This window comes from Nonomuraea polychroma, from assembly GCF_004011505.1.
Lineage (GTDB): Bacteria > Actinomycetota > Actinomycetes > Streptosporangiales > Streptosporangiaceae > Nonomuraea > Nonomuraea polychroma.
In genome coordinates this window covers 9,497,027-9,609,069 of sequence record NZ_SAUN01000001.1, presented here as the reverse complement: position 1 = coordinate 9,609,069, position 112,043 = coordinate 9,497,027, and the positions used below count along the sequence as shown (strand labels likewise).

The window sequence follows — 112,043 nt, the reverse complement described above, 5'->3', positions numbered from 1 at the left end:
GCGGCGTAGACCGCCAGCCGCCTCGCGAGCTCCTCCGCAGGGCCCTTGAACAGCGCGCTGATGGTCGGCTCGCCCTCCAGCACCGCACCGAACAGTCCCGCCTTTGAGCCGAAATAGCGGCCGACCAGCGCGATGTTGGCGTCCGCAGCGGCGGCGATCATGCGGATGGTCACCTGCTCGTAGCCGTGCTCGCCGAACAGCGTGCGGGCGGCCTGCAGGATGCGTTCACGGGTGGCCTCCCGGCCGCGGGGCCGGGTCACCTCGGCGTTCATGCCCCCGACTCTACTGAAGAGCGTCCCCTCCTTGCCGCGCGGCTAGTAAACAGGCGTATACTCAAGCCGGATAAATATGCATGAAGGGGATGTGGTGTCGTGGTAGCCCAGGCGCGGACCGTCTCCCCCACGAAGCGGGCGTACACCCACCGCGAGATCCTCGAGGTCATGTCCGGGCTGATGCTCGCGATGCTCACATCGATGATCTCGACCTCGGTTGTGGGCACGGCTCTGCCGACGATCGTGGGGGAGCTCGGCGGTCAGGACCAATACTCATGGGTCGCATCCGCCACCATGCTGACGATGACGGTGTCCACGCCGTTGTGGGGAAAGCTGTCCGACCTCTTCGGGCGCAAGCTGCTCTTCCAGTCGGCGCTGGCGTTGTTCGTCGCCTCCTCGATGGTGGCCGGCCTGTCGCAGGACATGGGGCAGCTGATCGCGGCGCGGGCCGTGCAAGGCCTGGGTGTGGGCGGTTTGTCGGCACTCTCCCAGGTGATCCTGGGGGACATCGTCTCGCCCCGGGAGCGGGGCCGGTACTCCGGCTACATGGGCGCCGTCTTCGGGATCTCCACGGTCGCGGGGCCGCTGCTCGGCGGGTTCATCGTGGACACCGAATGGCTCGGCTGGCGTTGGTGCTTCTACGTCGTGGTGCCGTTCGCGCTGGTGGCGTTCCTGGTGATCCAGAAGGTGCTGCGGCTGCCCAAGGTCAAGCGGAGCACCTCGATCGACATCTGGGGCGCGACGACGATCACGGCCAGCGCGAGCGGGCTCATGCTGCTGCTGACGCTCGGCGGCACGGAGTTCGAGTGGAACTCGGGCTGGACGTACTTCCTGGCCGCGATCAGCCTGCTCATGCTGGCACTGGCGGTGCTGGCCGAGCGGACGGCGGGCAACCCGATCCTGCCGCCGCGGCTGTTCCGCAACCGTACGTTCGTGCTGACCAGTGTGGCCTCGATGTTCGTCGGCATGGCGCTGTTCGGCGCGATGATCTACCTGCCGCAGTACCTGCAGATCGTCAAGGGCCTCAGCCCGGCCAAGTCGGGTCTGATGACGCTGCCCATGGTGGGAGCGCTCTTCGTGTCCGGCGTGGTCTCCGGCAAGATCGTAACCAAGACCGGCAAGTGGAAGATCTTCCCGGTGGCCGGCTTGTTCATCGTGGCCGTCGGGCTCTTCCTGCTCTCCCGGCTGCACGTGGACTCCAGCGAGTGGCTCATCGGCTTCGACGTGGGCGTTCTCGGCGTCGGCCTGGGCTTGTCCATGCAGATGCTCATCCTGGCCGCCCAGAACGGCGCCGACCTGCGCGACATGGCCTCCACCACGTCGGGCGTGTCGTTCTTCCGCTCCCTGGGCGGCGCCGTCGGCGTGGCCGCGTTCGGCGCGATCCTGACCACCCGGCTCAAGGACGAGATGGCCCAGATGCTCAGCGCGGCGGGCATTTCGGTGCCCGGCGGCCCGGACATCCAGCTCGGCAGCCCCGCCGCCATCCAGCAGCTACCAGGGCCGATCAAGCACATCGTGCTGGAGTCGTTCACTCTCGGCCTGGAGACCGTGTTCCTGGTGGGCGTGCCCATCGCGCTGCTCGGCTTCGTCGCCACGATCTTCCTCAAGGAGCTCCCGCTACGCGGCCCCGCGCCGGCGCCCGCGGCCCCCAAGCCACCCAGCAAGGACGACCTGGTCCTGGCCGGGCTGCTGCTGGAGCTCGTGGCCCAGCGCGTCGAGCGGGCCGGCGGTGAGCCGTCCGCGCTGCTCACCGCGGTCGCCAGGATGGCCCCGCCGGACGACGACCGCTCCGAGCTCGAGCGTGCCAGGGCGGTGGCGCGCACCGTGCTGCGGCCGACCTCGCGTGCCTTGATCGCGCAGGCCGCACCCCCGCAGAAAGACCTCGTCTCTGGAGGAATCCCCCAATGATTCGCAAGTTCGTGGGCGCCGTCGCGGCGTTCCTGGCGGTGCCGGCCGGGCTGTGGTTGATGATCGCGCCCTTCGCCCTCGGCACCCAGCCGGAGAACGCCGACTGGACCGGCCCGACCTTGTCGGAGTTCTTCACCGGGCTCGGTGTGGCGGTCGTGGGGCTCGTGGGCGTGATCTGCTTCGCCTTGGCCCTGCGTGAGGAGCTGGTGGCGCGGGGCCTGGTGGTGGTGCGCCCGCGGGTGACCGAGCCGGAGCCCGAGCCCGAGCCTGTGCCGAGCGGGCCCCAGGCGTCGTCCGCCGAGCTGGCGGTCCTGCTCGCCCCGCTCGTCGAGGCACTGCGTGAGGACTTGGACAACACGGGTGAGCACCGCAGGAACGGCAAGGCTCCCCTGGTCGGAATGGAGGACAACCGATGAAGGCCAAGCTGGGCGTCGCCGCCCTGGTGCTGCTGTTCCTCGGCGGCCTGTGGCTGATCGCCGCTCCGTTCGCGGTCGGCTACCAGCCGAGGGGCGCCGCGTACGTCGCCGCCACCGTCAACGACCTGTGGCTCGGCGGCGCGCTCGCCGCGCTCTCGTTCGTGTCCCTCGTGATCTACGCGGCCGACGCCCTGCGGGAGCTGGCGCGGCGCGGTGCGCACGCCGACGACTGACCGCTGCGTTCAGCATTCGCGAAGGGGCTCGCCGTACTGCGCTGATAGCTCCCTGACCTGGTGAGACGTCGCATATGGTGGATGGATGAAACGTGCTGCAGCCATGGCGTTCGTGGCGCTCGCGTCCGTTTCGTGCGGCGCAGCCGAGCCGACCGCGTCGGTCGCTCCTGAGCCCACGGCGTCCACTCCCGCATACGAAACACCCGGCTCGCCGACGGCCACGCCGACCAAGCCGGCCTCGCCGCCCGCGTTCACCGCCAAGGTGTCCGGCATCTCGCGCGACCGCCTGCCGTACTCGTGGCGGCCCGGGTGTCCCGTCCACTACCGGGACCTGCGGCTGGTGACCCTGTCCTACTGGGGGTTCGACAACAAGCCGCACACGGGCGAGCTGGTCGTGCGTAAGACGGTGACCGACGACATCGTGACGGTCTTCAAGAAGCTGTACGGGTGGCGCTGGCCGGTCTACCAGATGAAGCTGGTGGACGCGTACAAGGCCGACGACTTCGCTTCGATCGAGGCGAACAACACCTCCGCCTTCAACTGCCGCAGGGCGACCGGTTCCAGCAATTGGTCCAATCACGCCTACGGGGAAGCGATAGACATCAATCCTCAGCAAAACCCATATGTCACCGCAAGTGGCAGCACAGCACACAAAAATGCCGAAAAATACACCGAACGCCCAATGAGGGGTAAAGGTGTGATTAACCCCGGCGACAAGGTGGTCAAGGCCTTCGCCCAGGTGGGCTGGGAGTGGGGCGGCTACTGGTCAGGCGCCAAGGACTATCAGCACTTCTCCAAGGGCGGCGGCTGAGACAATCACACCATGGCGGCTAAGGACGGCGACGGTTGGACCGAGTGCTCCCAAGGCCACAGGCATTGGGGAGTGCATGGGGCTTCGGGGTTGCTCGTCGTGCACCATGACGACCGCGGTGTGCCGTACGTGCTCATGCAGAAACGTTCCTGGTGGAGCCACCACGGCGGCACGTGGGGGCTGCCCGGCGGGGCTCGGGACAGCCACGAGGACGCCGTCACCAGCGCATTGCGCGAGGCTCGCGAGGAGGCGGCGCTCGGCGGCGAAGGGCTGCGGGTGCAGGGTGTCTACCTCGACGATCACGGCGGGTGGACGTTCGAGACGGTGATCGCCGCCTCGGCCGAGCTGCTGGCCGCGGCCCCGGCCAACCGCGAGAGCACCGAACTCCGCTGGGTGGCGCTGGACGAGGTGCCGGGCCGGAAGCTGCATCCGGGCTTCGCGGCGACGTGGGGCGAGATCCAGGGCGCGCTCAGGCCGGACACGATCGTGCTGGACGTGGCCAACATCGTGGGCGCGCGGGCCGAGCACGGCTGGTGGCGCGACCGGGCGGGAGCGGCGACGCGGCTGCTGGAGGACGTGGCCGGGCTCAGGCTGGAGCATCCTGTGCTGGCGCAGTGGTATCCCAGGGTGGTCGCGGTCGTGGAGGGAGCGGCCAAGCACGTGCCCCCGGTTCCCGGGATCGAGGTGGTCATGGCCGCCGGCAGCGGAGACGACGCGATCGTGGAAGTGGTGCGCAAGGCACGGCCGTGGGAGCGGGTCGTCGTGGTCACGGCGGATCGGGGACTACGGGAGCGGGTCAGCGAGCTCGGAGCGGAGGTCGTGGGCCCCCGGTGGCTGCTGTCCCAGCTGGGCGACCGGTAACGCTCACAGGTCGACCGAGGCCACGCTGTCGAAGGCGGCCTTGAGGCCGGTCACCTCCAGCACCCGTTGCAGCACGCCGTGCACGCCGACCAGCCGTAAGCAGCCTGCCTGCGCGGCCACCCTGCGCTGGTGCTCGACGAGCACCCACAGGCCGCTCGAGTCGCAGAACTCCAGCCGCCCGGCATCCACGACGATCTCCACCCGGCCGTCCGCGAACAGCTTCAGCAGGCGTTCCTTGAGCAACGGCGCGGTCAGCTTGTCGAGATCTCCGATCAAGCGCACGAGCGTGCCCGAGCCGGCACGCGACACCTCGACGTCGAGATCCGCCACCTCCTGAACGTACACCCCCGCCACCGCAGCCGCTATCGTGGTTTGCGCACAGGAGGGTTCGCATAGTGGACGAGTGCAGCCGCCTTGAAAGCGGCCAGGTCAGCGATGGCCTCATGGGTTCGAATCCCATACCCTCCGCTCTCAAGCGTGGCCCACAAGAAACCTGCTCGTTGGACTGCCGCTCCATCGCCGTGCCTGGTGGAGGCCCGTAGCGGCAGTCCACTTGGCAGATCTTATTGGGCTGCGAACCCGTCGCCCACGGAGGCGGCAAGCTGGAGGTAGGCGTCTCTGGTCGACTCCTGCAGCCGGTCCAGGTCGATCTCCGCGCCCTCCTCCAGGTGCGGGTCGTACGGGACCCGGATCACGGCGCGGCACCTGGCGGCGAAGTGCGCCTCCAGCTTTTTGATGTCGACCGCCGACTTCGACCGGGGCCGGACGCTGCACAACACCACGGTCGCGTTCTTCACGAGGTCGGCGTAGTGGTGGGCCTCCAGCCAGTCGAGCGTGGCCGAGGCCGCTCTGGCGCCGTCCACCGACGGGGAGCTGACCAGCACGATCTGGTCGGCCAGTCCGAGCACTCCGCCCATGGCGGAGTGGAGCAGGCCGGTGCCGCAGTCGGTGATGCAGATCGAGTAGAAGTTCTCCAGCACCTGGGAGACGGCCTGATAGTCGCCCCCGCTGAACGCCTCGGAGACCGACGGGTCGCGATCGGAGGCCAGCACCTCCAGCCGCGAGGGCGCCTGCGAGGTGAACGCCCTGATGTCGACGTACCGCTTGACCTGGTCGCGCTCGTTGAGCAGGTCACGCACGGTGGCCGAGGTCTCCAGGACCAGCTTGTCGGAGAGCGTGCCGCGGTCGGGGTTGGCGTCCACGGCGATGACGCGGTCGCCGCGCATCTGGGCCAGCGTGGCGCCCAGGCCGACCGTGGTCGTGGTCTTGCCCACGCCGCCCTTCAGGCTCAGCACGGCCACCCGGTGGTGTCCTGTCGTCACCGGAGTACGGGCACGGGCGATGAGGTCGCGGCGGCGGCGCACCTCCGGCGGCTCGCCCGGCTTGATCCAGCCACCGGACGCCTTGTAGACCATGCGGCGCCAGCCCTTGGAGGGGGCGTTACGCCGTCCGCGTAGCAGGGACTCCGGGTCGAGGCTCTCGGCGGTCGGCCGGCCGGTGACCGGAGGCCTGGGCGGGGCGGTGAACACCGGGACCGGCGCCGGGCGGCGGCGCGGCTGAGGAGGCGGCGTGGGGATCTCGCGCTCCGCGGGCCGCCATTCCTGCTGCTCGGTCCATTGAGGGCGCTCCTGCTGCGGAGACGGCGGCTCGGGACGCCGCTCTATCGGCTCATGACGCCGCTCTATCGGCTCCGAGTGCCGCTCCACCGGCTCGGCTCGCTGCTGGACCGGCTCGGCGTGCTGGGGAGGCTCGTCCTTGGGGAGCGAAACCGTCCACTGCGGGCGCTCGTTCCTGGGGAGGGTGTCCCCCGGTTCGTCGTCCACCTCCGGAGAGCGGGGCTGCTCAGCCTCGAGCGGCTCGAGCTGGGACGGCTGCCTTTCGTCCGGACGCGACCAGTCGGCAGTCGGCCACGAGGTGTCCACGGTCTCCTCGTCCTGCTCGGACGTGACGGGCTCGACGGGCTCAACCGGCGGCGTGAACGACAACCTGAACGTGTCGGTGTCATCCGGGCGCGGCAGCGGCTTGAGCGGGGCGTGGAAAGGATCGTCCGCACTCGGGCCGGGCGCGCTCTGGCCCGGCGCGCTCGGGCCGGGCGCGCTCTTGGGCTCCTCCCCGATGGTCGCCTTGCCGAGCCACTCCCCTGCCTCGCTCTCAGCCTCGGGGAGCTCATCGGCCGCCGCGGGGCCGTACACCGAGTCGACGGCGGCCCTGAACAGCGGCGGTGTCGGCGTCTCGTGCTGCGTCGGGACGAGCAGCCACGGGTCCTTGGGGTACGGGGAGGCGACGGGCTCGTCGGCAGAAGCAGTCGAGGCGCTGACCGCGACCGGAGCTTCTTCCGTCTCCTTGATCGCGTCCAGCCAGGCGAGCTGTTCCTCGAGCGATTCTTCTCGATCGTGTCTTGCCACCGTGTTCCCCCTCGGGTGGGTCTAAAGGGGCAGCAAATACCTTGCAGGGTAACGCCACGGGTTACCGCGCAGCCCGGCAACCCACAACTTCTTTGCCCGACTACCGTGGTTCGCATGCGAGCCATTGAGATCACCGAGCCCGGTGGGCCGGAGGTGCTGGCGTGGCACGAGGTGCCGGAGCCACGCGTCGAGCGCGGAGACGTGCTCATCGACGTGGCGGCCTCAGCGGTGAACCGCGCCGACGTCCTGCAACGCAACGGATTCTACGATCCTCCGCCCGGCACGCCCCCGTATCCGGGGCTCGAGGTCTCCGGAGTGGTGGCCGAGGTGGGCGCGGACGTCGAGCAGTTCAAGGTCGGGGACGAGGTGTGCGCGCTGCTCGCCGGCGGCGGTTACGCCGAGCGCGTAGCCGTGCCCTGGCAGCAGGTGCTGCCGGTGCCGGACGGCGTGCCGCTGAAGGTCGCCGCGGGGCTGCCGGAGGCGGCGTGCACCGTCTGGTCCAACGTGTTCATGGTCGGGCGGCTGCGCCGCGGCGAGACGCTGCTGGTGCACGGCGGTGCCAGCGGGGTGGGGACGTTCGCCGTGCAGCTGGCCAAGGCGCTCGGCTCGCACGTGGTCGCGACCGTCGGCACGGCGGAGAAGGCCGAGCAGGTCAGGCGGCTGGGCGCCGACGAGGTCGTCAACTACCGCGAGGAGGACTTCGCCGAAAAGGTCAAGGCCGACGTGATCCTCGACATCATGGGCGCCAGGTATCTCGCGGGCAACGTCCGGGCGCTGCTCACCGGCGGCCGGCTGGTGATCATCGGGATGCAGGGCGGGCGCAAGGCCGAGCTCGACATCGGCGCCCTGCTCGCCAAGCGCGCCGCCGTCCACGGCACCACGCTGCGCGCGCGGCCGGTGGAGGAGAAGGGCGTCATCGTAAGGAGCGTCGTGGACAACGTCTGGCCGCTGGTCGCGGCCGGCGCGGTGCGTCCGGTGGTATACGCCGAAGTTCCCATGTCCGAGGCAGCCGAAGCACACCGTATGTTGGATTCCGGACAGCACGTCGGCAAGATCCTGCTAGTACGGTGAGTCATATGAATGCTGAGGACAACAACACCCCCCACATAGTGGTGGTGGGCCCCGACTTCCAAGGTCAGGGCGATAGCGGCGAAGAGGACCGCTCGGTCACGCAGCTGGTCGAGCAGCCCGCCAAGGTGATGCGTATCGGCAGCATGATCAGGCAGCTCCTGGAGGAGGTCCGCGCGGCTCCCCTCGACGAGGCCAGCCGCAAGCGGCTGAAGGAGATCCACGCGTCCTCCATCAAGGAGCTCGAGGACGGCCTGGCGCCGGAGCTGGTCGACGAGCTGGAGCGGCTGTCGCTCCCGTTCACCGACGACAACGGCACGCCGCCGAGCGAGGCCGAGTTGCGCATCGCGCACGCCCAGTTGGTCGGCTGGCTCGAAGGGTTGTTCCACGGCATCCAGACCACGCTGTTCGCGCAGCAGATGGCCGCCCGTGCCCAGTTGGAGCAGATGCGCAGGGCGCTCCCCGGCGTGCCGCACACGGACGAGCAGGGGCATCGGCCGCCCGGCGGCTCGGGCCCCTACCTGTAGAGCCTCGGGGGCCCGGCCCTTCAGATTCGGGGGCCCGGCCCTTCAGAACAGCGTCTCCAGGACTTGCGCGACCCCGTCGTCGTCGTTGGCGGCGGTCACATGATCGACCGCCGCGAGCACGTCGGGGTGCGCGTTCGCGACCGCGTACGACGTGCCTGCCCAGCTCAGCATGGGCAGGTCGTTCGGCATGTCACCGAACGCGATGACCTGCGACGACTTGATCTCGTGCTGCGCGGCGAACGCCGCCAGGGCCGTCGCCTTCGTCACGCCCTGCGCGCTCATCTCGATCAGGCCCCTGACGCTGGAGTGCGTGGCGGTCACCAGGTGGCCGACCAACTCCTGAACGACCGCCTGCAGCTCGTCCGGGCCCATGTGCGGGTGCATGGCCAGCAACTTGGCGCAAGGCTGGGACGTCACCGAATCGACACACACCGCTCCTGCGCTCTTGCGGTCTAGACCGCCGAGGAGGAAATCGGACTCATGCGCAAAACCGGCTTCATACTCGACCGAAAATACGAGATCGGACACGTTCGCTCTTAGCTGAGCGACGACTTCCTCGAGTACGTCGACCGTGATGAGGTGAGATTCCACTATCCGTTCGGTATGCAGGTCGTAGATCAGTGCCCCATTCGCACAGATTGCGAGCCCGCGGTGACGTACCGCATTCGCCACCCCGGCCATCCACCGGGGCGGCCGACCCGTCACGAAAACCAGCACAGCGCCCGCTTCCTCGACCTTCGCGAAGGCCGCGACCGTGCGAGGAGAGACGGTTCCGTCCGGACGCAACGCGGTGCCGTCGAGGTCGGTGGCCACTAGCCGGGGCGTGCGAAGGCTCTGCATAACAGGTTCCAGTTTGCCCCGTGATGCCGCGTGACAGAAATCTTCCATGGGACGGGAACACCAACGCGCCAGAATGGTGTTAGATGTGATGGCGTTGTATTAGCTGATCCCGTAGTGAAAACCAGCATGACTTTGTCTGAGCCACCCCGGGTGCTTGCTGTACGACACACCGGGACCCACGAGGTGTGGGTCCCATAGATTCACATCCTGAGGGAGAGCTTTTATGGCTCAGGGAACCGTCAAGTGGTTCAACGCCGAGAAGGGCTTCGGCTTCATCGCCCCGGACGGCGGTGCGCCGGACGTGTTCGTGCACTTCTCCGAGATCGTCGGCAGTGGCTACCGCAGCCTTGAAGACGGGCAGCGGGTCGAGTTCGAGATCACGCAGGGCCAGAAGGGGCCGCAGGCCTCACAGGTTCGCGCCGTCTGACCTGTAGTCGGCAAGCAAGACCGGGGTTCGCTTCCAGCGGGCCTCGGTCTTTTGCTTGTGTCGGATTGGTCACGGGTGGGACCAGCCCCCAACCGGCGTCCCGTCGCCACCGTCCACACCTATATGAGGTACGCGTGGTTGTGTCATCCCGTGACCGTTGCCGGGGTGATCATGCTCTTGGTCAACGACCACCTGCTCAAGCAGGCCTGGCCCGGATTCGTGACGGGCAAGCTCAGCGACGTGGCCGGGCTCGTCGTGGCGCCCGCCCTGCTGGCCCTGCTTCTCTGGCGGCGGGCCGATCTGGCCGCCACCGTGCTGACGGGAGTGCTGTTCGCGCTCGTGAAAACGACGGAGACGGGCGCTGAGGCCGCCTCCCAGGCCTGGACCTTCCTGGCGGGCCCATCGCGCGTCCTGGCCGATCCCACGGACCTTCTCGCCCTTCCGGCGCTCGCGCTGGCCTGGTGGGTACGCCGGCGCAGCCTCACCGCGGGTTCCTCCCCGCGCTGGCGGATCATCGTGGCGATGCCGCTGGCCGTGCTGGCGGTCACGGCCAGCGGCGCCGCTCCCGGCCCGTCCGCGGCCGCCGCGGTCGAGGTGAAGAACGACCGGATCCTCGTGTACACCGACGATTTCACCATCTGGGAGTCCGAGGACCATGGGGCCACCTGGTCGTCGAGCAGCGTCCCCTTCGACGACATCCCCCCAGACGTCCGCAGCCGGCTCCAGGAGGTCCAGACGCCTCAGGCCGCCGCGTGTGTGCACTACCAGGCGACGCGCTGCTACCAGGTGGTGCCGGGCCAGATGGCCGTGGAGCAGTCCGACGACGGCGGCAAGACCTGGCGAACCTCGTGGTCCCTGGCCGACGGCGACGAGCGGGAGCGCCTCGTCAGGCGGTACGACGACGCGTCCGGGCTGCGCTCGATGGGGCTTGCCGTACAGGCCTGGCGCGGCGGGCACATCGTGGTCGTCGCGAACGGCCTGGACGGCATCGTGGTCCGCGACGAGTCGGGCACCTGGCAGCGCCTCGGCTGGCCGGGCCAGGACGCGGAGAGCCCGTCGGTAGACCTCTTTCCCGAGATCAACGTGGCGATCTTCCTGGCCGCGTGCTTGTTGTTCGGCGCCGCAGGGGCCGGGCTGCGCCGATACCACCGCCTCTATCTGGGCTTCGCGGCGGCCGCCTGCCTGAGTTACCTGGCGGTGGTGAACGTGCCGGACCTCCCCAGCGATCTGGATGCGGTGGTGCGGATCCTCGGCGTGATCACAATCCCGGTGGGCTTCGTGGTGTGCATCGCGCTGCTGATCGCAGGGCGGGCTCGGCCGGCGCCCGTGGCCGTCGGTCTGCTGGGCGCGCCGCTGGTCTACCTGAGCGTCTACACGCCCTTCCACGGGTGGGCGGCGGGCACGCCCGGGCCCTACTGGGCGGCCGTCGTGCTGGCCGTGCTGCTGACCGGGCTGGTGCTGATGACCGCCCTGGCCCTTATCAGGAAGGACGCCCGCCAGGCGAGCTCGCCGGCGGACGGTCCTCCCTGAGCGACGTGAGCCCTACTTGGCCGGCCTGGGCGACGTGCGCCCTACTCGGCCGGCCTGGGCGACGTGCGCCCTACTCGGCCGGCCTGGGCGACGTGCGCCCTACTCGGCCGGCCTGGGCGACGTGCGCCCTACTCGGCCGGCCTGGGCGACGTGCGCCCTACTCGGCCGGCCTGGGCGACGTGCGCCCTACTCGGCCGGCCTGGGCGACGTGCGCCCTACTCGGCCGGCCTGGGCGACGTGCGCCCTACTCGGCCGGCCTGGGCGACGTGCGCCCTACTTGGCCGGAGTGAGCACGTCGAGGCCCACGTAAGGACGCAGCGCCTCGGGAACCACCACGGAGCCGTCGGCCTGCTGGTGGTTCTCGAGGATCGCCACGATCCAGCGGGTCGTGGCGAGCGTGCCGTTGAGCGTGGCCAGGTGGCGCGGCTTGCCGTCCTTGTCGCGGTAACGAGCCCCGAGCCTGCGAGCCTGGAACTCGGTGCAGTTGGAGGTCGAGGTCAGCTCCCGGTAGCGGCCCTGGGTGGGGATCCAGGCCTCGCAGTCGAACTTGCGGGCGGCCGACATGCCGAGGTCACCCGCCGCCGTGTCGATGATCCGGTAGGGCACCTCGATCTTGGCCAGCATCTCCTTCTCCCAGGCGAGCAGGCGCTGGTGCTCCTCGTGGGCGTCCTCCGGCCGCACGTACGAGAACATCTCGACCTTGTCGAACTGGTGGACCCGGATGATGCCCCTGGTGTCCTTGCCGTACGAGCCCGCCTCGCGGCGGAAGCACGACGACCAGCCCGCGTAACGCAGCGGCAGCTCGCCCGCGTCGATGATCTCCTGGGCGTGGTAGCCGGCCAGCGAGACCTCCGAGGTGCCGACCAGGTAGAGGTCGTCCTCCGGCAGCCGGTAGATCTCCTTGTCGTGGGCCACGTGGAAACCCGTGCCCTGCATGGTCTCCGGCTTGACGAGCACCGGCGTGATCATCGGCGTGAACCCGGCCTCGATCGCCTGCTGCATGGCCATGTTGAGCAGGCCGAGCTGCAGGCGCGCACCCACGCCCTTGAGGAAGAAGAACCGCGAGCCGGAAACCTTGGCGCCCCGCTCCATGTCGATGGCGCCGAGCGCCTCGCCGAGCTCCAGGTGGTCCTTGGGCTCGAAGTCGAACTCCCGCGGCTTGCCGACCGTCTCCAGCACCACGTAGTCGTCCTCGCCACCGGGCGGCGCGCCCTCCTCGACGATGTTGGGCACCGCCTGGACGAGCTCGTCGAGCTCGGACCCGAGCTTCTCCGCCTCCGCCTCGGCCGCCTTGACCTGGCTCGCGAGATCCTTGGCGCGCTGGAGCAGCGCCGCCTTCTCCTCGCCCTGTGCCTTGGAGACCGACTTGCCCATGCTCTTCTGCTCTGCGCGCAGAGACTCGAACGAGGTCAGCGCGGCGCGGCGGCGCTCGTCGAGGTCGAGCAGCGTGTCGACGACGGAGTCGTCCTCACCGCGGGCACGCTGCGACGCCCGTAGCCGGTCGGGATCCTCACGAACAGTACGCAGGTCAATCACAAGGAAAAGGCTACCGGCGCCCGGCTGCGCCTCGCCCCCGGATTACCTCTGCCCGCCATGACGGTCCCACGACCTGCCGCTCCTCTGCCCGACGCGGTCGTGCCTGCCGCGCCATCCGCCGCCTCGCACTCTCCGATCGCTTAAGGGGAACCGGGCGAGCCCGCAGTGGCCGGACCTGGCCACGCAGGCGTCCACTCAGAGGCGAGGGGTCGCTGGGACGCTCAGACCTGCCCGGCGCGGATGCGTGCGAGCCACTCGCCTGCCTCGGCGAACTCGGCGTCGGCCGTGCCCCGCTTGATCTGCGGCGCGATGCCGTCGGCCCGCGGGTAGCTGCCCAGGAAGCGCACCTCGCCGCAAATGCGGTGCAGCCCCGAGATCGCCTCGCCGACCCGGGCATCGGCCACGTGTCCCTCGAAGTCGAAGTGGAAGAAGTAACGCCCGATGCCGTCGCCGGTGGGCCGCGACTCGATGCGCGTCAGGTTGACCCCGCGCACGGAGAACTCGGTCAGCATCTCCAGCAGCGCGCCGGGGTGGTCGTCGGCCAGGAAAACGACGAGCGTGGTGCGGTCGGAGCCGGTCGGCTCGGGCAACCGTCCCGGACGGCTCACCCTGACGAACCTCGTCACGGTGTCCGACCTGTCGCCGATGTCGGTGGCCAGCTCGACCAGCCCATAGTGCTCGCCGGCGATGCGGGCGGCGATGGCGGCGTCGTACGGGGAGCCCGGCAGCGACACCTCCTGCGCCGCGGCCGCCGTCGAAGGCGCGGCCACCACGACCGCGTCGGGCAGCTCGCGGGCGAGGAAGGCGCGGCACTGGGTGATGGCCGCAGGATGCGTGTAGACCCGCTTGATGTGCGGGATCTCGGTGTCGGGCCGGGCCAGCAGCGAGAACTGCACGGGCAGCAGCAGCTCGGCCGTGATCAGCAACGGCTCGCCCCAGGCGAACTCGTCGAGCGTCGTGGTGATCGCGCCCTCGATCGAGTTTTCCAGCGGGACCACGGCCCCGTCGGCCTCGCCCGCGCGGGCGGCGTTGAGCGCGGCACTGACCGTGGCGCAGGGCAGCCGCTCGGCGGTGGGGTCGAGGAGCCGCAGGGCCTCTTCGGTGAAAGTCCCTTCCGGTCCGAGATAGGCGAGTCTGGGCATGCATCTAGAGTATCCGCAGGTCGACAGGCGCGCGCGCCCTATCGCCCACGGCCGGCACCCTCCCGCGCCCTGGCTCGGGCACAGGTGAAGCCTTGCGGCGGGCGTCCGTCCCGGCTGTCAGAGGGGGCCTGACGCCCGGGACGGGATCAACGGGCCGAGCCCCAGCCGGGCCGCGCGCACCGCCTCTTCCTCCTCCGGCGACAGCGGCTGCTGCCCCTTCCCGCCCACCACCGGCCGCACGTATGTGCGCGTCTCGCTCCGGCCGTTGATCGAGGTCAGGACGATCCCGTCACCCAGCCCATTGATCATCGCTATGGAGAACGACAGCCGCCCCGTCATCTCGGAGAGCGCGTCGTACCGGCAGACGGCCACGTCTCTGATGGCCTTGAGATCGCCTCTGCCCTCGCTGGTCTGTCTGGCCAGCATCCGCTGGCAGTCCTCCACGGCGGCTCTGGCCTGCCGGAGCGCCAGATGACCGATCACGACGCCGCTGACCCCGGCGACCACGCCCACGATGACCCATGCGGTAACGAGCACGGCACAGAGGGTAATGCTTTGGTCAAGCGATCTCGCGCCGTTTCGGCAACCAGGACACCAACATCCACACCAGAGCCAACGCCCCAAGCCCGAACCCATTCTGGACGATCTTCCCCAGCACGAGGCTCACCACCGGTATTTCGGCGGCCTTCAGCGAAACCCCCCACCAGGGAATCGGCACCACGTAGTACAACCACACCCCCGCCGCCACCCGCAGCCTGACCGGATCCCGCCCGTCGCCGACGATCGCACCGAGCACCACGACCACCCAGGCCAGGTGGTGGATCCAGGCGACGGGCGAGAGCAGCACGGCCATCAGGCCGACGAGCGCGACCGCCGTGAGCTGGTCACCCGCCCGGTACGCGTCGCGGGCGCCGCGGAAGCCGTACCAGCCGACCACCGCCACGATCCCGAGCCACATCGCGGTCGTCACCAGCTCCGGCATGTAGAGGCGGATCAGCATGCCGCGGATCGACTGGTTGGTGGTGGCCGCGTTCGAGCCGAGGCGTTCGGGATCGAGCAGCGCCGAGAACCAGAAGTCGGACGCGTCCTGCGGGATCACCGCGAACGGCAACAACGTGAGCACGCCCGCCACGAACGACGCCATGAAGAACGTGCGCCACTGCTTGGTGATCAGCAGATAGATCAGGAAGACGCCGGGTGTCAGCTTCACCGCCGTGGCCAGCCCGATCAAGAACCCCCGAGGCCACCACGGCCGCCTCGCCACGCAGTCGGCCAGGCACAGCGCGACGAGCATGATGTCCACCTGCCCGAACCGCACCTGGTCCCTGATCGGCATCAGGTACGTTCCGGCGATCATCAGCGCCGCGAACGCCCACGGCACGTACTTCCGCACCACCGGTCCGTTCAGCGCCTCCCTGAACGACAACCACACCGTGACGGCCAGCGCCACGAAGATCCCGGCCGTCCACACCCATTGGGCCGTCTCCCAGGACATCTTCGCCAGCACCGCGGCCAGCATCGCGGCGATGGGCGGGTACGTGAACGGCAGCAGCTGCGGCGCGGGCGTGAAGTAGTCGTAGACCCGTCGCCCCTCGAGCAGCATCTGCCCGCCGGTGCGGTAAACGTCCAGGTCGACCAGCCGTTGATCGTCCGGGTTGGTGAGCCACGTGTACACCAGCGGCGCCACGGCCGCCATGACGACGAGCGCCGCGACCGCCCACGCCCACGCCCACCACTGCCGCCGGATCACCCGCACCTCGCCATCTGTCACGAGGTGGCACGTTACCCGGAGCCCGCGGTTCGCGCGTGGGTGAGCATAAGCTCTGGGATCAGCCTTACACCCGCTCAGTCTTGAGGAACGGTTCCGTCCATGCCGAACGACGCCATGCCAAACCCGACCAGCGGCTGGTATGGAGCACGCCACGAACGGCGCTCACAAGGAGGTCACGGCTCCCGCTTCCGCTGGTTCGTCGCGGTGCTCCTGCTCGGCATGATGATCGCGGGACCTCTTGGCCCGGCAAGCGCTGCGGCATGGGCGGCTGCGGTCAAGGGACGTGTGGCGCTCATCGGTGTGCCGGGGCTCGAATGGAGCGATCTCGACCAAGCGCGCACGCCGAACCTGTGGCGCCTGGTCGGCCAGGGCGCCTCGGCCTCACTCTCGACCCGGGCCGTGCCGCCGCCCGACCGTGGCATCACCTGCCCCATCGCCGGCTGGCTGACGGTCTCCGCCGGTCAGCGGGCCGGTACGACGGGCAAAGGCTGCCCTTCACCCGCCGCTCCCCAGCCGGCGGGCACGGGCGCGAGCATCCCCAACTGGCAGGCGTTGACCGCGTACCAGGCCGAAACCGGCTTCGACGCGCGGCTCGGAACCCTGGGGCAGCTGGTCGCGGACGGGGGCGGCAAGGTCGCTGCCATCGGGCCGGGGGCGGCGATCGCGGGGGCGGACAGGTCTGGAAATATCGCCAAATACGCCCCTAGCCTCGATGCCCTTGGCGACCCTGCCCCGTACAACCTGATCGTGCTCGAAGCCGCCGAGCTCGCGGACGCCTGGGCCGACCGGCCCCTCGACGAGTACGGAGTCCCCACCCCGCTGCCCGCCGCGACCCGCCAGGCCGCCGTGGCCGCCGCCGACCAGCAGGTCGGCGCCCTCGTCGGCAAGCTGCCGCCCGGCACGACGATCCTGGTGGCCGGTCTTTCGGACGTGACCCCGAACGCGCATCTGCACGTGGCGATCGCCGCAGGGCCGTCCCCGAGCGGGGAGCCGTACCCGCACGGCCACCTCACTGCCAGGTCCACCCGTCAGGACGCCCTGGTCACGATCACCGACCTCACCGCCACCGCCATCCAGCTCCTGGGCCTGACCGCCCCCCGCGAAGTGGTGGGCCGCCCCTGGCAACCGGGCGGTGCGGCACCCGCCACCCCGGCGGGCACGGTGACGGAACTGGCGGACGGAGACCTGGCCAGCCAGGTCCTCCGCGAGGTCCGGGGCCCGTTCTTCACCGTCCTGGTGACGGTCCAGCTCCTCTTCTACGCCTGGGCCGCCCTCGCCCTCCGCCGCCGCCACACCCCCACCCACCCAGGTCCCAGCGCTTCCGCCACCACCACCTCGGAAGCCACCACGTCAGACGCCTCCATGTCCGGCGCCTCCACGTCGGACGCCGTTGCATCGGAGGGCTCAATCTCGGAGCCCAACTCGGGCACCATCGCCTCCGGTGCCTCCGCTTCCGGGAGGACCACCTCCGCCGCCGCCGACCCGCTCGCGAGCACCTCCAGGCTGCTCCGCGCCGTCCAGGTCGTGGCAGTCGTCAGCGGGGCCATCGCCGTCTCCACGTTCCTGGCGCAGTTGGTGCCCTGGTGGGCACTGCCGGTGCCGATGCTGTCCGTCATCGTGACGATCCTGGCCATCGCCGGGTTGATCACCGCCGTCGCCTTCGGCGGCCCCTGGCGGGCTCACGTGCTCGGCCCGCTCACCGCCGTAGCGGGGATCACCTCGCTTGCCCTCCTCCTGGACGTCATGACGGGCTCGAGACTCCAGGTGAACGCCGTGACCGGCTACGAGCCCGTGACCGGCGGGCGGTTCTACGGCTTCAGCAACATCGCCTTCGCCGTCTACGCCACGGGCACCATCCTGGGGTTGGCCGGAGTGGCGCAATGGTTGCTGCGCAGGGGCGTGTCCAGGCTCGTCGTGGTAGGGGCGTGCACGTTGTACGGGGGTTTCGCGGTGTTCGCGGATGGGTGGCCGTCGTGGGGCGCGGACTTCGGCGGGGTGCCGGCGTTCGTGACCGGACTGGCCGTCTTCCTCATCCTGCTCTCGGGCCGCCGCGTGTCGGTGCTGCGCCTCTTGCTGGTCGGCCTGGCGGGGGGCGTGCTGGTCGGCACTCTGTCCGTGGTCGACTGGCTGCGACCCGAGACGGAGCGGACCCACCTGGGCACGTTCGTGCAGCAGGTGATCGATGGTCAGGCCTGGACCGTCGTCGGACGCAAGTTCAGCGCCATGATCGGCGTGACGGTGGGAAACTGGTCGCTGACCCTCCTCACGGTGGTCGCGCTCGCGTTCCTGTTCTTCGTCCTCGCCCGGCCCTCGCGTTGGGGTGCGCCGGCGCTCGGCCAGGCGTACGCGCTGGCCCCGACGCTCAGGGCAGGCCTGTTCGGCGCCTTGACGTGTGCCTTCGTCGGCTTCCTGATAAACGACTCGGGCATCGCCATCCCGGCTATGGCACTGACGGTGGCGGTCCCCCTGACGCTGGCCGCGTGCGTTCGCGCCCTGCAGCTCTCCACGCCCACACCGCCAGGGCCACGGTCAGGGCGAGCAGCACCCACCCGATCTGAGGCCGGACCACCGTCCTGAGCCACTCCAGATCGGCGGGCTGCGCCTCGACCCGGGCAGGCAGGTAGGCGAGGGACAGGGCCAACAGGTGGGCGACCATGAACCCGTCCACCGCCGACGCCGTCACGAGCGCCAACATCCCGAATGCCAGCCCGTCGTACCAGGGCAGGATGTACGGCGTGGCGAACAGGTACGCCACCACCAGCCCGGCAGCCACCACCGGCGCCTCCAACCCGCCGGCGCCGCTCAGCGTGTCGGTCCGGGGGGTGCCGTGCAGTCGGCTGGTCCAGTGCGTACGGGAAGCCCAGCGGAGCAGGCACCAGGCGACGAGCGCGAGCACCAGCAACGAGCCGACCTGGATCTCCCCCCGGTATGCGCTTCCCGTGCCCACGATCGACTGGAGCCAGCCCTGGACGAGCTTCCAGTAGGAGGCATGCGAGATCGACTTGCTGGTGCGTGTCACCGGCGTGATCGCTTCCGCCCCGACGATCACGTACCCGATCACCACCAGCGCCAGGGCGCAGGCCGCCATGAGGGCCAGCCGGGCGGGGCGCCGGCGTAGCTCCCAGGCAGGGCCGAGGGCCACCAGACCGGCGTTGAGCTTGATCGCCACCCCCAGTCCGAGGAGAGCGCCCGAACCCACGGGACGGCTCCTGGCCACGAGCGCCGCGACCATGCAGGCGATGGCCAGGGTGTCCACGTGCATGCCCGCCACCAGGTGATAAAGCAGGAGTGGATTGGCCGTCCACAACAGGGCCGCGCGCCGGCGCCGGTCCGGGTCGTCCCTGGTGAAACGGTCTATGAGGAGGCCGGTCGCGATGAAGGCAGCGGCGTTGAACAGCGCCAGAACGAAGATCGTCAACCGGAGCGAGTCCCCGCCGGCCCAGCTCGCGGCCGCCTGCAGAGCCGTCGCGACCGGGCCGTAAACGCTCGGCTCCTCACGCCACGGCTCCTCTACGGCGTCGGCGATGGGGTCGCCGGGCAGGCCGGCGGCGCCATGGGTGTACGGGCTGAGGCCCAGCGTCGCCATGCGGCCGTACGCGGCGTAGTTGAGGTGGTCGGCGGAGCCCGAGGGAGGCAGGAACGCCAGGATCCCGGCGGAAAGGCAGCCGATGAGCACCAGCAGGCGTGCGCTCGGCAGGCCCCGGCCTGCTCCGGCCCGCCCTGCCATCGGCTGGGTTTCTTGGCCGGATGCGGGTCGAGAGCGGCTCGTGGGAGAGCCGGATCCGACCGGCATCGGCACTTCGGCGTTGGCCGTGGGTGGGGTGCGGATGGCGGAGAGGGCGGCCAGGAGGCCGAGGCCGCCCAGGAGGAGCGCGACGGCGGCGAGGGCGACCGTCAGGTGCGGGGCGGGGTGGACGTCGAGAGAGTACGGCGGTTGCCAGGACGGGCCGCTCAGCGCCGGAACCATGGGTGACGGGCCGAGGAGGCCGATGGTGATCGTCAGCAGGATCGAGGCACCGATCGCCCCAGTGGCCGCCCAGGCCGGCCGGACTCGTGCCGTGTCGTGCCGCGTCTCCGAAGTCACCCGCAAATTCCAGCACACACTCCGACCGGCTTCGGCCGGACGGCCGCTCCCTGTGGACAACCGACTGGCAGTGAGGCAGCGCGCGAGATGCGGCAGGCCCCGCGCACAACGACGGCACGGCCTCTCCGCTGGGTCAGGAACCGCCAGGCTCGCCGAAGCCACGCGCCCGACCGGCCAGGCACGCCGAGCCGGCGGTCAAGGCAACGGCCCCGGGTCCGGAGGACCGGGGGCCGTGCTCCGGGCCGGCGGTCCAAGGCAACGGCATCAGATCCGGAGGGCCAGGCGTCGCACTCCGGGCGGCAACGTGCTCAAAGCACCGATGCAGCCGGAGGTGGTCAGCGGTTGGTGCGAAGTTTGTGGAGGTTTTGGGTGACCAGCGGGTCCCGGATCGCCAGGGCGCGGGCCACGTCACGGAGTTGGACCGCGCGGTGGAGCTGCGCACGCCAATCCGTCCCGGTAGCCCGATGTGCCATGTCCACCTCGACCTCCGTCACCCGATATCCCTTGCGCACCAGGTCAATCGTCAGCGCGGTCTCCACGCCGAACCCGTGCGCCAGCGGCCGGGCCGCTTCGAAGGCGGCTCTGGTCAGGCAGCGCTGGCCGTTGAGCGGCTGGGCGAGCTCCAAGCCGACGGCCCGGCGGATGCCCTCCCTGGAAAGGCGTACGACCAGGCCATGGCCGCCGAGCTTCACCCTGGTCGCGAAGACGGCGATGGTCATGTCGGCCTGACCCGCGCGTACGGGCTCGATGAGCGGGGCCGCGGCAGCCGCGGTCTCCCCCAGGTCGGCGTCGAGGAACAGCAGGTGACGGGGGGTGGCATCCTCGTCCAGAAGGCGTACGGCCTCCGCTCCGGTCTCCATCGCCGCGGCCTTGCCCCTGTTGCGGCTGTGCCGCACCACCCGGGCTCCCGCCGCGCGCGCCACCCGGCCGGTCTGGTCGCGCGACCCGTCGTCCACGACCACGACGAGGTCCACGCCGGGCAGGGCCGCAGCGGCCTTGACGGTGGCCGCGATGCGGTCGGCTTCGTTGGCGGCCGGGATGATGACCGCGGTGTCACCGATCACTGGGCGTTACCTTCCATGAACAGGACAACATCGTCCCCCAAGGTAGTCGTCTCAGGAAGACGGCATCACCCGAACGGTACGTCCTCGCCGCCGTCGGCGGCGACGCCCGGCCATGTCGCCGGATGCGGCATCGCGCCGGCGACCGACGCCCCCGCGTCCGGCTCCCGTCATGAGCCCTCGGCGATGAGGAACTCCTCCGGCACCTTGTCATGCACGGTGAACACCGAGTCGAGCCCGGTGACCTGCAGAATCTTGCGTACGGCGGGACGCGGCGCGGCCACCTCCAGTGTCCCGCCCTGCTCCTTCATCCGCTTGAGCGCCGAAAGCAGCACGTTCATCCCCGTGGAGTCACAGAAATCCACGGCGGACATGTCGATGACAACTCTGCTGGGCCCCTCCTGCAGCAGCCGAGTGAACTCGGACTGCAGGTGAGGCGCCGTATAGAGGTCGATTTCCCCGGTGACCGCGACTACCGCGCACCCGGCATGTGATCTGGTCGAGACCTTGAGCTCCACATGGGCAGGCTAGCGGTGCGAAGCCTTCCGGTCACGTTGTCACGCCGAGAGGGCAACCACAGGTTTTTGTCCTCTGTTTGTGCTCCATGGAAACGGAGAGTACGCGAAGCTTGACAGTGTGACACCAAATCAGCCGACGTCACGTCGAAGAGGAGGGACGGGCCCCGCATCGATGAAGGCCGAGAATCCCGAAGATCATCAGCGTCAGGGGCTCCGAGAACACCTGGAGTCCATCCTCATCCGCACAGAGAAGGCCACATCATGGCATGACGAAGCAGGACGCCTCCGTGGCCTGGTCAACCACGAGGGCTACGTCCCCATTCGCACCCGGCTGGCGACCGAGGACCTCGAGTTCCTCGCCGGCGCCCGTAGCGATCTGCTCAGCTTCGCCGAGCTCGGGCTCAGGCTGCTGGATCTCCATCAGCCGAGGGACGCGGGCGGCATCACGAGCGACGCCGCGCACCCCATCCTCCGGTGCCGAAGCTGCATGTGGCGCTGGCCCTGCCCGACGTTCCGGGCGATGTGGGAGTCGTTCGGCGCCCAGCCCAACACCGAAGCCGCGCTCGCGGACGGCGCCGGGCCTCCGGAAACGATCAATGGTGTCAGCCGCTGACCAGGGGAAGCCGGATCTCGAACCGGCACCCCGGCCCGTCGTTGACCACCCCGATCACCCCGTTGTGCGCTTCCACGATGCCCTGCGCGATCGCCAGCCCGAGCCCCGCGCCGCCGTCGGCGGTAGGAGTCCGAGCCGCCTCCCCGCGGAAGGCCACCTCGAACACCCGAGGCAGATCGTCATCAGGGATCCCTCCGCAGCAGTCCGTCACGGACAGGCATGCCATCCCCTCGTCCACCCCGGCCCGCAACACCACGGTCCGATCCGACGGCGTGTGCCGGATGGCGTTGACCACGAGGTTGCCGAGGGCCCGTCCCAGCGCCCCGGCGTCGGCCTCCACCGGCACGGTCTCCGCCGCCTCGGCCGTGAGCATCACGCCCTTGGCCCTGGCGAGCGGCTCGGCACCGGCCAGAGTGTCGGCGACGAGGTCGGCGAGCCCGATCCGGGCCCTGGAGAGCCGCAGGGCCCCGGCGTGGATGCGCGACAACTCGAACAGGTCGTCCACCATGGCGGACAACCGCTCGACCTCCAGTTTGATCTGGCCGTGATAGCGCGCGACGGTCTCGGGGTCCGACACCACCCCGTCCTCCAGCGCCTCCGCCATGGCCCGCATGCCGGCCAGCGGCGTCCGCAGGTCGTGACTCACCCAGGCCACGAGCTCGCGCCGCGCCCCCTCCAGGGCCCGTTCCCGCGCGTACGCCTCCTCCAGCGTGTTCGCGATCGTCTGCAGCTCGGCGGGCAGTCCCTGCGGGGCCACGAAGGGCATGTCCCGTACGGCGTCCACCAGCCGCCTGCTCTCCCGCACCACCCGCTTGGCCAGCACGAACGCGACCCCTAGCCCCACCAGCCCGCCGACGGCCACCACGCTCAGCACGAAGTCCTTGACCGGCCCCTCGATGATCATCTTCATGATGATCGCCACGACGCCCGCCAGGGTGGCGGCCACGGCGACCACCACGACCACGGCCAGCATCACCCCGATGGACTTGGTACGCAGCCGGCCCATCACCCAGACGCCGGCGAGCGCCACCAGCAGCCCGAGCCCGGCGGCCACGGCCACGACCATCCACAGCTCCGTACCCATCAGCCGCCGTCTTCCAAGGGCTCGTACCGGTACCCGACCCCCCACACCGTGACGATCCTGCGCGGCGCGGTCGGATCCGGCTCGATCTTCTCCCGCAGCCGCCGTACGTGCACGGTCACCGTGGAGGAGTCGCCGAACGACCACCCCCACACCTGGTTGAGCAGCGCCGAGCGGCTGAAGGCCTGGCGGGGGTTGCGCATGAGGTACGCCAGCAGGTCGAACTCCCGGGCCGTCAGCATGATCTCGTCCTCGCGCAACCGCACCTCGTGGGCTCCCACGTCCACCATGAGGTCACCGTCACGCAACACCCCGGTCCCGCCGGTCACGGAGGCGCCTCTGGCCCGCCGCAACACGGACTGCACGCGCAGCGCCAGCTCGCGCGGGCTGAACGGCTTGGTCACGTAATCGTCGGCCCCGGTCTCGAGGCCCACCACGCGGTCGATCTCCTCACCGAGCGCGGTCAGCATGATCACCGGCACCGGCCAGCGCTCCCTCAGCTTCCTGCACACCTGCAGCCCGTCGATCTTGGGCAGCATGAGATCGAGCACCATGAGATCCGGCGGGTGCGCCAGCGCCCTGCGCAGCGCCTCCGCGCCGTCGCCCACACACTCGACCTCGTGCCCGTCGCGCTCCAAATAGCGGGCGACGACCTCGGAGACCGTCGGATCGTCATCGACCACCAGGATGCGCGTGTTCACGTCTTCACGGTACGGCCACGCCCCGCGGAAGTGGCATGGACGTCATCGGTTCGTAAGCCTCGCGGATCATGCCCGGAGGACGTACGGTGGCTCCATGGGTAAAGTCGTGATGCTCGTCATAGGGACCCTGCTAGGTCTCTTCGTGGTGTTCAACTTCCTGCTGCCGATGCTGGCGTTCCTGTTCAAGATCGCTCTGATCATCGGTGTGGTCGGCCTGGTCGCGTTCATCGCGGTCACCGTCGTCGGCAAGTCCTCCCGGTCGCATTGACCCGGTCACGTTGACACTGTTCCTGCTTGATCCGTGGCTGGTCGGGATCACCATGATGGCGATCCTGCTGCTGGCCGCGTGGGCGGCCGCGTTGCTGCCCGTCCTCAGCGGGGAGCCGCCGAGCTTTCCGCTGTCCTACGCGCGCCGTACGGCGTTCCAGCGCCAGCGCGACCCGGACGCGGCCGGACGCCCGCGTCCACGAGCCCCATAGGCATGCCCCGCTTCCACACGCAAGCGGGGCTCGCCGACACGTGAGCCCTGATCCGATCTCCCATTGAGGGAAGGGCTCATGATCGATTCTCTTGTCACGTTCGTCATCGGCATGGCCGGGGGCAATGCCGCGCTCGCGATCGTGTTGTTCACCGTGGCCGTGCGGCTCTTGCTGCTGCCGCTCAACGTGCGCCAGGCCCGTACGGTGAAGATCCGCGAGCGCCTCGCGCCCAAACTTCGCGACCTGCAGAAACGCTTCGCGCGTAATCCCGAGCGATTGATGCGGGAGACGCGGGCGCTTTACGCCAAGGAAGGCAGCTCGCCGTTCGCCGGGTTCCTGCCGATGCTGACGCAGTTGCCGTTCATGTGGCTGATGTACCGGGTGGCCACGCATCCGACCGCGCTGGCCGGTCACGATCTGTTCGGGGCGCCGCTGGGGCATCAAGTGGCCGGCGTGGTGGCTAATTACGGTCTGGTCAGCGGCCCGTTTTTGGTCTTTGTTCTGGTCATCGTGCTGATCACAGCGGTGGCATGGCTGTCGGCGAGGCAAATCAAGGTTCCGGAGGAGCAGCCCGAGCTGATGAGGAGGATCATGCGGCTGCTGCCGTACGGCTCTGTGCTGGCCGCGCTCGTGCTCCCGCTGGCGGCGGGTCTCTATCTGCTGGTGTCCACGGCGTGGGCGACAGGGGAGCGGGCCGTGCTGGCTAGCCGGCCTCTTTGAGCGCTGCGACCTGCCCGTTCATCGCTCCTTTGGGGGCGGGCAGGATGGCCCACACCGTCGTGGTGTCCCCGTCGTGACGCACGCCCCAGCTCTCCGCCACATATTCCACGATGCCGAGCCCCCGGCCCCCCAGCGAGGAAAGGGTCGGGCGGCCGGCGCGCGGCTCGGTCGCCGCACCCCCGTCGCTGACCGCCACCTCGATGTGATCGTCGCTGCGCAGCCAGGCGACCCTCACCATCCCCGACGGCAGCGGATGCGCGTGCCGCAGCGCGTTGCTCAGCAACTCGCTCACCACCAGCACCGCATCGTCGATCGCCGTGGAAAAGACCCCGCATTCCTGCAGGTCAGTGCTCAGACGCTGGCGGGCAACGGCAACGCTGGACGGCGCGTACGGCAGCAGCACCACGCTTGACACACCCACCTCCCCGTTCCCTGTGCCCCCCGCGGGAACACTCCCCGGTACGACCGAAATGCCCCGTTACTCGATCCCAGAAACCGCATCTCGATCACAGCTTGTACACATTGGACGATAGGTCAGCTCAACCGTGACCACCTCGTTACCGCACCGGTGTGTCGGATCGGATAGTGGAAGCGCATCGCAGGACAAGTCGCATCCTGGTGCCCCCTCCCGGCCTCGGATGAGCGCTCACGTCCCCTCCTTGTGCTCTGGCGAGGCTGCGGACGATGTAGAGCCCGAGCCCTACTCCACCAAACCTTCTCCGGTCGCCGCTGTCCACTTGGACGAACCTCTCAAAGATCCGCTCGCGGTCGGGCGGGGCGATGCCGACGCCTTCGTCGTCGACCACCACGACGACGTTGTCGTCCTCCAGCCAGGCCTCGACGCTGATCAACCCGCCCTTCGGGGAGTACTTGAACGCGTTCTCCAGCAGCTGCCCCAGCACGATGTCCGTGGCGAGGGCGTCGCCGAGCACGTTCGGGAGCTCGTCGGGGAGCACGACCTCCACCCGGTGCTTGTCCGACAACGAGGGCAGTCCCAGCGTGGCCGCGTGGATGCGCTCGGCCAGGTCGAACCTCTCGATCCGCACCTTGAGCTCGTCCGCGCCCGCCCTGGCGCCGAGCAGCAGGTGATCCATGAGCTGCCCGAGCGACCTGGCCCGCTCGGCGATCGTGTGCACGGCCGAGCGCCGCTCGGGGTCGCTCATCTTGTCCCAGCGCGAGTCCAGCGTGCTCGCGAACCCCCGCACGATCGTGATCGGCGTCCGCAGCTCGTGGCTGGTCGTGGCCAGGAACAGGTCCTTGGCCTCCTCCAGCTCCTTGGCCGTGGTCACGTCGCGGAAGTCGACGACGACCTCGCCGGTCTCCTCGACCTGCGCGCTCACCACGTCCAGCCACCGCCCGCTCCCCATCTGGTACGTGAGCTTCTCCCCGCTCTTGGGCAGCGGGAACGGCGGCGGCCCGCCGATGACGGCGTCGGCGGGGAACGCGGTGATCTCGGCGGCGGCCGGGTTCCACCGCACGACACGCCCGGCCTCGTCGAGCACGGCGATCCCGTCGGCGCTGGCGTCGAACACGGCCTGCTCGTGCGCCCGCTGCCGCACCGCCTCCTGGTAGGCGACCGCGTTGCCGACGGCGATGCCGGCATGCCCGGCCAGCAGTTCCAGCAGTTCCAGTTCGAGGTGCCCTGGCGTGCGCCGGGCGAAGAGCGCGTAGAGCGCGCCGTACGGCCGCCCGCCGACGGCGGCGAGGCCCAGCGCGATCGTGTGCAGGCCGTTCAGCTTCGCCCACACCAGGTCGTCGAGCTCGTTCGACTGCAGCAGGACGGTCTTGCCCGTTCGTAAGAGCCGATCCACGAGGCTCGTCCGCAGGTCGCTGGTGGTCCCCCTGATCGACTCCGGCAGCTGGTACGTGCTGACCAGCCGCAGCCGTTCCCCCTCGATCAGCACGAACCCGCCCGCGTCCGCCCCGGTCAGCTCGGTGAGGCTGGCCGAGATCCGGTCGAGCACGGCCGACAGCTCCAGCTCGGAGTTGATGTCGCCGACCACGTCGGTCAGCTTGCGCACGAGCCTGGCCCGGCGCGCCATGCGGTTCTTGGCGACCTCGTCGGTCCTGGCCAGGTGGTGCACGCACACGTACCCGGCCACGGCGCTGCCCAGCCGCAACGCGCTGATGTCGACGCGCATGTCGAGCACGCTGCCGTCGCTGTGCAGGCGTTTGGTGCGCAACGACACCTGGCCACCGGTGCGCACCCGTTCGAGCACGGCGTTGAGCTCGGCGATCAGCTCCGCGGGCACGATCGGGGCCCTGCGCCCGATCATCTCCTCGGCCGTCCACCCGAAGAGCCGCTCGGCGGCCTCGTTCCAGACCAGCACACTCTGGTCCCTGTCGAGCGCCACGACGGCGTTGGGTGAGCTGGCGAGCACCGCGCGGGCGATCTCATCGTCACTACCGGCCCATTGGTCACCCACACCTCCATAGTGCCCGTGGCACGGGAGGTACGTCGGGCGATCCGTCCGATACGCTGCGGTCACGGCGATTTCTCTGTCGCGGGGAAGGGGTGGGGGCATGGCGAGCGGCGATCTGGATGCCCTGCTGCGGGTGACCTCCACCACCTATCGGGGCGAGACGCCACCGGACATCGCCTTCGGCACGTACGACGGCGCGCTCGGCCGGCTGGTGCTGGCGGTGACCGGCAAAGGCATCGCCGCCTGCTCCTTCGAGTCGGAGAACGCCGTCTTCGAGCTGCTCACCAGGCATGTGGGCAGGTTCATCGGCCCGGACGCGCGACGGCTCGACCCGGTGCGCAGAGAGCTGGACGCCTACTTCTCCGGCCGCCTGCGGGCGTTCGCCACGCCGGTCGACCTGACGCTGGCCACGTCGTTCGCGCGTACCGTGCTGCAGAAGACCATGGCGGTGCCGTACGGCACGACCACCACGCTGGAGGAGATCGGCGCGAGCATCGGCAGGCCGCGCGCGTTGCGGGCGATCGGCAACGCGCTGGCCTCCAACCCCGTCTGCGTGATCGTGCCGTGCCACCGTGTGGTGCGCGAGGACGGCGGCCTCGGCGACTACGCGGGCGGCCCGGCCGCCAAGCAGCACCTGCTCAACGTCGAGCAGCGCGCCGCAGCAGCAGGCCGATGAGCAGCGTCACGAGCGCGGCCACTAAGGCCCCGCCGAGCGCGCCGTTCATCCACGGCTCCCTGGTGAAGCCGATCAGCTCACGCGTCCGCGTCCAGAAGTCGTCCCACGCCGGCACGGTGGGGGTCGAGGTCGTCAGCCAGTAGGCGACGAAGCCCAGCACCCACGGCACCAGCATCGACCAGCGCGCGGGGGCGTTCTCCGCGGTGTTCCAGCGGTCGCCACGGGCGAAGACGAAGTAGTCCACGGCGAGGACGGCGAACATCGGCACGAACACCGCGCCGATCACGCCGAGGAACGCCCCGTAGGACGTGACGTCCACGACCAGCGCGATCGCGATGGTGAGCACCCCGATGGCGGTGGAGAAGACGCGACGGTCCACCCGCGGCATCAGGTTCTGCAGCGACACGGTGGTCGAGTAGACGTTGGCGAACGACTGATCGGTCTCGCGCAGCACCAGGATCGCGAAGAACAACGCGCCCACCGGCGCCGCCACGAACGGTCCGAAAACGGCCGTTCCGTCCGCAACCACGGCGTCCGCGCCCGCGATGGCCACCGCGTACACGCCCAGTCCCAGACAGGCGACCTGGGCCAGTGTGTAGCCGCCCACCACGCCGGTGAACGCGGCCTTGCTGGACCTGGAGTGGCGGGCGAAGTCTGCGGCCATGGGCACCCACGACACCGAGAGCGCGATCACGTAGTCGACGGCGGCGGGGAAGGCGGTCCAGCTCCCGCCGGTGTGCGCGGGCGCCTCGGACACGAGGAACCAGGTGAACCAGATCATGGACACGATCACGCCGATGGTGACGTACCGCCGGATCAGGCGGACCGCCCCGAGCGGCCAGATCGTGAGCGCCGTGGTCAGCACCCCGGCCACGATCACCCACACCTGGTACGGGACGCCACTGAAGATCGCGCTGGCGGCCTTGGCGATCACCCAGAGCTCGAACGCGCCCCAACCGAGCATCTGGACGATGTTCAGCACCGTTGGCACGTAGGACGCCTTGGCCCCGAAGAGCCCGCGCAACAGCACCATCGACGGCTGGCCCGTCTGGGTGCCGGGGATGGCGGACAGGCCCACCATGGCCGTGCCGATGAGGCTGCCGACCAGAGCGGCGGTGAGCGCGGCGATCAGGCTGAGCGGTGCGTTGCCAAGGGGGTCGAGCAGGTAGAGGGCTCCGGAGAAGCCCAGGAGGCTGACGCCGAGGTTCGCCCAGAGCGCGCCCTGGTCGAGGACACCGAGGGTCTTCGGGGGCGCGCCCTCAAGGGTCAGCGGAACTTCGTCGGCGACATGCGTCATCGCACACTCCCTACGCCGGCATTACCCGGACAGGTTCAGGCGGTCGGCAGCGGATGGATAGCTGCCCTCTCAGCCCGGCACCCCGAGCTCCCGCGACGATCTGAAATTAGCGCCCTCATCATGCCATAAAGGGCGAACTGCGCGTTAGGCCACGAAAGGTTGCTGTCCGGTCTCACTCACCATCGGGCGGCGCGCGGCCTCCCACGACTGCATGCCGCCACCGACGTTGACCGCGTCCCGCCCGAGCTGGTTGAGCCAGGCCGCGACCTGCAGCGACCGGCCGCCCACCCGGCAGACGACGTAGACCGTCCGGTCTCCGGGCACCTCGTCGACGCGCTGCTGGATCTGTGTCATGGGGATGTGCACGGCGGCAGGGGCGTGGCCGGCCACCCATTCCTCCTGCTCACGCACGTCCAGCAGGTAGGCGTCGTCGGGAAGCGCGCTGGCCTCGATTTCAGGAACGGTCATGCCTCCATCATCTCTTGCCGTGCGTCGTAGTCGGCACGGGCCGCCGCGATCTCCGCCTGGTGCTCCTCGGTCCAGGTGACCAGGGATTTGATCGTCTGGTGCAGGGTCCGGCCGAGCGGCGTCAGCGCGTAGTCGACCCTGGGCGGCACCACGGGGTGGACCGTACGGGACACCAGCCCGTCGCGCTCCAGGTGGCGCAGGGTCACGCTGAGCATGCGCTGGCTGACGCCGTCGATCTCGCGGCGAAGCTGCGAGAAACGCAGGCTCTGGCAGTCGAGCAGCGCGATGACCAGGAGCGACCACTTGTCCGCGATGCGGTCGAGTATCTGGCGGACCTCGCAGTCCTCGCGGGTGTCCCACTGCCGCACGTCGTAGTCGTCGTCCACGGTGCTGTCGCAGTAACTAAGTGATCTGAAAGTGCCGTCTTCCATGGCATCTCATGCTGGCCCAAGATGTGGACGGTTACAAGAGATAACCGACTGCCTATACGTAACCGGGGGTTTGTCATGCCTGCCCGTTCCTGGGGCATCCTCGCCGTCCTGTGCGGCGCCATCTTCCTCGAGGGCATCGACGTGGCCATGCTGAACGTCGCCCTCCCGTCCATCCGGGCCGACCTGGGGTTGTCCACGGGCATGCTGAGCGGGGTCGTGAGCGCGTACGTGCTCGGCTACGGCGGCTTCATGCTGCTCGGCGGCCGGGCGGCCGACCTGCTGGGCCGCCGCCGCATGTTCCTGCTCTGGCTCGGGGTGTTCCTGCTGTTCTCAGGGCTGGGCGGCTTCGCAGAGGAAGGCTGGGTCCTGCTGATCGCCCGCTTCGTCACGGGCGTGGCCGCCGCCTTCATGACCCCGGCCGGCCTCTCCTTGATCACCACGACGTTCCCCGAGGGGCGGCTGCGCAACCGGGCACTGCTGATCTACGCGGGGACGGCCGCGGGCGGCTTCGCGCTCGGCCTGGTGATCGGCGGCCTGCTGACGGCGCTCGGCTGGCGCTGGGTCTTCTTCGCGCCGGTCCTGATGTCAGCGGTGATCCTGGCCGTCGCGATCCCCCTGATCAAGGAGCCTGCCACCGCGGACCGGCCCCAGGCCACCGGGTTCGACCTGGCTGGCGCCGCGACCATCACAGGCTCGATGATGCTGCTCGTCTACGGCGTCGTGCGCCTGGAGCACCCGGCCGACGGATGGCCGCTGACCGTCGCGGCCTTCGCCGGCGGCCTGGCCCTGCTGGCGGCCTTCGCCGCCATCGAGCGCCGCTCCGCCAACCCACTGGTCCGCCTCGGCATCCTCGCGTCGGGCTCGCTGGTCCGGGCCAACCTCATGGCCGCCCTGCTGACCGCCTCGTTCTTCGGGTTCCAGTTCCTGGTCACGCTCTACCTGCAGGAGCTGCGCGGCTGGTCCACCATCCAGACGGGCCTGGCCCTGCTGGCAGCCGCCGCCGACGTGGTCCTCGCCCCGACGCTCACCCCGTGGCTCGTCAACCGGTACGGCAACGCCAAGGTCGTCCTGGGCGGCCTGCTGTCGGGCCTCCTGGCGTACGCGCTGTTCCTGGGCGTCGGCCTGGACTGGACGTACGCGGCCATGCTGCCGTCGATGCTGCTCATCGGCCTGATGTTCGCCTTCGTGTACGGCCCGCTCACGATCGTCGCCACGGACGGCATCGCCGAGCACGAACAGGGCCTGGCCGGCGGCCTCATCAACTCTTCCTTCCAGTTCGGCGCCGCCCTGGGCCTCTCGGCCGTCACCGCCCTCAACGTAGCCGTCCTAGGCACCCAAACCACCCCAGAAGCCGGCCTGTCCGCCCTCCGCACAGCCCTGCTCGCCCCGGTGACCGCAACCCTGCTGGCCGCCGTCATCGCCACCATCGGCCTACGCACCCACACCCGGGAAAGAGACCGCGTACCAGTCAAGGCCTGACACACCCCGCGTCAGCGCCCCATCAGTCGGGGCCATGCCACCGAGAGCCTGTGGGCCGTGGACACAACGCCGACGGCCACGCGAGCGGCACCCACCACGAGCAGAACCGTCCGAACAGCCACGTGCAGGATGGGCGCCGCGTCGGCGGTCCGGGGCACGGCGGGGCCCGGCGCAATGTGCACGGCGCCCCGCCCGTAACCACGGAACCCGGCCAAGTATGCGCTCCGTCACGGCGAGCAACCCGTGAGCCTTCACGACCGGCCATGACAGAAGGAAAGGGACATCGGCGCGTGCGGTGACGCTGGGCGACCGTAAACAAAAGAAAAAAGGATCACTTAAGAAGACGGGAAAGACGCCTATCGGCGAGCGGCTTGCCGCCGGTTTGGCAGGTGGGGCAGTACTGGAGCGCGGAGTCGGCGAACGACACCTCGCGGATCGTGTCGCCGCACACATCACACGGCTGCCCCGCCCGATTATGCACGCGAAGCCCGGACTTCTTCTCGGCCTTGAGATCCTTGGCCGCCAGCCCGTGCGCCCGCTCCACCGCCTCCCTCAGCGTGGCGACGATGGCCTCGTGGAGGTCGGCGATCTGCGCGTCCGTCAACGTCGCCGCGATCTTGAACGGCGACATCTTGGCCGCGTGCAGCACCTCATCGGAGTAAGCGTTCCCGATGCCCGCGATGATCTTCTGATCGCGCAGCAGCCCCTTGATCTGGGTACGGTTGCCGCCCACGATCCGCTTGAGCGCGTCCACGGTGAAGGACTCGTCGAGGGGATCGGGGCCGAGGGCGGCGACGCCGGGGACATCGTCCGGATTTTTCGTGACATAGACGGCGAGGCGCTTCTGCGTCCCCGCCTCGGTGAGCTCGAACCCGGGTGCCAAGCCCTCGTCGTCAGGCGCCAGCCGCACCCGCACTGCGAGCGGCCCCTTTCCCGGACGAACCGGCTTCGCCCCGGACAGATCCTCACGCCAGCGCAACCACCCCGCCCGGGCCAGGTGAATGACCAGGTGCAGCCCGTCGCAGTCGAGGTCGAGGAACTTGCCGTGCCTTGTCACGCCGGTCACGGTCAGCCCGCCGAGCGCGGTGACCGGCGGGTCGAACGTCTTGAGCGCCTGGAAGGCGACCACGTCGACGCCCAGGATGGTGCGGCCCACCGCGCGTTCGCGCAGGAAGTGGACCAGAGACTCCACTTCAGGAAGTTCCGGCATGCCACCAGGGTACGGTGCACGGCCTCGGTACACACTGCGCCGTCCACAGCCTGTGGAAACTACGGAACGTCCCAGAAGGCCAGCTCGTGCGCCATCCCCTCCGTGAACAGCGCCTGCGCCCGCACCGGATCCGGGCCGGCCTCATCGATCATCTGCGCGATCCGCACCGTCAGCGCCGCGAATCCCGGATCGGCGTACGTGTCCACCCAGGCCCGGTACCGCGGCTCGGCAGGCGGGTTCTCCGCCAGGATCCGCCCGAGACTGGAATACCCCCACATGCACGGATAGAGCGCCGCCAACCCCTCCCCGTACGACGCCGCCGACTCCAGCAGGAACGCCGTGTACGCGGCACACGCCGGCCCTTTCACCGCCCCGTCCAGATCCGCCCCGAACTCCGCCGACAACGACCGATGCAAGCTCAACTCGTCGTGGTACGTCGTGTGCGCCAGATCCACCAGATCACCCAGATGCGCGTCGGGCGCCTGCCAGGCCAGCCGGGCGAACACCCGCACGTAGTCCAGCAGGAACAGGTAGTCCTGCTCCAGCCACGACCTGAACACCGGCTCGGCCAGGTCGCCCCGCGCGATCCCGGCCACGGTGGGATGCTCCAGCTGCGCCTGGAGCAACGGCCGGCCGATGACGTGCAACGTCTCCGAGATAGTCATGGCTGGGAGGTTAGTGTGATGAACGGGTCAGCCGGCGTCCAAGATGTTCTTCGGGACCGGCTTGTCGTTCTTCAACGCGTCGAAGAGCGCCAGTGCCTTGGTCCGGTCCCACTTGATCGCCGTGCCGCCGCTCGGCACGGCCTCCTCGCCGCCGAACGGCACCACCGTCGTCACCGGGCTGTCACCCATGGCCAGCCCGAGCGAGAGCATGTCGAACGCCCCCGTGCTGGTGTCGACCTGGACCGCGTCCGTGGCGCTCATGGCCAGCGGGATCGAGGTGAACGGGTTGATGAGCACCCCGGGGCTGGCCGCCTTCTTCACGACCGCGCCGAGGAACTGCCGCTGCCGTTTGGTCCGTTCGAAGTCGGGCAGCGCGCCGCCCTTGCGGGTGCGTACGTACCCGAGGGCCTGAGCGCCGTTGAGCACTTGCGTGCCCTTCTTCAGTTTGAGCCCCGCCAGGGGGTCGTCCACGTCGGCCCGGACATTGATCTCGACGCCGCCGATGGCGTCCACGATGTCCACGAATCCGGCGAACCCGATCTCCATGTAGTGGTCGACGTGTATCCCCGTGACCGTCTCCACGGTGCGGGCCAGCAGCTTCGGCCCGCCGATCGAGTAGGCGGAGTTGAGCTTGTCGCGTCCCTTGCCGGGGATGGTGACCGCGGAGTCGCGCGGCAGGCTGACCAGCGTCGGCCTGTCGCTGCCCTCGGGGATGTGCAACAACATCATCGAGTCCGTGCGCTGCCCCACGGCGCGCCCGGTGCGGAGCTTCTTACGCTCGGCCGCCGACAGGCCCTTGCGGCTGTCCGAGCCCACCAGCAGCCAGTTGCTGCCCGGGGTGTCGGCCGGACGGCCCTCGTAGTCGTCGAGGACCCCGTCGATCCCGCTCAACCGGGAGTCGATCCAGAAGAACATCCCCACGGCCGCCACCAGCAGCACCACCAGCGCCCCGGCGACGATCTTCAGGATCGTCCTGCCCGACGGCCGCCTGCGCGGCCCTCTGGGGCCCTTCTCCGAAGGCCGACGGAGCCGAGCTCCGTCGGCTCCGTCGGCTCCCTCGCGGCTGGGCCGCAGGGGCTTCACCGGGCTGCTGCCCGACCGCTCCCTGCCGTACACCCGGGAGCCGGCCCTGGGCGGCTCGTCCCCAGGACGTCCGGCGGAAGGCGGGGCGGGCGCGTCAGGGGCCTGGGAAGCGACGGGAAGTTTGTGCGTGGGCGCTCCCGGCCCGCCGGGCGGCACCTGATAGGCGGGTGCACCGCCGGAACGCAGGCCGTCAGAGGGTCTCGGAGGCAGGGGGCGGCCGTCGCCTGGCGAGCGCATTGCTCTCGTCCGGTCGTCCTCAGTCACGTCGCCTTCTTCCCTTCGCTTTGCCTAGACGGTACGTCGAACCTCCGGCAAGTGCAGACCTCCGCCCAAGCTTTGTCTAGGGAAAACTACCGAGAACCAGCGGATCCGCAAGGAGCCGTCACACACAGTGACCATGGAAACATAGTCGCCACTTGTGTCGTTAGGTTAGGGACAACCTCTATCGAAGGGATGATCGTGTCCGCTCCGGACCCGTGGAGTCTTCGCCCGTGCTGGGGCACGGGTTCTTCTGAGAGTTCACTGCGGTGAGCGCTTATCTGGGGCTGTTGGCCCTGTTCCTCCTGACCGCGGCAACGGGCTTCTTCGTCGCCCAGGAGTTCGCATTCGTCGCCGCGGACCGCGGCATACTCCGTGAGCAGGCCGCCGCCGGCGACAAGTCCGCCGAGAAGGCGCTCCAGGTGACCTCGCGACTGTCCTTCATGCTCTCCGGCGCCCAGCTGGGCATCACGGTGACGGCGCTGCTCGTCGGTTTCCTCGCCGAGCCGGCGATCTCCGTGATCGTCCGCCCCTGGCTGGAGAACACCGGAATGTCCACCACCATGATCTCCGGTGTCTCTGTAGCCACCGGAGTGTTCGTGGCCACGGTGGTGCAAATGGTCCTGGGCGAGCTGGCGCCGAAAAACCTCGGCATCGCCCGCCCGGAGCCGGTGGCCAAGTTCCTGGCGAGCGCGACCCTGGCCTACCTGTCCGTGGTCGGCCCCGTGGTGCGCCTGTTCGACTCGGCCGCCACGGGCCTGCTCAGGCGCGTCGGCGTCGAGCCCGTGGAGGAGGTGGAGCACGGCGCGACCCCGGAGGAGCTCTCCCGCATCATCGAAGAGTCGACGAGAGCCGGCGAGCTACCCCCAAGGCTTTCAGAACTCCTGGAACGAGCCCTGGAGTTCGGCGACCGCACAGCGGAGGAAATCATGGTCCCCCGCCCCCGAGTCGTCGTACTCCGCGACACGCAGCCGATTTCCGACCTGCTCGAGGTCGTGCGCCAGCGCGGCCACTCCCGCTATCCGGTGCTCGGCGCCGACGGCGACGTGCTGGGAGTGACCGGCGTCCGCGAGCTCCTCGCCGCGGATCTGAACGAGGGCGCCATCAGAACGATCACACGCCCCGCCCTGCTGGTCCCCGACTCCCTCCCCCTGCCATCCGTCCTGGAGAAGATGCGCACGGCCAAGGACGACATCGCCCTGGTCATGGACGAGTACGGCGGCCTGGCGGGAGTGATCACCATCGAGGACCTCGCCGAGGAACTGGTCGGCGAGCTCCTGGACGAGAACGACCCCGAGCCGCTGGGCGCCGTGGAACGCCGCCCCGGCGTCTGGGAGGTGCCCGGCTGGCTGAGGCTGGACGAGGTGGAGCGCGCCACCGGCATCTCATTGCCGGAGAGCGACGACTACGACACCCTCGCCGGCCTGATTTTGGCCAGGCTGGGCCGCATGCCGGACCCAGGCGACGAGCTGACGGTCCCCATCAGCCGGCCCACTGACGACCCGTTCGCGGAGACCGACGACGACGACGTGGCCCACGTGACGGTCATGTCCCTGAACCGCCGCGTGCCTGAATGGGTCCGCCTGGTCCCCGCAAAGCAGACCGCACCGGCGGAGGCGACGCGATGACGATGCTCCTCATCAGCCTCGCCCTCCTGGTCTTCAACGCGCTGTTCGTGGCCGCGGAGTTCGCCTTCGTCTCCGCCAGACGCCATCGGCTGGAGGAGATGGCCACAGGCAGCAACCGCCTGGTGAGATTCGCCGCGAAATCGGCCGTGGCCGGCGGAAGGCAGCTCTCCCTCATGCTGGCCGGCGCCCAGCTAGGCATCACCCTCTGCACCCTGGGCCTGGGCCTGGTCTCGGAACCGGCGCTGGAACACGCACTGGAGCCGGCCTTCGCCGCCGTGGGAATCCCGGAGTCCCTCCGCCTCCCCATATCCCTCACCCTGGCCCTGGCCCTGGTGACCTTCCTCCACATGGTGATCGGCGAAATGGCCCCCAAGTCCTGGGCCCTGACCCACCCGGAACGAGCGGCCCTCCTCCTGACCCTGCCGTTCCGCGCCTTCACCAACCTGATGCGCCCCCTGCTCACGGCCCTGAACGCCCTGACCAACGCCATCCTCCGCCTCTTCGGCGTCCAGCCAAGAAACGAGCTGGCCACAACCCGCACCCCAAGACAACTGGCCATGCTCGTAGGCGAGTCAGGAAGAATGGGCCTCCTGGACAGAGAAGAACACGACCTCCTGACCAGAGCTCTCCGCCTCCAGGCAGAAGGCATAGAACGCCTGATGGTCCCGATAGCCCAGGCAGTCATGGTCCCCGCAACGGCAACAGCGGCCGAGATCAGAACAACAGCCGCACAAAGCGCCCACCTGAGACTGCTGGTAGGAACACCAACATCGGTGGAAGGCGCCCTACATGCCAGAGACGCCCTGCTGAACCCGAAGAGCAGAGCAAGAGACCTGACGAGGGACCTCCCCCACCTCCCCTGCGTCACCCAGGTCCCAGAGGCGGTAACGGCACTACAGGAGGCAAGATCCCACCTGGCCCTGGTAACGAACCAATCAGGATCCGTCATCGGGATGGTGAGCCTCACAGACCTGCTGGGCGAGCTCCTGGACACCAGATTGTGACGTAAAACACATCAGCAAGCCGCCCGAAAGCACCTTGCAACCACCCTGACGTACGGTCCAAGAGCGGCCCACCCGGAGAAAAAGAGACCCCACAACCCTTGCGATCCGCCGATGACTTCGTCAGGGTGGGACCGGCGAGCAACCACAGCAGATCAAGGGGGGTCTGGGGGGCGAAGCCCTCCAGAAGACGCTGGGGGTCCGGGGGTCATCCCCCGGGAGACACGACGAAGGGGACCCGCGGAAGGAAGCAAATGCTTCCGACCATGGGTCCCCTGTCACCGAGTGGGCGAGGAGGGATTTGAACCCTCACGTCCTTTCGGACACACGGACCTGAACCGTGCGCGTCTGCCGTTCCGCCACCCGCCCTTTTTTGGGTGCGGAGAAACAGTAGCACGGAACAGCCACTGGTACTGAACCCGGATACGATCGCATAAGACACGGGAGCGGAGGAGCTGGGCGCGACAGCCGACGGGCGCCGGGAAACGCCGCGACGTGGGACTAGCGGAAACCGGGCGCCGTACGCGTCTGGGGAACGCGATCATATGCACGGAGGAAGGGAGGTACCCGGTGGGAGTCCTTCAGCGCTTCGAGCGAAGGCTCGAAGGCTTGGTTGAGGGGGCCTTTGCGCGGGCGTTCAAATCTGACCTTCAGCCGGTCGAGGTCGCCAGCGCGGTTCAGCGGGAGATGGATGAGCGTGCGGCGATCGTCGCTCAGGGTCGCACGCTCGTGCCCAACGATTTCGTGGTTGAGCTGTCCACGACCGACAGCGAACGGCTTGAGGTCTACGCCGACAGCATCAGTCACGAGCTGGCCAACCTCGCCAGGGAGTACGCCAAAGAGCAGGGCTACTCTTTCGTGGGACCGGTCCGGGTTCGCTTCGAGACCGCCGCCGACCTGGCTGTGGGTTTGTTCCGCATCAGGTCCGGCGTCATCCGCGGCGCGACGGTGGAGCAGGACGAGATTCGCCAGCCGGCGAGCGACCTGCCTCCGTCCCGGCCGCACGCGTTCAACGGGCGGCCTAGGCTGCTCGTCTCCACCCAGGACGATCCGCAGGGCGACCGCTCCTACGAGCTCACCACTCCGGTGACCTTGCTCGGCAGGGGCACCGACTGCGATCTTCGTCTAGTCGATCCCGGCGTTTCGCGGCACCACGCGGAGTTGCGCGTCGAGGGCCAGAATGTGGTTCTCGTCGACCTGGGATCGACGAACGGCACTTTCGTCAACGGCCAGCCGGTACGCAGGATCGAGCTCCAGAACGGCACGCGAGTGACCCTGGGGCGCACGACTCTGGTGTTCCGGCGCGATTAGAGGTAGACAAACGGTCCATGTCCGAGCTCACGCTGCTGCTGATCCGGCTCGCCTTCCTGGCGGTGCTGTGGTTCTTCGTCATTGCCGCAGTCGGCGTGATCCGGACTGACTTGTTCGGTTCACGCACGGCTCCCGCGGGTCCACGCAAGTCCGCCAAACCCGCCAAGGCCGTGGCGAAGCCCAAGAGCAAGAAGGGCGAGCCACGCCAGCTCATCGTCACTGGTGGCCCGCTGCAAGGCACCACCATCAATCTCACGGAGACGCCCATCACCATTGGCCGGGCGAACGACGCCACGCTGGTAGTCACGGACGACTACGCATCCAGCCGGCATGCCCGGCTCTTTCCTCAGGACGGTCAGTGGATCGTGGAAGACCTCGGGTCGACCAACGGCACGTATCTCGACCGCTCGAAAGTCACCCGCCCGACCCCGGTGCCGCTCGGTGTTCCGATCCGCGTCGGCAAGACAGTCATTGAATTGCGCAAATGACCATCGCACTCCGCTACGCCGCCCGCTCGGACGTCGGCCTCCTCCGCGAAGGAAACGAGGACTCGGCGTACGCTAGCGGCCGCCTGCTCGCCGTCGCCGACGGCATGGGCGGGCACGCACACGGCGAGGTGGCAAGCTCAGTCGCCATCGCCGCCATGGCCTCTCTCGAGGAGGTCCAACAGGGGGGTGACCTGCTCAACGCCATCGAGGCAGCGGTACGCGACGCCAACCGCAGGCTGCACGAAATGGTGGGGCGGGATCCCAGCCTCAAGGGCATGGGCACGACTCTCACGGCCATGTTGTGGAACGGCACCCAGGTCGCCCTCGTGCACGTCGGCGATTCGCGCGCCTACCTGCTCAGGCGCGGGGAGCTCTACCAGATCACCCACGACCACACGCTGGTGCAGCAGCTCGTCGACGACGGGCGCATCACGCCGGAAGAGGCCGCCACGCATCCGCAGCGCTCGATCCTGCTGCGCGCGCTCGACGGCAGCGGCGAGGTCGATCCCGACCTCACGCTCCGGGAGGCGCAGGTGGGCGACCGCTACCTGCTGTGCTCGGACGGGTTGTCCGGCGTGGTGAGCGCGGAGACGCTGCACGCCACGCTCACCAACATCGACGACCCGGAAGAGGTCGTCCGCCAGCTCATCGACCTGGCGAACAGGGGTGGCGGGCCGGACAACATCACATGTGTGCTGGCCGACGTCCTGGAGATCACCGATGGGCAGCAGGTGCCCGCCGAGGCCGCCGTCGTGGGCGCCGCGGGCATGAACCGGCTGCGCGGGAATCCGCAGGACACCTCGCCGGGGCGACCTAGCGCGGTGACGGCGCCCCAGCCGGCGATCGCCGACGACGATTTCGACGAGCCGGTCGCGCAGGCGTCCCGGCGGTCGGGCAGACGTCGTCGCGTGTGGCCTGCGCTCGTCACCGTGCTCACCATTGGCATCGCGGCCGTCGGCGTCGGCGGCTACTTTGGATATCAGTGGACCCAGGACCAGTTCTTCGTCGGTGCTAGGGGCGACGAGGTGGTCGTGTTCCAGGGGGTCCAGAAGGAATTGGGCCCCTTCCAGCTGTTCAGCGTCTCCAAGCCCACGGGACGGAAGCTCTCCCAGCTGTCCGAGGCCGATCAGGCGCTGATCAAGAGCGGCATACCCGTCATTTCCGTCGACGAAGGCATAACGAAGATCAACGCGTTCAAGTTCTCCGGAGATCAGCAGAGCGACACGACCGCGACCACGAGTGCGTCACCCACGCCATCCGCGACCGCGACCAAGACGAAACAGCAGTAAATGAGCGAAGTCGCCGATTCCCCCATCCCGATGCCGGCCAAGCGCCGCGTGGCCCAGCTCGTCATGCTGGCGCTCGCGGTGGTCATCGTCATGGGCGCCTACGCCAACGTCGGCCTGGCGATCGACGGTCAGATCCCGGCGGGCATGCTGACGTACGGTCTGGGGCTGGGTGGCCTGATGCTGGTCGCCTACATTGTGCTGGCCAAGTTCGCCCCCTGGGCGGATCCGCTGATCCTGCCGCTGGTGACCGTGATCAATGGTCTCGGCCTGGTGATGATCTATCGGCTCGAGTCCGCGAAAATGCCGGGAGCGTCCGCCGCCAACCAGATCATGTGGACGGCGGTCGGCGTCGTCATGTTCACGGCCACGCTGATCGTGATCCGCGATCACAGGATTCTGCAGCGCCTCACCTACACCGCCGGCGCCGTCGGCCTGGTCCTGCTCGCGATCCCCGCGGTGCTCCCCAGCTCACTCAGCGAGGTGCAGGGCGCCAAGATCTGGATCCGCATCGGCGGATTCTCCATCCAGCCGGGCGAGTTCGCCAAGCTGGCGCTGGTGGTCTTCTTCGCCGGTTACCTCGTGGCCAAGCGCGACGTGCTGGCGCTGGCCGGGCGGCGGCTGCTCTTCATCGACCTGCCGCGGGCCAGGGACCTCGGTCCCGTCCTCGTCACCTGGGGGCTCAGCCTGCTCGTGCTGGTCTTCGAAAAGGACCTGGGCACATCGCTGCTGCTGTTCGGCAGCTTCATCGCGATGCTCTACATCGCCACCCAGCGCACGTCGTGGGTGCTGATCGGCGTGCTGCTCTTCGCCGGCGGCGCCTTCCTGGCGGGCTCGGTGTTCGACCACGTCGGCGACCGGTTCCAGATCTGGCTCAACCCGAGCTCCGACGAGTTCTACAACCGGGAGGTCGGCGGCAGCTTCCAGATCATGCAGAGCCTGTTCGGGCTGGGCGCGGGCGGCATCCTGGGCACCGGGCTCGGGCAGGGCAACCCCGACCTGATCCCGCTGTCCTTCTCCGACTTCATCTTCGCCGCAGTGGGCGAGGAGCTGGGCCTGACCGGCCTGATGGCGCTGCTCATGCTCTACGCGCTGCTGGTCGAGAGGGGGCTGCGCACCTCGCTGGCGGCGCGCGAGCCGTTCTCGAAGCTGCTGGCGGGCGGCCTGTCCTTCATCCTGGCCTGGCAGGTGTTCATCATCGTCGGCGGCGTGACGAACCTCATCCCCCTGACCGGTCTGGTCACCCCGTTCATGTCCCAGGGTGGCTCCGCATTGCTGGCTAACTGGATCCTTATTGCGCTTTTGGTAAGAATGTCTGATTCGGCGCGAAAGCCCCCGCCTCAGGCGATCCAGAACGAAGGACTGACGCAGGTGTTCCAGCGATGAACAAGACCCTGAAGCGCGCGGCCGTGGCCTGCCTGGTCATGTTCGCGCTCCTGATGATCAATGTGAACATCCTGCAAGCGGTCCGCGCGGAAGAGCTGAGCGGCGACTCCCGCAACACCCGCAACTACTACGCGCGTTACGCCATCGAGCGGGGACGCATCGTCGCGGGCGGCAAGGTGATCGCGCAGTCCGTCGAGACCGAGAGCAAGAGGTTCAGGTTCGTCAGGGAATACCCGGACGCCAAGCTGTACGCGCACGTCACCGGCTTCTTCTCGCCCGAGAGCGAGAGCGCGGTCGAGAAGTCCGAGAACGACCTGCTCGACGGCTCCAGCGCGGACCTGCTGCTGCGGCGTGGCATCGACCTGTTCACCGGCGAGCCGACCAAGGGCGCCAACGTCGAGGTCACGATCAACCCCAAAGCGCAGAAGGCGGCCTACGACGCGCTGCGCAACAGCGGCAAGCGCGGCGCGGTGATCGCGCTCGACCCGAAGACCGGCGCGATCCTGGCGATGGTCTCGCTGCCCACGTACGACCCCACCGAGCTGTCGGGCACCGAAAAGGGCAAGGTCTTCACGCGCTACGACGAGCTGGCCAAGGAGAAGAGCCAGCCGCTGCTCAACCGCACCATCGGCCAGACGTACCCGCCGGGGTCGACGTTCAAGGTGGTGACGATGGCGGCGTATCTGGAGGACGATTCCTCGCGCGGCCCGGACACCAACGTGGACGCGCCGCAGCGGCTGCCGCTGCCCAACACGACCATCAGCCTGCCCAACTACGGCGGCGCGGCCTGCGGCTCCGGCTCGGTCACGCTGACATTCGCTCTGGAGAAGTCCTGCAACACGCCCTTCGGCAAGATGGGCATGGAGCTCGGCTACGACAAGATGAAGGAGCAGACGGAGAAGTTCGGCATGGGTCAGCAGATCGCCGTGCCGATGTCGGTGGCCGAGAGCGACTTCGGCCCCAAGGAGGATCAGGCGGCCGTGGCGATGGCCTCGATCGGGCAGCGCAGCAACCGGATGACGCCGCTCCAGATGGCGATGATCGCGGCTGGCATCGCCAACGATGGCGCGGTGATGAAGCCGTACCTCGTCAACAAGATCACCGACGCCAAGGGCGACACGGTCGACGAGGCCAAGCCCGAGGAGCTGTCGGAGGCCGTGAGCTCCGAGACCGCCGGCAAGCTGCGCGACATGATGGTGAGCGTCGTCAACAACGGCACGGCCAACCTGGCACAGGTGCCGGGCGTCCAAGTAGCGGGTAAGACGGGCACCGCGGAGACGGCCGACGGCCAGCCGCCGCACGCCTGGTTCATCTCCTTCGCGCCCGCGGAGGACCCGAAGGTGGCGCTGGCGGTCATCGTCGAGTCCGGCGCCGCTAACGTCGGCGCGGAGGCGACAGGCGGTCACACCGCCGCGCCGATCGCAAAAGCCGTGCTGGAGGCGGTGCTGAACAAGTGAGTGACGGTAACCTGCTGGATCATGCGGCTCCGTAACCGCTACCTGCTGGTCTCCCGCATCGCCACGGGCGGTATGGGTGAGGTCTGGCGCGCCCGCGACGAGCTCCTCGGGCGCGAGGTGGCGGTCAAGATCCTGCGTAGCGACATCCACACCGACCCGACCTTCCGCGAGCGTTTCCGCAACGAGGCGCGGCTCACGGCGGCCCTGGCCGACCCAGGGATCGCGCAGGTCTTCGACTATGGCGAGCAGAGCGACCTCGCCTACCTGGTGATGGAGCTGGTCCACGGGGAGCCGCTGTCGGCCATCCTGGCGCGCAACGGCGCCCTGGGCGCCGAGGTGGCGCTGGACGTGGTGCACCAGACCGCCAAGGCCCTGCACGCGGCGCACTCGGCCGGGATCATCCACCGCGACATCAAGCCGGGCAACCTGCTCGTCACCCCGGAGGGCGTCATCAAGGTGACGGACTTCGGCATCGCGCGGGCTCTGGAGGCGGCGCCCGTGACGCAGGCCGGCACGGTGCTGGGCACCGCCCAATACGTCAGCCCCGAGCAGGCGCAGGGTTTCCCGCTCACGCCCGCGACCGACCTCTACTCGCTGGGCGTGGTGGCGTACGAGTGTCTGGCGGGACGCACGCCGTTCCGCGGGGACACCCAGGTGGCGATCGCGCTGCTGCACCTCAACGAGGCGCCGCCGCCGCTCGGCGTGGACGTGCCCGCGCCGGTGCGTGAGCTGGTCCTGGCGCTGTTGGCCAAGGAGCCCGCGCAACGTCCGGCCGGGGCGCTGGAGGTGGCCGACCGGGCCTACGTGCTGCGCGAGTCGCTGGTCGGCGCCGAGCAGGGCACCGACCTGAGCATGCTCACCGACCCGTCCGGCTTCCAGGTACGCGAGTCGTCGCCCGAGGACGAGCGGGACACCGATGACCTCACCCCGGCTGACCTCGCCCCGGCGACGGCGCTGGAAGAAGGGCGGACGGGCGGGCAGGGCAAACGGCGTAAGGGCGCCAAGACACTGGCCGCGGTGGCCACGGCAGGGTGTGTGGCCGCAGTGGGTCTCAGCGCCATCTCCCTCGCCGGCCGGACGCCGATGGCGACGCCCCCTGACGTGGCGGATCCCACAGAGTCGGCGCTGACGACACCGCCGGAGCAGGTGCGTCCGAGCAAGACCAAGACGCGGACCCGGCGCCCTGCGGTGGTTCCGGTCAAGTCGCCGAGGCCTACACCCTCGCGGTCGGCTACGGTAAGCAAGTCGGCAACTCCCACCAAGAAGCCGACACCCAAACCGACACCGACCACCCGGACCCCGACACCCACCGCCACCCCAACGCCCACCAGGACACCGACGGCTTCGACACCGACCGCTTCGCCAGACCCGGGTGAAACGAACCCACCCAAGGAGGAGACGTGACGCGCCAGGGGGTCGATGATGGACACCGGCGGCCCCCCGAGCAGGCCGGCACCCAAGATGAACGGTAAGGGACAGTGCAGGAAATGACTCAGCCTCGGCTACTCGGAGGTCGTTACGAGCTCGACGGTGTCGTCGGGCGCGGCGGCATGGCCGAGGTTTATCGCGCCCGAGACATCCGGCTGGACCGCATAGTCGCGATCAAAACCCTCCGGTCCGACCTGGCGCGCGACCACACCTTCCAGGCCCGGTTCCGCCGTGAGGCGCAGTCGGCGGCCTCACTGAACCACCCGGCCGTCGTCGCGGTCTACGACACCGGCGAGGACGTCACCGACGGCACCCCGGTGCCGTACATCGTGATGGAGTATGTCGACGGCAGGACGCTGCGCGACCTGCTGCGCCAGGACAGGCGGCTGATGCCCGAGCGGGCGGCCGAGCTGGTCGACGGCATCCTGCGGGCGCTGGATTACAGCCACCGCGGCGGCATCGTGCACCGCGACATCAAGCCGGCCAACGTGATGATCACGCGGGCGGGCGACGTCAAGGTGATGGACTTCGGCATCGCGCGAGCCATGGCCGACTCCGCGGCCACGATGACGCAGACGGCTCAGGTGATCGGCACCGCGCAATACCTGTCGCCCGAGCAGGCGCGGGGCGAGCGGGTGGACGCCCGCAGCGACATCTACTCCACCGGATGCTTGCTCTACGAGTTGCTGACCGGGCAGCCGCCGTTCACCGGCGACTCGCCGGTGGCGATCGCCTACCAGCACGTCCGCGAGGAGCCCATCCCGCCGTCGCAGATCGACCGCGACATCCCGCAGTGGGCCGACGCGATCGTGCTCAAGGCCATGGCCAAGGACCCGGCCCAGCGTTACCAGAGCGCGGCCGATATGCGGGCCGACATCCAGCGTGCGATGTCCGGCATGCCGACCGACGCCCAGACGATGGCGATGACGAGCAACTACGGCCAGGGCACGCGCATGATGACGGCCACACAGGCCGCCACCGGCCCGGCCACGCAGCGCACCAGCTCCATCCCGCCGTACGACTACGGCGACGGCGACGGCGGCGGTCGTGGCGGGCGGCGCAGGGCCCCGAGCGGCGGTGGCGGCAACGGCGTCAAGACCGCGTTGTGGATCATCATCCCGCTGCTGATCATCGGTGGCTTCGTCACGGTCGGCTACCTGATGTTCGGCACCGGCAACACGCCGGCGGAGACGACGGTCGCGATCCCGTCCCTTGTCTCGCAGGAGCAGAAGTACGCCGAGAGCCAGCTCACCAACCTGGGGTTCAAGGTCGAGGTGGTGAAGGAGCCCAGCTCCGAGATCGACAAGGACACCGTCATCAAGACGGATCCCGCCGAGGGCACCAAGGCGCCGAAGGGCTCGACCGTCAAGCTGTACGTGTCCACGGGCCCGAAGAAGGTCAAGGTGCCGGACGGCCTCATCGGCATGACGCAGGCGGAGGCCACCAAGGTCCTGGAGGACGCCGGCCTGCAGGCCACGGTCAAGACCAGAGTCTCCAGCAAGCCGCAGGGCACGGTCGTCGCCACCAGCCCCAAGTCCGGTGAGCAGATCCAGGAGGGCGGCACCGTCACGCTCTGGGTGCCCAAGGAGCTGGGCGAGGTCCCCAGCCTCATCGGGCTCACCGTGGAGGACGCCACCGCGCAACTGAAGGCGGCCGGCTTCAAGGCCAAGGTGGTCCCGCAGGCCAGCGACCAGCCCGAGGGCACGGTCGTGCAGCAGAACCCGGGCGAAGGCACCAAGTTGCCGCCGAACACGACGGTGACGATCGTGGTGTCCACGGGTCCGGAGCAGCAGCCGACGGAGCAGCCGAGCGATCCGTTCCCCACCGAGGAGCCCAGCGACGGCCAGACGGACTTCCCGGAGGACCCGCCGTCTGACAACCCGATCGACGACGACCCCTTCGGCGGCTGAGGTCGCGTCATACAGGCGGAAAGGGCCGCCCGTCCCTTCGTGGACGGGCGGCCCTCCGCTTGCTCGTGAGCTGGATGGCTCGTGGCATGAAAAAACGCCCCCGCCGCTCGGGGGCAACGGCGGGGACGCTCACTAGGTAGTCGCCGGACACCCGCCGTTTGTTACACGGTTCCCCGGAGCCAATTCTCGAGCAGTGTGTAGCCGTGTTCCGACAGGACGGACTCGGGGTGGAACTGGATGCCCTCGATGGGCGCCCGGCGGTGGCGCAGGCCCATGACGACGCCGTCCACCGTGTGCGCGGTCACGTCGAGCACGTCGGGCACCGTTTCCGGCAACACGGCGAGCGAGTGGTAGCGAGTCATGCGCACCGGCGACGGCAGCGTCTCGAACACGCCCTTGCCGTCGTGGACGATGTCGCTGGTCTGGCCGTGGAAGAGCTCAGGCGCGCGGGAGACGGTGGCGCCGAAGGCGATGGCGATGGCCTGGTGGCCCAGGCAGACGCCGAGCAGCGGTTGCTCGCGCGCGGCGGCATGGCGGACGAGGGGGACGCTGACGCCGGCCGCCTCGGGAGTACCGGGTCCCGGGCTGATGAGCACGCCGTCGAAGCCGTCGGCGTCGCTCACGCGCACGTGGTCGCGTGGCCGCACGTCACAGTCCGCGCCCAGCACGTGCAGGTACTGGACGATCGTGTGGACGAAGCTGTCGTGGTTGTCCACAACCAGCACGCGGCTCATTTCCTTACGGTCGCCTCGTCGAGTGTCACCATGGGTTCCAGACTACGGTCAGCGTGGCCGCGACCAGCGCGGCAGCGGTCGGCACCCGAGTACGCGGGGCTTCCCGCCCTGCCTTCTATCAGGCGATTTGGGGGATCAGGACGGCCAGGGATCGCCATGACGTGCGCGTGACGACTATTCTGGGACCCCACTTCAATTACGCTAAACGAAGAGCCTGCGGACGATCCGGATGCCCCAGGCCCTCAGCAGGAGTTAACCCAGTGCCCAAGTCCAAGGCTCGCAAGAAGGCGGTCTACACCCCGCCGCAGAGGTCCCAGCAGGTCAAGGTCAGCCCCCGCTGGCTGGCCCCCACGATGGTCGTCGCGTGGATCATCGGCATCCTCTGGATCGCGGTGTACTACGTCGCGCCGCAGACACCCTTCATCGGCGACCTCCAGAACTGGAACCTGCTGATCGGGTTTGTTTTCATCATCTTCGGTGTGGTTCTTTCCACCCGCTGGAGGTAGTTCCTTCCACAGTCTTTTCCACAGCCTGGGGAAGCTCAGCTCAACATGCTGACAATCGCTGGGACGCGAACCAGCACGAGCGCCACGAACAGGGCCAGCGCTCCAGCGATCGCCAGCACGTGCCACACGGTTCTGCCGTTCTTCGGGGCATAGGCCAACGCCGCGGCCAGCAGCGTGCCTGTCACCAGGCCGCCGACGTGTCCGGTCCAACTGATGCGCAAACCGGAGATCGCGGGCAGCACGAACGTGATAGCCAGGTTGAGGGCGATGATCAGGGTGATACCCCGCACGTCCAGGTTGAGCTTGCGGCCCACGACGAACACGGCGCCGAACATCCCGAAGACCGCTCCTGAGGCGCCGACGGTCAGCGTGTTGACCGGGTCCAGCCAGAGGCTGAGCACCGAGCCACCCAGCGCGCTGAGCAGGTAGAGGGCCAGGAAGCGGAGATGCCCGAAGGCTCGCTCGAGGTAAGGGCCGATCGCGTAGATAGCCCAGGCGTTGAAGAGGATGTGGAGGAGGAAGCTGCCGGTGCTGTGCACGAAAGCCGAGGTGACCAGCCGATAGAACTGGCCCACGGCGACCCCGGCCGGCCACATCCCCAGATCCACGGTGAGCGCGCCACCCGTCAGCCACTGGGCGGCGTAGACCAGCCCGGTGAGGCCCAGGATGGCCCAGGTGACGTAGGTGGTGCGCACGAGGTTGCCGCCGAAGGCGGACTTGGCCTGGCGGATCCCGCGGTTGCCCTCTGCCACGCATTCCGGGCACTGGAAGCCGACCGCCGCGTCGCGCATGCAGTCAGGGCAGATGGGACGCTCGCAGCGCTGGCAGCGGACCCAGGTCTCCTTGTCGGGATGCCGGTAGCACGTGGGCACTGCCTCAGCCGGCTGCTCGGGCTGAGGGGGCGGGCTGGGCGGCTGGCTGGTCATGACGAAAGCCTATGGCTTGCGCGGGGCCGCCGCGTGCCCTCGTCCCCGCTCCGGCCGCCTGAGAGCCCTCAGGCGGCCGTCCGCGCCATTCGTCTGCCAACCGCACCTCTGTCCGACGGCGCCCCTTGCGCCTTGCCGCTTGGCATGGGGACGTCCTGGCATGGGTCCGTCGGTGCCGCGCGGCACCGCGGCACCGCGGCACCGCGCGGCACCGCGCGGGAGCGCTCGGCACCGCGCCGTAAGCGCTCGTCCTCGCCACAGGCGACCCGCGGGCACGGCCGCGAGCGCACCACCGTGACACCTCAACGCCGCGATGAGCCGTCGGCACTGCCGCAGACGCCACGCACCGCAGGCGCGTATCACAGTCGCAGGCACATGACACAGCAGTAGGCGAGTGGCGCCCGCAGGCGCATGACGCCGTTTCACGCGCAAGATGCCGCATTAGCCGGCGGCGCGACCGATGGGCGCCTCGTCCCGTGAGCAACCGGCCGCTCGTAGGCGCCACGCACCGCCGTAGGCGCCTCCAACCGCCGTAGGCGCCACGCACCGCCGCATGACAGCGGCCTGGGCGGGTCGTGGCACCTTTGGTGCCTCGCCGCCATAGGGCGGGAGGCATACGCCCGCGGTGGAGCGGGTGCGTGGGAGGGCCGGGCCCTCAGGGGGCCGTTAGGACTGGATGCGGTCGATGGTGACCGATTCCAGGACCACATCCTCCACCGGCCGGTCCCGGCCGTCGGTGCGGGTCTTAGCGATGGCGTCGACGACCTCCTGGCCCTCGATCACCTCGCCGAAGATGGTGTGCTTGCCGTTGAGGTGCGGCGTCGGCACGACGGTGATGAAGAATTGCGAGCCGTTGGTGCCCTTGCCGAAGCGGATCCCGGCGTTGGCCATGGCCAGCAGGTACGGCCGGTTGAACCACAGCTCGGGGTGGATCTCGTCGTCGAACTCGTAGCCGGGTCCGCCGATGCCCTGCCCCAGGGGGTCACCGCCCTGGATCATGAAGCCGGGGATCACCCGGTGGAAGATCGTGCCGTCGTAGTAGCGGGCGGTGCTCTTCTCACCGGTGCCCGGGTGCGTCCATTCGCGGGAGCCTTCCGCCAGCTCCACGAAGTTGCGTACCGTTTTCGGGGCCTTGGTAGGGAAGAGTTCTACCTTGATATTTCCGCGATTGGTCTGCAGGTTTGCGATCAGCTTCTCAGCCACGAGACAGCTGCCCCCCTCTATGCACAGGGTTGGTTTTGTGGTGTTTTGAGGACTATGGCCGTACGGCCTTCAGAGCCATCCTCCCACGGACGGCCATGATTGAGCCGCCTTGCCCAGGGAAGGTCAGGCTCGGGGCCCCAACGACAGGGGAGGTTGTCGTGTCCCTGACACTGAGAAGACGCCGCGTGGTCATAGATGTACCGGCCACGTGGATGGGTCGAATGAAGGCCCAGGCCGTGCGAACCGGTCACCGCATGGCACCGATGGCGGACCAGGCCAAGATGGCCGCCGCTCATCGGATCGAAGACGCCCGCTACTGGGCGGCGCCTCGGCTGGAGTCCGCGGCGCACGGGTTCGAAGATCAGTTCGCCCCCCGGGTCAGCCACATGCTGACCACGGCGGCCAGGAAGATCGACCCGACGCCCACGCGGGCGCGGCGGTGGCCGATGCTCGTTCTCATGACCGGCGTTGCCATAGGAGCGATGGGCTACATGGCCTACCGCCGCAATGCCCAGCAGTGGACCGAGCACATGAAGGAATCCGCCTCCGATGCCTCACGATGGGTCAACGAGAAGGCGGAAAGGACCGCCGAGTCCGCGGACCGGATCGCGGCCAACGTGTCGAACAAGGCGGATGAGACATCGCGCAAGATGCCTTGATCTCGCCAGAGAAGCGCGCCCCCGGCAAGGGGGCGCGCTTCTCCTGTGTCCGGCCACGCCTCCGTTGACGGCTTACCAAGCGCTTGCTACAAAGCCGGTCATGACGCTGTCACCGCTCGACGACTACCCCGTCCACCAGGCTGCCCAGGTCATGCGGCACGTGGCCACCTCCGACCGCAACTTCTACGACCGCTACTACTTCAACTGCCACGCCGGCACCGATGAGCTCATGCTGATCGTCGGCCTCGGCCAGTACCCCAACCTGGGCGTCACCGACGCCTTCGCCTGCGTACGCCACCACGACCTGCACCGTGTCGTGCGGGCCTCGCGCGAGCTGGGCGCCGACCGGATGGACGCCGGGATCGGCCCCTTCCGCGTCGAGGTCGTCGAAGGGCTCAAGCGCCTCAGGGTGGTCCTGGAGCCGAACGAGCATGGCCTGTCCTTCGACCTGCTCTGGGAAGGCACGATTCCGGCGACCCTCGAACCCCGGCATTTCCTGCGGTGGCAGGAGCGCGTCATGTTCGACTCGGTACGCCTGGCGCAGACCGGGCGCTGGTCCGGAAATATCAGGATCGGCGAGGAGGACATCCCGGTCACCCCCGACCGCTGGCAGGGCACCAGGGACCGGTCCTGGGGCATCAGGCCGGTCGGCGAGCCGGAGCCGCCCGGCATCCAGGCCAAGAACCCCGGCACGTTCTACTGGCTCTACGCGCCGATGCAGTTCGACGACCACGCCATCCTCTGCATCGTCCAGGAGGACGAGCGCGGTCGGCGGCTGCTGGAGGAGGCCGTGCGCGTCTGGCCGGACGGGCGGGAGGAGGAGTATCTCGGCCGGCCCGACTACCGCCCCGTGTACGCCCCCGGCACCCGGGACGTCGTCGAGGCCGTGATCACCTTCTCACCGCCCGGCGGCAAGCCGTTCGACGTGCACTGCACGCCCCTCCTGCCGGTGCATCTCATGGTGGGCACCGGCTACGGGCTGGAACCGGACTGGCGGCACGGCATGTACCAGGGTCCCGGGCCCGTGGTGCAGGGCGTGACGTACCGGCTGCCCGACGACGCCGCCAGGATGTGGGGCCTGGTGGACGCCGTCGGGCGCTTCGAGTACGACGGGCTCGTCGGCCACGGCCTCTTCGAGTACTGGGCTCTGGGGCCGCACCCGTCGTTCGCTCAGTGACTACTCGGGCTTCTTGCAGACGATCGAGACGGCCATGGCGGGGCCACCTTCGGGGGCCGTGCCGACCTTCGAGGGGACGGCCGGGCCGTCACCCGGCACGGCGGGACGGGCGGGCACCGCGCCGTCCTGCTCGACCCTCTCCACCAGGGCGGGCGGCTCGACCCCGTCCGGCAGCTCCTCCGCGGGAACGGCGTGCAGCCTCACCGTCTCGTCGGGATCGACCTTCTTCACCTCCCCGTCCGGGGTGACCAGGACACCCATCGGCTCGCCCGGCTGGACCGCGGGCAGCTCGATGGTCTTGCCGTCGCTGGTCGTGCACGTCACCTTGGCGCCCGCGGTCGAGTGCGGCTCGTCGGCCAGGGCGGAACCGGCCAGGCCGGTGAGCGCGAGCGCGCAGACCGCGCCGAGCACCGCGAGACGTCGCTTGAACATGGATTCTCCTCACTAGGGTCGGTCGAACGCCCCCGACACTGGCCCGCCGTACCTGAAACGATCCTGAAGAGGCCATAAACGATCTTCAGGTTGGCTTTAGGTCGACTGAGAGACTCTGTATGGCGTGCGAGTCTTACTGGTGGAGGACGAGGAACGGCTGGCCGACCTGATCAAGGGCGGGCTGGCGGGTGAGGGCTTCGCCGTGGACGTGGCCCACGACGGGCGCGACGGGCTGTGGATGGCCACCGAGAACACGTACGACGTGATCGTCCTGGATGTGATGGTGCCCAGGATGAACGGGTACACGATCTGCTCCCGGCTGCGCGAGGCGGGCGACTGGACGCCGATCATGATGCTCACGGCCAAGGACGGCATCTACGACGAGGCCGAGGCGCTCGACAACGGGGCCGACGACTACCTGGCCAAGCCGTTCTCGTACGTGGTGCTGCTGGCCCGGCTGCGCGCGCTGGTGCGGCGGGGCGGGCATGAGCGCCCGGTGTCGATCACCGTCGGGGACCTGGTCATTGATCCGGCCGGGTTGCGATGCCGCAGAGGCGAGGTGGAGATCGGGCTGACACCGAAGGAGTTCGCGGTGCTGCACGCGCTCGCGCGGCGCCCTGGCGAGGTGGTCTCCAAGAGCGAGCTGCTGGCCCAGGCCTGGGACTTCTCCTACGACGGCGATCCGAACATCGTCGAGGTCTACATCAGCGCCCTGCGCAGGAAGATCGACGTGCCGTTCGGCCGGACGACGCTCATGACGGTCCGCGGGGCCGGCTACCGGTTGGAGGCCGCATGATCGGGTGGCGGCCGGCCCTCGGGTTCAGGTGGCGGCCGGCCGTGGGGCTTTCGTCCGTGCGGGTGCGGGCGACCGCGGCAGCGACGCTGGTCGTGGCGCTCGTCCTCGGGATCGTGGCCCTGGTTTTGGTGATCGCCTTGCGCGGCAGCCTGGTGAGCAGCGCGGACGCCGAGGCGATCAGGAAGGCCGAGGCCGCGGCGCCGCTCGCCCAGACGATCGCGATAGTGCCCGGCACCCCGGTCCAGGTGCCCGCCGAGACGGCGGACAAGGCAGGCCTGGTGCACCTCAAGGACGGCACGGCAGCCGCGGTGGCCGACCCCGATGTCGTGCTGACCGCGGACAAGGGTGGCGTGATCAAGGAGTGGGCCGAGCCCACCGAGTACGCCGTCGCCGGGATGGAGGTCACCACTCAGACCGGCCCCGCCATGTTGTGGTCAAGGGCGTCGCTGGCCGGCGCCGAGGAGGCCGTGCAGACGCTGTACGGCGCGTTGTTGCCCGGCGTGCCCGCGGTGCTGCTCGTGGTGGCCGCCATGACGTGGTTCGCGGTGAGCCGCGCGCTTGCCCCCGTGGCCGCGATCAGGGCCAAGGTCGCCCATATCACCGCCCGTGACCTGCACCAGCGCGTCCCCGTACCGCGGTCGAAGGACGAGATCGCGGCGCTCGCGACCACCGTGAACGGCACACTCGACCGCCTGGAGACGGCCGTGGGGACGCACAAGCGGTTCGTCGCCGACGCGGCCCACGAGCTGCGCAGCCCCATCGCCACCCTCCGCGCCCGGCTGGAGCTCGCCGAGCCGAGCGAGCTGACCAGGGAGGCGCTGGCCGACATCGAGCGCCTGCAGTCCCTGGCCGCCGACCTGCTCATGCTGGCCAAGCTGGACGCGGGCGAGCCGCTGCGGACCACTGAGCTGGATCTCGGACAGGTGGCGGCAGAGGCGTCGCTGCGGGCCCGCCGGCGGCCGGAGGTACAGGTGGAGCTGGACATCGAGCCCGACGTGGTGATGAAGGGCTCCAGGGCGCATCTCGACCGCCTGGTGACGAACCTGACCGACAACGCGGTACGTCACGCCGCCTCGACGGTCCGCGTACGCGTGCACGCCGAGGCGGACGAGGCCGTGCTCGAGGTGCTCGACGACGGGCCGGGGATCCCGTTCGAGCAGCGCGAGGCGGTGTTCGACCGCTTCACCAGGCTGGACGAGGCACGGGCCAGGGACGCGGGAGGCGCCGGGCTCGGGCTGCCGATCGCACGCGACATCGCGACCCTGCACCAAGGCACGCTCGTGTACGCCGGCGGCGGGTTCGTCGCCAGGTTTCCCTTCTGTCACACGTGAACCACCAGTGGCCGGCGGACGTCAGGACGGTTGAAGGAGGCAACATGCTCACACGCCGTGCATTGATCGTCCGAGGTGGCGCCGCGGGCGCCGGAGTCGTGTTCCTGTGGCCCGGCCGGGCCGAGGCGGCGGCCGGCCCCGTGCTCGCCACGACCAAGAGCATCCCGCTCGGTGGCGGCCGGATCATCAAGGGCAAGTACGTGATCACCCAGCCGAAGAAGGGCGTTTACCGGTGCTTCAGCGCCAAGTGCACCCACCAGGGCTGCGCGGTGGCGAGCGTGAGCCGGGGCACGATCAACTGCCCGTGCCACGGCAGCAAGTTCAGCGCCTCGACCGGGGCGGTGGTGCAGGGTCCTGCGAAGCGGCCGCTCGCGCGTAAGAAGATCAAGGTCGCGAAGGGGAAGATCAGCCTGGCTTGATCGGCTCCGGCGACCAGGTGGAGAGGAAACCTGGTCGCCGGAGTCAGCGGTCCCGGTGACTAGGTGAGCCGCGCCGAGCACCCCAACTGGTCGGCGATGCGGGAGATGCCCTCGGCGAACGACCGGCGCGTACGCTCGGCGAAGCCGATGAACAGGTGGTTGGCCAGCGCCACGGCCCAGTACGGGCCGGCCACGCTGTAGACGCGGTGGTCCACGCGCGTGCCCTCGGGGTGGCGGGTGACCGACCATTCGCCGCGATACCACCAGCCGCCCTGGTAGGCGACCGTGTGCTCGCCGATCTCGGTCTTCATCACGTGGGCGGGCCGGTCACCGACCAGGATCTGCCACACCTGCTCGACGGGCGCGGTCACCACCCCGGCGACCTCGGTGATGAGCCGTTTCGTCATGGCTTGCTCACCCGGGTGTTCTGGAAGGAGGCGAAGCGCCAGCCCTCGGGAGTGCGTACCGCGGTCAGCGTGACGATGGACGCGCGGCTCGGATCGGGCCGGCTGTCCACCGTCGAGCCGCCGCCGACGATCACGAGGGCGACGTCGTCGGCGAGCCACCTGATGTGGGGCTCCGCGCCGCCCTGCTCCAGCTTGATCGGGGTCTTGAAAAGCTCGCGGTGCACGTCCTCGATGGCCTGCCTGCCCTCCAGGTGCAGGCCGAAGAACGTGATGTAGTCGGCGTCCGGCGTGAACAGGCCCGCGTATCCGGCGGCGTCCCCGGCGTTCCAGGTCTCTCCCATCCGCCCGAGCAGGCGGACGATCTCTGCGGACATGGCACAGCTCCCTTGGTCGCGGCGCCTATCCTGTGAATGCGCGTTCGGGCAGGGCAGGCGCCTTGTTCGGATGTCCGGCCGCCGGGGTGTTGGCGCACTCCGGCGGCCTCTTACATGTCAGGTCGGGTCGCCCAGTCGAGCTCCCCCTTGTCGAGCCGGCCGAGCAGGTCCTTGATCCAGTCCAGCTCGGCCTGGTGCAGCGCTTGCTCGTACTCGACCTCGAGCATGAGCACCGCGGGCAGGCCGCTGTCGGCCATGGCCCGCCGGTGGGCGTCCATCCCGGCCAGGACGCCCTCGATCGTGGCCGCCCGGCCGCGGAGCGCCCGCTGGACGTCGGGCAGCGGCAGGCAGCCGATGAGCGAGACGGCCGCCACGAACGTGCGCCGGTCGGGGTCGGGCCGCTCCAGCAGCTGCTTCAGCCGGGCGGCCAGCTCCTCCCGGCCCTCCTCGGTGATCTCGTAGACCGTCCGCTCCGGCCTGCGGCCCTCGCGATCGGTCTTGGCGGGCACGATCAGCTCGTCCTTGGCCAGCCGCTCGACCGCGTGGTAGAGGCTGCGCGGCAGGCCGGTGATGTAGTCCTTGTGCGTCTCGATGATGAACCGGTGCAACTCGTAGGGGTGGGCGGCGCGCACGGTGAGCAGGGCCAGCACGGTCAGGCCGACCAGGTCATGGCGTCGCGCCATGATGCCTCCCTCTATATTGCAAAATGCAATATAACTCGGCAAGAGCTCAGACGTCGAGTTGCATGAAGGCGCGGTCGAGGGCCTGCCTGGCCACGTCCTCGGGATAGGGGAAGTGCTTGATCAGGTCGCGCAGGCCCTCCACGTGCGCCCGCCGGGCGAGCTCGGCCACGAGCGCCAGCTCGGCCTGCTGGGCCTGCGCGTACGGCCGGTCCACCACCGCGCCGTGCCCTGGCACGATCACCGGCTCGGGCATCTCGTCCAGCATCGCGGCGACGGTGGCCGGCCAGTCCAGCGGGTACGAGTCGCTGAACGCCGGCGGCGCGCCCTCCTCGATCAGGTCCCCGGCAAACACGACACCGGCGTCGGGAACGTGGAGCACGACGTCGTTGCTGCTGTGCCCGAGCCCGAAGTGCCGCAAATGCACGACACGCCCACCGATGTCCAGGCTCGCCGCGACCGTGAACGTGTGGTCAGGCGGCACGATCGTGATCTCCTCCAGCTCCTCCCGCCGGTCGGGCAGCTGCGCGATCACGTTGGCGCGTTGTTGCTCGCCGTCCCGCTCGATCTCCTCGGCACACCTGGCGTGCCCCCAGATCTCGGCGGGCCGGAACAGCGCGTTGCCGAAGTAGTGATCGAAGTGGGAGTGGCTGTTGACGACCGTCCACGGTCCCGGGGTGATCCTCCTGACCGCCTCGATCAGGTCCGCCGCCTCCCGATGCGAGGTACGTGTGTCGAGCACCAGACAGTGCCCCTCGTCACCGACGATCAGACCCGTGTTCATGTCGAAAGACCGGTGACGCCGGACATAGACCCGGTCGCCGATCTCCTGCCACTGCTCGTTCATGCCATCGAACCCTACTTTTAGGATCAGTCCATGGCATATGACTTCCAAGTCGTCATCGACACGAACGACCCGCACACGCTGGCCGACTGGTGGGCCGACGCGCTCGGATGGCGGGTGGAGCCTCAGGACGAGTCGTTCATCCGCGCGATGATCGAGAAGGGCTATGCCACTGACGACGACACGACCACGCACCGCGGCGCGGTGGTGTGGAAGGCCGGAGCCGCCATCCGGCACCCCGACGGACTCGAACGCGCTCCGCGCGTGCTGTTCCAGCAGGTGCCCGAGCCCAAGACGATCAAGAACCGGGTGCACCTCGACATCCGGGTGGGCGCCGACAACATCGAGTCCGTGGTCGAGAAGCTGACCGCCAAGGGCGCGACGGTGCTGCACCGCGGCCGTCAGGGGCCCAACTGGTGGATCACCATCGCCGATCCCGAGGGCAACGAGCTCTGCATCTCCTGATCAGCCCTGCCTCAGGTACGCCAGCACCGCCAGCACCCTCCGGTGCCCGTCCGCGGCCGGCGGGAGGTCGAGCTTGGCGAAGATGTTGGCGATGTGCTTGGCCACGGCCGCCTCGGTGACGAACAACTCCTTGGCGATCGAGGCGTTCGTGCGGCCCTCCGCGATCAGCCCCAGCACCTCCTGCTCACGCGGGGTGAGCCGGTCCAGGGGGTCGCGCCGCCGCCTCAGCAGCTGCCGCACCACCTCGGGGTCCACGACCGTGCCGCCCGCCGCCACCCGATCCAGCGCGTCGACGAACTCCCGCACGTCGCCGATGCGGTCCTTCAGCAGGTAACCGACGCCCGCGCCGGCACCGGAGTCGAGCAGTTCGGCGGCGTACGTCTGCTCGACGTACTGGCTGAGCACCAGGACAGCCAGCTCTGGGTGGCGGCCTCGTAGCTCGAGCGCCGCCCGCAGCCCCTCGTCGGTGAATCCCGGTGGCATCCGCACGTCGGTCACCACGGCCTCAGGCCGGTGCTCGGCGACGGCGGCGAGCAGGCCGGGCGCGTCGCCGACCGAGGCGACCACGGTGTGGCCGAAACGTTCGAGCAGCCCGACCAGGCCCTCCCTGAGCAGGACGGCGTCTTCAGCGATCACTACGCGCACGGGATCTCCACTCGCAGCAGGGTCGGCCCGCCGATCGGGCTGGACAGCGACAATCTGCCCTCGACGACGGCCAGCCGGTCGGCCAGACCGGTCAGCCCGCTGCCCTTGGCCGGGTCGGCGCCGCCGACCCCGTCGTCGCTGACCTCGACGACCAGGGTGCCACGCCGGACCCGGCCGGTGACGGAGCCCTTGGTGGCCCGGCTGTGCTTGGCGAGGTTCGCCAGGGCCTCGCTGACCACGTAGTACGCGGTGACCTCCACGGGTGCTGGCAGGCGGCCCACCTCGACGTCGACGCCGATGGGCACGGGGGAACGCCCGGCCACGTCGCGTACCGCGGCCGCCAGCCCGCGGTCGGTGAGGATCGGCGAGTGCACCCCGCGGATGAGCTCGCGCAGCTCGGCCAGCGCCTGCTTGGCCTCGTCGTGCGCCAGGCCGACCAGCCGGCCCGCCTCGGAGTCCTCGGCCAGGTCGAGCCGGGCCATGCCGAGCGTCATGGACAGCGCCACCAGCCGCTGCTGGGCGCCGTCGTGCAGATCCCGCTCGATCCTGCGCCGCTCCATCTCGAACGCGTCCACCAGCCGCGCCCGCGACCGCAGCACCTCGCTCAGCTCCGAGCCCTGGGGCGCCAGTATCGTCCTGACCACGGCGCCCCTGGCGCCGCCCCAGGCCGTGACCGTGTACGCCGCCACCGGCAGCAGCAACACCCCCGCCACGCTCGCCGCGCCACCGACCTCGGGCGTCACCTCCGGCTGCACGAGCGGCGTCAGAATGAGCAGCACCGGCCCCACGACGGTGAACCCGACCATGAGCAGGTCGATCCACCACAGCGCAAGCAACGTCATGAGAGCCAGACCGGCCTCCCGCCTGCGCCGGTCCGGCACTTCGGGCAGGGGCACGCCGTCGACGAGCAGCAGCCGCAGCCGCTCGAAGCGGGCGACGGGCAGGAGGGACACCACCAGGACGACCGGCCCGGCAACGTAGAGAAGCGGCTCAGGGAGGGCCTGCGTGACCGCGGCGGCGACGCCGATGACCGCGCCGGGAACGACACTGGCCATCAGGTACGCCGCGCACCGCCACGGCCACGCGGACCTGAGGAACGGCACCGGCCTCAGGGTGAGCGCCTCCAACGCTGTCCTGTTCAGCACTCTGCGACCGTATCCGGCGATCTGGGCGACCAGCAGTAGTGCTGGATGTACCTTTCAGCGGAATTCGAGTCCGTCAAACGTGTTCGAGGACCGCCATCGGTCGATATAGGCGAAGTACGCCGACGCACCCTGGGGATATCCCACGTTGAGCCAGCCGCGCAGTCCGAGGTCCTGGCCCTCGTTGTTGTAGTAGCCGGGCGTGCAGTCCGGCCCGCCGAGCAACGTGCCCGGCCCGGACAGCAGCAGCTCGATCCACGCGTCCTCGGCCTCCTTGGTGACCTCGACCTCCGCGAAGCCGTGGTCGAGGGCGTGCCCGACGATCATCGCGATGGTCCGGCCGGCCTCGACGAGGTTGTGCGGGATGTTGGACAGCAGGTTCGCGCCCTGGCTGTGCTGGACGAGGAAGGCGTTCGGGAAGCCGTGCACGTGGATGCCGTGCATCGTGCGCATGCCGTCCGCCCATCGTTCCGACAGCCGGACTCCGTCGCGGCCGGTCAGGTCGTACCCGGCGCGGCGGGTGAAGTCCGTGCCGACCTCGAAGCCGGAGGCGTAGATGACGCAGTCGACCTCGTGCTCCCGACCCGCGGCGACGACGCCGGTCTGGGTGATCCGCTCGACTCCCTTGCCGTCGGTGTCGACGAGGTGGGTGCCGGGGAGGTTGAAGGCCTGCAGGTATTCGTCGTGGAAACAGGGGCGTTTGCAGAGCTGGCGGTACCACGCCTTGAGCTTGCCGGCGGTCTCCGGGTCCGCGACGACGGCGTCGACGCGGGCGCGGATCTCCTCCATCTTCTCGAAGTCGGAGTCCTCAAAAGCGGCCCGCATCGTCTCCGGCGTGAGCTCGTCCAGCTCGTTGAGCTTGGCGCGGACCCGGCGGGCGATGTCGGTCCAGCCGTCCATCACCAGGTCCTCCTCGGCCGCCGCGCCGGTCTGCATGGCCGTGAAGTTCTCCAGCCAGCGCTGCTGCCAGCCGGGCGTGGCGATGCTCGCGAACCAGTCGGGGTCGGTCGGGCAGTTGCCGCGGACGTCCACGGACGACGGGGTGCGCTGGAACACGTACAGCACCTTGCACGCCCGGGCCAGGTGGGGGACGCACTGCACGGCCGTGGCGCCGGTGCCGATGACGGCCACCCGCTTGTCCGCCAGCCGGTCCATGGGCGCGCCGGAGGGGTCGCCGCCGGTGTAGGCGTAGTCCCAGCGGCTCGTGTGGAACGAATGTCCGCGGAAATCGTCGATGCCCGGGATGCCGGGCAGTTTCGGCACGTGGAGCGGGCCGATGCCCATGGCGACGAACTGGGTGGTGAACGCGTCGCCCCGGTTCGTGCGGACGAGCCAGCGGCCGCCGAGCCATTCCAGGTCCACGACCTCGGTGTGGAACAACGCGTGATCGTACAGGCCGTAGTGTTTGCCGATGCGGCGGCAGTGCTCGAGGATCTCGGGCGCGTGCGCGTACTTCTCGGTCGGCATGTGGCCGGTCTCTTCCAGCAGCGGCATGTACACGTACGAGGCCGTGTCGCACTGCGCGCCCGGGTAGCGGTTCCAGTACCAGGTGCCGCCGAAGTCCCCCGCCTTGTCGATGATGCGCACGTCGTCGACGCCGGCCTCCTTCAGCCGCGCGCCGGTGACCAGGCCGGCGAAGCCGCCGCCGACGACCGCGACCGTCACGTGGTCGGTCTTCGGCTCGCGCTCGGTCCACGGCGTGTACGGGTCGTCGAGGTAGTGCGCGAAGCGGCCCGTGAGGCGCAGGTACTGGTCGTTGCCGTCCGGGCGCAGCCGCTTGTCGCGCTCCTGGCGGTATTTGCGGCGAAGGGCTTCTTTGTCGAGAACGGGGCGGGTCATGCAGCCTCCGGGAGCGCCTCGATGGCGGGATAATTCCAGAATGACATTCGGAAATAGCCGCCGACAACCCTGATGGCGCTCGGTGCCCGGAGCACCGGCCACCCGGACTATGGTGATTAACCCCGGCACACGAGGAAGCAGAACCACCTTGGCTCACCGCGCACTGGTCATCGCCATGCTGCCCGCCATCGGGCTCCGGGTGCTCGCCGTGCTCGGGTTCCCGCCCGCGCTGCTCTTCTACGGCGACTCGTTCGCGTTCCTGCGTGAGGAGCTGACGCCGGGGACGACCAGGCCGTCCGGATACTCCCTGCTGCTGGCGCTGCTGCGCCCCGCGCACAGCCTGACGCTGGTCACGGTCCTGCAGCATGTGCTGGGGCTGGCGCTCGCGGTCGGGGTGTACGCGCTGCTCAGGCGGCGCGGCCTGCCCGGCTGGGGCGCCACGCTGCTGGTGACTCCGCTGCTGTACGACGAGTTCCTCGTGCTCCTCGAGCACATGATCATGGCCGACGCGATCTTCATCGTGCTCATCACAGCCGCCGTCGCGCTCATCGTGTGGCGCGTCACGCCGGCCACGGCCGCCACCGCCGGGATGCTGCTCGGCCTGGCCGGCATCACCCGGACGATCGGCCTGCCACTGCTCCTGCTGACGGCGGCCTACCTCCTGGTCAGGCGGTACGGCTGGCGTCCGCTGCTGGCGCTGGTCGTGGCCGGGGCGATCCCGCTGGGCGCGTACGCCACCTGGACGAAGATCGAGAAGGGCAAGTTCGCGCTCACCGAGGCGGACGGCAACTTCCTGTGGTCCAGGACGATGAGTTTCGCCGACTGCGACGTGATCAAGCCGCCGGAACGGCTGGCCGTGCTCTGCCCGCGGATGCCCGTCGAGCAACGTCCCTATCCGCCGCACTGGTTGTGGGAGAGCTTCTCGCCGCTGCTCAAGGTGCCGGGGACGGCCAACCGTAACCAGCTCGCCGGGGAGTTCGCCAGGCAGGCCATCCTCGCCCAGCCGGGGGGTTATCTGGGCGCGGTCGCGACCGACTTCAAGCAGTTGCTGCGCTGGGAACGTACGGCGGTGGACGAGAAGACGCCGTACAAGTTGCCGGCGGCCGAACGGCCGATCAGCGAGTCGGTGCGGGGTGTCGCGGAGTCCTACGAGGACGGACCGGCCGCCACCCGCGTCGTCGAGCCGTACGCCGGATGGTTGCGTGCCTACCAGCGGTTCGGGTACGTGCCGTTCCCGCTGCTGACGCTGGGGCTGCTGGCCGCGCTGGCGCTGACCGTGGCCCGGCGGCGGTGGGACGCCCTGCTGCCGTCACTGGCGGCGCTCGCGCTCATTGCGGCCCCGCCCTTCCTGGCGGCCTACGACGTGCGGTATGTGGTTCCGGCGATCCCGCTGATCTGCCTGGCGCTCGGATTGACCTTGAGCGCCCGGGCACCGGGGGACACCGCAGCCCGGCCGACCAGGCAGCCGGAGGCCGTGGCCGGTCACGCGAGCTGACCATTGCCGCCGCCGGGCTGACCGTCGGCACGATCTGCTGCTCCTAGGTGATGGGGATCTCGGTGAAGTGGCCGAGCAACTGCAGGTCGACGTCGGCCTTGCGGGCACCCCGTGGCACGCCGCTGAATTCCGCGACGAAGAGGAGTGATTCCCCCGCGTCAATGGAGTTCCGCCCGGCGCCGAACCAGGTCGAGCAGTAGCACCAGTCGTCCAGCACCAGCGGGTGCAAGGACTTCTTCGAACGGTCGTACGTCAGCACGATGTCCTGGACGCCCTCCGCCTGCGGCCTGATGAGTGTCCACAGGTGGGCCTGCGCGCCGTCCTTGCTGTCGTTCCTGACCGTCCACTCGAGCCGCACTGTGTCGTCCGGCGTGCGTTTCAGGGCGTCGATGGTGATGTGGATCGGCACACGCACCCCGTCGATGTTCGTGGTGACCGCGTCCGCCTTGGCGAGGACGGGGGCCGTCGGGGCGGGCGTGGTCGGGACCGGCGTCGTCGGGACGGGACTCGTCACGGTCGGAGTCGTCGAAGGGGCCGCCTCCCAGGGGCGCCACAGGGCAGTGCCGGTGCCGGCCAGCGCCACCGCTAGCGCGGCGCCGATCATGGCCGCCGGGCGGGTCCACTGGCGGCCGTTGCCCGGTTGCCGGCTGGGCACGGTGTCCCGGTCGGCGCGTAATCGCCGGGCCATCCAGGAGTCGCTGACCGCGTGCGACGCGACCGACATGGTGATCGACTCGCGGCCGAGCAGGCGGTCGAGGATTTGCTGGGCCGTCGGCCGCCGTCCGGGCTCCTTGGCCAGCGCCTGCTCCACCAGCGGCCGGAGCCGCTCGTCCAGACCGGTCAGATCGGGCACGTAGTGAACGACGCGGAACAGCACCTCCGGCGCGCCTCCCGTGCCGAACGGCGCCCGCCCGGTGGCCGCGTACGTCACCACACCACCCCAGGCGAACACGTCGCTCGCCGCCGTGACCGGATCTCCGTGGGCCTGCTCCGGCGACATGAACGCGGGCGTGCCCACGATCTCCACCGACCTGGTCGAGTCCGGCTCCACGATGCGTGCGATGCCGAAGTCGATCACGCGTGGCCCGACGGCGCTGAGCAGGATGTTGGCGGGCTTCAGATCGCGGTGCACCACGCCGGCCTGGTGGATGGCGGTGAGCGCGGTCGCCACCCCGACCGCCAGCGCCTCCAGGTCCGCCCCTGCCATCGGCCCGCCGTTCTTGATGGCGGCGGCGAGGTCTGGGCCGTCGACGTATTCGGTGACGAGGAACGCGGTGTCCCCGTCGATGCCCGCGTCCAGCACCGGAGCCGTGCAGAAGCGGGCCACGCTGCGGGCCGCCTCGATCTCCCTGGTGAAGCGCCGTTGGAAGTCGGCGTCGGCGACCAGCCCCGGGCGGAGGGTCTTGACGGCGACCAGCCGGGACTCGGCGTCCCGGCGGGCCAGGTAGACGATGCCCATCCCGCCCTCACCCAGTCGGCGGATGATGGTGTACGGGCCAATTCGCTGGGGGTCGGCGCTCACAAGGGACAATTGTGGTGATTGATCCTTGGCCATGGATAGCAGATCGCTTGATTCGGCAGCGACGGCTCATGGCCTCGGAGGGGCGTTCCGGCTGCGAACCGTCGGGGACTGTGACAACTCCGGGATCGATCGGACGATGAAGATGATCAACGCGATGGCGACCGTGAAGGCGCCGGAGAGGGCGGCCAGCGCCCCCAGACCCGACTCACCGTCCGGATCGCCGATCCCGGACGGCCGTCCATCTGCCCAGTCGGACGTGGCCCAGCCCTGCATCATGACGAGGATGCCGAACACCATCGTGATCCCGCCGAGGACGTAGCCGGGAGTGCGGGCCGGCTGCGTCACCCCGAGCACGATGCCTGTCGCCAGCCCGATCGGGACGGTGAGAATCTGTCCCATGACCAGCAGCATGAGAGCTGCGAGACGTGCGTGCTCGAAGCCGTCGCCGCGTGGTGACAATCCGAAGAGGATCACCATCATCGCTGCCACCACTGCGCCGCCCAAAAGACCGAGGGCCAGGCACCGAATGATCGCCACGGGCACGATGATCCTGGAGTTGCCGGACGGCGCGCCACCCCGGCGGCATAATGACGCCCGATGCCGAAATTTCCCGACCTGGCGGAGTACGCCGCGGCGATCGCGCCCGTCATCGACGCGGCCCATGTCAACGTGCATGCCTCGGCACTCAAGGCGGTCACTGAGCTGGCCGAGACGTCCGGCGTGACGCCGGGACTCCTGTCCGACCTGCGGTTCGTGTTCCCCCTGCGGCCGGTGACAAGAGCCCAGCTCGGCAGCATCTACCGATACGGCGAGGCAGACGTCCAGGAGCAGGTGCGCAAGGGCACGCTGGTGGAGGACGACGGCGTCCTCCGGCCGACGGCCGAAGGGCTGGAGTTCATCCACCGGCTCTACGAGCTGCACGCCGCCGCGACCGAGCGGGTCTGGGGCGGGCACGACCTGCCCGGGCTGGCGGGGCTGGCGGGGCTGGCCGGCAGGGTGCTCGACCAGGCCGGACGGATGCCAGGAGGCGCGTTGGAGGCGGTGGCGCCGCCGTACGAACCGGAAGGGGCGGCGCCGGGCCTGCTGCTGTTCAACCGGCTCGCCGTCCTCCGCTACCACCGGGCGGACGCGCACGCCGCCGCCTGGCAGGCAGCGGGCCTGTCCGTGGCCGAGATCGTCGGTCTGAGGGACGGGCCGCTGCGTGCCGGGATCGAGACTGACACCAACCTGCGGGCGGGGGCGGCGTACGAGGTGCTGTCCGCCGATGAGCGGGACACCCTGTACGACGGCCTGCTGAAGCTCGTCTAGAGCGCCGCGAACAGGCGCCCGACCTGGGTACGGTCGTTGACACCGAGCTTGTCGTAGGCGGCCTGGAGGTGGTTGGCCGCCGTCCGGGTGGACAACGTCAGCCGGGCGGCGATCTGCCGGTTCGTGAGCCCGGCGGCGGCGAGCTGCACGATCTCCCGCTGCCGCGGCGTCAGCTCCGGCGTGGCCAGCTCCACCAGCGCCGGCGTCGTGATGCCCGGGCACCGTTTGGCCAGCGCCCAGGCCCTGGTCTGGGCGCCTTTGGCCTGCGCGCCGCGGCCGGCGTCCCGGTACGCGGCGGCCTGCTGCGCCGTGGCCTCGGCCGCGTACAACACCAGGCCGAGCCGCTCGAACTCGCCCGCCACGGCCCCCAGCTCGGCCGGGTCGCCCACGGCCCGCGCGTGCCTGGCGAGGAGGCCGGCGAGCGGCCCGTCCACACGTCGGGCCAGTGCCGACAGCCGCTCCGCCGCCGATCCCGGCACGCCGAGCCGCACCAGGTCGTGCAGCGCGAACATCAACGGTCCGGCCTGCTCGTGCCGCTCCGCCAGATCGGCCGCCACGATGGAAAGGCGCACCGCCTCGTCCAGATCGCCCTCCGCCGCCGTCACCCAGACCGCGGCCTGCAGCACGGGCTGCCGGGTGAACGGCCAGCGTGCCGCCATCGCCTCCGCCTCCATGAGCGTGGCGCGAGCCTGCTCCGTCCGGCCGAGCAACGCCAGGGCGTGAGCCAGCTCGCCCAGGCACCTGCCCAGGTACGGCGTGCGCGTCGGCAGCCGGGCGGCGTCGTCGCGGCACCACCTGGCCGCCCCCGCCGCGTCCCCGCTCAGCCTGCTGACCTGCGCACGGTATGCCCCGAACCCGGTCACCGACAGCTCGCCGGCAGCCAGCCCCATGGCCTCCTCGGCGCTCCGTGCGGCCGCCTCCAGCCGCCCGCTGAACACCTGCGCGGCGCACCGCGCGTCCAGCAGGGTCGGCAGCGCGTGCGGCGCTTCGTCCCCCCAGCCGGCCATGTCCGCCAGCAACTCCTCGGCCACCGCGAGGCCGTGCTCGTAGCGCCCCGAGTACGCGTCCACCCATGCCTCCAGGCAGGCCGCGTGTGCCGCGCCGCGCACGGTCCCCGGCGTGCACCCGTGTGCCCGCGCCAGCCACCCCGCGGCCCCGGTCAGGCGACCGGCGAGGAAATCGGCCACTCCGCGGTAGGTGCAGACCTCCTGCCGCCAGGCCGGGTCGGTCAGCGTCTCCGCCGCCCGGTCCAGCACCCGGCACGCCTCGGCGTCCGCGCCCGCCCACGCCAGGTTGATCCCCAAGCTGGCGGCGTGCTGGGCGCGCTCGCCCTCGGTGACCACGTCCCGCGCCGCCAGCCGCAGCGACTCCACCGCCGCGTCCGTGTCGCCCTGCACCATGAGGACCTCGCCGAGCAGCGCCAGCGCTTCCACCCCCGCCCCGGCGTCGATCGCCGCCCTGGCCAGCCGTGCCGCGAGCCGGGGGTCCTGGCGAGCCCAGGCCAGCCGTGCGGCCGCCACCAGCGTCTCCGGTGCGGCGGCCGAGCCGCTGTCCAGCCGCCACACGGCCGCCCGCAGCTGGTCCTCGCGCCGGCGCAGCCCCGTGGCCTCGAGCGCCTCGGCCAGCATCCGCCGCCGGCGCCGGGCCCGTAAGGTTCCGCAGCTCATGCGTACGACCTCGCCGTAGAGAGGGTGGCCGAGCCGCAGGAGCTCCCGGCGCCCCTCGCCCTCCGTCATGACCAGGCCGCGGTCCTCCACCCTCTCGACCGCCCGGGCCGAGGTCAGCGTCGCCAGCAGTTCGGCGCCCAGCGGCTCGCCGAACGCCACCAGCTCGAGCACCTCGCGTTCGTCCTCGTCGAGGTGGCCGATCCGGTCGCTCACCAGCTCACGCAGCCGCGTGGTCACCGACAGCTCGCCCCGCCAGCGCCACTGCCCGTCCCGCTCGGCCAGGCATCCCGAGGTGCGGCCCGCGTGCACGACCTCGCGCAGGTAGAGCACATTGCCTCCGCTGACCCTGGCCAGGTGCCGTACGGTCGCCGCGGCCACCTCGCCGCCGAGCGCCCCCGCCAGCACCTGCCCGACCTCGTCCTCGGTCAGGGGCGGCAGCTCGATCCTGGCGATCAGCTCGTCCTTCCACAACGCGGCCACGGGCGCCGGCTGCGGCTCGCCACTGCGTACCGTGACCAGCAACCTCGCCTCGCCGTTCTCGGCGAGGTAGTGCACCAGCGCCGCCGAGGCCGGGTCGAGCAGGTGCGCGTCGTCCACGCTGACCACCAGCTCCCCGGTGCGAGCCCCGGCGCGCAGGTGGCGGGCGGCCCAGCGCAGCAGGTTCTCCCCGCTCTCCGGCGGCCCCGTCAGCACCTGCGCGAACGCGCCGAACGGGATCATCGACGCGGTCACCGTGCCCAGCGCGCGCACGACCGTGTACTGCCTCAGCCCGGCCAGCGCCTGCGCCGCCAGCCTGCTCTTGCCGACTCCTGCCTCACCGGCGATCATCACGCCTGCTCCCGACCGCAATGCCTCCCGTACGATCGCGAGCGGCCCCCGTCGCCCGACGAACGGCCATCCGCTCCCCAGCTGCTCGCTCATCGCGCCTCCTCTCCGCCGCCCATGGTGGTGGGCGGACGTTCGCGCGAGGTTCAGGCGTCTCCAGGCGTCCGGCGGACGGCCGCTGCCATGGACTCACTCGTGGTCGTGATCCAGTCCGGCGGCTTCCCGAAGGAGGTCCAGCAGCGCCTCGGGCCCGTTGAACGGCACCGGCTCGCGTCCGACCTCTTCGAGCAGCCCAAGGAGCCGGCCGCCTGATTGCTCGGGCTCGACCAGCCGGACGATGACCGTTCTCACATGGAGCACCATCTCCCCGGCCGGTTCAGGTCTGGTTCAGGTGGGGTACGGGGCTGGTTCGACCTCCAGCTCGCGCATACGTTCCGCGTAGAGGTGGTAGCGCCTGCGGGCGTCGCCGCGGCGGCCCGCCAGGTCGAGCACCCGTACCAGGCCCAGGTGGGCGCGCTCGTCGTAGCGGTCGCGCTCCAGCAGCCGCAGCCAGTAACGCGCGGACTCCTCGTAGCGGCGCTCACTCGCGCGGGCGGCGGCGATCCTGGCCGCGGCCTGCACGTACCCGAGCCTCGCCTGCTCGCGCAGGCCGACCGCCCAGTCCGCGTACGGGTCCTCCTCGCAGAACTCGCCGCCGTACGCGCTCTCGGCGGCTGCCCACCGCTCCAGGGCCTCGGCCGTGCGGCCGGCCTGGTCGAGTTTGGTGGCCGCGGCCACCAGGTCCAGAAATTTCTCGACATCGAGGTCGACGTGCGACAGATCCAGGTGGAGGGCGCCCTCTTCGGACACCACGATGTCGTCGGGAGGGCGTTCCCGCTCCGGGTCCAGCACCGCCCGCAACGTCGAGACCATGACGTTCAGCCGCCGCAGCCCCACCGCCTCGTCCTCCTGCTCCGGCCAGAGGATCTCCGCCAGGCGTTCCCTGCTGATCCCGCTCCCCCGGCGGGCGGCCAGGATCTTCAGCAGGTCGCGGGCCTTACGCGACTGCCAGGCGGTGCGCGCGACGGGCACGCCGCCCAGCAGGACCCGGAACGTTCCCAAGGTCTCGACGACGACCCTGGCCTGCGGCTCCGGCACGGTACGGGCGATCAGCGCGTCGATCCGGTCGTCCAGCGCCCGGCAGCCGATGGCGTGCATGCGCTCGCGTACCCGCGCGGCGGTGTCCCGGCCGGTCGCCGGGTCGGCCAGCTCAGCACTGACCAGCTCGGCCCTGGCCTGGCCGATCGGGTCGCCGAGCGTCGCCCACTTGCGTACCGCCTCGTCGGCGAGCTTGGCATCGCCGTCGAGCACGGCGCGCAGCTCCACGATGGCGGCCAGGGCGGCGTGGTCCCTGCGCCGGACCGCGACAGGCTCGGTCTCCTCCAGCAACTCCCTGGCGCGGGCGGGCTGCCCTGCGGCCAGTGCCACGCGCGCGGCCACGACCCGGGCACTGACTCCCGCGATGCCCTCGGCATGCTCCAGCGCCTGGCGGGCGACTCGGCCGGCCTCCTCGGGATCGTCCGCGGCGAGCAGCTCGGCCAGCGCGTTGAGCGCGTTGGACAGCTTCTGCACGTCGCCGGCCGGCGCCTCGGCGACGACCCGCCGGTAGATCGCGATCGCCGCCCTACGGTCGCCGCGCAGCGCCTGTACCTCGGCCAGCCGGTCCAATCCGTAGCCGATCAGCTTTGAGCCCATCGCCTCCCACCCGGCCACCGCTGCGGCGGCCTCGGTGGCGGCCTCCTCCAGGCGGCCGAGCCCGATCAGCGCCTTGGCCCGGTTGGCGGCGTTGAGCGCGGCGAAGGGCGCGAACGACACCAGGTCCGACAGCCTGACCGCGAGGTCCGTCTCGGCCAGGGCCTCGGCGTAGGCGCCCTCGTCCAGATAACGGGAGGCCCGGTTGGCGTGGATGCGGATGAGCTGGACGACGTCGCCGGCGCGCTCGGCGTATTCGAGGGCTCGCAGGTAGTGGGCGTCGTTGGCACGGCGGTCGCCGTCGAGTGCGGCGAGCATGGCCAGCACGGTGTTGGCCATCGCCAGGGCACCCGGGTGGCCCAGGTCACCGGCCTCGTCCAAGGACTTGTCGGCCAGCTCGGCGCAACCTGCCCGGTCGCCCTTCAGCCAGAGCACAGAAGCGGCAGAGGCCGCGCACATGGCGGCGTCGGCAGGCGGGAAGCCGTGGTCGTGACCCCTGCGGTACATGGCGATCGCCGCGTCGTAGTCGCCGCGCAGGTGGTCGATGAAGGCCAGCCGCCTGGCCACGAACGCGTCGAACGCCGGTCCCTCGGCGGCCTGGGCCAGCAGGTCGCGGGCCTCGTTCCACCGGCCGCGGTTCTGCTCGGCGATGCCCGCCAGCTTCACCATCGGGGGAGAGCGCCGGGCTGCCTCGGGTAACAGGTCGAGCGCGGCGATCACGTCCCCGCGTTCGGCCAGGCGCAGGCCGTACGCGTCGAGGAGGGAGGCCACGAGGCCGGCGTGCGTGGTCGCGACGGCCGCGCGCAGGGCCAGCTCGGGCTGGTCGTGCTCGACGTACCAACGGGCGGCGACCGCGGCCACGTCGTGGGCCTCGTGCCGGTCGAGCGGGGCGTGCCTGGCCAGGACGTGCGCGCTGGTCTGGGTCAGCCGGTGGCCGTCATGAACGGCTTCGAGGAACAGGCCGCGGCTGGTCAGCGAATCGAGCGTGTCGGGCGGCGCGCCGAGGATCGCGGCCAGGCTGCCGGTCAGCACGGGCAGGACGGTGGCCGCGCGCAGCAGCTCTCGCATGGCCACGGGCAGGTCCTTGAACGCCTCGAGGATGAGGCGTTCAAGGGACGCGGAGGTCGCGGCCAGGCTCGCGGCGGTGCGCGGCCAGACGGCGGGATCCTCACGGGCGAGCGCGTCGAGTGCGGCCTGGACGGCGGCGGGCCAGCCGCCGCAGGCCTCGTGCAGCGTCGCGGCGACGGCGGCCCCCGCCTCGCCCAGCCGGTCGCGGGCCCAGGCGAGGGTCTCCTCAGGAGTGAGCGCCAGGTCGGTCGCGTCGAAGTCGAGCACCTCGTGGTCCTGGCGCAGCCGGGCGGTCGGGAACGGCAGCGGCGCCCGCGACGCGGTGACCACGTGCAGGTGCCGGGGTGCGGCGCGGACCAGCGTCTCTATGTAGCGCACGGAGCCCGGCGCGCCCGCGATCGCGTCGACGCCGTCGAAGACCACGGCGAGAGCCCGCCGCAGCCGCCTCGCCAGGGCCTCGGCCAGCGCGCCCGCCAGCGCCGCCGCCCTGGACAGCTCGTCGGCGTCGGGACCGAGCGGCACCTGCGCAGCCGTGACGAGGTCAGCGGGCAGCCCCGGCACCGCCTCCGAGAGGGCCTTGGCCACGGCTCCGGCCAGCGTGGGCAGGTCGCGATCGCCAGGCCCGAGCCGGTGCAGCACCGCCCCGACGGCCTGGCCCCACCCGGCCAGCGCGGTGGATTTCCCGTAGCCTGTAGTTGCCACGAGCGTGGTGAGCCTGTGCGTCAGCGCCCCGTCCAACCGCCGGTCGAGGGCGGGACGGGGTTGCACCCACCCTCGGTCCACCCCCGCATCGTACGAGCGGCTCCACAGTTCGCAAAGTGCCACCTCCCGGTAACCAGCCGGAAGGCGCACTATGGTCGTACTTCTTAACAGGAGGCACCGTGGAACAGGATCTGCCCGGCGGTGCGAGGCTGATCGTGGGGGTGGACGAGTCCCCGGCCTCGCGTTGGGCGCTGGCCTGGGCCATCGGAGTAGCCAGGCTGCACCGGATGGCCCTGGTCGCCGTGCACGTCAGCCGCGCGCCCGTCCATCCCTTCCCCGAGGCGCTGCCCGTGCAGCACGCCGTCAGGGTGGGTGAGGAGGCACGCTGCGCCGAGGTGGTCGGGGCGGCCTTCGACGACGTGGCGGGCGGGGTGCCCGACGATCTCAGGACGGCCGTGGTCGCCCGGGTCGGCGATCCCGGCTATCACCTCGTGGACCTGGCGCGGGAGGGCGATCTGCTGGTGCTCGGCCGGGGGCGGCGCGGGCTGCTCAGCCGGATCTTCCTGCCGTCCACCAGCATGTACTGCGCCCGGCACGCGCGGACGACGGTCGTGATCGTGCAGCAGCCGTCGGCGCCCGACGACCCGGACGTGTCAGGAGAGCGAACGCGCCGCTTCTGGAGCCGCCGACATCCGTAGCGATCTCTTCAGCAGGCGCAGCCCTTCCGGGATGCGGTCCTTGCCGATCGCGCCGTAGCCGAGGACCAGGCCCGGCTGCGCCGGGGTCTCGCCGCAGTACGACTCCAGCCGCTCCAGCGCGAGGCCGGGCGCGGGGCGTACGGACACGCCGGGCGCGAGGCGGGCGCACAGGTGCAGGCCCGCGGTGGACGGGACCGGGTGCAGGCGGTCGTCCTCGGCGAGCATTTCCGCGATCACGGCGTGTCTGGCGGCGTACTCGCGGGTGGCCTTCCTGATGTGCCTGGCCAGAAGCCCTTCGTCGATTAACCGGGCCAGCGCCGCCTGGGTGGGGAGCTCGCCGTGCCAGTCGCTCAGCTGCCTCGCCGTCCGCAGTGCCGGGGCGAGGGAGGCGGGGGCGACGAGGAAGCCGAGTCTGAGCATGGGGAGCAGGGTCTTGGAGAACGAGCCCACGTAGATCACGCGGCCGGCCCGGTCGAGGCTTTGGAGGGGTCCGAGGGGCCGCTCCCCGAAGCGGAACTCGCTGTCGTAGTCGTCCTCGATCACCACCGCCCGGCGGCGCTCGGCCCAGGCCAGGAGGGCGGCGCGGCGGGCCATCGACATGGGCGTGCCCAGGGGGAACTGGTGGGACGGGGTGACGTAGACGATGCGGGCGGCGTTCGGGATGGCCTGGACGTCGATGCCCTCGGCGTCGACCGGGACGCCGGCCACGCGGGCGCCGAGCGAGCGGAACAGCAGGCGGGCAGGTGGGTAACCGGGCTCTTCGACGGCCACGCAGGCGCCCGGCTCGATCAGGACGCGGCCGATGAGGTCGAGCGCCTGCTGGGCGCCGTTCGTGATCAGCACGTCTCCGGCGGCGGCGTGCACGGAGCGGCTGATGCCGATATGCCGCGAAATAGCGTCTCTTAGGGGCTCGTAGCCTGAAGGATCGCCGTAGGTGGCGGCGCCGACCCGCAACTCGCGGGCCACCAGCCGGCGCCACGTCTCCATCGGGAACAGGCGGGGGTCGGGCGCGCCGACGCGGAAGTCGTACGGGGCGTCCGGCGTGGAGGCAGGTGTGGCGAGCTCCTGCCAGACCGCGCGGGGGCGGATGACGCCCTTGGGCGCGGCCCTTCCGCGGACCGGCTCGGCGGACACGAACGTGCCCGCGCCTGCCCTCCCCTCCAGGAACCCGTCGGCGACGAGGCGGTCGTAGGCGAGGGCGACCGTGTTCCTGGAGATCTCCAGCCGGCGGGCCAGCTCCCTGGTCGGGGGCAGCCGCTCGCCCGAGCGCAACCGGCCGTCGAGTATGGCGTCCAGCAGCTGGCGGTAGACCTGTGCGGCCAGGTCACCGCGGCCTCGGAGGGTGACGTGGAAGTCCATCTTGGCCCAATCAATTTGCTGAAGATTGGAGCTTATCTCGGGACAAGTTGCGTTTGAAGATTGGTGCATGACAGAGCGAATGGATCTCGGATCGCTGGCCGGCGAGGCGTACAAGGCGATGGGCGGGCTGGACAGGTTCGTCGCCGGCAGCACCCTTCCCCAGCCCCTCCTGGAGCTGGTGCGGCTGCGCGCCAGCCAGATCAACGGCTGCGTCTACTGCGTGGACATGCACAGCTCGGACGCCAAGAAGGCCGGGGAGAGCGACGCACGCCTGCACGCGGTCGCGGTGTGGCGGGAAGCGCCCTTCTTCACCGACCAGGAACGGGCCGCGCTGGCCTTCACCGAGGCGGCCACCAGGCTCTCCACTTCCGACGTCACGGACGAGGTCTGGGAGCGGGCGGCGGCGCACTTCACCGAGCCGGAACTGGCCGCGCTCGTGGTGGCGGTGGCCACCATCAACGCCTGGAACCGGATGGGCGTCGCCACGCGGATGACGCCGGAGTCGTACAAGTGATCAGGCGCTTGGCGCTGCCGCGGGCGTCGGCGTCGGCGTCGGCGTCGGCGGTCAATGTGCATGAGCGGGAGGGAAAGGCCGTGCACAGGCGGCGACCGAAGACTGTGGACGGGCCGCGCATCCTGGCTCAGGCCCAGTTCGCTAACTCCGTCGGCGACGGCGCCTACCTCGTCGCCTCCGCGTTCTACTTCGCCAGGATCGTCGGGCTGCCGGCCGCCGAGATCGGCCTCGGGCTCACGCTGGGCTGGGCCGTCGGCACCTTGGCCGGCGTCCCGCTCGGCCACCTGGCCGACCGGCGCGGCCCGCGCGGCGTCGCCGTGCTGCTGGCGATCGCGACGGCCGTGGCGGTGGTCTCGTTCATGTTCGTCCGGTCGTTCGCGCCGTTCGTGCTGGTGGCCTGCTTGTACGGGACGGCGCAGACGGGCCTGTCCGCCGCCCGCCAGGCCCTGCTCGCCGGACTGGTGGAGCCCGCGGAGCGTACCGTGGTGCGGGCGGCCCTGCAGGCCACGCTGAACGGCGGCCTGGCTGTCGGAGCCGGTCTCGGCGGGCTCGCGTTGTGGCTCGACACGCCGGCCGCGTATCTGACGTTGTTCGCGATGGATGCCGTGACCTTCCTCGTGGCCGCGGCGCTGCTGCTCAGACTGCCTGCCGTGCGGCCCGTGCCGATGCCCGCCACAGGGCCGAAGCTGGCCGTGCTCGGGGACCGTCCCTATGCCGTCATCACGCTGATCAACGCGGTGCTGCTCTTCTACATGCCGCTGCTGAGCGTCGTCGTACCGCTCTGGATCGCCGAGCGTACCGCCGCGCCCTCCTGGGTGGTGTCGGCTCTGCTCCTCATCAACACCGGCAGCGTGCTGCTCTTCCAGGTGCGGATGGCCCGCCGCGTCACGGGGCTGCGGAGCGCGTCCTCATCGGTGCGGCAGGCCGGGCTGGTGATGCTCGCGGCCTGCGTGGTGTTCGCGCTCAGCCCGTACGGGTGGATGTTCCTGCTGGTGGCGGCTGCCCTGCTGGTCGTGGGCGAGATGCTGCTCGCCGCCGGCGCCTGGGAGATCAGCTTCGGGCTCGCTCCGGACGATCGGCAGGGACAGTACCAGGGCTTCTTCAGCACCGGCGTGGCCGTGGCCAGGATGCTCGGGCCGGTGGCGCTCACCGCTCTCGTACTCGGCGGGGGGACGCTCGGGTGGCTGGTGCTCGGCGCGATGTTCGTGACGGCCGGCACGGCGATGGCACCGGCCGTCAGATGGGCGCTCACGCGAAGCGGCGCAACCGCAGGCTTTTGCTGACGACGAAGACGCTGGAGTAAGCCATCGCGGCTCCCGCGATCTCATACCGCCGATCGAGAGCTCCACGGCTCACTCCTCAGAGGGAGGGCATCACCTCCCTCCTCTCCGCACCCTGTCCGCACAGTCAGTGTGGCCGTGTCAGTGAATGTGGCCGTGGTCGGCCGACGGGATGTGCCCGTCCGCGAGGGTCGCCGTGGCCGTGAAGCTCGCCGTACGCACTTTGTCGTCGTGCTGGAAGTCGAGGAACAACCGGTAGTCGCCGGTGCTGGGAACCTCGGCGTAGAAGACGATCTCCGGTCCGGCCTTTTCGCTGTCCTCGGGATGCACGTGAAGGTAGGCGAGGTCGCCGGCGCGGAGCGCGACCAGGTGGCCGTACGCGCCGAGGTAGGGCTGCAGATCCGTGACCGGCTTGCCGTCCTTGTTGACCGTGAGCGTGAGCTTGCTGGACTGACCGGGGACCAGGTTCACAGCGAGGTTGACGGTGTAGTCGTCGACCATGGCCGTCCTGCTGACGTGCGGGAGCGGCTCGGGCTGGAAGTCGCCCGCGGCCTGCAGGTCCACGCCGAGCGTGAGCTTCTCGCCGCCCTGGGGGACGAAGTCGGCGAACGCCCGGTACGCGCCCGCCTTGGGGAGCGTCAGCGTGACCGACCAGGTGCCGTCGGGAGCCATCTCCGGGTGCACGTGCTGGAAGCTCGTCAGGTCGCGTGAGGCGACGATGAAGTGCATCTTCTTGTCGTGCTCGACCTCGTAGGTGGTGACCGGCTTGTAGTCGGGACCGATCACGGTGAACGTGAAGTCCATCGGCTGCCCGGTCACGGGCGTGGTGAGCGGATTGAGGGTGTAGCCGTTCTGCGACACCTGCAGTCCTGCCGGGGTATCGCCCTTGGCCTGCTGCGTGGTGCCGCCGTGATGGCCACCATGCCCGGCACCGCTCTCGCCGCCGCCGCCTTCCGCCAGCGACTTCGCCAGCGTGACGGCGGGATGGTTCGCGACGTGCGCCGGGACCTCCGCGGGCGTGGGGCCGACCGCGCTGCCCGCGCCCAGGGCGCCACCGAACACAACGGCCAACCCCAAGACGTAGGCGCCGAGTTTGGAGGCCGTGTTCATGGGCGGCCCGCCAGCTCGTACCCGGCTTCTTTCACCGCAGCGACAATCCGCGCCGCATCGATCGGCTCGTCACTGTTGACCGTCAGCAGACGGCTGGTCAGATCACCCTCCACAGATACCCCCATGCCGTACACAAGATGTTTCCCGACTCGTATTGACGTACGGATCCACATCCAGCTCCGGCTGCTTGTTCGCTCAGAGCTTCTTGAGCAGCACTCACCCTGCCCATAGGCAATACATCAACTTTAGTCCGATATATGCCTTTATGTCCGATACGGAATTGCGAGGCCGAACACATCGTCACTTGGAGTAATTACCACCAGGACGTCACGCAGGATCGGGCAGGTATGGTGGGTGAGGGCTTGAACATTTGCTCTTCGCACATTCCGCACATCTGGGCCGTGCGCAACACAGGGACCGCAGCCATCCCTTGCTAGGCTGCTTTCAACCGTTGGGTCTCACCCCGGCAGGTGAGGCCGTCGAAGAAGTGGGGTCACACCGTGAAGAAGCTGCTCGTTCTGGCGCTGATCGCCCTCGGGGGGTTGCTGATCTGGCGCAAGGTGCAGGCCGACCGCGCAGAGCTCGATCTCTGGACCGAGGCGACCGGCAGCGAGAACTAACCGACCGGCGAGGCGATGAGTGACATCGTCCCCATCAAGTTGGTGTGCCTGGACCTTGCGGGCACCACGGTCGGTGACATCGCCATGGTCGAGCGCGCCTTCGCCGAGGCGATCGCGACCCAGGGCATAGTGCCCGGGACCGGTGCGTACGCACGTGCCATGGTTCACGTGCACCGGTCCCGGGGCTGTCCCAAGATCGACGTCTTCCGCGGGATCTTCCCCGGTAACGAGGCCCAGGCGCAAGCGGCGAACCTGACGTTCGAGCGCTCCTACGAGGGCGCACTGGAGCGGGCAGGCCTCGTTCCCATGCCCGGAGTCATGGAGGTCCTCGACAAACTCCGCGGCACCGGCATCAAGCTCGCCTTGATCACCGGCTTCAGCCGCACCACCCTGAGCCGCATCCTGGGCGTGCTCGGCTGGCACGACAAGATCGACCTGGCCATCTCCCCCGAAGACGCCGGCGACCGCGGCCGCCCCTGGCCCGACATGGTGCTGCACGCCGTGCTCCGCCTGGGCGTGGAGGACGTTCGCAACGTGGCCGTGGTGGGCGACTCGGAGAGCGACATGCTGTGCGGCCGACGAGCCGGCGCCTCGATCGTGGCCGGCCTGATGACCGGCGTCCACAGCCGCGAACGCCTCCTCAAGGGCGGCGCCACCCACATCCTGGACTCGATCATCGACTTCCCGAGTTTGGTGCTCAGCGACGACCTCGGCACGACGCACATAGCTTCGTCGGCCCGGTAAGCTATCTTCGTCGAAGGGGCCTTAGCTCAGTTGGCAGAGCGCCTGCTTTGCAAGCAGGAAGTCAGGAGTTCGAATCTCCTAGGCTCCACCTCGTGAAACGCCCCGCAACCGATCTCGGTGCGGGGCGTTCGTGCCATTAACGTGCCATTAGCCTTTGGCGCTCTTCTGTTGTTCGGCCGCCACGCGGGCGCTCAGGGCGTCGGCGATTCGCTGGTCCGCGTCGCGCGTGGCGTGCTGGTAGATCAGCGCCGCTCGATCGCTGTCATGCCCCATCCGGGCCTTGAGGTCCGCCAGACTCGCGCCGGACTGAGCCGCAAGCGTGTTGCCAGTGTGCCGGAGATCGTGGAAGTGCAGGCCCTGAAGCCCCATCTCCTTGAGCGCGTCCGCCCACTTCGCCTCGCGCCGGAAGTTGCCGCCCCGTAGGAACGCCCCGCGCTTGCCGAGGAAGACGAAGGCGTCATCGGCCTGGTCGACGTAGGCGGCGAGATGTTCGGTCAGAGCTGGGATGATGGCCGAGGGGATGCTGATTGTGCGCTTGCCGGCCCGGGACTTGGGCGGGCTCAGACGCATCTCGCCGCCGTCGAGCTCGACGAGCTGTTCGCGAACCTGCACCGTCGGCGCGTCGAGGTCGATGCTGCTACGGCGCAGCGCGATCACCTCTCCCCAACGCAGGCTTGCGAAGGTCGCCAGCAGCACCAGAGCTTTGAATCGTCGGTCGGCCATCCGGTCCGCCAGCTCGAAGACTTGGGCGACGGTGAGGACAGGCCGCTCGGGTGTGTGCTCGTTGTCGGCGCCCTTGATCCGGCATGGGTTCCGGGCAATCAGCTTGTCCTCTTCAACGGCCGTCATTAGCACCGCCCGCAGCAGGCGATAAGCCTTGGCCGCAGTCGAGACCGACACGCCGTTGCCGAGAAGATCTGAGCGCCAGGTGCGGATCATCTGGGCAGACAGCTTGCCGACCGCGACCTCGCCGAGCGTCGGAACGATATGGCGTTCGAGCAGCCAGGTGTAGAGCTCCACCGTCTTCGGCCGCAGGCCTGGACGTTCTTTGATCCAGGCACGGGCGTAGTCGGCGAGCTGGATCTTGCCGCGATCCGGGTCCGTCCACTCCCCCGAGATCATCTGAGCCTCGATGAGCGTGAGAGCTCGGTCAGCGTCCGTCTTGGTGGCGTACGTCGTCGCTCCGGTGTGCAGTCGTCCGTCCGGCCCGGGATAGCGGATCTGGAACCGGCCCGAGGGAAGCTTGCGGATATTGCCGAAACGCCGATGGCCGTCCTTGTTTGGCATCAGGCGGCCCTCCCCGGTGCTGGGACGGCGTCGGTCGCGTGCATGGGTGCGACGGTGCCGGCGACGACGTACGCGATCAGGGCGGACTCGCGGATGCGCACCGGTCGGCCGAGCTTGACGAACTCGATGCGACGTTCGGCGATCAGTCGCCGGACGAAGCGAGGGGAGGTGTTTAGGAGTTCCGCCGCCTCCTCCACGTTCAGAAGCTTGTCCACTACGCTGCCTCCTCTCCAGTTGCCGAAAGATCTTGTCCGTTGGCTCTGGCTTCCAGCTCCCGCAGGTGAGCACGCCAGCGCTGGCGTTCGGCGACGCTCCGCAGCAGCCGGACGCCGATCGGGGCGAGTTCCGGATCACCAGGCTTGACTGGCCGCCAGACGTAACGGTGCGGGTCCGTCGGCTCGTCGGTCTGCCCGAGCGCTTCCAGGACCCAGGTGCGGCGGTCCTGCTTGTGTTCGGCGAGGGTCTTGTTGGACCACTTCCGAGACACGAGGACACGGCGGCCCGCGTAGCCGAGGTGTTCGGGCTTGTGTGCCTTGGCGCGGCATCGGCCAGGAGCCATGCCAGCCTTGGCGCTCTTGGGCTGCACTCCGTACCGCAGCCAGTTCGGGCAGGTCGGCGAGCAGGGTTCGTAACGCAGGGCATCCACGAAGCGGGCCGCATGTTCGCGCTGAGCACGGCCGTCGAGGTTTTCGCCGAGGCTCTTGGTCAGGTACTTGGACAGGTAGCGGATGCACTGGTCGGCGTCTGGAGTCCCGGCGAGGATGCCCTTGACGTCGACCTGGTCACCGAAGCGGACCACATGCAGTGGTTCGGCCGTGTCGTCCTGGTCGAGCTTGTCGAGGGCCTGGTCCCAGGTCGGCAACACCTCGCCGGTGTCGGGAGCGACGTAGCCGACGCCTTCTTGCCAAATGGGCAGTTGCTCGCCCCTCGAAGCGGACTCGATCGCAGGACGGCCACCACACCTGGTGATAAGTCGCCGCCACGATCTGCTTGACCTCTGCACGTGGCAGGGTCCCCCGGATCGCCATGTGAAGATGGGGCGCAAGCCGCTTCTGTGGTTCCACAGTGGCGAAGTACTGCACGTCGTACCCGGCCACGCGGCGAAGATTCTGCACGAACCGATCCACGATCTTGGAGAAGTGCAGCGCGTCACGGGCCGCGCGTGCGTAGTCGTAGCTCTCGGGATCGACCGGCACGCCGTCACGAATCCTGCCGTACGAGGGAAGAGTGAGCGTGACGAAGAGGGAGGGCCGGTAGACCCTTCCATCCGAAGACTCGAAGGTCCGCCCGAGCGTCGTGTTGGCCATCTTGCGCTTGGGAAGGTCAGGTGCATCCTGCCGCCGTCTGGTCGAGCGGACCCGCTTGGACGCCGTCCGGCCGAGCACGTGACCACGCATTCCCGCGGCGTTGATCTCCTCATCGAGGCCGGCGAGAAGCGCGTCCCAGTCGGAGGCCTCCTCGCCGGCACCAGCCGCCGCATCGCGCCGGGCCTGCATGTCCGCGCGGAACGCGATAAGCCAGCGCTGTTCCTCGGTGGCAGCATCCGGAGTTATGACAGGCTCTTCGGCGAGATGCCAGCCTTCCCGGCACTGCGCCATCCGGAGCTGCCTGTTGCGCTTGGCGCAAGAAGGACACTTGCTCTCCAGCGGCGCTCCGCACGGGACATCGATGATTTCTTCCTTGCCGGTGATCACGTCTAGCCGCCGAAGCGCGACCGGCCTGACGCAGACACCGTTGAGCTTGGCGACTTCTTCGGCGACTTCACGCGCGAGCGGTTGAGCCATGCGGAGCGCGCGAGGAGTGGAGCGGTGGGAGATCGAGACCACCGCTTCTCCCCGGATCTCCGTTGGCCGGTGTGGACTGTTCAACGGACCTCCTTTCCGATCTCGGGGACAACGAGCGCAAAGCTGCTGCACTCGGTGCACTCGACCAGGGCGCGGACCGGGTCGAGCCGCAGGACATTGAGGGCACCGCAGTCGGCGCAGCGCAGGCCGTCGAGGAAGTGAGCGAGCGTCATGCGACCTCACCGGCGAAGTCGCCGACCATGTCGCGGATGTCGTCGTCGGAGACGTAGGTCGCGCGGACCCGAATCGGGTCGGGCGAGGTCTCCAGCCGGACGTAGCCGACCCCAGCGCCCAGCTCCGGCCGAGGGGAGATCTGGTCGGCCAGCGCCCCACGGTCCCGCGCACCATCACCGAGGACCATGTCCACCTGTTCAGACTCGTCGAGGCGAAGCGCAATCTTGTCCGGGAACAGGTTCCGGATGTTCATGACCTCCTTGCGCGGGTCCTGCAGCGCCGCCATGACCCCGACCCCGACGGCACGCCCTTGAGTGGTGAGCGTTGCCAGAGCAGCGGAGATGCGGCGCCGCAGCTCCTTGTCGGATTGGTACGCGGTGAGGAAGGCCACCTCGTCGACGAGCACCAGGACGAAGGGATCGTCGACGGTCGGCGTGTGGGATCGCTGGTGGCCGGCGAAGCGCGCGGCGCGGGCCTGCATGACCTTGACCGCGTCGTCCAGCAGGTCGGCGCAGTCGGCCGGATCAGCGGCGTAGCGTGCCCCGAAGAGAGCCCGTCCGAAGGACAGCTCCATCAACTTGGGATCGAGCGCCCAGATCGCGACAAGCCCCGCCCTGACAGCCGGGAGGAGCCCGCGGATCGTGGACCAGATGATCGAGCCCTTACCAGCCCCGGTGGCGCCCGCGACCAGGACGTGAGTGCCGTGCACCTTGAGGAGCCACGGCCGCCCGTCCTCCTGCTTACCGACCTCGATAGGACCGACCGTGGGTGTCTCCGGGATCGGTACGGCGGGCAGAGGAACTGCGAGCGGATCACACCGAGGGAAGGTGAGGCGCAGCCGCCCACCCTTGAGGACCGACACCCGGCACGAACTCGCGCCGAAGCCCCGAGCGAGATTGTCGGTCCGATCGGCCCAGTCCTTGACCGCCTGCCCGTTGAGCATGCGAACGGTGACCAGGTCCGCCCACGAGGTACAGGAGACCTTGCCCAGCTTGGGCAGGTAGTCGCGCCCGTGGACGTGCTTGCCGAGACCGGAGATGACCATCACCGGTTGCCAGTGCCGCCGGTAGACCCACACCAGCCGCCACCAGGCCAGCAATCGCCAGCCCATCCACCGGGCGAAGCTGGACCGGTCGACCATGGCCCAGGAGACGAGCCCTGCGAGTACGGGCAGAACGAGGAGCAGAGCGACGCGCCATCCGTACAGAACGGACAGCACGCAGGGGACAGCCGCGACCAGCACGGCGACCGGATGCCGCCACACCGAGCGGATCAGGCTCGCGACGGCCCGCGATCCGAAGATGACGAGCGTGACGATCGCGGGCGTCCTGACGACGGCCGGTCTGAACACGACGGCAGTGTCCGGCGTGGTGGAGACGATGCGATGCGGCTCTTCGCCGGGCATCTTCTTGAACATTAGGCTGGAGTCCTTCCAAGCATCTGGTGTGTGTGGAAGACCGAGGGGCCGCCGGAAGTTGCCGCTTCCTGCGGCCCCGCTTGCATGTCAGGCCGCATCCGTGGCGGCCTTGGCCGACTGTTCGTTGTGCAGCCGCTCGCAGTCGGCGAGGTAGCGAGCGGCGGCGTTGAAGAACTGCCGCGCGGTGTTCAGATCCGCGTCAGTCACGTGGCCGCCGCCAGTGGTCGAGATCGACACAGTCCCCTCGTCGGAGGAGATCTCCAGGTACGGCCGCGGGTTGCCCAGCAGGCCGGCGCGCACCCGGAGGTCGGCCGTGTAGAAGGCGACGTTGAGACGAGGAGTGGCCTGCGGCTCCATCGACAGCGTCACGTAGGTATAGGGGCGTGGATCACTCATGCCGCCGTCACCCCTCGCCGATGGATCCGCTCGACACACCGCGCGAAGTCCTGCGTCTGCTTGGCGAGCTGCCGCGCGAACTCCACCTCAGCCGCCGTGACCCGGTCCGACGCAGCTGTAGTGACTTGCACCCGAACCAGACCGAACACCAGCGCCAGAACCGGAGTGCGGAGCTGGTAGGCGTGGTTCTCGGCGACCGCCCCGGAACCGGTGTTGAGAGTGATCACGCCGGTCGGCCGAGCTTGCCCGCGCCGCCCCATCACGCCGCGTCCTTGGCAGGGCTGGGCTTGCCGATCGGCCGAGGAGCCCGCATTTCTCGAACGCGGATGGAGTAAGCGAGCCTGCCGTTGCCGTTCACGTACGGCGTGACCGTCATCTGGTCGAACTCAACCGGCGTGAACGGCAGCCCCGGCATGGGCGCCGGGGAAACAGGCTGCACCGGGCTGAGGATCTTCACCGCAACGGTCTTCTGCGCGGCCTTGAGCGTCGGGTCCGCGTCCATGACGGTGACCTGCCAGACCAGCTCACCGGCCTGCTTGTCCCGCGCCTGCACGAACCGCCCATTGGTCGAGGCGTCGAAGTCTTTGACCGGCTCGACCTCCCCGACGATGTAGCAGCCGTGCGGGAAGACCATCTCGAACGTCACAGGGATCGGTCCCTGAAGTGCCATCGTCCACCACCTCCCTTGTCTATCCCCCTAGACAGTTGCGACCGTTTCGCCTTAAGTGCTGTCTAGGGGGCTATACGGAGGACGATAACCGGAGCCTGCCCCAACCGTCTAGGGGGGTAAACATCGACGTCGATTTGTGTATGGGAGTCGTCGGTCGGATATGGAGAAGTGGTGCAAAGCTCGTAAAACTCCTGCTTGCTCTGTAGCGGCTCAAGAGCATTAGCCAGGACACTCCCCCTGTGCAGGTGTCTCCCCTGAGGTCCGCCCGTTGGTCCAAGTGGACTGTCCTGATGGCAACGTGTGGATGGATCGTCCTGGTCGCCGCCAGCTATCTGCAGATCCCGCTCTACAGGCAGTTCTGGTTGTTCACGCCGCTTGTCATCACTTTTGCCTGGCTGTGGGCAGGTCTCTGGACCTTCACCACGGTCATCTCGTACCTCTCGCTCCAGGCATACGCGCGAGCAGCCATCGCGTTGCTCATCGCCGTGACCCTTGGGGCGGTCATCTGGAGAGTCGATTGGCGAACCACGTTCATCGACAGCACGCTGCAGCTCCACCAGGCAAGCTTCGCCGAGCTTGCTGCCGCCTATCGGGAGGGGAGACCTCTCGACCCGCCCTGGTGGATGAAGTACCTATCGGTCGACGGAGACGTCCAGGCGCAGGAGCACGGACTGTATTTGCCGATCTACCTGGATGAATGGAGATCAGAGAACGGATCAGGCATCGCCTACTTTCCGAGCCCGCCCAACAACGACTTCCTGATCCAGACCGCCGAGGGAGACGCGGGCAGAGCGATCCGCGACCTGGGGAATGGCTGGTGGTGGGTGGAGTAAGCCTCAGAGCTGGAAGTAGAGCGCGGTGGCGTCGTCGAAGGTCTTGCCCCGCGGCCAGCGGGTGCCCTGCGGATCCGACTGCTCGGCTGCACGGACCTGACGGAGGACATCGTCCGGGCCGGACTCATCAAGGGTGTCGAGGACGTGGCGCCAGGTACTCAGGTGGAAGCGGTCGACGAGGCGAGACGCGCCGTCGCTGAGGAGCGCAGCAGCTCGGATCTGGTCGGCGGGCATGCTGCCGATCAATGCCTGGTCGGCCGCGAAAGGATCGGTGGCAGCCACCCAGAAGCCCCCGTCACGGTTCCGGTACGAGCGCAACGTCTCGACATAGCGCCGGTGAGCAGAGACATGTTCGTCACTACCGGAGGCGAAAGAGTCCATTTCGGCGCGATGTAGCGCCCCGACCTGGGCCTCGCGATCATCGTAGACGACCACGGGTTCTGCCGCCTCAACGACGTCCAAGAGGAGCACGGAGTCGGCCAGGACCAGCCACTCCAGGGTGTCGTTGACACGGCGCAGCATGATCACCGTGGCCGAGGGTGATCCGGGGTGCGCCAGATCGCAGGTCCCGTCATGGAGCGACGAGACCGACTTGATCCCTACGGACAGCAATTCGGCCAAGGTGCCGGCGCTCTGCGACATGGCGGTCAGGAGGGTGGAGCCGAGAGTGCGGGAGTACCAGGCCACGCCGTGCGAGCACCCGGAGTCCGAGCCTGGCGGTGTGCCGGCGCCGTCGAGGAGGACGGCCACATCAGGAGCCGCAGCAACGAAATCCTCGTTCGGCCGACCGGGTGCAGCCTCCGTGGCGAAGGTAACCCGCACGTCTCAGTCCTCCTCGTGCCGGTACAGCGGACCGGCAAGCTCCGCCTTCACCGGTTCCCCAGTGGCTGGGTCGTATTCGACTCCGACGACGGTCGAGAAGCGCTTGTCGCCTACCTGCCCCCACAGCGTCGCGATCTCGGTCTGGAGGAGCTGCACCACGCCGAGCGTGCCTTGAGGATGGATGCCGGTGAACACCAGGAGATTGCCGTTGCCGTCCGGACGCCCGAGCCGTCCGAGGTAGGCGTAATCCACGGCCCGAGGCGGTTCGCTGTCCGAGCCGGAGCGGTAGACCATGCCAGTACGGCTGTCACGCAACGTCCACACGTCGTCCTTGACCCACTCCAGAACAGGATCCGACTCGTACAACGCGCCCATGACGGTCGAGAGTCTGGGACCGCAGATCACAATGAGGTTCGACCGGTTGATGTCGATCTCTCCGCCGAGCGGGACGTGCTCCAACTCCACCGGCAGGTCGAACCCGCGGGCAAGGTCCTCCAGCCGCTTGGCCGCGGTGACGTCCTCCATCGCGACCACAGGCCGGGCGTTGGTGGCTTCACGCTTGAGCGGCGTAACCAGGGTGATCGTGCCTGTGCCAAGGAAGGCGCCTTCGGGGGCCGGACCGGTGTGCCGAATCTGGTGAATCCGCCCCCTCGTGAGGCCGGCTTCCTTAGCGATCTGTGCGTATGAGAGCCCTTGGGCATGCAGTTCTTGGATCACCCTTCGCCGTAGCCGTGAGAGCTCGCCGACCTCCTGCTGAGCAGCGTTGAGACGCTCCGTGGCGACCCGCAGCAGTTGGAACGGGTCTTCTATCGCGGCAATGCGCTCGACGTTACCCGGCGGCATGGATCCCCCTCTGATCACTGAGGGCGAGTCTAGGCCCCTAGACAGTATGCCGTCTATCCCCCTTGACAGTACGATTTCGATCGGTTCGCCGCTTTTTGAGCTAACTGCACGAATCGAAGACCGCCGATTGGGGACGCCTCGCGGACTCATCGAGCCATGCCCGAAAGTAGCGCAGCCCACAAGGCCTGCGCTTCGCCGACCCGTACCCGATGAGTCTCGACGACGATTCGCCGCCGTTCCTTGGCGACGCGCCGAATGAAGCCCAGGCCACCAGATTCGCACAGTTCGTAGTAGACGTCCCGGCAGTCGCACGTCCAGGCGACCGTCCGACGCCGTTCGCCCGTACGCGCGGGGCACCAGTCGAGCTTCACACATGATGGCTGCGGCGGAGGAACATGAGGAGACAGGCAACGGGTCATATGCATGACGCCGCCTGCGATCCTGCGTTCAGCACGGCCCACACCGTCCGACCGTGTTCGTCGCCCCATACACCCCAGTCGATCGCCAGGCTGGCGACGAGCAGCAGGCCACGCCCGCCTTCGCCCTCCGGGCATGGCCGGAAAACTCTGGGTGAGGAAGGTCCGCCCTCATCGAGAACGCCGAGCCAGAGGCGATCCGTATGGGCTTGGACGCTCACCAGGAACCGTCCCCCAAAGCGACCACTGGCGGAGTGGCGGATCGCGTTGGTGGCCAGCTCGCTGACGATGAGCTCCGCCTCATCGGCTGTGGGCCAATCCCGCAGGAGCGCAGCCACGAAGCGTCGCGCCTCGGTGATGGAGGGAGCGGAACCGAGGAAGTAGCGGGAGAAGCGCCAGGCCGACATAGCGGGCTCCGTCGTCTAGGGGGCTATACATCGGATAGCGCCAGCGTATGCACGAGCCTGGACACACCTCAAGTTATTCGACGCATAAATGCGCCACTCACTGCTTCAGACGACTCGACAGCTCCCGATAGTCGTCGGCCACCGACCCGAGCAGGCGGCGCAGCGCATCGCCGTACACCGCCACAGTCGCGAACGCCTCGAAGGTCTCCATGTGCGTGGCCAGTTCCTCGTCCTCGCTGAGGCTGAGATCACCCGTGAAGCCTTCGACCACGCTTACCGAGCCGTCGTAGATCGTGAACCCATGCAGCGGGAACGCCGGCACCTGAACAGACCAAGGCACGACACCAAGGGTCACGTGCGACAGTGTGGCCACCATGGCCAGCCGGTCAAGCTGAGCCAACATCAACAACGGTGGCCCCGGCCATGTGCGCACCGCACCCTCGGTCAACAGGAACGAGAACTCTCGGGCCGAGTCGAACAGCACCGATTGCGACTCCACGCGCACTGCCGCAGCCTTGGCCGCATCGCCCTCGTCGACATTACGACCAACCGCAAGCGCCAGCCGCGCGTATTCGGCGGTCTGCAAGAGGGCTGGGATCATGGCGGACTGGAAGGACACCAATCGTCGCCCCGCCCGGACCCGAGCGGCGTTGGCTGCTTCCCGGCCGGCAAGGCCGCCCTTCAAGCGAGACACCTCATCGCGGAGCCGTACGAGGAGCGCGTCCAACTCGGCCCGACCCGCCTCATCGAGACCTAGCGCGGAGACCAGCCGCTCAACGGTCTCGGGCGTAGGGAGGAGCTGGCCTGTCTCGATCCGAGAGATCGTAGGTTGCGCCACCTGTGCCCGCTGCGCGAGATCCTTACCGGTCAGACCCACGTCCTTGCGCAGCCGCCGCAGCAACTCGCCCAGCGCCCTCAGCCGATCCCGTCGCTCTGCCACACCGAGCGTTCTACCACCAGGCCACGCCGAGCATTGCCGAATTGTTCTCATAGGAGATCAAGGCGGCGGCGCTTCGCGCCGCCGACGCGGCCCTGCGCTCGGCCGCACGCTGCGCGTGCGGCCTGAGGGCCGTTCTCGCGCGCGGCCGTGCTCGGGCCGCGCTGGGCACGGATATTCCGGCCCACGCTCGTAGCCGATAGCGTCACAGGGTGGACAACGATGATCCCGCAATCCGACTATGGAGCGACGCCGAGCTCGCCGTCGCGACTGGCCTCGTGGTGCTGCTGCTCCTCCTGCCCACGGTCATCTGGCTTGCCATGACGATGCTGCGCCGACGCAGATAACCCCTCCGGCCGTACTCCGGCCCCTCGGACGAACGCCCATAGTCAGTCGGCCTCCTCCCAGAAGTTCGGGCGCCGCCGCTGTCGCCACCATGGCCAATCCGGTGACGCGAGCGGATCCGGCGACGTACGGGCGAGAAAGCTCCTGTCGACGGGAAGCACCAGGCTGTAGAGATACGGTCGCGCCCAGCGAGGCAACGCGATGAGCACCTGCTCCAGTTCCCCGCGCGGATCGTCTTCCCAGCAGCCAGGGCATGTGCAGGTGGGCAAGAGCCGAGTGGAGGTGCCGGGAATCACTTCCCGCGTCCAAGCCAGCAACACCGCAGCCACATAACCTGGCCCCAGCCGAGTGTGCTCCAGCGCAATCACCGCAGCCATAGGGCGCGGCCCGAGACCGGGAACCTGATGAATCGAGGCTCTGTGGGTCACGCACATGAATCGTCGCGTGCGGACCGCCGAAGGGCGCCTACGCGGCATGGCCCTTTCTGATCGAAGTCATGTGCATGATGATCGCATGCCTAGAGCGTGACCTCCAGGCCCCGGTAGCCCAAAGCAAACCAGGCCTCCGGCAGGGGCACTCCGGCTCCGGGATGCTCGCCGTGCCGGGTGTCAGGACTGTGGGTGGTTGAGGTGGAAGCCTGAGCATCCCGTCGCCATCGCTCCAGGGCAAGCCAAGCAGACCAAGGGCCTGGGGCGAAGGTCGTTCCTCCGGTTGGGGGCTCCACCTTCACCCCAGGCCCTTGGCCCGCTTCCCTGACGGGTGGGACGACGGCGACGGGATGCTCAGGCAGGACAGTTGCTAGCGGTGCCCGGGCGTCTTTCGCGTGCACGTACGATCCCCTAATGTGTCGCAGGCATAGAAGCCAAGCGATCAAGGCCGGAGGGTCCGATGGGGGTCTTCTACGACTACTACCGGGCGGCGAACAGGCAGGCCGCCGTGGAGAAGCCGGATTACCCCCGCGCGGTCGAGAAGCCCCTTCCTGGCATCCCGGCCTTCGACGCCGTCGAGACCAAGTGGCTCACTCCATGGGACTCGCTGCCACAACTGATTGCGCTGATCAGGAATGTGCCCTGCACCGATGACCTCGTACAAACGGTTGACCTCTATCCGCCTCCGGAAGGTGCACCTAAGACCGATGCGGAGTGGGATGCGCTTGCTGAGGGTTCGCCGTACTTGGTGGGGCCAGGCATCGAAGAGTTGCCGGCGGATGTCCGCGACACTCTCGCCGATGTCCCCGACGAACGGCTCATCGAGCTTGGCGAGCAATGGGCAGCGGATGACGGCTCTGATCCCTGGCCGTTATCCAGACTGATCGCGGAGCTGCGAGACCTGGCCCGCCGTGCGCGTAGCGAAGATCAGTTGCTCTATTGCTGGAGCTTCGGTGGTTAGCGGTCGGTGCGAGTCGCAGGTGATCCGCTTGGAAGCCGTGCAATATACGTGCAATGATCGCTGGTCTTGTTGCTCCGGGACCACGTCACGACGCAGGTCAGAGGCCATCTCCCAGCCGGAACGGCCACGCGCTGTAAAGCCGTAGGCAGCTCGGATGGTGGCGAACCGAACAGCTACCAAGATCTTGCGCCTAACCTCAGGCAGTCTCCTCAGTACCGCGGGCAGGAGCGGTAGCAGAGGGCCGGATGGCGATGGTGCTGACGGTGCCATTTCCCCACGCAGTGGTCTCGATGACCGTCTGGCCGTCAAGGGACACCATGCGGAACTCCGGAACGAACGAGGCGTGAACGTCCCGGCGATCCCCCAATCTAGTTGCCGGTTCTGAAGCGAGGCGCTCAAACGGGTGCCGATCCTATAAATCGGAGTCTAAACCACCTCAAACGGGCAGCTCTTGTTGAGTTCCATCGCCATCGTCACCCTCATTAGAGTCTTTGATTAAAGGATTTCTGCGGACAACATTACGAGGAGGAACGGGAGCCATATTGAATGAGATGTCTAGAATGCCACTCAGGTAGGACGCCAGTTCCGGTGCGGCCGCCCTTAGCGTATCAACGGCCACTACCAAAAGCTGCCTGTGTTCTAGCGAGAACAAATGGCTAAACGCTTGAGATTTCCAATTCGAGTTGCCAAGCAGCGCATCGTAACAAATAAGATCTACCGTTTGGGGAAGTTCTCGAGCTAGATCTGGACGATGCCACAGCCGCTCACTCAAGTCATAAAACCTGGTAAGCCAGTCAGGGGTGAACGTGACATGTTCACGTAGCGAAGGGGTGTAATGCTCTACTGGCTGCGCTCCGGCGGAAGCATACTTCTTCTGAAGAGTGGCTATCTGCTCGCGTAGCAGACGATCAGCTAGATCAACTATCCTGATGATACTTCTATCGTGAGGATTGCCAGTCGCTAGTCCGTCTTCAATCTCTCTTCTCATGCCGTCTGGTCCCAGTTGATCCAGTCGGCGTGCACTGCGGAGTGCAGAAACAAGCAGAGCGACGAGCGTGTCGGCAGCGAGGATCATTCCGGCCGGCTGCGGAAGCACTACTCCTTCGCGCAATATTTCAGCGAGTGTGAGAATAGATCCAAGGATACGATGAGGGGGGGAGATCAGGGAATCGTGGCGGATATAGGATACTAGATCGGCCGGAATGCTCCCAACGGTCTTGAACTGGGCATCCGCTTCACGCGTAGCACTTACGTATGACTCGTTGCCAACAGTTGCGAAACTATAGGGAAGCCATCCATGGCTTTCCTCTCGCCTTTGCAGCTCTCTGGACGCCATCACCTCCACGCCTAGCTGTCGTGCCAAGTCGCGGCCCTCTGGGCTGACTGCATCACGAACGAGACGAGCACTTGATGCCCTCACAAGCACTCTCAGACCGGCAAGCCACAACAGCCTGTCGTGTTCACCTGCGCGACCGCGAGTTGACTTGCATTCGATTATGCCGATGGACGGCCGTAGCCGTGAATCGAAATCTAGAGTGAAGACATCAACGTCCGTGATTAGTCTCCGACGATTTGTATGCTGAACGACAGGCCATCGAAGACGAACAAGCGACCCGTCCCCAAACTCGACCCGCCCTACACGCCTCTCAAGGTCAGCACCCTTATCGAAATTATCTTTTACCATATCGCCTATTGCCGATCTCCTGCCGCAAGGCTGCCATCAGCTTCGCAGTTTCGCTGGGCTCAGTGGCAGCCGTCTTTGCGAGTTGAATACTGTGAACCGCTCTTTCTTTCTCGGGAGAAAAGTATCTTCGCTGATCACGCAGCAGAGCCCCTTGCGACGAAGAGCCTCCAGAGTCCTCTAGATAAGAGAGAGCCTCTTGCGCGACATCTCCTTGCAAAAGAACGAACTTGAAGAACCTGCTTCCTGGCTCTACTCGAACGATTCCCGCGGTTTCAAGCATTGGGTAGTCTGTGCCGATATTTGACGCGTCGCCTGCCTCTCCATCTTCGATAAGCCTGTTGAGGAATCTGGTGGGGGACCACAATTGGTTAGTTGCATACTTGTGTGCAAACACCATTGAGCCGATCAGTTGACGTACATGACCGCTTGGGTCCACCCCGAGGGGCTTATCGAAAGCGTTCCTTCCCATGTGAGGGGTAAAGAGAAAAGCTCGCTGCTCGCCCGTGCTGGTCTGAACGACAGATCGATGCACCAAGCCGTGTGCGACGGCGAAGTTTATCCATTTCGAATCCACAGAAGTCACCTCGTCCTGAGGCAAGCCAGCAGTAGTGGATACCTCCTCCAAGAGTGCAGTCAATGCAGTGCGGGCGCGTCCGTCTTCTGCCTGAAGTGCAGCATACGTGTAGTCTACATCCGACGACCAAACGTTGGGGTTGTACAGGACAACAGCCCCTTCATCACTCTGCTGGCTGGTGCATAGGTGAAGTGCCTTCAGGTAGGAGATCGCATGGTTGGCCGCTTCCTCGTTGGCCACACTTACGCCGTACTCTACCGCCTGCTGCATCGTAATTGGCATAAGCGTGGTTTCTTGAAAGACCTTCAGAACTGCGCGCTCTTCTGGGTCGAGAGCAACCGCAGACATGATAGATTGCGCGATATCAGGTAGCGCTGAAAATGGAGGGATGCGATCGTTAATCGCTATTATTTCCCCATCTTTCTTGATTATCTCTACAAGACTGAGCGCCTCTAGGGTGGGCAGGATTTCCTTAACGAGGGCTCTCTTAGATATGTTAGCGTCCAGCGCAATCGCGCATACTCTATCTAGGGAAGAGCTGCCGCTTCCGCGTAGGCGAACGACCATCTCGAGTACGTGGCCAGAGAACTCGATGTTCCCCAAGGCGGCCTTCTCTGGACTCATTCCGTAGGCGGCCATGTGGCGTGAGATGCCTAGTAGCGACTCTGCCGTGCTGAGCAATTTGTCACCTTTCCGGCTGGAGCGTCCTACTCTTGACTTAAAGTCCGCTTTTGCTTAAAAGTTCATAAGGACCTTAGTGTAGCCACTTCGAGTGTTAGTTCGGGAGGTGTTCTACTTGATGGCGCTTTCAGCTGTCACGCGCTTTCTATGCCTCTTTGTCGGTTGCTGTGGAGGCCCCCAGGGGAGTTCTCGGAACTCTGTCTGGCGCGCCGAGGACGGGGGGACGTGCCTGCCGGTACCTCTTCGCGGATCGCTCCAACCCATGTGGGACATTGACCGACGCACGGGCGAGGGCCAAACCCCTGCTCAGCCCACCTCCCTCTTGATTTAGGGTCCTGATCCGCGGGGACCGGGCAGGTGCCCATCGGTGAGGCTCGTCCCCTGGCCCCTTAGCAATGGCGGCACCTCAAGCCGGGCGACCTGATCACCATGCACGAGATGCAGCCACCCGTCGGAATCGCACGCATCATCGAAGTTGTGCCGTCGATGGTGTCTGCTTCCTAGCTGCAGTTCTCGTTGCCCATGCCGTTCCAGAGCGACCGGCCGGGCCGCGACGTGATCGCCGTGCCATTAGCGTGCCATTAAGGGCGGTCAGCAGCGGTCAATCACGGTCACTCGCGGACCGTCCTCCGCGCAGGTCGAGGCCGTTGTGCCTGAAGATCAGACCGTTTTGCAAGCAGGAAGTCAGGAGTTCGAATCTCCTAGGCTCCACAAGATCAGAAGGGCGATGACCAGGCTAAACGGCCTGGTCATTTCTCATTTCTATGATCTTCGCGCCGACGATGGGAGGAATTTGGGAGGACACCACCCAGGGGCGCAGGTACGGCCGCAGAAGCTCCTGCAATATCGGAAGCCTCGAAGGGCCGGTTTTGGCCCTCCGGCCCCAGCGAGCCCTCCCACCGCTTTTGCAGCGCCGCCACGAGCTGCTGGCGCATCGGCTCCGACACGTGCGAGTAGCGGTCCGAGATGTGCGTGGCCCTGCCCTTGATCGACGCGATGGAGTGGGCAAGTCGCTCCGCCTGCGCCACGTCCGGGATCAGGTCCTCGTCCATCCACACCTTGTGCAAGTGCGTGCGTGCGCTGCTTTCTTTCAGGTCATGGGGCGTCAGGCCCTAGACGACCGGTAGCCACACTTCCGCCGCCCGGTCCTCCAGTGCCTGTATCGTCTGCCTACCGCGGCGCACCACCTGGCGGCCGTCAACGTCCAGCATGATCCTGTGTGGGACTCGTGGCCCCTTCGCCACCAGCTGCCCGTCCGTCGCGGGACGGTACAGCCGGTTGGCGAAGTTAGGATTGCTGCTCCCGCGGTCCCTGATGCGGCGGGGTGGCCGGCCACCGCGGCGAGCACGGATGCGGCGGCGCTGACGCCAAGGACTTCGGGAACCGGCATTCGCCGGTCGGCGAAGCGGGATCCTGGGGTCACCTACGAGTTGCCTTGTGCCGCTTCGACCGCTCGCACGCAGCGCGCAAGGGCGGCGACCATGTATCGGCGCCACAGGGGCGCGAACGGGCCGGCGAGAATCCAGCGACGTCCCGGAAGCGGCTTGAACTCGTAAGTCCATCGGAGGAGCGTGCCATCGCCGTCGGGATTGAAGTTCCATTCACCTCTGACGCCGGCGGCGAGGCGGGAAAGGACATTAGTGAACCCCGTCAGCTGATATGCGAAACTTGAACCTTCGGTGTATTCGGTCAACTGTTCGTCGACTTGCGATCCGTCGTCGAACTGAGGGTTCCTGGTCGGACCGACGTGATCCCATTCTTCGGTCTGGTTCGCCACGCTCTTGACACCGGGGAATGGTGCCACCCGGTGGAAGACGGACGTGAGATCGATTGGGACGATGATTCGGAAAGCTTTGCTGGGGGCCACCGAGCTTCGCTGTTGGACCGTGATCGAGACGGTGTCGTCCGTTGAGCTGATAAGTATTGGCGTCCTCATGTCGATATCCTTGGTGTCGCGATGCATGATTAATCATTTGTGCCGTATGCGCTGCGCTCGTCACGACGAGGATGAGGCTGCCGGGGTCGCGCGGACCGCGCGGTGGCGACGGCGCGGACGACGTCGTCGATCGAGCGGGCGGTGAACGCCCCGGCCGGGTCGACCGGCGCCGCGAGCTGGAAGGAGGCGCCCGCCTGCGCATAGTTGGCGGTTCCGGGCGGGCTGAACGGGGTGAGGTCGGGTGCTGGTCATCGGGGCTCGTCCGAGTCGCCAGGAAGTCGGTCAGGCCGCGAGTTCGGCACGATGCGCGGCCAGGAAGTCGGTCAGGGTGAGCGGATCGGGGTTGAACGCGCGTGCGATGTCGAGGTCGCGGCGGCCGAGATAGGACCTGGGAAACTCGGTGTAGTACTGGAACATGTTTCCCAGCTCGTCCGCGCCGGGGAAGCCGACGCTGCGGAACTGGTCGTGGGTGGGTGGGCGGTAGGCCACCGGCTCACCGAGGACCGTGCTGAGCGCCGCCGCCATCTGCTCGCCGGTCAGGTACTCGCCGACCACGGGAACCGTGGCGCCGATCGTCTGCGACGGCTGGCGCAGCACGCGCAGCGCCAGCCGGCCGATGTCGTCGGAGGCGACGCCCGCGATGGCCGTGTCGCCGAGCGGGAGATGGAAGGCCAGCGTCCCGTCCGGGTCGCGTTGTGGCTTGGCCAGGCCGAGCAGGTTGTCCCAGTAGAAGGACATCAGCATGTACGTCGTGGGCAGGCCGGACTTGGCGAACAGGGCGTCGGCGGCCCCTCCCTTCACGTCGAAGTGCGGCACCCGGTAGCCGTCGCCGATGAACGGCATCCGGGTGTCGTCGGCCGCGATCGCCTCGCGGGTGTCCTCGAGCGTCGACCACACGACGTGCCGCAGGGCGGCGGCCTGGGCCGCGCTGATGAGGTTCTCCACCTCGGCCAGTTCCCGGGTGGGCGAACGGTGCTCCCAGTACGGCGTAACCAGGAACGCGCCGTATGCCCCGTCGAATGCCCGGCGAAGGCTGCCCTCGTCGGTGAGGGTCGCCTCCACCACGTGGGCGCCGAGCCCGGCCAGAGTCTGCGCCTTGGGCGACGCGGCGTTGCGCGTCACCGCCCGTACGGTGAATTCGCCGTCGGTCAGCAGCGCCCGCGCGACCGCGCCGCCTTGCGTGCCGGTCGCGCCGAGCACCGTGATCACATTGTCGTGAGACATCGAGGTTTCTCCTGTCATGGGTGGTGCTTCGAAGGTGGCCGGGTCGGCCTCATGGGGCGGCGTCAGGCGGTGGGGGCGACGATGACGGTCTTGCCGGGCAGCGCACCCGCGGCGGCCTGGGCGTGCACGGCCGGCAGCTCCGGGAGGGGGACCTGCTGGGCGACGTCGACGTGCAGTTCGCCGGAGTCGATTAGCGCGACCAGGTGGGACAGCTGGGTGGCGTCGCTGCGGACGAACAGGTCGATGCCGCGTACGCCGCGCTGCTCGTCGCTGGGGGCGGGCATCCACACCGTGGTGTTCACCAGCACTCCGCCGGGACGGATCAGGGTGAGCAGTGCGGCCAACTGCGCCGGGTTGATCGGGGCGAGGTTGAGCACAACGTCGACCGGCTCGCTCACCGCCGCGGCCACCTCGGTGGTGGTGTGGTCGATGACCTCATCGGCACCTGTGGCCTTGACCTGCTCGATGCTGCGGGGGCTGGCCGTGGCGATCACGTACGCGCCGGCGTTCTTGGCCAGCTGAACGGCGTGGCCCCCGACGGCGCCGCCCGCGCCGTTGATCAGCACGCGCTGGCCGGCCGCCAGCTTCGCGTGGTCGAACAGCGCCTGCCACGCGGTGAGACCGACGATGGGTAGCGCGGCGGCGTCGGCCAAGGAGATGCTGGTCGGCGCCGGAGCGAGAATCTCGGCCGGAGCGACGACGTACTCCGCGGCCGCGCCATCGGCCACCATCGGCAGGAACCCTACGACCTGGTCACCGAACTGGATGCCGGTCACGCCCTCGCCCAGCGCCGCGATCGTGCCGGACACGTCGATGCCCGGCGTGTGCGGCAGCGTCACCGGGATCGGACCCTGCATGAATCCGGCGCGGATGTTGCCGTCGACCCCATTGAACGACGTCGCGGCGACCTGGATCAACACCTGCCCGGCGCCGGGGACGGGCTGCTCGACGTCCTCGTAACGCAGGACGCTCGGGTCGCCGTACTCGTGGAAACGCACTGCCTTCATCACAAGCCCTCGTCTCTTTCATCGTGAGGTGCTTCGTTTTCGAAGCACTTCGTGACCATAGCACGCTTCGAATTCGAAGCAACTTTTGTACGGTGTGAGCCGGCTCACAGCCGCCGGGGTCTAGTCGCCCGCGACTGTCAGGCGGCGGAGCTTCTCGTCGCTTGGAGAGCCCGGGACGGCCATGAAGACCACCAGCATCTGGTGCTCCACGGGCTCCACCAGAAGCTGTCGGCATAGCTCCAGCTCTCCCAGGTCGGCATGCCGGTAGCGTCGGAGGTGCCAGTGACCGGTGACGCCCACCTCGACGAGGTAGCGCTCGCGCGCCGCCGGGTCAGCGAACCAGCGGTAGACCAAAGAGCGCGACGCTCCGCCGAACCGGGTGTAATCGCCGAACAGAACAATCGCCGGACGAGTCTGCAACAGCACCTCGCCGCACCGGGAGAACACCATCGCCGGATAGTCCGGCAGACGCTCGACGATGCGCGTCATGACCGGGCCGACATGATCGCCCCCAACCTCATTGTGGCGCGCCCGGAGAAAGTGCTCCAGAAGTTCCCGGTCCACGTTACTCACCACCTTCCCGCTCCGACCCATCAAGCATGGCGCGAACCGGAAGCCGGGTGAATGTCACCGTTATCCACGGACAAACAGTCCGTGGATAACGAGGCGGGCTCAGCTCATCGCGATCAGGCGCTGGAGCTTCTCATCGCTCGGTGAGCCGGGCTGCGCCAGGAAGACCAGCAACTCCTGGCCCTCGTCGGGATCCACCAGCCGCTGGCCGAAAAGCTCCAGCTCGCCCAGTTCCGGATGGCGGTAGCGCTTCAGATCGTGGTGGTGGGTGACATCCACCTCGTGCCGCCGCCAGACCTCGGCGAACTCGGGGCTGACCGCCAGCAGCGCGTCGACGATCTCGCCGGCTGTGCCCGTAGGGTCGGCCGTGTACGCCGCCCGGATCTCCGCGGTGAAGACCCGGCCGCGGAGGGCATGGTCCTCGGAGGGATAGAGGGCGCGCTGCGCCGGGTCGGTGAACCAGCGGTAGACCAGGTAGCGGGACATGCCGTTGAACCGGGTGTAGTCGCCGAGCAGGGCAACCGCCGACTGGTTCTGCAACAGCGTCTCGCCGAACCGGGACAACACGATCGCAGGCGTGTCTGAGAGACGCTCGACGATGCGCCTCATGGCCGGACTGACCTGCTCGTCGCGCAAGGAGCGCCGCGGAGCCGAGTGCCCGCCGAGGGCGAACAAGTGCTCCCGCTCACTCGGGCTGAGGTTCAGCGCCCGCGCCAGGGCGGCGAGCATCTGCTCGGACGGCATCGGACCGCGCTGCTGCTCGAGCCGACTGTAGTAATCGGCCGACATGCCGGCCAGCACCGCGATCTCCTCGCGCCGCAGTCCACCCGTACGACGCCGTGAGCCACGGGGAAGCCCGACGTCCTCCGGCTGCAGCCTCTCCCGCCGTGCCCGGAGAAAGTCCGCCAGCAGTGCTCGGTCCATCCCTCTCCGCCCTTCAGTCGGTTCGGTTGCGTCCGGCGCGGGGTTTGGCGGACCGTGGCGGGGTGGCGCGCATGTGGTCGCGGACACGACCGAGAACGGTGCTGAGGGCGGTGAGGTCCTCGCCGGTCATCGGTTCGAACAGCAACTGCCGGACGCGGTCGACATGCCCGGGAAGCACATGGGCGATCAGGCCCCGGCCGGCGTCGGTGACAGTCACCATGACACTGCGCTCGTCGTCCGGCGACGGTGAGCGGGTGATCAGGCCGCGTTTGTCCAGCAATCCCGCCTGGTAGGTGAGCCCGCTGCGGCTGTACACGACACCGTCGGCCAGATCCGTCATCCGCAGCCTGCCCTCTGGAGCGTCCACCAGCCGCGCCAGGATCTGGAACTGCACGTAACTGAGGTCACCGTCGGCGCGCAGGTGCTCGTCCACCGCGTACTGAAGAAGGCTGCTGACCTCCATCAGAGCGAAGTACGCACCGAGTTGCTCCGAATTCAGGCCAGGTGCCGGGTCACTCACCCCATGATCCTACTTGCTTTGAATTCGAAGTGCATCTCGGGTCTGCCGCCACGCCTGACGACTCGATGCAATCATGATCGTCACTGCGGCGCGACCACCCGCTCGGCAAGCCGTCCTTCGGGGGCGAGTAAGGCACTCGCGTTGCACATATCCACACCGCAAGCATCTGATCCGACCGTCTCGCGATGCACACGCATTGATCCTGATTCAAGTGGGGGCGCAGCCGGTAATACGCCACGCCGCTAACCATGCTACGGATCTCAGTTGTCGGCGTCCTGCCGTGTGCTCAGCGCTGTACAGCAGAGAAGTACAGCAACGAGGTCTTACACGATCACACCCTGCCACTCGGGAACTGCTCTCTGAACTGGGCAACGCCGGCTTCAGGTGGTACCAGGCTCCCGTTTGCAAGCAGGAAGTCAGGAGTTCGAATCTCCTAGGCTCCACTCACATGAAAGCCCAGGTCAACGGCCTGGGCTTTCGCTCTTTATAGGGCTTGGTTTTGGGGTCGTGCCCGTTACGTGCCCGATGGCTTCTTGGTCAGCGCGCCGCGGGCGAGGGCGTCAAGCCTGCGCGCCACTTCGCGCTGACGCTCGTCGGTGGAGTGCTGGTAGATGAGCGCGGCCCGGGTGCTGGAGTGCCCCATGCGGGTCATCAGCTCTCGGGTGGACGCGCCCGTGCTGGCGGCCAGCGTGTTGCCGGTGTGCCGTAGATCGTGGAAATGGATCTTCGACACGCCCGCGTCTTCGAGCGCCTTGGCCCAGACACGACGGTTGAAGTTGGTGTTGCGCAGCGCCCCGTTGTCCGGTCCGGCGAAGATCAGGCCTTCCGGGCCGTCCTGGGCGAAGTCCTTCACGTGAGCGCGGAGCTCGTCAATGATCAGGACCGGGATGACGACGGTGCGCCTGCCCGCTTGTGACTTCGGTTCGGTGAAGACCAGGCCCTTGCCGGTGATCTGGATCAGCTGACGTTCGATGCGGACCGTCCTGGCGTCGAGGTCGAGGTCCCGCCGCTGGAGTCCGGTCAGCTCTCCCCAGCGCAGGCTCGCGAACGTCGCCAGCAGGACGAGCGCCCGGTAGCGGTGTTCGATGACATCGACGATGCGGTAGACCTCTTCCACCGTCAGGACCGGCCGTTCGGGAGACTGCTCCTGGCCGGCCCCCTTGATGCGGCACGGGTTGCGCTTGATGAGCAGGTCATCCACAGCTGTGGACAGAACAGCCTTCAGCAGCCGGTAGGCCTTGGCCACGGTGACCTCGCTGACCCCCTGCTCAAGCAGAGCCTTCCGCCAGCGCCTGACGTGCGGTTCCTTGATCGCATTGAGCGGCTTCTCTCCGAAGGTCGGCGCGATGTGGCTGCGCAGCAGGTAGCCGTACAACTCCACCGTGCGCGGCCGGAGCTTGGGCCGCTCGTCGATCCAGTCGCGCGCGTACTTGCCGAAAGCGATCTTCCCGGCATCCGGGTCGATCCACTCGTCATCGAGGATCTGTGCTTCGATCTTCGTCAGCCAGACCTCCGCGTCGGTCTTGGTCGCGAAGGGCTCCGGAGCCGGACGGTCCACACCAAGCTCTGTCCGCACTCACCGATGTGGAATCGACATACATCCGTTACGAATTCGCCATCATTTACTAGAGATCATTCTCCGACGGAGAGGCTACTGAAAGCGACTAAAGAGCACGGAGTGTAGATCATGCCCCGCCCAACCCCTCCGGCCTGACCCGTTGCCTGGTCATCAAGTGATCATCATTCCGGCGGGCGTCAGGAATCCCCTTTGTGGAGGACTCCGTGGAACCTCGTGGGCGGCATGGTCGCGTGCATTTGAGGCCCACGATGGACGTGTTGCCCACGCCTCATGAAACCAGTGCACGGCCCATCGCTGAGTCATTTCCGCCCGGGCAACACCATCGCCGTACTACATAAAGCTCGGGAAGTCCCTGTTCAGGGTCCAGCCTTGCTGATCCGAATTTCCCAGTAAAGGTGTGACGAACCATGGTCGGACGTAAATCAATGAACCCGGAACTCAACGTTTATGACGGAGTCACGGACAGCGTCGGCGGGCGCATGTTGAACCGGCGTGGCATTCTCGCCGGACTCGCCGCCTCCCCCTTCATCGTGGCTCTGGGCGCTCCCGCCGGCACCGCTTCAGCCGCCACTCGCGCCCGATCGTCGGGCGCAGGCACAGCTGCCGAAACGATTGTGCGCGGCGGCGCGCGGCGGTGGCACGGCCCATTTCTCGGCCCCGGCGCCCGACTGCTGCTGCCAGCGGGGGTCAAAGCCGCACCCGTCGAGGATTACTTCACCAGTCCACGCCTCACGCGAATGGCGTATGTCTGGCCTCAGATGCAAGCCCTGGATGGCTCGATGGTCGACGCGTCGATCATTCCGGAACATGGAGCACCGTCGCGTGTCGCGGTCCTCAGCGGCTTTGACAACGGCTGGTACGAACTCATCAGTCGGGAAGGGAAGGCCACTCGCGTCGCGTGGGATCACCGCGAGTTCCCCTACCTGCTGTTCGTCGGCGAGTTTGGCGCCACCAAGGATGTCGGCTTCATGGGCAAGTTCTTCACTCTTGCTCTCGAACCGTTCTCCCGCAACCCCGTCTTCCCGCATACCCCCATCCGCTAGAGGAGCTGCATAATGTCTCACCACGCTGACATCCCGGAGTCGCAGCGGGATATCACTGATGTCTATTGCTTCGCCGGCAACAACGGCACGGTGTTCGTGATCAACGTCTCGCCGCTGCAGAGCTCGGGATTCGATCCCGAAGTCTACTATGAGTTCAAGGTCGACACGAGCAGTCCGCTTGATTACCTCGAAGACATCACCTGGCGCGTTACTTTTCCAGGCGGCGAGGCTGTAAAGGTTGAACAGCTAACCGGTCGCGCTGCCCGTGACCGCGACGCCACGGGCAAGGTCATTACACCGGCCGAAGCGAGACTGGGGCAGGTTGTCACCTGTACGGACGGAATCAAGCTCTTCGCCGGTGAGCGCGGTGAGCCGTTCTTCAACGACCCGCGTTTCACCGTGGCAACGCGGGCCGCGTTGTCAACAGGCACGAATCCCAATTACACCGCGCTTTATCCCGCCCAGAACGCCTTCCAGAACACCAACGTCAGCGCTATCGTCCTTGAGGTGCCCAGCTCGATCACCGGCTCGGGAACCATTGGATACTGGGGAAACACCTCGGTCAAGGAGCATGGCGTGTGGCATCAACTTCAGCACGCCGCAGGCCCCCTTGTCGGCTTCATATGGGACTTCTCCGGCGGCTCCGCCGGCATGGATTTCAACGCCAGTCACCCCAAGGACCACCTGAAGGGCAGGCCCAAGAACCCTGGCAGCGATCCCGCCTCGGGGTTCTGGGGTCAGGTACGGGACACCACGGCCGCCGTCGTCGCGGCACGAAAGACCTTCGCCGACCCACCGCACGGCAAGGGCACCCCGAAGGCGTACGGCGCGTACGTCGCGGACACGGTCCTGCCCGACGTCCTGCAATTCAACGTGGGCACCTCCGCGCTCTGGGACCCCTGGACCAAGGAGATTCAGAACGGCAAGGGCCTCACCGAATGCGCCCCGGATTCCATGTATGCCCTGGTGCTGAACGAAGGACTCACCATGGGGTTGACCTACAAGGACGCAACCGGGGCCCTGCTCGACCACTTCCCGTATCTGAGCCGCCCGGTCACCGGCGGGTGACGCGGTCCTGAGCTGGGCGCTTTCTGCCCTCCAGATTGAATTCTGAAGGGCCATCACCAGCAGGAAGGAGCTCCTGACCAGCGCAAACATAAGGTCAGGAGCCTTCTTCTTTCGTGGTCACCAGCACCGCCGTGGCAGACGGTTGAGACGATTATTGGATCCTCCGCGTGGATGTCCCTCAAGGTGTTTTCCGGCAGCCGTTGGTCATCCGTCCACAAGAAAACGCGACGTTCACGCTTGATCCGCTACCAGGATCTTTGGGCATTCAGGGCTGCTCGCCAGGAACTGGGAGATCGCTAGGTAGGACAGCTCGGATAGGAGGCCCTATTGTTGTCAGGGCCACCGGCGCCGATGGTCTGCGTTCTCTCCATAATGATATTTCTGATAGCTCCGGCGAATTTTGCTCTTCTCAGGCGATCAGATTCCAACGGCCCCGTCACGTGGACTTCTCAGCTGTGGAACTGCTGTACATCAGCGGAGTACAGTGTTCGACCGCCAGGGGACGACGAGGATTTTCCGGGTCTCACCGGAAATGAAGAACTCGTGAGCGGTTCGTGCTCGGCAGCCGCATAGCCAGCAAATGAACGTCACGGCAGCTCTTGTCCGAACCAAGCCGCAGAAGCTGGCAGCCCGACCCTGCGTGACGTTCTGCGTGACAATCGGCAGAGATGATCACGAACGTCAGCGGACGTTCTCACGCTGTCTCCGCAGGTCACAGGCGTCTCCTAGGCTCCACTCACACGAAAGCCCAGGTCAATGGCTTGGGCTTTCGATCTTTGTAGGCCTGGTTTTGGGATCGTGCCCGTACGTGCCCGATGGCTTCCTGGTGAGCGCGCCGCGTGCGAGGGCGTCAAGCCTGCGCGCCACTTCGCGCTGACGCTCGTCGGTGGAGTGCTGGTAGATGAGAGCGGCCCGGGTGCTGGAGTGCCCCATGCGGATCACCAACTCTCGGGTGGACGCGCCCGTGCTGGCGGCCAGGGTGTTGCCGGTGTGTCGGAGATCGTGGAAGTGAATCTTCGGCACGCCCGCGTCCTGGAGTGCCTTGGCCCAGACGCGGCGGTTGAAGTTGGTGTTGCGCAGCGCCCCGTTGTCCGGTCCGGCGAAGATCAGGCCTTCCCGTCCGTCCTGGGCGAAGTTCTTCACGTGAGCGCGCAGGCCAGCCCATCGCGTCATCTGATTTCCGATGGTCAACGGGCGAGATGCCGCTTGGAATCCAAGGTGGTCGGTCCAAGTGTGACACCAGGCGGCAGCGGCGATCGGGCTTTCGGATCCTGGGAATCACGCCGGCCTGGTACTCGTCCTCGTAGATGAGTTTCCTTGGATCTCTCGCCCGTACGAGGTCACATCGCACGTCGTGCACCGACAGTAGGTCTGCAACGGCTTGAAACGAGCGAGCGTCGCGCCTGTGGTGGCGCGTTTGAACCATGTGATCGCGCCGATGGTGTCCCCGTCAGCATAGAACGGCGGCTCGGGTAGGTGCTCGCGAAACCGGTCGTCGATGTCGAAGTAGAGTTCTTCCTCCTCCGACGTGAGCAAGTTCTTGCACCACAGGTGGTCAACGGCGACGTTGATACCAACCTCGACCCGCAACCGGCCGACGTAATTGGCCTGAAGCCGCAGGTATAGCGGCCTCGTTGATCACCGCATCGTCAAGCACGGCAGCTCCGGAGTTTTGTCAAGGCTGAATCACGTAGTCGGTGCCGGTCGTATGGGATACGTGAGCAATGGCGTCGAACGCCGCGAACACCGGCATGTCGAGGAAGTAGTCGGCCATGCGGGACTGCTGGAAGGATTCCGCATCGTCGATGTGGGGACGGGCCGCGCGGAGGTTCGCGAGGGTCCAGAGTGAGCCAGTGGCGAATGCCGCTTCGATGCTGCTGCCGGTAGGCGGCGGGAGCGGCGCGTCGTACCAGGTGCCCTCCGGGCGCTCCCGCGTTGGTTCGCCCACGATGGCGGTACGGCCGTGGCTCGATGTCACGCCGATGGCCCGGTAGTCGTCTCCCAGAGCGGCGGCGAGGTGGGCCCCGGTCGGCAGCAGCAGGCGTCCCCCACCCTCGGCCGCCAGCTGCGTAGACGGTGCCGTACTGCTGGGGCAGCGCCGCAGGTGAAGAGCGGCAAACGGGCAGGAACGGTCACCCGCTGTAAAGCCGTACCCTACGGCCATACACTCGTGTGCTGTGGCGATCGACACGTCGGGCGATCTCTGGCGAGGCGAGGACTTCGAGGATCTCGCCGACCTTCTCCGCGAGCACCAGCCGGGTGGCTACGCCGTCCAGCAAGTGAGTGAGGCAGTGTGCGCCGGATGCACTGGCAAGCGCTTCAACGTCATGGCCGATGACGTTGAAGGTTGCGTACAACGTATCTGTGTCGCCTGCGGGGACGCCTCTTATATTGCCGACAGTGCCGACTGCGTGGATGGGGCTGACCTCGGAGAATGTGCTTGCCCATGTGGAGGCGAGGAGTTCGCTGTAGCAGTCGGGTTCGCCTTCCGCAGTGACGGTGAAGTGCGTTGGGTCAGCATTGGCTTGCGCTGCCTGAGGGACGGAAGCCTAGGCGTATACGCAGACTGGAAGATCGACTACAGTCCCACCGCTCACCTACTGGAACTGACCTGATCGTACCGCCCTACTGCGACCCCCAACCGCACCATGCTCCTCCCACAAGATCCAGAACATACGCGGAACGGGAGGGGGAGCGCTTGATCACGCCGCTGCACCACCACAGGTCACGACGCCTGCCGCAGAGGAAAGCAACATCCACCTTAATCCGTGAGGGCGAGATGGAGCTGACCAAGTCAGCTACCCGCTGACAGACGTTGCCGGGCCGCCTCCCATGGCCGCATCTCGCCGTCTTCGTCGGCGTCCTCTTCGTACCAGCCCGTTGCCGAGAGCCACGTCTCCAACCAGCCGGCCAGACTTTCGGAGTCGACGTACCACGCGTGGTGCCACTCATCGTCGATGCCGTTCGGCTCAAAGAGCAGTACGGCACCCTCGGGGCTACGGCAGTCCACTGCGGCGAACATGCCGCACCCCCAATCCAGGACCGGCAGGACATCCGCCGGCCAGTGCGTGGCCTCATCATCAGACTTTGCCGTCGCGCGCTCCTCGCGGTAGACGTTGACCGCGGTACGTCCTTCGCCCAAGAGTGGAAAGAGCTGGTAGTCGGGGCCGAAGCCGCCGTTGGCCACCTCACGGTAGAGCCTGACGAACACAGGAGGAAGGCGGAAACCCAAGATGCTCTCGGCCTGAGCCACTTCCTCCGCCGTGGCGGGAGGAGGTAACCGCTCTGCGGTCGCGTTCGCCTTCGCCCGCACCCGTCGAAGAAGATCATCCATGTTCGTCATGGCGATGATCTTGCCATCTGTCCCTGACATTCCCTTCGACGGTCGAGGAGTGCAGTGGGTTGCAGTTTGGGTTGTGATACGAGGGTGAGGCGTTCAGGATGGACCGCGCATAGGCGTTGACCTGCATTGGTCCGCCTGGAACGACTCGAACTGGATCTTTAATCCGCAGGTTCCGTGTTCTGAGTTGCCTGGTTACCGAGCAACGATCTTTGGCAGCTATCAGGAGGTGGGAGCAGAGTGGCCGAGGCGATCCCAGACCAAGCGCTGGTGTTCCGCTGACAGGCCCTGGTCCCTCATGGCCCGATGCAACAGGTCAAAATCGCACCCCTGCGCGCTCATGTGGTCGAGGAGGGGCTCGTAACGGTCGGCTCTGTCTCGTAAGAGTTCCGTGGCCAACCGTAGTTCCAGACGAACGGCAGGAACCTGGTGCGAGCCACATGCGATCCACACGTAGTGCTGCCATGGGCCGCGACCAACGCATTCCATCCCGTCAGAGTCAACCTGCCTCTCAACGGTGCTTATCTCCACCTTGACCCCGTGCACCTCGTACCTGGCGAAGTATTGCGAGGACTCTGGAAGCCACGAGGCAGCATGAAGGCAGGGAAATGAGGCGAGCGCGGCACCGAACTTGTCCACATCCTCTCGCCGCGCCACCAGGAGGTCGATGTCCCCGACAGGAAGTTGAACACCCTGGAGAAGAGCTGCGCTCGTGCCCCCCAGGCGGTAAGTGATGTCGGCATCTACAGCTCGCATGGTAGTGAGCACCGTGTCCAGCGTCGCAGTGATGTCCGCCACTCGGAGAAATGTTCCACCGTTGTCCATGACGAGCAGCCTAAGAGCATGAGGATGCGATATGTCAGTCCTCTCAGGTCGCACACCAGAGCCACCAGATCAATGAATTCATGAGCGAGCGGGCCGGTCAGAACAGCTCAAACCACGATTCTCCCTGCTCAACGAGGTAGCCGAACGGTTCAACAGGCCCCTGGGACACCAGGACAAGACCGAGATTCAAGATCCGGGATATGTGTGGGATGGAGTGCGGGAGTGTCGGTGAGCCGCGGCGCAATTGTCAATCCTGTGTATCGATGAGTGCGGTCGGACTTCCCAGGTCGGCCGTTGGAGTTGATCGTTGTACACGATGATGTCGGCGTGGTCGGTTGGGCGGGCTGTGGCGAAGTAGAGCTGTTGGGAGGGGATATAGCGGTTGCGCCAGGACCTTTCGATTTCGGCGGTGTCGGCGGTGGATCCCGCCAGCGCTGTGCCTCGGTCCCGGGCGCGATCTACCGTCTGCTCGAAGGGGACGGACACGAAGATGCGCAGGTCCCACCGGTCGATGAGCTCTGGGCGCAAGAGGAAGACGCCGTCGAAGAGCAGTACGGCGTCTGCGGGGGCGGTCGTGGCCGGCGGGGACGATGGGGTGTCGGTGTCTCTGTCGTAGACCGCGTGTTGGAACCTTCGGTCTCCGCCTGGCCCCAGCGGATCGAGCAGGACCCGGCACAGCGCGGCGTGGTCGTGGGCGTCGAAGTAGCAGCCTTCGGCCGAGTACTGGCCGCGTCGGTAGCGCTGTGCACGGGGGAAGAGGAAGTCGTCGATGGTCGCGCGGATGACGTCGCGGTCCTGCGCGCGCAGGACGACGGCGAGTTCGTCGGCCAGCGTGGTCTTGCCGGCGGCGGGCGGCCCGTCGATGGCGATCCGCAGCGGGTGCGCGGTCGTGACGGATCTGATCGCCTCGGCCAGCCGACTGATGAGCTCGCCGCGGGTGCCTTGGTCCATTGCTGCCTCTCTCACGGTGTCTCTGTTTTAGCACCGCATGTCAGGCTGCGGTCGCCGGCTCCCGTTCGACCGCGCGCCAGCGGGCCTGGGCGGACTCGATGAGTTTGAGGGCCATGGCCAGGCCGGCGGCTCGGGACCCGGGCCCTTTGGTGACCTTGGTGCGGTGCCGGACCGTGGCGAAGGTGGACCCGATCGGGTTGGTGGTGCGCAGATACAGCGCGCCCCAGAACCCCAACGCCCCGTCGCCGACGGCCAGCACCGGGGCGCGCATGCAGGATGAGGCTTCTGGTGTGGAGCAACCCTTGAGCGTTCGTTCCTCATCTTCCTCGGACTCGCATCTGCCGACGGGAGCCAGATGTGCCAGGTCAAGCCGCCGTTCGCGGGTACATGTGTCCTGGTGAGCTTCCTCGTGCGCTGGTTGCCTTCGTGCAGTCGGCGGCTTGGGTCCGCGGTGGCTTGATGAGACGTCGCCGATGTCATCGGCGACCGACGGCCACCGTCCGTATCATCTCGGCATGGTGCTGAACCGGGAGTTACGGCTCAGCCGGCGGGCGGTGCTGCTGGCCGCCGGAGGGCTGCTCGTCGGTTGCTCCCAGCAGCCCGAGGCCGACAAGGTGCACCTGCGACTGGCCACCGGGCCGGCGGGGGCGGTGTACCGGCGCATCGGCGGTGCGCTGGCCGAGCACATCTCCGAGCACGTGCCGGGGGCCACCATGGTCACCGTGCCGAGCGGGGCGTCCACCGACAACATCCGGATGTTGCGGGCCGGCGAGGTGCACCTTGGGCTGACGAGCCTGGATGCGCTGATCACGGCCGACGGCAGCGCGCCTGAGGGGCTTTCGGCGATATGCCGGCTCTACGACAGTCACCTGCATCTCGTGGTCATGGCCGGTTCAGCGATCGACGAGTTCGGGGACCTCAAGGGCAAGCGCATATCCCTCGGTGCCCGCGACTCGGGCACGGAGTTCACGTCGCTGCGGGTTCTGGAGCTCGGCCCGGTGAACGCCGACGGTCTGTACCTCAGCCAGGCCGAATCCGCGGCCGCATTGCGCGACGGCGAGATCGACGCGATGTTCTCCCTGACCGGCGTCCCGACACCCGCGATCACAGAGCTGGCGCAGCGCCACCCGATCCGGCTGATCCCGTTGGACGCACAGGCAGACGCGCTCTTCACGGCGTTCCCAGGTCCCTACACTCCGGCCATGATCCCCGCGACTGCCTATGCCGGCGTCCCGGCCACCCGTACCGTCGCTGTGCCGAACGTGCTTCTCGTCCGCAACGACCTGCTCGATGATCTGGTCTACGCCATCACCGACACCATCTTCACGCACACCGGCACGATCACCTCCGCCAGTCGCGACGACGCCGAAGCCGTTCCCGAAGCGTGGCAGATCAACGTGCGTACGGGGATCTCCACCGCGTCGATCCCGCTGCATCCGGGCGCGGCCGCCTGGTTCCGCGACCACAAGCGCTGACCCGCGGCAGCGACAGCGACAGCGACAGCGACTGGCCGGCGACGGAGACCACTCAGGCAGGCGACGGAGCCGGGGCGCCGGACGACGACTCCATCTGCGGAACTACCGGCAGCGCGACCACCGCGGCCAACCCGTGCCCAGACCCGTCCGAACGCGGCAGGCCATCCTCCAGCCGCAGTTCGCCCCCGGCCGCCCCGACCAGGTCGGCGCAGATCGCCAGTCCCAGGCCGGTCCCGGGCACGTTCTGGTGCCGCGGTGACCGCCAGAATCGCCGTAGCGCCTGGGCCCGCTCGGACGCGTCGATCCCCTGACCGTCGTCACGGACGGCGATCGTGACCAGGCCTCCGGCGCCCGCATCATCGGGGACGGCGTCCACGCCATCGGGGACGGCGTCCACGCCATCGCGGACGACGCGGGCGGTCACCTCCACCACCTTCGCGTCCGACAGCCGTAACGCGTTGCTGATCAGCTCGTCCAGGATGCTGCCCAGTCCGCCCGGCGGCTCCAGCAACCGCAGCCCCGGCGGTACGTCGACCGCCAGTGTCTGCCCCGCCGTCGCCGTCAGCGCCCGCCACCGGTCCACCCGGGTCGCCAGCACCGCGTCGAGATCCACCGGCGACGCCGTCCGTATGCTCTCCATCCGCGCACTGGCCTGCAGCGAGTTCAGCAGCCGCTGCATCGCCTTCAGCTCGTCGACGGCGACGTCGTACACCTGCCGCCCGTTGCCGGACGCGCGCAGGTGCGGTTCGAGACTCTCCACGGCGAGCCGGAGGCTGGTCAGCGGATTGCGCAACTGATGCGACGCGTCGGACACGAACGCGCGCTGCCGCTCCACGGCGTTCTCGACCGCGTCCATCATGGTGTTGAACGACTCCGCCAGGCGCCGCAGCTCGACCGGGCCGGCCTCGGCGTCCGCCCGGATGGTGAGGTCGCCCAGCGAGATCCGGGAGCTCGCCGCGTCCAGCTCCCGCACCGGCCGCAGCACCCACACCGATACCGGCCAGGCGACGGCCACCAGCGCGATCAGTGGCAGCAGTCCGAGCCCGGCGAGCTGGGCCCATCTGACGAGGATGCGATGGCGCGTCTTCGACAGGTCGGAGATCGTCACGACGGCGCCGACGACCTCGCTGTCCCGGCCCACCGGCTCCGCGACCACGAGTGCGGAGTCGTCCCACGGCGCCCATTTCCCGGAAGGTTCGGGCCTCGCCCCGGCCAGCGCCGCGGTCACGATCCGGGGCAACGCCGGCTCGGCCCGCGCCGCCGCCTGGTACGCACCGGCTGGCCCGAGCAGCACCGTGCCCGATGTGTCGATCACGGCGACCGGGATGCCGTACAGCTCGTGGTAGCGCGCCAGCTCCTGCTGGAGCGCCTCCGTCCGCCCGGTGGACAGCGCGGTCTCGGCCAGCGACGCGAACCGGCCGACGTCGTTCAGCCGGTCGACGTACGTCTCCTGCATCTCCCGCTCGGCCACGGTGACGCTGAGCGGCACCCCGAGCGCGGCGACGAGCAGCACTGCGAGGGGCACCAGGACGACGAGCAGGCGACGGTGCACGGCGCGTCAGCCGATCAGCTCCGGCCGGTCGGCCAGGAGCCGATAGCCGACCCCGTGGATCGTGCGGATGGGCACGGCCGGCCCGAGCTTGTGCCGTAACGCCGCGATGTGGGTGTCCAGGGTGCGACTCGAGGACTCCCAGGTCGCACCCCAGATCTGGTCGAGGATGACGTCGCGGCTCACCACGTTCGGAGCGCGCCGGGCCAGCAGGAGGAGCAGCTCGAACTCCTTGCGGGTCAGCGTCAGGGGCGTGCCGTCGACGGTGACCTCGCGGGTGCCGACGCCGATCTGCATCGGGCCGAGGATGAGCGGCTCGTCCGGGTGGCTCAGAGCACGGGCCACCCGGGTGCGCCGCAGGACGGCGTCGATCCGGGCCAGCAACTCCGGGATGCCGAACGGCTTCACGATGTAGTCGTCGGCACCGGCGCGCAAGCCACGGACCCGCTCGTGCTCCTCCGATCGTGCTGTCACGGCGATGACGGCGGTCTCCGGGCGGTCACGCAGCTTGCGGATCACGTCGAGTCCGTCGCCGTCGGGTAAACCCAGGTCGACGAGGACCACATCGGACGGGGCGGCACGCACGGCCTCTGCGGCGGTGGCGATGCGGTGGACCTCGAAGCCCGCTTGGGCCAGGACGGTCACCAGGCCCCGCGCAACGCGGTCGTCATCTTCGATGATGGTGATCCGCATACCGGATTGTACGACCGGGACCGACGCTCGTGTTAGCCCTTCAGTTCTTGGGATTTCTCTGACATCCGGCGCATACCTTGGGATTCCTCTGACACCATCCGCGTCCCTGCCAGCCGAGACTGAGTCGGCGCACTCACCGACAAATGCGCATGCGCTGACGAGGAGGCCGCGAAATGAGAACGACCAGCAGGTACCGGGTCGCCGCTCGGATGATCGCCGCGATCGGCGTCGTTTCGCTCGTCGCGGCCTGTTCCGGCAACGGAGGCACCGCCGGTGGAGGCGCCACCAGCGGAGGCTACCCGGACCAGAACATCACGTTCGTCGTGCCGTTCAGCGCGGGCGGCCCGACGGACACCGTCACGCGCATGATCGCCGAGCCGATGGCCGCCAAGCTCGGCACCAAGATCGTCGTCCAGAACGTCGAAGGCGCGGGCGGCACGGTCGGCGCCGGTGAGGTCGCGCGCGCCGAGCCCGACGGCTACACCGTGCTCATGCACCACATCGGCATG

113 protein-coding genes, 3 tRNA genes, 3 pseudogenes and 1 riboswitch (2 of these 120 running past the window's edge) are annotated in these 112,043 nt (G+C 68.3%); of the genes and pseudogenes, 49 read left to right on the top strand and 70 right to left on the bottom strand.

What is annotated here, in order from left to right; genetic code table 11:
* Positions 1–272: the beginning of a TetR/AcrR family transcriptional regulator gene (locus tag EDD27_RS44325; protein ID WP_127938160.1), read on the bottom strand. It extends 286 nt beyond the left edge of the window; only the first 272 of its 558 coding nucleotides appear in the window; its start codon is at positions 270–272; the stop codon falls past the left edge of the window.
* Between the two features lie 99 nt (positions 273–371).
* On the opposite strand from EDD27_RS44325, the gene EDD27_RS44320 reads away from it, so the two are divergent.
* The 5 genes from EDD27_RS44320 to EDD27_RS44300 all read left to right on the top strand — a co-directional run bounded on the left by EDD27_RS44320 (position 372) and on the right by EDD27_RS44300 (position 4,501).
* The gene (locus EDD27_RS44320) at positions 372–2,180 is read left to right on the top strand and encodes an MDR family MFS transporter (protein ID WP_127938158.1); all 1,809 of its coding nucleotides are present in this window, start codon (positions 372–374) and stop codon (positions 2,178–2,180) included.
* Entirely contained in the window at positions 2,177–2,596 is a 420-nt protein-coding gene (locus EDD27_RS44315) for a hypothetical protein (RefSeq protein ID WP_127938156.1), read from the top strand. Before EDD27_RS44320 ends, EDD27_RS44315 begins: the two co-directional genes overlap by 4 nt.
* Positions 2,593–2,829, top strand: coding sequence for a hypothetical protein (locus tag EDD27_RS44310; protein WP_127938154.1), 237 nt, complete (start codon positions 2,593–2,595; stop codon positions 2,827–2,829). Before EDD27_RS44315 ends, EDD27_RS44310 begins: the two co-directional genes overlap by 4 nt.
* A 103-nt stretch (positions 2,830–2,932) precedes the next feature.
* Positions 2,933–3,640 (top strand): M15 family metallopeptidase, encoded by a 708-nt coding sequence (locus tag EDD27_RS44305; RefSeq protein ID WP_127938152.1) that lies wholly within the window; start codon positions 2,933–2,935, stop codon positions 3,638–3,640.
* Positions 3,641–3,739: 99 nt separating this feature from the next.
* On the top strand, positions 3,740–4,501 hold the full coding sequence (locus EDD27_RS44300; protein ID WP_241564576.1) for an NUDIX hydrolase: 762 nt from the start codon (positions 3,740–3,742) through the stop codon (positions 4,499–4,501).
* 3 nt (positions 4,502–4,504) lie between these two features.
* On the opposite strand, the gene EDD27_RS44295 is transcribed toward EDD27_RS44300, so the two are convergent.
* On the bottom strand, positions 4,505–4,831 hold the full coding sequence (locus EDD27_RS44295; RefSeq protein WP_164904062.1) for an STAS domain-containing protein: 327 nt from the start codon (positions 4,829–4,831) through the stop codon (positions 4,505–4,507).
* A gap of 51 nt (positions 4,832–4,882) precedes the next feature.
* Here EDD27_RS44295 and EDD27_RS44290 point away from each other — a divergent pair.
* Positions 4,883–4,969, top strand: a tRNA-Ser gene (locus EDD27_RS44290).
* 95 nt (positions 4,970–5,064) lie between these two features.
* Here the strand turns inward: EDD27_RS44290 and EDD27_RS57390 are convergent.
* Positions 5,065–6,906 (bottom strand): MinD/ParA family ATP-binding protein, encoded by a 1,842-nt coding sequence (locus EDD27_RS57390; RefSeq protein ID WP_241564575.1) that lies wholly within the window; start codon positions 6,904–6,906, stop codon positions 5,065–5,067.
* A gap of 114 nt (positions 6,907–7,020) precedes the next feature.
* Here EDD27_RS57390 and EDD27_RS44280 point away from each other — a divergent pair, with 114 nt between their 5' ends.
* A complete protein-coding gene (locus EDD27_RS44280) occupies positions 7,021–7,977 on the top strand; it encodes an NAD(P)H-quinone oxidoreductase (protein WP_127938146.1) in 957 nt (318 codons plus the stop codon).
* A 5-nt stretch (positions 7,978–7,982) separates the two neighbouring features.
* A complete protein-coding gene (locus EDD27_RS44275) occupies positions 7,983–8,501 on the top strand; it encodes a bacterial proteasome activator family protein (RefSeq protein ID WP_127938145.1) in 519 nt (172 codons plus the stop codon).
* A gap of 42 nt (positions 8,502–8,543) precedes the next feature.
* On the opposite strand, the gene EDD27_RS44270 is transcribed toward EDD27_RS44275, so the two are convergent.
* Positions 8,544–9,314, bottom strand: coding sequence for an HAD family hydrolase (locus EDD27_RS44270; protein WP_338324694.1), 771 nt, complete (start codon positions 9,312–9,314; stop codon positions 8,544–8,546).
* Positions 9,315–9,564: 250 nt separating this feature from the next.
* Here EDD27_RS44270 and EDD27_RS44265 point away from each other — a divergent pair, with 250 nt between their 5' ends.
* Together EDD27_RS44265 and EDD27_RS44260 are read left to right on the top strand one after the other, a co-directional pair.
* A complete protein-coding gene (locus tag EDD27_RS44265; protein WP_127938141.1) occupies positions 9,565–9,768 on the top strand; it encodes a cold-shock protein in 204 nt (67 codons plus the stop codon).
* Between the two features lie 165 nt (positions 9,769–9,933).
* On the top strand, positions 9,934–11,298 hold the full coding sequence (locus tag EDD27_RS44260) for a hypothetical protein (protein ID WP_127938139.1): 1,365 nt from the start codon (positions 9,934–9,936) through the stop codon (positions 11,296–11,298).
* A gap of 273 nt (positions 11,299–11,571) precedes the next feature.
* Here EDD27_RS44260 and serS read toward each other — a convergent pair whose 3' ends face one another.
* From serS to EDD27_RS44240, 4 genes are all read right to left on the bottom strand, one after another.
* Positions 11,572–12,834, bottom strand: a complete 1,263-nt coding sequence (gene serS / locus EDD27_RS44255; protein ID WP_127938137.1) for a serine--tRNA ligase — start codon at positions 12,832–12,834, stop codon at positions 11,572–11,574.
* Between the two features lie 221 nt (positions 12,835–13,055).
* Positions 13,056–13,976 (bottom strand): prephenate dehydratase, encoded by a 921-nt coding sequence (gene pheA / locus EDD27_RS44250; protein WP_127938135.1) that lies wholly within the window; start codon positions 13,974–13,976, stop codon positions 13,056–13,058.
* Between the two features lie 117 nt (positions 13,977–14,093).
* The gene (locus EDD27_RS44245; protein ID WP_241564574.1) at positions 14,094–14,513 is read right to left on the bottom strand and encodes a DUF4446 family protein; all 420 of its coding nucleotides are present in this window, start codon (positions 14,511–14,513) and stop codon (positions 14,094–14,096) included.
* A gap of 22 nt (positions 14,514–14,535) precedes the next feature.
* Entirely contained in the window at positions 14,536–15,747 is a 1,212-nt protein-coding gene (locus tag EDD27_RS44240; protein WP_241564573.1) for a glycosyltransferase 87 family protein, read from the bottom strand.
* A gap of 99 nt (positions 15,748–15,846) precedes the next feature.
* Here EDD27_RS44240 and EDD27_RS59055 point away from each other — a divergent pair, with 99 nt between their 5' ends.
* Positions 15,847–18,324 carry a V-type ATP synthase subunit I domain-containing protein gene (locus EDD27_RS59055; protein WP_277750798.1) on the top strand — a complete coding sequence of 826 codons (2,478 nt, stop codon included), beginning with the start codon at positions 15,847–15,849 and terminating at the stop codon, positions 18,322–18,324.
* Positions 18,325–18,601: 277 nt separating this feature from the next.
* Here the strand turns inward: EDD27_RS59055 and mptB are convergent.
* From mptB to EDD27_RS44220, 3 genes and pseudogenes are all read right to left on the bottom strand, one after another.
* Positions 18,602–19,474 (bottom strand): annotated as a pseudogene (mptB, locus tag EDD27_RS59050) (polyprenol phosphomannose-dependent alpha 1,6 mannosyltransferase MptB); the annotation flags it as partial.
* Positions 19,475–20,166: 692 nt separating this feature from the next.
* On the bottom strand, positions 20,167–20,895 hold the full coding sequence (locus EDD27_RS44225; RefSeq protein ID WP_127938133.1) for a glycosyltransferase family 2 protein: 729 nt from the start codon (positions 20,893–20,895) through the stop codon (positions 20,167–20,169).
* 167 nt (positions 20,896–21,062) lie between these two features.
* Positions 21,063–21,410: an STAS domain-containing protein gene (locus tag EDD27_RS44220; RefSeq protein WP_127938131.1), complete on the bottom strand. Its 348-nt coding sequence runs from the start codon at positions 21,408–21,410 to the stop codon at positions 21,063–21,065.
* Between the two features lie 172 nt (positions 21,411–21,582).
* Between EDD27_RS44220 and EDD27_RS44215 the strand changes: the two genes are divergently transcribed.
* Positions 21,583–22,023: a hypothetical protein gene (locus tag EDD27_RS44215; protein WP_241564571.1), complete on the top strand. Its 441-nt coding sequence runs from the start codon at positions 21,583–21,585 to the stop codon at positions 22,021–22,023.
* On the opposite strand, the gene EDD27_RS44210 is transcribed toward EDD27_RS44215, so the two are convergent.
* Together EDD27_RS44210 and EDD27_RS44205 are read right to left on the bottom strand one after the other, a co-directional pair.
* The gene (locus tag EDD27_RS44210; protein ID WP_127938129.1) at positions 22,013–23,107 is read right to left on the bottom strand and encodes a sensor histidine kinase; all 1,095 of its coding nucleotides are present in this window, start codon (positions 23,105–23,107) and stop codon (positions 22,013–22,015) included. The two genes, EDD27_RS44215 and EDD27_RS44210, sit on opposite strands and share 11 nt — an antisense overlap.
* A complete protein-coding gene (locus EDD27_RS44205; protein ID WP_127938127.1) occupies positions 23,107–23,805 on the bottom strand; it encodes a response regulator transcription factor in 699 nt (232 codons plus the stop codon). Before EDD27_RS44205 ends, EDD27_RS44210 begins: the two co-directional genes overlap by 1 nt.
* A 94-nt stretch (positions 23,806–23,899) precedes the next feature.
* On the opposite strand from EDD27_RS44205, the gene EDD27_RS54985 reads away from it, so the two are divergent.
* The 3 genes from EDD27_RS54985 to EDD27_RS44195 all read left to right on the top strand — a co-directional run bounded on the left by EDD27_RS54985 (position 23,900) and on the right by EDD27_RS44195 (position 25,004).
* Positions 23,900–24,073, top strand: coding sequence for a hypothetical protein (locus tag EDD27_RS54985; protein WP_164903390.1), 174 nt, complete (start codon positions 23,900–23,902; stop codon positions 24,071–24,073).
* Positions 24,074–24,083: 10 nt separating this feature from the next.
* Positions 24,084–24,284 (top strand): DUF6412 domain-containing protein, encoded by a 201-nt coding sequence (locus EDD27_RS44200; protein ID WP_206642351.1) that lies wholly within the window; start codon positions 24,084–24,086, stop codon positions 24,282–24,284.
* Positions 24,285–24,347: 63 nt separating this feature from the next.
* Positions 24,348–25,004 (top strand): YidC/Oxa1 family membrane protein insertase, encoded by a 657-nt coding sequence (locus tag EDD27_RS44195; protein WP_127938125.1) that lies wholly within the window; start codon positions 24,348–24,350, stop codon positions 25,002–25,004.
* Here the strand turns inward: EDD27_RS44195 and EDD27_RS44190 are convergent.
* Both EDD27_RS44190 and EDD27_RS44185 read right to left on the bottom strand, forming a co-directional pair.
* Positions 24,988–25,419 carry an ATP-binding protein gene (locus EDD27_RS44190; protein WP_241564570.1) on the bottom strand — a complete coding sequence of 144 codons (432 nt, stop codon included), beginning with the start codon at positions 25,417–25,419 and terminating at the stop codon, positions 24,988–24,990. The two genes, EDD27_RS44195 and EDD27_RS44190, sit on opposite strands and share 17 nt — an antisense overlap.
* 142 nt (positions 25,420–25,561) lie before the next feature.
* Positions 25,562–27,430: a sensor histidine kinase gene (locus EDD27_RS44185; RefSeq protein ID WP_127938121.1), complete on the bottom strand. Its 1,869-nt coding sequence runs from the start codon at positions 27,428–27,430 to the stop codon at positions 25,562–25,564.
* Between the two features lie 97 nt (positions 27,431–27,527).
* Between EDD27_RS44185 and EDD27_RS44180 the strand changes: the two genes are divergently transcribed.
* Positions 27,528–28,103, top strand: coding sequence for a methylated-DNA--[protein]-cysteine S-methyltransferase (locus EDD27_RS44180; RefSeq protein WP_127938119.1), 576 nt, complete (start codon positions 27,528–27,530; stop codon positions 28,101–28,103).
* Here the strand turns inward: EDD27_RS44180 and EDD27_RS44175 are convergent.
* The 3 genes from EDD27_RS44175 to EDD27_RS44165 form a co-directional block, all read right to left on the bottom strand.
* Entirely contained in the window at positions 28,066–29,400 is a 1,335-nt protein-coding gene (locus EDD27_RS44175; protein ID WP_127938117.1) for a purine-cytosine permease family protein, read from the bottom strand. The genes EDD27_RS44180 and EDD27_RS44175 overlap by 38 nt on opposite strands.
* Positions 29,391–29,504, bottom strand: a riboswitch (TPP riboswitch). Its footprint overlaps the gene before it by 10 nt.
* Before the next feature lie 40 nt (positions 29,505–29,544).
* The gene (locus tag EDD27_RS44170; RefSeq protein ID WP_127938115.1) at positions 29,545–29,868 is read right to left on the bottom strand and encodes a rhodanese-like domain-containing protein; all 324 of its coding nucleotides are present in this window, start codon (positions 29,866–29,868) and stop codon (positions 29,545–29,547) included.
* Complete coding sequence (locus EDD27_RS44165) at positions 29,865–30,299, bottom strand: winged helix-turn-helix transcriptional regulator (RefSeq protein WP_127938113.1); 435 nt, start codon at positions 30,297–30,299, stop codon at positions 29,865–29,867. The genes EDD27_RS44170 and EDD27_RS44165 overlap by 4 nt, the downstream gene beginning before the upstream one ends.
* Positions 30,300–30,374: 75 nt before the next feature.
* On the opposite strand from EDD27_RS44165, the gene EDD27_RS44160 reads away from it, so the two are divergent.
* Entirely contained in the window at positions 30,375–31,778 is a 1,404-nt protein-coding gene (locus EDD27_RS44160; RefSeq protein WP_127938111.1) for an MFS transporter, read from the top strand.
* Between the two features lie 331 nt (positions 31,779–32,109).
* On the opposite strand, the gene EDD27_RS44155 is transcribed toward EDD27_RS44160, so the two are convergent.
* The 3 genes from EDD27_RS44155 to EDD27_RS44145 are packed head-to-tail and all read right to left on the bottom strand — an operon-like array spanning position 32,110 to position 35,000.
* Positions 32,110–32,988: an Fpg/Nei family DNA glycosylase gene (locus EDD27_RS44155; RefSeq protein WP_127938109.1), complete on the bottom strand. Its 879-nt coding sequence runs from the start codon at positions 32,986–32,988 to the stop codon at positions 32,110–32,112.
* A 59-nt stretch (positions 32,989–33,047) separates the two neighbouring features.
* A complete protein-coding gene (locus tag EDD27_RS44150; RefSeq protein WP_127938107.1) occupies positions 33,048–33,653 on the bottom strand; it encodes a TenA family protein in 606 nt (201 codons plus the stop codon).
* A gap of 27 nt (positions 33,654–33,680) precedes the next feature.
* Positions 33,681–35,000, bottom strand: a complete 1,320-nt coding sequence (locus tag EDD27_RS44145; RefSeq protein WP_241564569.1) for an LCP family protein — start codon at positions 34,998–35,000, stop codon at positions 33,681–33,683.
* 263 nt (positions 35,001–35,263) lie between these two features.
* Here EDD27_RS44145 and EDD27_RS44140 point away from each other — a divergent pair, with 263 nt between their 5' ends.
* Together EDD27_RS44140 and EDD27_RS44135 are read left to right on the top strand one after the other, a co-directional pair.
* Complete coding sequence (locus EDD27_RS44140; protein WP_127938105.1) at positions 35,264–36,622, top strand: hemolysin family protein; 1,359 nt, start codon at positions 35,264–35,266, stop codon at positions 36,620–36,622.
* Complete coding sequence (locus tag EDD27_RS44135) at positions 36,619–37,626, top strand: hemolysin family protein (protein ID WP_127938103.1); 1,008 nt, start codon at positions 36,619–36,621, stop codon at positions 37,624–37,626. The genes EDD27_RS44140 and EDD27_RS44135 overlap by 4 nt, the downstream gene beginning before the upstream one ends.
* A gap of 283 nt (positions 37,627–37,909) precedes the next feature.
* On the opposite strand, the gene EDD27_RS44130 is transcribed toward EDD27_RS44135, so the two are convergent.
* A tRNA-Leu gene (locus EDD27_RS44130) sits at positions 37,910–37,992 on the bottom strand.
* 201 nt (positions 37,993–38,193) lie between these two features.
* On the opposite strand from EDD27_RS44130, the gene EDD27_RS44125 reads away from it, so the two are divergent.
* The 7 genes from EDD27_RS44125 to pknB all read left to right on the top strand — a co-directional run bounded on the left by EDD27_RS44125 (position 38,194) and on the right by pknB (position 46,889).
* Complete coding sequence (locus EDD27_RS44125; protein ID WP_127938101.1) at positions 38,194–38,934, top strand: FhaA domain-containing protein; 741 nt, start codon at positions 38,194–38,196, stop codon at positions 38,932–38,934.
* Positions 38,935–38,951: 17 nt separating this feature from the next.
* Complete coding sequence (locus tag EDD27_RS44120; RefSeq protein ID WP_127938099.1) at positions 38,952–39,422, top strand: FHA domain-containing protein FhaB/FipA; 471 nt, start codon at positions 38,952–38,954, stop codon at positions 39,420–39,422.
* Positions 39,419–40,711 carry a Stp1/IreP family PP2C-type Ser/Thr phosphatase gene (locus EDD27_RS58105; RefSeq protein ID WP_127938098.1) on the top strand — a complete coding sequence of 431 codons (1,293 nt, stop codon included), beginning with the start codon at positions 39,419–39,421 and terminating at the stop codon, positions 40,709–40,711. Before EDD27_RS44120 ends, EDD27_RS58105 begins: the two co-directional genes overlap by 4 nt.
* The gene (locus EDD27_RS44110) at positions 40,712–42,094 is read left to right on the top strand and encodes an FtsW/RodA/SpoVE family cell cycle protein (RefSeq protein WP_206641924.1); all 1,383 of its coding nucleotides are present in this window, start codon (positions 40,712–40,714) and stop codon (positions 42,092–42,094) included.
* Complete coding sequence (locus EDD27_RS44105; protein WP_127938096.1) at positions 42,091–43,551, top strand: peptidoglycan D,D-transpeptidase FtsI family protein; 1,461 nt, start codon at positions 42,091–42,093, stop codon at positions 43,549–43,551. Before EDD27_RS44110 ends, EDD27_RS44105 begins: the two co-directional genes overlap by 4 nt.
* A 21-nt stretch (positions 43,552–43,572) precedes the next feature.
* On the top strand, positions 43,573–44,955 hold the full coding sequence (locus EDD27_RS44100; RefSeq protein ID WP_127938094.1) for a serine/threonine-protein kinase: 1,383 nt from the start codon (positions 43,573–43,575) through the stop codon (positions 44,953–44,955).
* Between the two features lie 83 nt (positions 44,956–45,038).
* Positions 45,039–46,889: a Stk1 family PASTA domain-containing Ser/Thr kinase gene (gene pknB / locus EDD27_RS44095; protein ID WP_127938093.1), complete on the top strand. Its 1,851-nt coding sequence runs from the start codon at positions 45,039–45,041 to the stop codon at positions 46,887–46,889.
* Positions 46,890–47,050: 161 nt separating this feature from the next.
* Here the strand turns inward: pknB and EDD27_RS44090 are convergent, their stop codons facing one another.
* Positions 47,051–47,623, bottom strand: coding sequence for an anthranilate synthase component II (locus EDD27_RS44090; RefSeq protein ID WP_127938091.1), 573 nt, complete (start codon positions 47,621–47,623; stop codon positions 47,051–47,053).
* 260 nt (positions 47,624–47,883) lie between these two features.
* On the opposite strand from EDD27_RS44090, the gene EDD27_RS44085 reads away from it, so the two are divergent.
* Positions 47,884–48,129, top strand: a complete 246-nt coding sequence (locus EDD27_RS44085; protein ID WP_127938089.1) for a cell division protein CrgA — start codon at positions 47,884–47,886, stop codon at positions 48,127–48,129.
* A 35-nt stretch (positions 48,130–48,164) separates the two neighbouring features.
* Here the strand turns inward: EDD27_RS44085 and EDD27_RS44080 are convergent, their stop codons facing one another.
* Positions 48,165–49,055 (bottom strand): rhomboid family intramembrane serine protease, encoded by an 891-nt coding sequence (locus EDD27_RS44080; protein WP_164904060.1) that lies wholly within the window; start codon positions 49,053–49,055, stop codon positions 48,165–48,167.
* A 666-nt stretch (positions 49,056–49,721) separates the two neighbouring features.
* Positions 49,722–50,258 (bottom strand): peptidylprolyl isomerase, encoded by a 537-nt coding sequence (locus tag EDD27_RS44075; RefSeq protein WP_127938087.1) that lies wholly within the window; start codon positions 50,256–50,258, stop codon positions 49,722–49,724.
* Positions 50,259–50,512: 254 nt separating this feature from the next.
* Here EDD27_RS44075 and EDD27_RS44070 point away from each other — a divergent pair, with 254 nt between their 5' ends.
* Together EDD27_RS44070 and EDD27_RS44065 are read left to right on the top strand one after the other, a co-directional pair.
* Positions 50,513–50,917, top strand: a complete 405-nt coding sequence (locus EDD27_RS44070) for a hypothetical protein (protein WP_127938085.1) — start codon at positions 50,513–50,515, stop codon at positions 50,915–50,917.
* 100 nt (positions 50,918–51,017) lie between these two features.
* Positions 51,018–52,094: an Rv3169 family protein gene (locus EDD27_RS44065; RefSeq protein ID WP_127938083.1), complete on the top strand. Its 1,077-nt coding sequence runs from the start codon at positions 51,018–51,020 to the stop codon at positions 52,092–52,094.
* Here the strand turns inward: EDD27_RS44065 and EDD27_RS44060 are convergent, their stop codons facing one another.
* Entirely contained in the window at positions 52,095–52,526 is a 432-nt protein-coding gene (locus tag EDD27_RS44060) for a hypothetical protein (RefSeq protein ID WP_127938081.1), read from the bottom strand. It abuts the gene before it with no gap.
* 124 nt (positions 52,527–52,650) lie between these two features.
* Here EDD27_RS44060 and EDD27_RS44055 point away from each other — a divergent pair, with 124 nt between their 5' ends.
* From EDD27_RS44055 to EDD27_RS44045, 3 genes are read left to right on the top strand one after another with little or no spacing between them, the layout of a single operon-like run.
* On the top strand, positions 52,651–53,322 hold the full coding sequence (locus EDD27_RS44055) for a response regulator transcription factor (protein ID WP_127938079.1): 672 nt from the start codon (positions 52,651–52,653) through the stop codon (positions 53,320–53,322).
* A 41-nt stretch (positions 53,323–53,363) separates the two neighbouring features.
* Complete coding sequence (locus tag EDD27_RS44050; RefSeq protein WP_241564568.1) at positions 53,364–54,653, top strand: sensor histidine kinase; 1,290 nt, start codon at positions 53,364–53,366, stop codon at positions 54,651–54,653.
* 44 nt (positions 54,654–54,697) lie between these two features.
* On the top strand, positions 54,698–55,072 hold the full coding sequence (locus EDD27_RS44045; RefSeq protein ID WP_127938076.1) for a QcrA and Rieske domain-containing protein: 375 nt from the start codon (positions 54,698–54,700) through the stop codon (positions 55,070–55,072).
* Between the two features lie 59 nt (positions 55,073–55,131).
* On the opposite strand, the gene EDD27_RS44040 is transcribed toward EDD27_RS44045, so the two are convergent.
* From EDD27_RS44040 to EDD27_RS44025, 4 genes are all read right to left on the bottom strand, one after another.
* Positions 55,132–55,479: a hypothetical protein gene (locus tag EDD27_RS44040; protein ID WP_127938074.1), complete on the bottom strand. Its 348-nt coding sequence runs from the start codon at positions 55,477–55,479 to the stop codon at positions 55,132–55,134.
* Positions 55,476–55,853: an SgcJ/EcaC family oxidoreductase gene (locus tag EDD27_RS44035; protein ID WP_127938072.1), complete on the bottom strand. Its 378-nt coding sequence runs from the start codon at positions 55,851–55,853 to the stop codon at positions 55,476–55,478. The genes EDD27_RS44040 and EDD27_RS44035 overlap by 4 nt, the downstream gene beginning before the upstream one ends.
* Before the next feature lie 110 nt (positions 55,854–55,963).
* A complete protein-coding gene (locus EDD27_RS44030; protein ID WP_127938070.1) occupies positions 55,964–56,536 on the bottom strand; it encodes a PadR family transcriptional regulator in 573 nt (190 codons plus the stop codon).
* 46 nt (positions 56,537–56,582) lie between these two features.
* Positions 56,583–57,380 (bottom strand): MBL fold metallo-hydrolase, encoded by a 798-nt coding sequence (locus EDD27_RS44025; protein WP_127938068.1) that lies wholly within the window; start codon positions 57,378–57,380, stop codon positions 56,583–56,585.
* Between the two features lie 30 nt (positions 57,381–57,410).
* Here EDD27_RS44025 and EDD27_RS44020 point away from each other — a divergent pair, with 30 nt between their 5' ends.
* Positions 57,411–57,842: a VOC family protein gene (locus EDD27_RS44020; protein ID WP_127938066.1), complete on the top strand. Its 432-nt coding sequence runs from the start codon at positions 57,411–57,413 to the stop codon at positions 57,840–57,842.
* Here the strand turns inward: EDD27_RS44020 and EDD27_RS44015 are convergent, their stop codons facing one another.
* The 3 genes from EDD27_RS44015 to EDD27_RS44005 are packed head-to-tail and all read right to left on the bottom strand — an operon-like array spanning position 57,843 to position 61,468.
* Positions 57,843–58,487 (bottom strand): response regulator, encoded by a 645-nt coding sequence (locus EDD27_RS44015; RefSeq protein WP_164904059.1) that lies wholly within the window; start codon positions 58,485–58,487, stop codon positions 57,843–57,845.
* On the bottom strand, positions 58,478–59,632 hold the full coding sequence (locus EDD27_RS44010; RefSeq protein WP_127938064.1) for a sensor histidine kinase: 1,155 nt from the start codon (positions 59,630–59,632) through the stop codon (positions 58,478–58,480). Before EDD27_RS44010 ends, EDD27_RS44015 begins: the two co-directional genes overlap by 10 nt.
* A 54-nt stretch (positions 59,633–59,686) precedes the next feature.
* Positions 59,687–61,468: a flavin-containing monooxygenase gene (locus EDD27_RS44005; protein ID WP_127938062.1), complete on the bottom strand. Its 1,782-nt coding sequence runs from the start codon at positions 61,466–61,468 to the stop codon at positions 59,687–59,689.
* A gap of 148 nt (positions 61,469–61,616) precedes the next feature.
* Between EDD27_RS44005 and EDD27_RS44000 the strand changes: the two genes are divergently transcribed.
* The gene (locus tag EDD27_RS44000; RefSeq protein WP_127938060.1) at positions 61,617–62,963 is read left to right on the top strand and encodes a hypothetical protein; all 1,347 of its coding nucleotides are present in this window, start codon (positions 61,617–61,619) and stop codon (positions 62,961–62,963) included.
* A 43-nt stretch (positions 62,964–63,006) separates the two neighbouring features.
* Here the strand turns inward: EDD27_RS44000 and EDD27_RS43995 are convergent, their stop codons facing one another.
* Both EDD27_RS43995 and EDD27_RS43990 read right to left on the bottom strand, forming a co-directional pair.
* Positions 63,007–64,485, bottom strand: coding sequence for a serine/threonine-protein kinase (locus EDD27_RS43995; protein WP_206641923.1), 1,479 nt, complete (start codon positions 64,483–64,485; stop codon positions 63,007–63,009).
* A 66-nt stretch (positions 64,486–64,551) separates the two neighbouring features.
* Positions 64,552–65,022, bottom strand: a complete 471-nt coding sequence (locus EDD27_RS43990) for a hypothetical protein (protein WP_127938056.1) — start codon at positions 65,020–65,022, stop codon at positions 64,552–64,554.
* Positions 65,023–65,082: 60 nt separating this feature from the next.
* Between EDD27_RS43990 and EDD27_RS43985 the strand changes: the two genes are divergently transcribed.
* On the top strand, positions 65,083–65,793 hold the full coding sequence (locus tag EDD27_RS43985) for a hypothetical protein (protein WP_127938054.1): 711 nt from the start codon (positions 65,083–65,085) through the stop codon (positions 65,791–65,793).
* On the opposite strand, the gene EDD27_RS58100 is transcribed toward EDD27_RS43985, so the two are convergent.
* The 3 genes from EDD27_RS58100 to EDD27_RS43975 form a co-directional block, all read right to left on the bottom strand.
* Positions 65,790–68,381 carry a helix-turn-helix transcriptional regulator gene (locus EDD27_RS58100; RefSeq protein WP_127938052.1) on the bottom strand — a complete coding sequence of 864 codons (2,592 nt, stop codon included), beginning with the start codon at positions 68,379–68,381 and terminating at the stop codon, positions 65,790–65,792. The genes EDD27_RS43985 and EDD27_RS58100 overlap by 4 nt on opposite strands.
* Positions 68,382–68,474: 93 nt before the next feature.
* On the bottom strand, positions 68,475–68,636 hold the full coding sequence (locus EDD27_RS54980; RefSeq protein WP_164904058.1) for a hypothetical protein: 162 nt from the start codon (positions 68,634–68,636) through the stop codon (positions 68,475–68,477).
* Between the two features lie 36 nt (positions 68,637–68,672).
* Positions 68,673–71,867 (bottom strand): ATP-binding protein, encoded by a 3,195-nt coding sequence (locus tag EDD27_RS43975; protein WP_127938050.1) that lies wholly within the window; start codon positions 71,865–71,867, stop codon positions 68,673–68,675.
* 98 nt (positions 71,868–71,965) lie between these two features.
* Between EDD27_RS43975 and EDD27_RS43970 the strand changes: the two genes are divergently transcribed.
* A complete protein-coding gene (locus EDD27_RS43970; RefSeq protein ID WP_127938049.1) occupies positions 71,966–72,484 on the top strand; it encodes a universal stress protein in 519 nt (172 codons plus the stop codon).
* On the opposite strand, the gene pdxR is transcribed toward EDD27_RS43970, so the two are convergent.
* Positions 72,440–73,843, bottom strand: a complete 1,404-nt coding sequence (gene pdxR, locus EDD27_RS43965; protein ID WP_127938047.1) for a MocR-like pyridoxine biosynthesis transcription factor PdxR — start codon at positions 73,841–73,843, stop codon at positions 72,440–72,442. The genes EDD27_RS43970 and pdxR overlap by 45 nt on opposite strands.
* Before the next feature lie 67 nt (positions 73,844–73,910).
* Between pdxR and EDD27_RS43960 the strand changes: the two genes are divergently transcribed.
* Together EDD27_RS43960 and EDD27_RS43955 are read left to right on the top strand one after the other, a co-directional pair.
* Positions 73,911–74,357, top strand: coding sequence for a carboxymuconolactone decarboxylase family protein (locus EDD27_RS43960; RefSeq protein WP_127938045.1), 447 nt, complete (start codon positions 73,911–73,913; stop codon positions 74,355–74,357).
* Between the two features lie 80 nt (positions 74,358–74,437).
* Positions 74,438–75,640 (top strand): MFS transporter, encoded by a 1,203-nt coding sequence (locus EDD27_RS43955; RefSeq protein ID WP_127938043.1) that lies wholly within the window; start codon positions 74,438–74,440, stop codon positions 75,638–75,640.
* A 138-nt stretch (positions 75,641–75,778) separates the two neighbouring features.
* Here EDD27_RS43955 and EDD27_RS43950 read toward each other — a convergent pair whose 3' ends face one another.
* On the bottom strand, positions 75,779–76,747 hold the full coding sequence (locus EDD27_RS43950; RefSeq protein WP_127938041.1) for a hypothetical protein: 969 nt from the start codon (positions 76,745–76,747) through the stop codon (positions 75,779–75,781).
* A gap of 500 nt (positions 76,748–77,247) precedes the next feature.
* On the opposite strand from EDD27_RS43950, the gene EDD27_RS57370 reads away from it, so the two are divergent.
* The 3 genes from EDD27_RS57370 to EDD27_RS43935 all read left to right on the top strand — a co-directional run bounded on the left by EDD27_RS57370 (position 77,248) and on the right by EDD27_RS43935 (position 78,199).
* On the top strand, positions 77,248–77,367 hold the full coding sequence (locus EDD27_RS57370; protein WP_020542320.1) for a DLW-39 family protein: 120 nt from the start codon (positions 77,248–77,250) through the stop codon (positions 77,365–77,367).
* A gap of 15 nt (positions 77,368–77,382) precedes the next feature.
* A complete protein-coding gene (locus EDD27_RS43940; RefSeq protein WP_127938032.1) occupies positions 77,383–78,111 on the top strand; it encodes an HAD-IA family hydrolase in 729 nt (242 codons plus the stop codon).
* 15 nt (positions 78,112–78,126) lie between these two features.
* Positions 78,127–78,199, top strand: a tRNA-Ala gene (locus EDD27_RS43935).
* Between the two features lie 59 nt (positions 78,200–78,258).
* Here EDD27_RS43935 and EDD27_RS43930 read toward each other — a convergent pair.
* The 9 genes and pseudogenes from EDD27_RS43930 to EDD27_RS43900 form a co-directional block, all read right to left on the bottom strand.
* The gene (locus tag EDD27_RS43930; RefSeq protein ID WP_127938030.1) at positions 78,259–79,398 is read right to left on the bottom strand and encodes a tyrosine-type recombinase/integrase; all 1,140 of its coding nucleotides are present in this window, start codon (positions 79,396–79,398) and stop codon (positions 78,259–78,261) included.
* A complete protein-coding gene (locus EDD27_RS43925) occupies positions 79,398–79,613 on the bottom strand; it encodes a helix-turn-helix domain-containing protein (protein ID WP_127938028.1) in 216 nt (71 codons plus the stop codon). Before EDD27_RS43925 ends, EDD27_RS43930 begins: the two co-directional genes overlap by 1 nt.
* On the bottom strand, positions 79,613–80,401 hold the full coding sequence (locus EDD27_RS58465) for a replication initiator (protein ID WP_338324693.1): 789 nt from the start codon (positions 80,399–80,401) through the stop codon (positions 79,613–79,615). The genes EDD27_RS43925 and EDD27_RS58465 overlap by 1 nt, the downstream gene beginning before the upstream one ends.
* 7 nt (positions 80,402–80,408) lie before the next feature.
* Positions 80,409–81,182, bottom strand: a pseudogene (locus EDD27_RS58460) (replication initiator); the annotation flags it as partial.
* Positions 81,183–81,262: 80 nt separating this feature from the next.
* Positions 81,263–81,415, bottom strand: a complete 153-nt coding sequence (locus EDD27_RS54975; protein WP_164904057.1) for a hypothetical protein — start codon at positions 81,413–81,415, stop codon at positions 81,263–81,265.
* Positions 81,412–82,833, bottom strand: a complete 1,422-nt coding sequence (locus EDD27_RS43915) for an FtsK/SpoIIIE domain-containing protein (protein WP_127938026.1) — start codon at positions 82,831–82,833, stop codon at positions 81,412–81,414. Before EDD27_RS43915 ends, EDD27_RS54975 begins: the two co-directional genes overlap by 4 nt.
* An 87-nt stretch (positions 82,834–82,920) precedes the next feature.
* On the bottom strand, positions 82,921–83,229 hold the full coding sequence (locus EDD27_RS43910; RefSeq protein WP_127938024.1) for a hypothetical protein: 309 nt from the start codon (positions 83,227–83,229) through the stop codon (positions 82,921–82,923).
* On the bottom strand, positions 83,226–83,492 hold the full coding sequence (locus EDD27_RS43905) for a hypothetical protein (protein WP_127938022.1): 267 nt from the start codon (positions 83,490–83,492) through the stop codon (positions 83,226–83,228). The genes EDD27_RS43910 and EDD27_RS43905 overlap by 4 nt, the downstream gene beginning before the upstream one ends.
* Positions 83,489–83,899 carry a plasmid replication, integration and excision activator gene (locus EDD27_RS43900; protein WP_127938020.1) on the bottom strand — a complete coding sequence of 137 codons (411 nt, stop codon included), beginning with the start codon at positions 83,897–83,899 and terminating at the stop codon, positions 83,489–83,491. Before EDD27_RS43900 ends, EDD27_RS43905 begins: the two co-directional genes overlap by 4 nt.
* A 239-nt stretch (positions 83,900–84,138) precedes the next feature.
* Here EDD27_RS43900 and EDD27_RS43895 point away from each other — a divergent pair, with 239 nt between their 5' ends.
* Positions 84,139–84,732, top strand: coding sequence for a hypothetical protein (locus EDD27_RS43895; RefSeq protein WP_127938018.1), 594 nt, complete (start codon positions 84,139–84,141; stop codon positions 84,730–84,732).
* A 3-nt stretch (positions 84,733–84,735) separates the two neighbouring features.
* On the opposite strand, the gene EDD27_RS43890 is transcribed toward EDD27_RS43895, so the two are convergent.
* From EDD27_RS43890 to EDD27_RS43875, 4 genes are all read right to left on the bottom strand, one after another.
* Positions 84,736–85,554 (bottom strand): protein phosphatase 2C domain-containing protein, encoded by an 819-nt coding sequence (locus tag EDD27_RS43890; protein WP_127938016.1) that lies wholly within the window; start codon positions 85,552–85,554, stop codon positions 84,736–84,738.
* Between the two features lie 3 nt (positions 85,555–85,557).
* The gene (locus EDD27_RS43885; protein WP_127938014.1) at positions 85,558–86,397 is read right to left on the bottom strand and encodes a sigma factor-like helix-turn-helix DNA-binding protein; all 840 of its coding nucleotides are present in this window, start codon (positions 86,395–86,397) and stop codon (positions 85,558–85,560) included.
* A gap of 415 nt (positions 86,398–86,812) precedes the next feature.
* Entirely contained in the window at positions 86,813–87,220 is a 408-nt protein-coding gene (locus EDD27_RS43880) for an ATP-binding protein (RefSeq protein ID WP_127938012.1), read from the bottom strand.
* Positions 87,221–87,317: 97 nt separating this feature from the next.
* The gene (locus tag EDD27_RS43875; RefSeq protein WP_164904056.1) at positions 87,318–88,160 is read right to left on the bottom strand and encodes a helix-turn-helix domain-containing protein; all 843 of its coding nucleotides are present in this window, start codon (positions 88,158–88,160) and stop codon (positions 87,318–87,320) included.
* A 209-nt stretch (positions 88,161–88,369) separates the two neighbouring features.
* Between EDD27_RS43875 and EDD27_RS58095 the strand changes: the two genes are divergently transcribed.
* Positions 88,370–88,504, top strand: coding sequence for a hypothetical protein (locus EDD27_RS58095; protein ID WP_277750797.1), 135 nt, complete (start codon positions 88,370–88,372; stop codon positions 88,502–88,504).
* Between the two features lie 886 nt (positions 88,505–89,390).
* Positions 89,391–89,891, top strand: coding sequence for a hypothetical protein (locus EDD27_RS43870; protein WP_127938009.1), 501 nt, complete (start codon positions 89,391–89,393; stop codon positions 89,889–89,891).
* A gap of 436 nt (positions 89,892–90,327) precedes the next feature.
* Here EDD27_RS43870 and EDD27_RS43865 read toward each other — a convergent pair whose 3' ends face one another.
* The 10 genes from EDD27_RS43865 to EDD27_RS43820 form a co-directional block, all read right to left on the bottom strand.
* Complete coding sequence (locus tag EDD27_RS43865) at positions 90,328–91,227, bottom strand: hypothetical protein (protein ID WP_127938007.1); 900 nt, start codon at positions 91,225–91,227, stop codon at positions 90,328–90,330.
* Between the two features lie 334 nt (positions 91,228–91,561).
* Positions 91,562–92,788: a P-loop NTPase family protein gene (locus tag EDD27_RS43860; RefSeq protein ID WP_127938005.1), complete on the bottom strand. Its 1,227-nt coding sequence runs from the start codon at positions 92,786–92,788 to the stop codon at positions 91,562–91,564.
* Between the two features lie 791 nt (positions 92,789–93,579).
* The gene (locus EDD27_RS43855) at positions 93,580–93,882 is read right to left on the bottom strand and encodes a hypothetical protein (protein WP_127938003.1); all 303 of its coding nucleotides are present in this window, start codon (positions 93,880–93,882) and stop codon (positions 93,580–93,582) included.
* Between the two features lie 371 nt (positions 93,883–94,253).
* Complete coding sequence (locus tag EDD27_RS43850) at positions 94,254–94,793, bottom strand: SRPBCC family protein (RefSeq protein WP_206641922.1); 540 nt, start codon at positions 94,791–94,793, stop codon at positions 94,254–94,256.
* Between the two features lie 255 nt (positions 94,794–95,048).
* Positions 95,049–95,990 (bottom strand): NmrA/HSCARG family protein, encoded by a 942-nt coding sequence (locus EDD27_RS43845; RefSeq protein ID WP_127938001.1) that lies wholly within the window; start codon positions 95,988–95,990, stop codon positions 95,049–95,051.
* Between the two features lie 62 nt (positions 95,991–96,052).
* Positions 96,053–96,997 (bottom strand): NADP-dependent oxidoreductase, encoded by a 945-nt coding sequence (locus EDD27_RS43840; protein WP_127937999.1) that lies wholly within the window; start codon positions 96,995–96,997, stop codon positions 96,053–96,055.
* 120 nt (positions 96,998–97,117) lie between these two features.
* Positions 97,118–97,561: an MmyB family transcriptional regulator gene (locus EDD27_RS43835; RefSeq protein ID WP_127937996.1), complete on the bottom strand. Its 444-nt coding sequence runs from the start codon at positions 97,559–97,561 to the stop codon at positions 97,118–97,120.
* Between the two features lie 108 nt (positions 97,562–97,669).
* On the bottom strand, positions 97,670–98,491 hold the full coding sequence (locus tag EDD27_RS43830; RefSeq protein WP_127937994.1) for a helix-turn-helix transcriptional regulator: 822 nt from the start codon (positions 98,489–98,491) through the stop codon (positions 97,670–97,672).
* 13 nt (positions 98,492–98,504) lie between these two features.
* Entirely contained in the window at positions 98,505–99,011 is a 507-nt protein-coding gene (locus tag EDD27_RS43825; RefSeq protein WP_127937992.1) for a MarR family winged helix-turn-helix transcriptional regulator, read from the bottom strand.
* A 514-nt stretch (positions 99,012–99,525) separates the two neighbouring features.
* Positions 99,526–100,569, bottom strand: a complete 1,044-nt coding sequence (locus tag EDD27_RS43820) for a tyrosine-type recombinase/integrase (protein WP_164904054.1) — start codon at positions 100,567–100,569, stop codon at positions 99,526–99,528.
* Between the two features lie 428 nt (positions 100,570–100,997).
* Between EDD27_RS43820 and EDD27_RS43815 the strand changes: the two genes are divergently transcribed.
* Together EDD27_RS43815 and EDD27_RS43810 are read left to right on the top strand one after the other, a co-directional pair.
* Positions 100,998–101,633 (top strand): hypothetical protein, encoded by a 636-nt coding sequence (locus EDD27_RS43815; RefSeq protein ID WP_127937989.1) that lies wholly within the window; start codon positions 100,998–101,000, stop codon positions 101,631–101,633.
* A gap of 12 nt (positions 101,634–101,645) precedes the next feature.
* Positions 101,646–102,701, top strand: coding sequence for a DUF4331 family protein (locus tag EDD27_RS43810; protein ID WP_127937987.1), 1,056 nt, complete (start codon positions 101,646–101,648; stop codon positions 102,699–102,701).
* A gap of 753 nt (positions 102,702–103,454) precedes the next feature.
* On the opposite strand, the gene EDD27_RS43805 is transcribed toward EDD27_RS43810, so the two are convergent.
* Positions 103,455–103,874, bottom strand: a complete 420-nt coding sequence (locus EDD27_RS43805) for a tyrosine-type recombinase/integrase (protein ID WP_127937986.1) — start codon at positions 103,872–103,874, stop codon at positions 103,455–103,457.
* A 502-nt stretch (positions 103,875–104,376) separates the two neighbouring features.
* Entirely contained in the window at positions 104,377–104,892 is a 516-nt protein-coding gene (locus EDD27_RS43800; protein WP_127937984.1) for a TraB/GumN family protein, read from the bottom strand.
* On the opposite strand from EDD27_RS43800, the gene EDD27_RS43795 reads away from it, so the two are divergent.
* A complete protein-coding gene (locus tag EDD27_RS43795) occupies positions 104,879–105,316 on the top strand; it encodes a hypothetical protein (protein WP_127937982.1) in 438 nt (145 codons plus the stop codon). The two genes, EDD27_RS43800 and EDD27_RS43795, sit on opposite strands and share 14 nt — an antisense overlap.
* A 179-nt stretch (positions 105,317–105,495) precedes the next feature.
* Here EDD27_RS43795 and EDD27_RS43790 read toward each other — a convergent pair whose 3' ends face one another.
* The 3 genes and pseudogenes from EDD27_RS43790 to EDD27_RS56040 all read right to left on the bottom strand — a co-directional run.
* A complete protein-coding gene (locus EDD27_RS43790; protein ID WP_127937980.1) occupies positions 105,496–106,044 on the bottom strand; it encodes an SMI1/KNR4 family protein in 549 nt (182 codons plus the stop codon).
* Between the two features lie 1,008 nt (positions 106,045–107,052).
* Entirely contained in the window at positions 107,053–107,817 is a 765-nt protein-coding gene (locus tag EDD27_RS43785; RefSeq protein WP_127937978.1) for a cytidylate kinase family protein, read from the bottom strand.
* A 67-nt stretch (positions 107,818–107,884) separates the two neighbouring features.
* Positions 107,885–108,034 (bottom strand): annotated as a pseudogene (locus EDD27_RS56040) (IS256 family transposase); the annotation flags it as partial.
* Positions 108,035–108,332: 298 nt separating this feature from the next.
* Here EDD27_RS56040 and EDD27_RS43775 point away from each other — a divergent pair.
* Positions 108,333–109,292: a TAXI family TRAP transporter solute-binding subunit gene (locus EDD27_RS43775; protein WP_127937974.1), complete on the top strand. Its 960-nt coding sequence runs from the start codon at positions 108,333–108,335 to the stop codon at positions 109,290–109,292.
* Positions 109,293–109,344: 52 nt separating this feature from the next.
* On the opposite strand, the gene EDD27_RS43770 is transcribed toward EDD27_RS43775, so the two are convergent.
* Entirely contained in the window at positions 109,345–110,844 is a 1,500-nt protein-coding gene (locus EDD27_RS43770) for a sensor histidine kinase (protein WP_127937973.1), read from the bottom strand.
* 6 nt (positions 110,845–110,850) lie between these two features.
* Positions 110,851–111,534, bottom strand: a complete 684-nt coding sequence (locus tag EDD27_RS43765) for a response regulator transcription factor (RefSeq protein WP_127937971.1) — start codon at positions 111,532–111,534, stop codon at positions 110,851–110,853.
* A gap of 173 nt (positions 111,535–111,707) precedes the next feature.
* Here EDD27_RS43765 and EDD27_RS43760 point away from each other — a divergent pair, with 173 nt between their 5' ends.
* Positions 111,708–112,043: the 5' portion of a tripartite tricarboxylate transporter substrate-binding protein gene (locus EDD27_RS43760; RefSeq protein WP_127937969.1), read on the top strand. It continues 690 nt past the right edge of the window; 336 of the gene's 1,026 nt are visible here — the first part of the coding sequence; the start codon lies at positions 111,708–111,710; its stop codon lies beyond the right edge, outside the window.

What these genes read in the sequence shown, in the direction of transcription:
- EDD27_RS44315 (WP_127938156.1), top strand. Translation starts at nt 2,177, where the DNA reads ATGATTCGCAAGTTCGTGGGCGCCGTCGCGGCGTTCCTGGCGGTGCCG.
- EDD27_RS44310 (WP_127938154.1), top strand. Translation starts at nt 2,593, where the DNA reads ATGAAGGCCAAGCTGGGCGTCGCCGCCCTGGTGCTGCTGTTCCTCGGC.
- EDD27_RS44305 (WP_127938152.1), top strand. Translation starts at nt 2,933, where the DNA reads ATGGCGTTCGTGGCGCTCGCGTCCGTTTCGTGCGGCGCAGCCGAGCCG.
- EDD27_RS44280 (WP_127938146.1), top strand. Translation starts at nt 7,021, where the DNA reads ATGCGAGCCATTGAGATCACCGAGCCCGGTGGGCCGGAGGTGCTGGCG.
- EDD27_RS44275 (WP_127938145.1), top strand. Translation starts at nt 7,983, where the DNA reads ATGAATGCTGAGGACAACAACACCCCCCACATAGTGGTGGTGGGCCCC.
- EDD27_RS44265 (WP_127938141.1), top strand. Translation starts at nt 9,565, where the DNA reads ATGGCTCAGGGAACCGTCAAGTGGTTCAACGCCGAGAAGGGCTTCGGC.
- pheA (WP_127938135.1), bottom strand. Translation starts at nt 13,976, where the DNA reads ATGCCCAGACTCGCCTATCTCGGACCGGAAGGGACTTTCACCGAAGAG.
- EDD27_RS59055 (WP_277750798.1), top strand. Translation starts at nt 15,847, where the DNA reads ATGCCGAACGACGCCATGCCAAACCCGACCAGCGGCTGGTATGGAGCA.
- EDD27_RS44215 (WP_241564571.1), top strand. Translation starts at nt 21,583, where the DNA reads ATGAAGGCCGAGAATCCCGAAGATCATCAGCGTCAGGGGCTCCGAGAA.
- EDD27_RS44210 (WP_127938129.1), bottom strand. Translation starts at nt 23,107, where the DNA reads ATGGGTACGGAGCTGTGGATGGTCGTGGCCGTGGCCGCCGGGCTCGGG.
- EDD27_RS54985 (WP_164903390.1), top strand. Translation starts at nt 23,900, where the DNA reads ATGGGTAAAGTCGTGATGCTCGTCATAGGGACCCTGCTAGGTCTCTTC.
- EDD27_RS44180 (WP_127938119.1), top strand. Translation starts at nt 27,528, where the DNA reads ATGGCGAGCGGCGATCTGGATGCCCTGCTGCGGGTGACCTCCACCACC.
- EDD27_RS44175 (WP_127938117.1), bottom strand. Translation starts at nt 29,400, where the DNA reads ATGACGCATGTCGCCGACGAAGTTCCGCTGACCCTTGAGGGCGCGCCC.
- EDD27_RS44170 (WP_127938115.1), bottom strand. Translation starts at nt 29,868, where the DNA reads ATGACCGTTCCTGAAATCGAGGCCAGCGCGCTTCCCGACGACGCCTAC.
- EDD27_RS44165 (WP_127938113.1), bottom strand. Translation starts at nt 30,299, where the DNA reads ATGGAAGACGGCACTTTCAGATCACTTAGTTACTGCGACAGCACCGTG.
- EDD27_RS44160 (WP_127938111.1), top strand. Translation starts at nt 30,375, where the DNA reads ATGCCTGCCCGTTCCTGGGGCATCCTCGCCGTCCTGTGCGGCGCCATC.
- EDD27_RS44155 (WP_127938109.1), bottom strand. Translation starts at nt 32,988, where the DNA reads ATGCCGGAACTTCCTGAAGTGGAGTCTCTGGTCCACTTCCTGCGCGAA.
- EDD27_RS44150 (WP_127938107.1), bottom strand. Translation starts at nt 33,653, where the DNA reads ATGACTATCTCGGAGACGTTGCACGTCATCGGCCGGCCGTTGCTCCAG.
- EDD27_RS44135 (WP_127938103.1), top strand. Translation starts at nt 36,619, where the DNA reads ATGACGATGCTCCTCATCAGCCTCGCCCTCCTGGTCTTCAACGCGCTG.
- EDD27_RS44120 (WP_127938099.1), top strand. Translation starts at nt 38,952, where the DNA reads ATGTCCGAGCTCACGCTGCTGCTGATCCGGCTCGCCTTCCTGGCGGTG.
- EDD27_RS58105 (WP_127938098.1), top strand. Translation starts at nt 39,419, where the DNA reads ATGACCATCGCACTCCGCTACGCCGCCCGCTCGGACGTCGGCCTCCTC.
- EDD27_RS44110 (WP_206641924.1), top strand. Translation starts at nt 40,712, where the DNA reads ATGAGCGAAGTCGCCGATTCCCCCATCCCGATGCCGGCCAAGCGCCGC.
- EDD27_RS44105 (WP_127938096.1), top strand. Translation starts at nt 42,091, where the DNA reads ATGAACAAGACCCTGAAGCGCGCGGCCGTGGCCTGCCTGGTCATGTTC.
- EDD27_RS44100 (WP_127938094.1), top strand. Translation starts at nt 43,573, where the DNA reads ATGCGGCTCCGTAACCGCTACCTGCTGGTCTCCCGCATCGCCACGGGC.
- pknB (WP_127938093.1), top strand. Translation starts at nt 45,039, where the DNA reads ATGACTCAGCCTCGGCTACTCGGAGGTCGTTACGAGCTCGACGGTGTC.
- EDD27_RS44090 (WP_127938091.1), bottom strand. Translation starts at nt 47,623, where the DNA reads ATGAGCCGCGTGCTGGTTGTGGACAACCACGACAGCTTCGTCCACACG.
- EDD27_RS44080 (WP_164904060.1), bottom strand. Translation starts at nt 49,055, where the DNA reads ATGACCAGCCAGCCGCCCAGCCCGCCCCCTCAGCCCGAGCAGCCGGCT.
- EDD27_RS44070 (WP_127938085.1), top strand. Translation starts at nt 50,513, where the DNA reads ATGGCACCGATGGCGGACCAGGCCAAGATGGCCGCCGCTCATCGGATC.
- EDD27_RS44065 (WP_127938083.1), top strand. Translation starts at nt 51,018, where the DNA reads ATGACGCTGTCACCGCTCGACGACTACCCCGTCCACCAGGCTGCCCAG.
- EDD27_RS44060 (WP_127938081.1), bottom strand. Translation starts at nt 52,526, where the DNA reads ATGTTCAAGCGACGTCTCGCGGTGCTCGGCGCGGTCTGCGCGCTCGCG.
- EDD27_RS44045 (WP_127938076.1), top strand. Translation starts at nt 54,698, where the DNA reads ATGCTCACACGCCGTGCATTGATCGTCCGAGGTGGCGCCGCGGGCGCC.
- EDD27_RS44040 (WP_127938074.1), bottom strand. Translation starts at nt 55,479, where the DNA reads ATGACGAAACGGCTCATCACCGAGGTCGCCGGGGTGGTGACCGCGCCC.
- EDD27_RS44035 (WP_127938072.1), bottom strand. Translation starts at nt 55,853, where the DNA reads ATGTCCGCAGAGATCGTCCGCCTGCTCGGGCGGATGGGAGAGACCTGG.
- EDD27_RS44030 (WP_127938070.1), bottom strand. Translation starts at nt 56,536, where the DNA reads ATGGCGCGACGCCATGACCTGGTCGGCCTGACCGTGCTGGCCCTGCTC.
- EDD27_RS44025 (WP_127938068.1), bottom strand. Translation starts at nt 57,380, where the DNA reads ATGAACGAGCAGTGGCAGGAGATCGGCGACCGGGTCTATGTCCGGCGT.
- EDD27_RS44020 (WP_127938066.1), top strand. Translation starts at nt 57,411, where the DNA reads ATGGCATATGACTTCCAAGTCGTCATCGACACGAACGACCCGCACACG.
- EDD27_RS44005 (WP_127938062.1), bottom strand. Translation starts at nt 61,468, where the DNA reads ATGACCCGCCCCGTTCTCGACAAAGAAGCCCTTCGCCGCAAATACCGC.
- EDD27_RS43985 (WP_127938054.1), top strand. Translation starts at nt 65,083, where the DNA reads ATGCCGAAATTTCCCGACCTGGCGGAGTACGCCGCGGCGATCGCGCCC.
- EDD27_RS58100 (WP_127938052.1), bottom strand. Translation starts at nt 68,381, where the DNA reads ATGAGCGAGCAGCTGGGGAGCGGATGGCCGTTCGTCGGGCGACGGGGG.
- pdxR (WP_127938047.1), bottom strand. Translation starts at nt 73,843, where the DNA reads ATGGACTTCCACGTCACCCTCCGAGGCCGCGGTGACCTGGCCGCACAG.
- EDD27_RS43960 (WP_127938045.1), top strand. Translation starts at nt 73,911, where the DNA reads ATGACAGAGCGAATGGATCTCGGATCGCTGGCCGGCGAGGCGTACAAG.
- EDD27_RS43950 (WP_127938041.1), bottom strand. Translation starts at nt 76,747, where the DNA reads ATGAACACGGCCTCCAAACTCGGCGCCTACGTCTTGGGGTTGGCCGTT.
- EDD27_RS43940 (WP_127938032.1), top strand. Translation starts at nt 77,383, where the DNA reads ATGAGTGACATCGTCCCCATCAAGTTGGTGTGCCTGGACCTTGCGGGC.
- EDD27_RS43930 (WP_127938030.1), bottom strand. Translation starts at nt 79,398, where the DNA reads ATGCCAAACAAGGACGGCCATCGGCGTTTCGGCAATATCCGCAAGCTT.
- EDD27_RS54975 (WP_164904057.1), bottom strand. Translation starts at nt 81,415, where the DNA reads ATGACGCTCGCTCACTTCCTCGACGGCCTGCGCTGCGCCGACTGCGGT.
- EDD27_RS43915 (WP_127938026.1), bottom strand. Translation starts at nt 82,833, where the DNA reads ATGTTCAAGAAGATGCCCGGCGAAGAGCCGCATCGCATCGTCTCCACC.
- EDD27_RS43910 (WP_127938024.1), bottom strand. Translation starts at nt 83,229, where the DNA reads ATGAGTGATCCACGCCCCTATACCTACGTGACGCTGTCGATGGAGCCG.
- EDD27_RS43900 (WP_127938020.1), bottom strand. Translation starts at nt 83,899, where the DNA reads ATGGCACTTCAGGGACCGATCCCTGTGACGTTCGAGATGGTCTTCCCG.
- EDD27_RS43885 (WP_127938014.1), bottom strand. Translation starts at nt 86,397, where the DNA reads ATGCCGCCGGGTAACGTCGAGCGCATTGCCGCGATAGAAGACCCGTTC.
- EDD27_RS43880 (WP_127938012.1), bottom strand. Translation starts at nt 87,220, where the DNA reads ATGTCGGCCTGGCGCTTCTCCCGCTACTTCCTCGGTTCCGCTCCCTCC.
- EDD27_RS43870 (WP_127938009.1), top strand. Translation starts at nt 89,391, where the DNA reads ATGGGGGTCTTCTACGACTACTACCGGGCGGCGAACAGGCAGGCCGCC.
- EDD27_RS43865 (WP_127938007.1), bottom strand. Translation starts at nt 91,227, where the DNA reads ATGGCGTCCAGAGAGCTGCAAAGGCGAGAGGAAAGCCATGGATGGCTT.
- EDD27_RS43860 (WP_127938005.1), bottom strand. Translation starts at nt 92,788, where the DNA reads ATGGCCGCCTACGGAATGAGTCCAGAGAAGGCCGCCTTGGGGAACATC.
- EDD27_RS43855 (WP_127938003.1), bottom strand. Translation starts at nt 93,882, where the DNA reads ATGGACGAGGACCTGATCCCGGACGTGGCGCAGGCGGAGCGACTTGCC.
- EDD27_RS43850 (WP_206641922.1), bottom strand. Translation starts at nt 94,793, where the DNA reads ATGCATCGCGACACCAAGGATATCGACATGAGGACGCCAATACTTATC.
- EDD27_RS43845 (WP_127938001.1), bottom strand. Translation starts at nt 95,990, where the DNA reads ATGTCTCACGACAATGTGATCACGGTGCTCGGCGCGACCGGCACGCAA.
- EDD27_RS43840 (WP_127937999.1), bottom strand. Translation starts at nt 96,997, where the DNA reads ATGAAGGCAGTGCGTTTCCACGAGTACGGCGACCCGAGCGTCCTGCGT.
- EDD27_RS43830 (WP_127937994.1), bottom strand. Translation starts at nt 98,491, where the DNA reads ATGGACCGAGCACTGCTGGCGGACTTTCTCCGGGCACGGCGGGAGAGG.
- EDD27_RS43815 (WP_127937989.1), top strand. Translation starts at nt 100,998, where the DNA reads ATGGTCGGACGTAAATCAATGAACCCGGAACTCAACGTTTATGACGGA.
- EDD27_RS43810 (WP_127937987.1), top strand. Translation starts at nt 101,646, where the DNA reads ATGTCTCACCACGCTGACATCCCGGAGTCGCAGCGGGATATCACTGAT.
- EDD27_RS43805 (WP_127937986.1), bottom strand. Translation starts at nt 103,874, where the DNA reads ATGACGCGATGGGCTGGCCTGCGCGCTCACGTGAAGAACTTCGCCCAG.
- EDD27_RS43790 (WP_127937980.1), bottom strand. Translation starts at nt 106,044, where the DNA reads ATGACGAACATGGATGATCTTCTTCGACGGGTGCGGGCGAAGGCGAAC.
- EDD27_RS43785 (WP_127937978.1), bottom strand. Translation starts at nt 107,817, where the DNA reads ATGGACCAAGGCACCCGCGGCGAGCTCATCAGTCGGCTGGCCGAGGCG.
- EDD27_RS43775 (WP_127937974.1), top strand. Translation starts at nt 108,333, where the DNA reads ATGGTGCTGAACCGGGAGTTACGGCTCAGCCGGCGGGCGGTGCTGCTG.
- EDD27_RS43765 (WP_127937971.1), bottom strand. Translation starts at nt 111,534, where the DNA reads ATGCGGATCACCATCATCGAAGATGACGACCGCGTTGCGCGGGGCCTG.